Consider the following 114,910-nt stretch of genomic DNA (forward strand, 5'->3'; position numbering starts at 1 on the left):
TGGGACCGCAGGTTCTGACCGCAGACAGCGATCTTCAACCAGGCGGGCCCGCGCGGGGTGCGGGCGTGCCACAGCGGTCCGTGGGCGAGCCGCGGACCGCTGTGGTGTGGCGTGAGGTCAGTCGCGCTCGGCGAGCGTGATCTCGACGCCGCCGACCAGGTCGGCGCAGACGTTGTAGATGAACGCGCCCAGGGTCATCAGCGCGGTGAAGAGCACCACGTTGATCGCGCCCAGGATGGCCGACGTCCCGATCACCGCGCTGGCGCTGATGCGGAAGTCGCCCGCACTGCCGTTCGAGGCGAACAGGTCGGCCAGGGTCGTGTTCAGCGAGTTGAACACGCCCATCGCGTCCAGCGCCAGGTACAGCACCGAGGTGGCGACCACGATGACGACCAGGAGCACGAAGGACACGGCGAACGAGAACTTCATGACCGACCACGGGTCGATGCGCTTGATGCTCAGCCGGGCCCGGCGCGGGCCGCGCGAGGCGGCCGAGCCGGCACTGGTCCGAGCGGCACGCACGGCCTCGGTGACCCGTACCGCGCCGGCACTGGCGCTGTTGACCACCGAGCGCAGCGTCGAGGAGCCGGCCGCGGCCCGACCGGTGGCCGTCGCCGGCCGGTCGGAGGTCGCGATGGCGCCCGTGGGCTCCGAATCCGGGACGGGCATGCCCGCCGGCCGGGTGAAGGTGCCGGTGGTGGTCGTGGCGGCAGCAGCGGTGCTGCCGGCCGGCTCGTCACCCCCGGTCGCGGACCGGGCCGGGGTCGGCTCGGACTGATCAGCGGGGACTGTCGCGCGGCCTACGGCCGCCCGGCCGGTCGACGAGGCGGCGTCGCCGCCGTCCTTCTCGACCGGACTCGCCGGAGCCCCCGCGGTCTCCGACATCGCCTGTGTCTCCGTCATGCACTAGTCCTGTTCGTCCGGCTCATCGGCATTGCGGGCAATGGCGACGAGGGTTACGCCTTCTGGGAGGTCCATCAGCTTGACACCCATTGTGTTCCGATCGCGCGTCCGCCGCACGGGCTTCACCGGAGTTCGGATAACTCCGCCGTTACTCGTGATAGCGAAGAGCTCGTCTTCCGGGCTGATAACGACCGCACCCACCAGTCCGCCACGGCGTTCGGTGATCTTTGCGGTCAGTACGCCCTTTCCGCCCCGGCCCTGCACCGGGTACTCGTCGATCGGGGTGCGCTTGGCGTAGCCGCCGTTGGTCGCCACGAGGACATCCATACCGTCGCGGACCACCTCCATGGCCAGCAGCTCGTCGCCGTCGCCGAAGCGCATGCCGATGACACCCGACGTGGCGCGGCCCATGGGGCGCAGTGCCTCGTCGGTGGCGTTGAAGCGGATGGCCTGCGCCTGCTTGCTCACCAGCAGCAGGTCGTCCTCCGCGGCGATCAGGGCCGCGCCGACGAGCTCGTCGTCGTCGCGCAGGTTGATCGCGATGATGCCGCCGCTGCGGTTGGAGTCGAACTCCGCCAGCGCGGTCTTCTTCACGAGACCGTTCTTCGTGGCCAGCACCAGGTACGGCGCGACCTCGTAGTTCTGGATCTCGATGACCTGGGCGATCTGCTCGTCGGGCTGGAAGGCGAGCAGGTTGGCCACGTGCTGGCCCTTCGCGATGCGCGAGGCCTCGGGGAACTCGTACGCCTTGGCGCGGTAGACCCGGCCCTTGTTCGTGAAGAACAGGATCCAGTCGTGCGTGGAGCAGACGAAGAAGTGGCTGACGATGTCGTCCTGGCGCAGCGTGGCGCCGGAGACGCCCTTGCCGCCCCGCTTCTGTGAGCGGTACAGGTCAACCTTTGTCCGTTTGGCGTACCCGGTTCGGGTGATGGTCACGACGACGTCCTCGCGCGCGATGAGGTCCTCCATGGAGACCTCGCCGTCGAACGGGATGATCTTCGTGCGCCGGTCGTCGCCCCACTTGGCCACGATCTCGCCGAGCTCGTCGGAGATGATCTTCCGCTGCCGCTCGGGCTTGGCCAGGATGTCCTTGAGGTCGGCGATCTCGATCTCGATCCGGGCCAGCTCGTCGATGATCTTCTGACGCTCCAGCGCGGCCAGCCGGCGCAGCTGCATGTCGAGGATCGCGGTCGCCTGGATCTCGTCGACGTCGAGCAGCGCCATGAGGCCGGTCTTCGACTCCTCCGCGCTCGGCGAGCGGCGGATGAGGGCGATGACCTCGTCCAGCATGTCCAGCGCCTTGACCAGACCGCGCAGGATGTGGGCGCGCTCCTCGGCCTTGCGCAGGCGGAAGGCCGTCCGTCGCTGGATGACCTCCATCTGGTGGCTGACGTAGTACATCAGGAACTGGGCGAGGTTCAGCGTGCGCGGCACGCCGTCGACCAGCGCCAGCATGTTCGCGCCGAACGTCTCCTGCAGCTGGGTGTGCTTGTAGAGGTTGTTCAGCACCACCTTGGCCACGGCGTCGCGCTTGAGCACGAGCACCAGGCGCATGCCGGTCCGGCCGGACGACTCGTCGCGGATGTCCGCGATGCCGCCCAGCTTGCCCTCCTTGACCAGCTCGGCGACGCGCTCGGCGAGGTTGTCCGGGTTGACCTGGTACGGCAGCTCGGTGACGACGAGGCAGGCGCGGCCCTTCTTGTCCTCCTCGACCTCGACCACGGCCCGCATGCGGATCGAGCCGCGACCGGTGCGGTACGCCTCCTCGATCGTGCTGGTGCCGACGATCAGACCGCGGGTCGGGAAGTCCGGGCCCTTCACGATGCCGATGGCGGCCTCGAGCACCTCGGCCTCGGTGGCCTCCGGGTTCGCCAGGCACCACTGGACGGCCTGGCCGATCTCGCGCAGGTTGTGCGGCGGGATCTTGGTGGCCATACCGACGGCGATGCCCTCGGAGCCGTTGACGAGCAGGTTCGGGAACCGGGCCGGCAGGATCGTCGGCTCCTGGTTACGCCCGTCGTAGTTCGGGATGAAGTCGACGGTGTCCTCGTCGATGTCGCGCAGCAGCTCCATCGCGAGCGGGAACAGCCGGCACTCGGTGTACCGCATGGCGGCGGCGGGGTCGTTGCCCGGCGAGCCGAAGTTGCCGTTGCCGTCGATCAGCGGGTAGCGCAGCGACCACGGCTGCGCCATGCGGACCAGCGAGTCATAGATCGCGGTGTCGCCGTGCGGGTGGTAGTTACCCATCACCTCGCCGACGACGCGGGCGCACTTGAAGTAGCCGCGGTCGGGGCGGAAGCCGCCGTCGTACATCGCGTAGAGGATCTTGCGGTGCACCGGCTTGAGGCCGTCGCGCACGTCCGGCAGCGCCCGGCCGACGATGACGCTCATCGCGTAGTCGAGGTACGACCGCTGCATCTCCACCTCGAGCCCGACGGGCTCGATGCGGCCGTGCACGCCGACCTCTTCCGGCCGAGGGTCAGGAGTCTCGCTCACTGTCTAAAACTCTTTTCCTGCGTATGAAGCTGAGGAAGCTGTGGATAACGCTGTGGATCAGGGCCCGACCTGTGGATAAACAGTGTGTCTATCCACAGGTCGGCAGGTTCCTGGCCTTAGATGCCCAAACTCGGACATCCGTCCTGGCTCAGATGTCCAGACTGTGCCTTTCTTCCTCGACTAAATGTCGAGGAAGCGGACATCCTTCGCATTGCGCTGGATGAACGAGCGGCGTGCCTCAACGTCCTCGCCCATCAGCACGCTGAAGAGTTCGTCTGCGGTTGCCGCGTCGTCCAAGGTCACCTGACGCAGTGTCCGGGTACCCGGGTTCATCGTGGTCTCCCACAGCTCCGGGTAGTTCATCTCGCCCAGACCCTTGAACCGCTGGATGTCGTCCGGCTTGGCGTTCGGCTTGGTCTCCTGGCGCAGCCGGATCAGGCCGTCCCGCTCGCGGTCGGAGTACGCGTACTGTGCGTCGTCGCCCTTCTTGTTCCACTTGATCTTGAACAGCGGCGGCGACGCGAGGTACACGTGCCCCAGCTCGACCAGCGGGCGCATGAAGCGGAACAGCAGCGTCAGCAGCAGCGTCTGGATGTGCTGGCCGTCGACGTCCGCGTCGGCCATCAGCACGATCTTGTGGTACCGCAGCTTCTCGATGTCGAACTCGTCGTGGATGCCGGTGCCCAGGGCGGTGATCAGCGCCTGGACCTCGTTGTTGCGCAGCACCTTGTCGATGCGCGCCTTCTCCACGTTCAGGATCTTGCCGCGGATCGGCAGGATGGCCTGCACCCGCGGGTCACGGCCCTGCTTGGCCGAGCCGCCGGCCGAGTCGCCCTCGACGATGAACAGCTCGCACATCTTCGGGTCGGTGGACTGGCAGTCGGCCAGCTTGCCCGGCATCGAGCCGGACTCCAGCAGCGACTTGCGCCGGGCCAGCTTGCGCGCCTGCGCGGCGGCGATGCGGGCACGGGCGGCCTGCGAGGCCTTGGTGATGATGGTCTTGGCCTCTGCCGGGTTGCGCTCCAGCCAGTCGGCCAGCCACTCGTTGCAGACCTTCTGCACGAAGCTCTTGACCTCGGTGTTGCCCAGCTTGGTCTTGGTCTGGCCCTCGAACTGCGGGTTGGCCAGCTTCACCGAGATGATCGCGGCGAGACCCTCGCGGATGTCCTCGCCGGAGAGCTTCTCGTCGCTCTTGAGGATCTTCTTGTCCGCGCCGTACTTGTTGACGATGGTCGTCAGCGCCGCGCGGAAGCCCTCCTCGTGCGTGCCGCCCTCGTGCGTGTTGATCGTGTTCGCAAAGGTGTAGACCGACTCGCCGTACGACTCGTTCCACTGCATCGCGATCTCAAGGGCCATGCCCTCGCCGTCGGCGCCGAACTCCACCACCGACTTGTGGATCGGGCTCTTGGTGTTGTTCAGGTGCCGCACGAAGTCGGCGATGCCGCCCTTGTAGCAGAAGGTGACCTCGCGGATCTCGGCCTCTTCGCCGTCGGTGGCCAGCGCGCGCTCATCGCGCAGCGCGATGGTCAGACCCCGGTTCAGGAACGCCATCTCCTGCACGCGGCGGTAGATGGTCTCGAAGTTGAACTCGACCGTCTCGAAGATGTCCGGGTCCGGGTAGAACGTGACGCTGGTGCCGGTGCGGTTGGTCGCCTCACCCTTCTCCAGCGGCTCGGGCTTGGAGTTGTTGTAGCGCTGCCGCCACACGAAGCCGTCCTTGTGGATCTCCAGGTCGATGCGCGTGGACAGCGCGTTCACCACGGAGATGCCGACGCCGTGCAGACCACCCGAGACGGCGTACGCCTGCCCGTCGAACTTGCCGCCCGCGTGCAGCACGGTCAGCACGACCTCGACGGTCGGGCGCTTCTCCACCGGGTGCATGTCGACCGGGATGCCACGGCCGTTGTCGACGACGCGCACCCCGCCGTCCTTGGTGAGCGTGATGGAGATCGTGTCGCAGAAGCCGGCGAGCGCCTCGTCGACGGCGTTGTCGACCACCTCCCACACGAGGTGGTGCAGGCCCCGCTCACCGGTGGAGCCGATGTACATGCCGGGGCGCTTGCGTACCGCCTCCAGGCCTTCCAGGACCGTGATCGATGACGCGTTGTAGGCCTTGTCGTTCTGCTTCGGCGTTGCCACTCTCAATCCCTCCTCCGCCGCTCGGGGCGACGGGGACGACAACCAGTCCTGTCCCACCGCGTCCGCATACCCAGGCACCGGGGACAGGCTTCGCCAGGCAGGCATACGCGGGACGGGGGGTGACACACGGCGCAACACAGGGCGGACCTGCGGCGTGCGGGACAACCCACCGGTGTCGCGTACACGGTCCACCCAGTGTTCTGCTCTCGGTCTCGATCCTACTGTGTCGCGCTGACATCTGCCGCACGCGGCACCCACAGAACGTCGTTTCGAGGCCCTCACAGCCCCGTAGCCGCCCGAAAGCCTCCGGTCGCAACTCCCCCCACGGACGCGATGCTCCCGAGGGCCGCTGGCGAGCGGGCCCAGAAGCACCGGTTCAGAGGGTCGCGCAATGTCCTCCGTATGCCGTAAGTTGCGCACGGCCTGGAACTCAAGCGCTCGAGAGGCTGACATGGGTCTGGACAACGTCGCGGTGCAGTGGCCGGCCACGGGCCGCTTCTACGACCCGGTGGCGCCCGCGGAATTCGTCGACTTCGCCGAGTTGGCCGAACAGCCGAGCACCGCCGCGCCGACCGCCGCGCTCGCGGGTCACATCGCCCGCACCGGCACGGTCCGCGCCACGGCGTACACCGAGGTCGTCGATCTGCTGCTCGGACTCAAGGGTGTGCTCTACGCCACCGAGGCCGCCGAGGAGGACGAGGACCCGGTCATCGACCCCGACGGCTGCGCCTGGATCGCGGGTGGCCTGGAGAAGTTCGTCGCGGGCCACGCACCGCACGGCGACACCGTCACGTTCGACAGCGTCGCGGCGGTGCTTCGTGCCGCACTGACCGATTCCCGACTCCCCGAGCAGCAGCTGCGCTGGCTGGAAACGCGCCTCGACGCGCTGCGCGAGGAGACCGACGGCGACCCCCAGTGGAGCTTCCCGCTGTCGGAGTTCGGGGTGCTGGCCCAGTTCTACCGCCGCTGCGCCGACCGCGGCTTCGCCGTCTACGCCGAATCCTGACCGTCCGGGCGGGCCTCGTCCCGCCCTGCGGGGTCGAGGTCCGTTTGCCCCGCCCCGCCCTCCGTGGGACCAGGTGCCGGGAGCGCCGAACGGCGGCGCAGCACCCACCAGAGCGCGAGCGCGGCGAGCAGCACCACGGCGCCGCCGCCGAGCAGTGCGGCGACCGGCACGTCGCCCTCCAACTCGACCTCGGGAGCCGCGCCGAGCAGTTGATTGCCGGAGCACAGGCTGGTCTGACCCTCGCGGCTGTACACCAGGTAGCGGTTGCCCTCGACGAAGTCGAAACCGCAGCTCGGCCCTTCGATCGCGGTCTTCACCTCGACGTGGCCCTGCGCGTCGCCTTTACGCACCTGCTCGACGGTGAGCCGGGCGGTCATCAGGTCGCCGGACGACATGCTGAACGCGGGCCGGTCGACGTCGACGACCACCCCGACGAACACCAGGTCGGCCCAGGCCGTGTTCTCCACCGGATCGGGTTCGGCGCAGCTGCACGCGCACGCCGCCCCTGCCGGCCCGACCACCAGCACCGAGGTCAGCACCAGCAGCGCCGCAAGATGTCCCCACAGTCTCCGCATGGCCCTCAGATGCCCCACCCGTCACCGAGGTTCCAAAGATCCATCCCTCCGGCACCACCGAGTCGGCCGGCTCATGATCGCCGTCTGTGGTCAGGATGTGCGGTCCGACCGCACATCCTGACCCGAACCAGCGATCATCGCTCGCCGCGCCCACCGTATGGCGATGTGAAGGTGCCCTTCCTTCGGGCCGGGTCAGCCGTAGGTGTCGCCGGGGCCGGTGCCGCGGACGCGTTTGCGGCCGTGGGACCAGGAGGGGGCGGCGGGGCCGTGGATGTGGAGTTTGGTGACGACGTTGTTGCCCACGGTGCCCGCGATGCGGGTGAGGATGGTGCGGGCGAGCAGGCGGAGCTGGGTCGCCCAGGCGGTGGACTCTGCTTCGACGGTCAGCTCGCCGTTCTCCAGCTTCACGGGGCGGCTGTGGGTGGCGATGTCGGGGCCGACGCACTTCTCCCACTCGCCGAACACGGTCGCCTCGGCCGTCGGGCGCTGCCAGCCGCGCGCCTTCATCAGCCGAGACAGCACGTCACCGAGCTTCGCCGGGTCGCGCGGGTCGGGCCCGGGGCCGGAGTAGCCGCGCGGCCGGTAGCGGGCGGGACTCTCGCCCTTGGCCCGCGCCTCGGCTGCGGCCTGGTGGCGCGCCGCGCGCTTCTTGAGCGCCGCGTCGAGCGCGGCCCGTGCCAGCTCCGGACCGTTCTGCTCTGCGGGGGGTACGGCGTCAGCCACGGCTCACCTCCCCGGGAGTCACGAAGTATCGGGCGCCGCGCAGCGCGGCGGGCACGTCGGCCTCGACCGCGCACGTGATGATCACCTGCGCGGCGTCGCCGATGAGCTGGGCCAGCCGCTCACGGCGTCCGGTGTCCAGCTCGGCGAAGACGTCGTCGAGGATGAGCACGGGTTCGATGCCGTCCGCGCGCAGCAGGCTGTAGCCGGCCAACCGCAGCGCGAGGGCGTACGACCACGATTCGCCGTGGCTGGCGTAGCCCTTGACGGGCAGGTCGCCGAGGCGGAGCACCAGATCGTCGCGGTGCGGCCCGGCCAGCGTGGTGCCCCGGGCGATCTCGTCGGCGCGCACCTCGGCCAGCGCGGCCAGCATCGCCTCGGACGTCGGCTCGGGCACCGAGGCGCGGTACTCCGCGACCGCCTTGCCGACCCCGGCACTGACCTGCTGGTAGGCGTCCTCCAGGTACGGCGCGAGCTGCTCGACCAGGCCGAGGCGGGCCCGCAGCAGCTGCGCCCCGTGCTCGGCGAGGTGGGTGTCCCACACCTCGAGGGTGCTCAGGTCGCCGCCGCGGGCTCCGCCGACCTTGCGGCTCAGGTACGCGGTGCGCAGCAGGGCGTTGCGCTGTTTCAACACCCGGTCGTAGTCGGCCCGCACCCCGGCGAACCGGGGCTGCCGGGCGGTGAGCAGGTCGTCGAGGTAACGCCGCCGCTGGTCGGGCTCACCGCGCACCAGGGCCAGGTCTTCCGGTGCGAACAGCACCAGCCGCAGCGCGCCGAGGATGTCGCGGGGCCGCTTGGCCGGAGACCGGCCGAGCCGGGCGCGGTTGGCCTTGCCCGGCACGATCTCCAGCTCGACCAGCAGCTCGCGGCGCTCGTGCACGATCGCGCAGCGGATCACGCCGCTGCTCGCGCCCACCCGCACCAGCGGGGCGTCGGTGGAGACCCGGTGACTGGCCAGCGTGGCGAGGTAGCCGAGCGCCTCGACCAGGTTGGTCTTGCCCACCCCGTTCGGGCCGATCAGCACGTTCGGCCCCGGCTCGAGGTCGACGCCCACCCGTGGGTACGAGCGGACGTCGACGAGTTCGAGCCTTCTGACGTACAACTCAGCCGGCCTGCTGCACGGCGTGGCCACCGAACTGGTTGCGCAGCGCCGCGATCGCCTTCATCGCCGGGGAGTCGTCCTGGCGGGACTCGAAGCGGGCGAACAGCGACGCGGAGATGACGTGCATGGGCACGGCGAGGCGGATGGCCTCCTCGACGGTCCAGCGGCCCTCGCCGGTGTCGTCGGCGTAGCCCTTCAGCTTCTCCAGGTGCTCGTCGTCGGTGAGCGCGAGATCCATCAGGTCGAGCAGCCAGGAGCGGATGACGGTGCCCTCGCGCCACGACCGGAACACGCCCGGCACGTTGGTGACCAGCTCGGAGGCCTCCAGCAGCTCGAAGCCCTCGGCGTAGGCGTGCATCAGGCCGTACTCGATGCCGTTGTGCACCATCTTGGCGTAGTGGCCGGCGCCGACCGGGCCCGCGTGCACGAAACCGAACTCACCCGCCGGCTTCAGCGCCTCGAAGACCGGCATCATCCGGGCGACGTTCTCGTCGGATCCGCCGACCATCAGGCCGTAGCCGTTTTCCTTGCCCCAGACGCCGCCGGACACGCCGACGTCCATGTAGCCGATGCCCCGCGTGCTCAGCCGCCCGGCCCGCGGGCCGTCCGAGGAGAAGCGCGAGTTCCCGCCGTCGATGATCAGGTCGCCGGGGCTGAGCAGCGGAGCCAGCTCGTCGATGGTGGCCTCGGTGACGCCCGCGGGCACCATCACCCAGACCGCGCGCGGCGCCGCCAGCTTGGCGACGAGGTCGGCCAGGTTCTCGGCGTCGGACAGGGCCGGGTTGCGGTCATATCCGACGACCTCGTGACCCGCCTCGCGCAGGCGGTCACGCATGTTGCCGCCCATCTTGCCGAGTCCGACCAGACCGAGCTGCATGTCTTCCCCCTTGGTGCGTTGGAGCCTGGCCGCTGTGTCAGCGGCCCACCCTGATCGGCATGATCAGGTAGCGGAACCCGGGGATCACCGCACCGTCGGCGTCGGCGGGGGTGATCACCGCGGGCTTGAACGGGTCGTTGAACGAGAACACCGCGGTCGGCGCGCCGAGCGCGCCCAGGCCCTCGATGAGGTACTGCGGGTTGAACGCGATCGTCATCGACTCGCCGGTGAAGGTCGCGTCCATCGCCTCGCTCGCCCGCGCCTCCTCGGTGCCGCCGGCCTCGACCACGAGACCATCCTCGCTGAAGCTCAGGCGCACCGGCGTGGCTTTCTCGGCCACCAGCGAGACGCGCTTCACGACCTCGACCAGCGCCGACACGGTCACCCGGGCCTCGGAGGCGTAGCTGGGCGCAAACAGCGAACGCACCGGCGGGTACGACTGGCCATCGAGCAGGCGGCTGGTGGTCCGGCGCGAGCCGCCGACCTTCGAACCGCCCAGGAAACCGATCATGCCCTCGCCCTTGCCGCCGTCGGCGAGCGCGATGGTGACGTCGCCGCCGGTCGGGCCGAGCGTCTTGGCGGTGTCGGCCAGGGTGCGCGCCGGGACGAGCGCGTTGACGCTGATCTCCGGGTCGTCCGGCGTCCAGGAGATCTCCCGGATGGCGAGCCGGTAGCGGTCGGTGGCGAGCAGCGCCAGGGTGTCCCCGGACAGCTCCAGCCGCACGCCGGTCATCATCGGCAGCGTCTCGTCGCGCCCGGCCGCGATGGCGACCTGGGACACGGCCGAGGCGAACACGGCGGCGTCGACGCGGCCGGCGCTGGCGGGCAGCTCCGGCAGGGTCGGGTAGTCCTCGACCGGCATCGTCGGCAGGGTGAACCGGGCACTGCCGCACACCAGCTCCAGGTGCGCACCGACGGCGGCGATCTCCACCGGCTTGGCCGGCAGCGCCTTGGTGATCTCGGCGAGCAGCCGGCCGGAGACCAGGGTCGCGCCGTCCGCGTCGGCCTGCACCTCCACGTCCACCTGGTTGGAGACCTCGTAGTCGAAGCCGGAGACGTGCAGGCGGCCGTCGGCGACCCGCAGCATCACACCCGCGAGGACCGGCACCGAGGGCCGGCTCGGAAGGCTCTTGGCGGTCCAGGCCACGGCGTCGGCAAGCGCGTCACGCTCTACCCGAAACTTCATCTCAGCCCTCCTGTGGTCACGTCGATGCTGCCAAGCTGACCACTGAAACCTTAGGACCCCCGGGCGATCTCCCCTCGGCGACCCCTGTGGATCGGCGGCGGCCGGGCATCCACAACTTCCCGAACCCCGATGATTTCTTGATTTCTCTCTTAGAGATAACTCCCGTCTTCATCATCGGTGCTGTGGAAACTGTGGATTAACGCCGTAATCCCTGGTCAGCACGCATGCGGGGGTGTGGAGGAGCGGTGGATGGCCGGTGGATAACCGGCCCGGTTCTCCACAGCCGGGGCTTCGTCCACCGGTTGTCCACGGGCGTCCACAGGTTATCCACCGGCAATCCCCAGAGGTTCTCCCCAAACTGTGGACACCGGGCATCCACGCCCTCCACAGCGATATCCACCGATCATGGCTCGCTGTCCACGGATCAAGGGCTCCGTCCACACGGGTGTCCACACCCTTTCCACAGCAAGATTTTTGGCGGATTCTTCGTCCACATCCGTCCACAGCGGATCCACAGGCAATCCACCGGGTTATCCACGGACTTATCCACGAACGCTGTGGACAACGGGCAACCCTTCGCCGTCGCGGGCGACTTGTAGGGGGCGTACCCGGCTCCGAACACCCTCTACCCCCAAGGCGGATCCCGATGAGTGCATCGCACGCCGACGAGTTCGAGGCGTACGTGCGGGCGCGGACGCCGGCCCTGCTGCGGGCCGCGTACCTGCTGACCGGTGACCAGCATCTGGCGGAGGATCTCGTCAACGACGCGCTGAGCCGTACGCACCAGGTCTGGCACCGGGTCTGGGACGGCAGCCCCGAGGCGTACACCCGGAAGATCATGTACCACCTGCAGATCTCGTGGTGGCGTCGCCGCAGGCGCGCCCCGGAGCGGCTGACCGACCTTCTTCCCGAACCCGGGGTCCACTCCTCCTCCCACGTCGCCGTCGACGAGCAGGCCCGAGCGGTCACCCGGCTCGCGCTGCAGGAGGCGCTCGGTCGACTCGGCGTCCGCCAGCGTGCGGTCCTGGTGCTGCGCTACTTCGAGGACCGGACCGAGGCTGAGGTGGCCGACCTGCTCGGCATCACGGTCGGCACGGTCAAGTCGCAGTCCGCCAAGGCGCTGGCGAGACTCCGCACCGTCGCGCCGCATCTGCTCGACCTCCCCACCAGCGACAGGAAGCTGCGATGAGCGACCTCTTCCGCGCCCAGCTCGCCGAGCTCGCGGCGCAGGCGACTCCGGTCGACCTCTATCCCCGGGTGCTGGCCACCTCGCGCCGACGGGCGCGGCGCAGGGTGGTCGCGTCGGTCGCCACGGTCCTGGCGCTGGCGGGTGGGCTGTTGGCCACAGTGGTGGTCGTGGGCAGGTCCGCCGCGCCGCCGGTGACCACGCCGTCCACCTCACCCGGCCCGGTGACCGCTCGGCCGGCGACCCCGGCCCCGACGGTGACGTCGCCGGGGTCGGGCCTCGCCGCGCCGGATGTGCGCAACGCGTCGTTCGAGGTGCCGGCGGTGGCGCTGTGCCCGGCGGGCCGCCGGACCTTCGTCGACGGCAGGGAACGGGAGGGCCCGTACAACTTTCTGACCGTGGCCGAGCTGTCCCCGCCCGCCCGCGCCGATCTCGACCGGGTGCCCGGAGACGAGCTGCTGGTGCTCGTCAGCTGCCGGATCGAAGGGATCTTCACCCGTAAGCAGGTGCTGGCGCTGACCGTCGCCGACGGCTCGCTCCGCCCGCTCGGGCTCGTGCTCGACGCGAAGGCCTTCGACTTCTTCCCGTGGGTCGACCCGGGACAGGTGTCGGTGCGCGCAGACGTGGTCGTCGTGCGCATCGAGGGGTACGGCAACGACGACGGCGCGGAGCGCATCACCCCGCAGGAGCGGGGGTACGCGTACCGCGACGGCGCCTTCGTCCAGGTGAGCGGTCCGACGGCACGGCCGTCGCCGCTGCCGCGTTAGATCTGCTTGATGCGGTTGGTGAGTTCGGCGATCTGGTTGTAGAGGGATCGCCGCTCCGCCATCTGCTGCCGGATCTTGCGGTCGGCGTGCATGACCGTGGTGTGGTCACGTCCCCCGAACGCCTGTCCGATCCGGGGCAGGGACAGATCGGTCAGCTCACGGCACAGGTACATGGCCACCTGGCGCGCGTTGACCAGCACCCGCGAGCGCGAGTGGCCGCGCAGGTCCTCCAGGCTGACGCCGAAGTACTCCGAGGTCGACAGCATGATCTGGTCGGCGGTGATCTCGGGGGCGGCGTCGTCGGGGATGAAGTCGCGCAGCACCTCCTCCGCGATCGACAGCTTGACCTGCTCGCGGCTCAGGTTCGCGTACGCGGTGACCCGGATCAGCGCGCCCTCGAGCTCGCGGATCGAGTTCGACACCCGCGACGCGATGAACTCCAACACGTCGGCGGGCGCGTGCAGGCGCTCCTGGGCCGCCTTCTTCTGCAGGATCGCGATGCGGGTCTCCAGGTCCGGCGGCTGGATGTCGGCCAGCAGGCCCCACTCGAACCGGGTGCGCAGGCGGTCCTCCAGCGTCGACAGCGCCTTGGGCGAGCGGTCGGAGGTGATGACGATCTGCTTGTTGGCGTTGTGCAGCGTGTTGAAGGTGTGGAAGAACTCCTCCTGGGTCCGGTCGCGCTTCTCCAGGAACTGGATGTCGTCGATCAGGAGGATGTCCACGTCGCGGTAGCGGCGCTGGAACGCGCTGGCCTTGTCGTCGCGGATCGAGTTGATGAAGTCGTTGGTGAACTCCTCGGTCGACACGTACCGGACGCTGCGGGCGTGGCCGAGCTCCTGGGCGTAGTGGCCGATCGCGTGGAGCAGGTGGGTCTTGCCCAGCCCGGAGCCGCCGTAGATGAACAGCGGGTTGTACGCCTTCGCCGGGGACTCGGCGACCGCCACCGACGCGGCGTGCGCGAAGCGGTTGGAGGAGCCGATGACGAACGTCTCGAAGCGGTACTTCGGGTTCAGCTTGTTGCCGCCGGCGTCGCCCGCGGCCGAGCCGGGGGTGGCGCCGGGACGGCGCTCGCGCTCCTCGCGTACCGCCGCGAGGGGGTGCGGCACGGCGCGGCTGTCCACCGGGCCGGTGCCCCGGCCGGGGCCGGAGTCGGACGGGCCGTCGCGGTCGGGCGTGCGCAGCACGGCGGCGCGTACCGGGGCGACCTCGGGGTGCCGCGGGACCGGGACGGCGAACAGCGCGTCCTCGCCGTCGGCGGCCGGCGCCACGATGGAGTGCTCGGGGGGCGGCGGGCTGTAGACGGGTGCGGTGTACGCCACTGGGGCGTACTCGGCGGGTGGGGGCGGCGGCGGGGGCGCGGGCCGGGCCGCGGACTCGTCCGGGGGGCGCACCTTGACCGCGACCTGCACCGGTCGGCCCATGATCCGCGACAGTGTGTCGGTGATGGCGGTGCGCAGCTTCGTCTCGATGATGTCGCGGATGAACGCGTCCGGCACGCTCAGCAGCACGAGGTCGTCGACCACCGCGAGGGCCTGGGTGAGTCGGAGATAAGCGCGGTGCTGCGCCGAGACGATCTCGTCAGCGAGCTCGTCGGTGGCAGCCAGCCACACGGCATTGAGGTCGCTCACCTGTCAGCCTCGTTCATGCGCTCGACCCTTCGATTCCGTGTAGCGGGGCTCGGTCTCGCACCGGGCTGCCCGTCAGCTCCCGCCCGACGGCTCCGATCAATGACGGTGTCATCACGGACCGTGGTTTTCCCCCGGGTTATCCCCCGAATCAACGAGGTTCTCCACAAGTTATCCACAGGCTGTGTGTCGATCGGCATCCGGGGTCCGGCTGGTATGGGTCGCCCTATCCGGCGCACGAGCGCCTGCAACACGGCCCACCGTGCCGAACGAGCCACCTTATTGCCCGGTTTTGCGGTAACTGCCACAATTAACGGCCAGCCCTGTCAGCCAGGCACTCCGGCACGCTAACAGGGTTATCCACAGGCGTCCACCCGTTGTCCACAGCTTCACTCTCGGTGAGTGTTGATAACGACACTGTGGGTTGCGGTGAGGGCGACGCTGTTGACACGGTGAGTGAGCTGCGAAGAGTTCTTGGCGGACATCGACGGCACGTGTACCCTGGAGCGGTTGCTCCATCACCCTCTGCTAGGGTGTCGGTTGCGGCGTCCGCCCTGACTCAGACAAGATCGAGATTCTTCGTCCCGATCCTGCCGTCAACCGGGCGGTGCATCCGCGAAAAGCTAGAACTTCCCCGCTTGACGGCGGGGCGATCCCCAGGAGACCTGACGTGAGCAAGCGCACGTACCAGCCGAACAACCGTCGGCGCGCGAAGACCCACGGCTTCCGGCTGCGTATGCGCACCCGCGCCGGGCGCGCGGTGCTGTCGTCGCGCCGGGGCAAGGGCCGCGCCCGCCTGGCGGTCTGAGACCCCGGACGGGCCTGGCGATGCTGCAGGCTGCGCACAGGTTGAGGCGAAGCGCTGACTTCGCCGCCGCCGTGCGGGCAGGCCGCCGAGCCGGTCGTGGCGCCGTGGTGGTGCACCTGACGGTGCCCGCAGCGGCCATCGAGCATGAAACGGCGTGGCAGGGAGTCGATCCCGGCCACGCCGTTGCCGTGTCCGGGCAGGTCTCACAGGCGGGGTTCGTGGTCTCCAAGGCGGTGGGGAACGCGGTGACCCGCAACACGGTGAAGCGCCGGCTGCGCCATCTGGCGGCAGACCGGCTGGACCGGCTGCCCGCCGGGACCACCGTGGTGGTGCGCGCGCTGCCGCAGGCGGCGTCCGCCTCGTACGAACAACTGGGCCGGGACCTCGACGCCGCGCTCGCCGCGGCGCTCAAGCGCGACCCCGGCCAGGCATCGCGCCGCAGGTCGACCGGGGGTAAGACATGACGCAGCCGTCGCGACCCACGACACTCGCCGGGCGCGTGCTGGCCCTACCCATCATCGCGTACCGTCGTTGGGTGAGTCCGGGCCTGCCAGCCCGTTGCCGGTTCTACCCGTCCTGCAGCGCCTACGCGTTGGAGGCCATCGCGCAGCACGGCGCGCTGCGGGGGTTCTGGCTGACGGTCAAGCGGCTCGGTCGCTGCCATCCCTTTCACCCGGGCGGATATGACCCAGTGCCACCCAACACCCGCCGCAGTACTGATGTGACTGGAGCAACACCCTCATGATGGACTGGATCTACACGATCGTCTCGAAGGTCCTGCTGCTATGGCACAGCCTCTTCGACAAACTCTGGGGCGACGGCACCTGGCTCGCCACCAACTGGGACTGGGTCCTGGCGATCGTGTTCCTGGTGCTCACGGTGCGCGTGTTGCTGTTCCCGCTGTTCATCAAGCAGATCCGGTCGCAGCGGGCCATGCAGACCCTCCAGCCGCAGCTGAAGGCACTGCAGGAGAAGCACAAGGGTGACAAGGAGACGCTCCAGCGCGAGATGATGGAGCTCTACCGGCGGGAGAAGGCCAACCCGCTGATGGGCTGCCTTCCGCTGCTGATCCAGATGCCGATCTTCTTCGGCGTCTTCCACGTGATCAAGCGCCTCGGCACGGGCACCGTCGACGAGACCCTCTACGGCTGGACCGCCGCGCAGTTCCAGAGCGGCATGGCCGCAGACCTGTTCGGCGTGTCCATCGGCGCGACCTTCACCCAGGGCGGCGCGGCCGCCGTGCTCTGCGGCATCCTCGGCGTGGTCATGATCATCACGACCTACATGACCAGCCGCCAGATGATCCTGAAGACCGGCTGGTCCGAGGACCCCACCCAGAAGATGATGCAGAAGCTGATGCTGTACGGCATCCCGGCGACGCTGATCATCTCCGCGGTGGCCTTCCCGCTCGGTCTGATCATCTACTGGACCACGACGAACCTCTTCACGCTCGGCCAGCAGATGTGGGTGCTGAAGAAGTACCCGCCGCCGAAGATGGCCGGTGCCAAGGCGGAGCCGAAGGTCATCGACCCGGAGGTCGCCAAGGCGCTCGCGCCGAAGGTCGGCGCCAAGCCGACCAACACCAAGCGCAAGACGGTGAAGAAGAACGTCGGCTGACCTCAGCCATGATCGCCCTGCGATCGCGGCCTTGCTCTAAGCCGTCCTCCGCCTCGCCGCGGAGGACGCCGGGGGTCGCAGGCGCGGGCGGCGGGCCGGCTGACTGCCACCCCCACAGACCTGCTCGTGATCCCCGCGTCGTGAGGCGCGGGGCCGATCACGGGGTTTTGATCGGACCGAACACCCGGAGAAGAACGTGACCGACCAGACTGAGCTGGACGACGTGGCAGTCGAAGACCTCGCCGAGACCGAGGCGGCAAAGGGCACGGCGGAGGCCGAAGAGACCGAGGAGGGCGCCGACGAGGCCGCCGCTCCCAAGCGCAAGGCCGCCAGCGACGCCGACCTGTTCCGGCAGAGCGAGATCGCGGCGGACTACATCGAGGGCCTGCTGGACATCCTGGACGCCGACGGCGACATCGACGAGCTGGTCTCCGGCGGCCGCCCGGTGGTCGAGGTGGTCGGCAGCCGCCTGCAGTCCCTCGTCGGCCCGCGCGGCGCGACGCTGGAGGCCCTGCAAGAGCTGACCCGACTGGCGATCTTCAAGCAGACCGGCGAGCCGAGCCGCCTGCTGCTGGACGTCGGCGGCTACCGCGACCAGCGCCGCAAGGAGCTGGGCGCGCTGGCCAAGAACGCGGTGGAGAAGGTCAAGCAGCACGGCGAGGCCGTCAAGCTGGAGCCGATGTCCGCCTTCGAGCGCAAGTGCGTGCACGACGTGGTCAACGCCGCGGCGGGGGTGCAGAGCGAGTCCGAGGGCGTCGAGCCCAACCGCCGGATCGTGGTACGTCCGGCGTGAGTTCCGACGACAAGACGGAGCCGGTCATCCCCGACGGGGTGACCGGCTCCGTGCTCTCCCCCGACCTTCGCCCGGCGGCCGAGACGCTGTTCGGCGACCGCCTCGACGTCGCGGCGCGCTACGTCGACCTGCTGGCTACCGACGGGGTGGTGCGCGGTCTGATCGGCCCGCGCGAGGCTCCCCGGCTGTGGGGGCGGCACCTGCTGAACTGCGCCGCCGTGGCCGAGCTGATTTCCCCGTCCGCCACGGTCGTCGACGTGGGCTCCGGAGCGGGTCTGCCCGGTATCGTGCTCGCAGTGGCTAGACCGGATATTTCGGTCATTCTGGTTGAACCACTGGCACGTCGGACCTCCTTCCTGGAGGAGGCGGTGGCGGCTCTCGGCCTGACCGGTCAGGTCACCGTGGTACGCGGCCGCGCGGAGGAGCAGATCGGCCGGCTCAGCGCGGACGTCGTCACCGCTCGCGCGGTGGCGCCGCTGGACCGGTTGGCGGGCTGGTGCCTGCCACTGGCCTCGCTGGGAGGCCGCCTGCTGGCACTCAAGGGGGTGTCGGCCGCCGAGGAGATCGTGGAGCACGGCGACGCCGTCGCCCGCCTCGGCGGTGGCCCGGCCGTGATCCACCAGTGCGGCGTCGGCCTGATCGACCCGCCCACCACCGTGGTGGAGATCGTTCGGGAGCGCGAGGTCGTGCCGAAGACTGCCAAGCCGACCCGGCAGGCAGGGCGCGGAGGACGCCGGCGCTGAGCGATGCGCCCTCCGCTGACGGAAGGGCGCACGACGATGGGTGTCCTGCGAACCGACGGAGCCGGCACGTCCGCTTCGGCCGACCTGCCGCGCCCGCATACCTATGCCGGCGCCTTTCCGGGTGCGGGGGCGGCCATCCGGTCGCCCCTGTCCGGCGCCGTGCTGGCGACCGGTGCGCCACCGGCTCGGCGGGTGATGCGCACGGCCCCCGTCGCGCCCGTGGCCGGCGGCTGGCCGGGCACCTCCCTGGCGCAGCGGCGACTCGGATGTCGCATGTCACTGGTGCCGGGATTCTTGGTGTATGTCCAGCCAGAAGGCGGTCACACGCGTGCCCAACCGGAGGACGGTGGTAGCTTCCGTCGCCCGTCCGCCGTAGGCTGGCCGCGCGTCGATAATGTGGACCCGACTGTCGCGGGTGCGGTCTTTGCACCGCCGGCAGAGACGCCAGCGCGCGCCGGACCGGCCGGCGCAGCCATCCGATCCGATGCGGGCAGGGATGACACGGTGCAGGAATACGGCATGAGCCTCCCCCAGGGCTCTTACGGCGTTGTTTCACGTGAAACATCAACCCCGGCGCAGCGAGGCGCCGCCAACCAGGGCTCCGGTATGAGGCCAACCGTTGCGAACACGTACTCGTCGAGCGCGGCAGGGTCATATCCGGCACCCGGTGGTCCGGCGAGTCCTGACGCGACCGGTTTCCGCGCGACGGCCTCGGTGCCGCCGCCGGGGAGCAGTGTGCCGCCCGCGGAGTTCTCCTCGGCTCCGCACGGTGCCACCGGCTACGTGCCGGTGTCGGCTCCCCCGGCGAACCGGCCGCCGTCGCCCCGCCCTCAACCCAGTTCTACGCATGTCGCGGGTGAGGATCAGAGTGCGACCGCGTACGGTGCTTCTGACGCGAACACGACAGCGTCCGGTAGTTCGGAGGACCCACCGTTGGCCATGGAAGCGATGCGCGCCGTACAGATCCTTAACCCGAGCGGCGAGGTGACCATGCCTCGCCCGACCCGGCAGCGCGTCATGTGCGTCGCCAACCAGAAGGGCGGCGTGGGCAAGACCACCACGACCGTGAACCTTGCGGTGGCCTTGGCCCTGCACGGCAACCGGGTCCTGGTGGTCGACCTCGACCCGCAGGGCAACGCCTCGACCGGACTCAACGTGCCGCACCACGCGGGCGTGCCGGACGTCTACGACTGTCTGATCGACCAGGTGCCGATGGAAGAGGTGGCGCAGGCGGTCGAGGGCATCCCGAACCTCTACTGCGTGCCGGCCACCATCGACCTCGCCGGTGCCGAGATCGAGCTCGTCTCCGTGGTCGCCCGCGAGTCGCGGCTCGGCCGCGCGATCCAGGGCTTCCCGATGGAGTTCGACTACGTCTTCATCGACTGCCCGCCGTCGCTGGGCCTGCTGACGGTCAACGCGCTGTGCGCCGCGCAGGAGGTGCTGATCCCGATCCAGTGCGAGTACTACGCGCTGGAGGGCCTCAACCAGCTGCTGAACAACATCAACCTGGTGAAGGCCCACCTCAACCCGAACCTGGACGTGTCCACCATCCTGCTGACCATGTACGACCGCCGCACCCGCCTCGCGGACGCGGTCGAGCAGGATGTGCGCAACCACTTCGGCGAGAAGGTGCTGACCTCGGTCATCCCCCGCAACGTGCGGGTATCCGAGGCACCGAGCTACGGGCAGTCGGTCATGACTTATGATCCCGGTTCGCGTGGAGCCACCAGCTACTTCGAGGCCGCGCAGGAGATCGCCGAGCGCGGCGCGAAGATCGGAGTTGCGGCATGAGCACGCGGAACAGCACCACTGCGGAAGGCGAGGCAGCGGCATGACCCCGCCCCCCGTACGTAAGGGAGGCCTCGGTCGCGGTCTCGGTGCGCTGATCCCCTCGGCCCCGGTGGCGGCGGAGGCTCCCGTCGCGCCCCCGGTGCCGGCGCAGGCCGCCCCGGTCGAGGCTGTACCGGCCGCTGTGCCGGTCTCCGCTCCCCCGGCCGTCACGGTCGCCGTGGAGGCTCCGCAGGCTGTGGAGATGCCGCCCCCGGCGCAGGTGATGGACCTGGCACCCGTGCCCGGCGCGCGGTTCGCGGAGATCCCGGTCGGCTCGATCGTGCCCAACGCGAAGCAGCCCCGGCAGATCTTCGACGACGAGATGCTCGACGAGCTGAAGATCTCCATTCAGGAGGTCGGCTTCCTGCAGCCGATCGTCGTTCGCGAACTCGGCCAGGACAAGTACGAACTCGTCATGGGCGAGCGGCGCTGGCGTGCCGCACAGGCCGTCGGCAAGGAGATGATCCCGGCGATCGTGCGGGACACCCGCGACGACGCCATGCTGCGCGACGCCCTGCTGGAGAACATCCACCGGGCGCAGTTGAACCCGCTGGAAGAGGCGGCGGCGTACCAGCAGCTGCTGGAGGAGTTCGGCGCCACGCACGACGAGCTGGCCAAGAAGATCGGGCGCAGCCGGCCGCAGATCTCCAACACCATCCGCCTGCTGAACCTGCCCCCGCAGGTGCAGAAGCGGGTGGCCGCCGGAGTGCTGTCCGCGGGCCACGCACGTGCGCTGCTCAGCCTCGACCAGGCCGACGCCCAGGACAAGCTTGCGACGCGTATCGTCGCCGAAGGGCTGTCGGTGCGGGCCACCGAGGAACTGGTGACCCTGGCCAATGCGGAGAGCGACGCCAAGCAGCCAGCCGCCAAGCGGCGCGCCAAGCCGCACGCCCCCGCCCTGGTCGACCTGGCGGACCGGCTGTCGGACCGGTTCGACACCAAGGTGAAGGTGGACATCGGTCGGAGCAAGGGCAAGATCACGATAGAGTTCGCGACGGTCGACGACCTGGAGCGGATCGTCGGGATCATCGGCGTGGAGAACCAGGAATAGACTAGGTTGACGAAGCGGGCCGCCCGACGGGCGGCCCGCTTTCTTTCGCCCTGCCACAGGTTGAAGCGCCGGCTGAGGCTGACCAGGAAGTATCTCGGCTCGACCCGGTGAGGGCCTGGCGCGATTCCTAACCGCCTTCACCCGCCTCCTGCTTCGGACACGGCCCTTCCCTGGCTTTCCGCTCGTGGCGCGCCGGCTGTACCGGCTCCTCGCGCCGTCTGCTCCCGCATCTGGCGCGTCCAGGGTGGCTGGATTTCGTCACCGGGCCTGGTCACGTCCATGCGCAGGGTCTCCTACCGTTGTCAGCCGGTCGAATCTGGGGTGGCTTGGACCCAGCTGGGCGCCGAGCCGCGTTGCCAGGCAGGGTTCAGCCGGGCGGGTCCAGTCATGAGGCCGACCCGGGACTGCATTCGGGCCTGAGCCCCTGTGCGGGTCCAAGGTCACACAGTTCCCAGCGGGGAGCCGGATTCCCGGCGATGCGGTACTGGACAGCGCGACGGCGTGATCGGTGGAGGCACCCATGCCGCGCTCGAACATCTGACCGGGCACCTCAAACGCGGTGGCTCCGCGTCGAACCCAAGGCGGGCCGAGCGGTCAACCCGGCTGGTATGGCCAGGTGCAGCTGTCAGGATCGGTTGGCGTCTGAAGGGAGACGCAGCGGGGTAACTCCATGCTGGCTGAATCCCTCCTCGCGGCAAGCCAACCGACCCGCCTCTGCGGTCGGCACGTGGGGACGAGATCCGCCTTGTCCATAACCGCGTCCTCCATCCGGGTCTGGCCGTTGGGATACGGTGCACCTCGTCCGGGGCAATGGCCGACAGCCGAGGAGAGTCGCGTCGGTTGCGCCTTCGCTGCTGGAGGGATGCCCCGCGAGGTGGGACTGAGCCAAGGCCCGAGTGTGTGGGTTCGTCAGGCGGGAGGCCCTTCCCTGGTTTGCCGAAGCGGACTTGCGAACTCTGCCAGCCGGGCTGGCGGCTGGCAGATGACGACCGGTGCGGCCGGACCGGACCCGATGGCACCTCTGGGTTGACGGTGCGCCGGACTGGTTCCCGACAGAGCTCGCGGACTACGCCTGTTGGACCGCGGTCAGCCGGGCCGGCCGTTCGGGCCTGCAGCGCGATCCTGGGCTCGGGATGGGCCTGCCGGGACTGGTCCTCGGGCCTGTTAATCGGGCCTCTGGATGAGGCTGATGGCGGGGCCGACGGAGAGCCTGGCGGAACCCGATCGACGGCGTTGACGGGATCGGGGCTGTGGGCCGCTGTGCTGCATGGGTCGAGGGACCGACTGGTGGATCACGTCTGCGGTTCGGGTGTGCGACCGTTCGCGGGGCCTGCGAACCGGTCGCACACCGGATCGGTCATCGTCCCATCTGGGGCCAGGGCTCACCGATGGTTACTGCGCGGCGCAGGGTCTGGCGATTCAGTCTCATACGCCAGGGTCTGCTCGGTGCTGTGTCAGGCGGGCGTGCAAGTCGGGGGCTCTGTACCCGAAGGCCGGAGCGTCTGGGGGCCGCTGGACCGGGTGTGGGGCTGAGAACTGAGTGAGTGCGTTTCCTGGCATAGCCGGTGGCGGGAACCGGTCAGTGCGGAACGGGTGGCTTCGGCTCTGGGAGGTTCGGGGTGGTGGCGTTGCGCACGGCAGGCCGGTGTGATGGCACGCGCGGACCGACATCCGGCTCACCGAACCGGCAATCGGCGGCGACCTGATCCGCCGACTCTGCCAGGCGGCATCACGTGGGATGTCATGCTTGCCCCCCGTCTCATGGCTTCGCCTAGAGCAATAGTTGCGGCCGGTGCGTGGCCTAGGCGCGTACCGGTGCCGAGGCCGTGATGTTTCACGTGAAACCAAGAGATCCTCTGTCGCGCAGCGGACGTGGTGTTCGGCTTCACCTCACGTACACCCGGCCGGGCGCGCGGTTGCACCGGCACTCCCCTGCTCGCGCTGCGGCCATCCTGTTGCGTCCGTCCGGCACCGCGTTCGGGGCGGTGGGCAACAGAGTCTTCACCGGTGGTGGAAACGGAGCCCGCGGCCGGGCCGGCACCACCCACCTTGTCGTCAGCCGGCAAGAGCGAGGCGCATCATCGGGACACACCAAGGCTGCCGCAGGTGCGCTCTCCGCAGCTGCAGCGCAGGCTGTCCAGGACAGCGACGACAGCGTTGCCGACTTGACGCGGCCTCGTGCCAGGTCCGGGGCAGGTGGTGAGTCGTGATGTGTGAACCCGTTCTGTGGGGCTTGGTAGGTGCGTGACGGGCAGTCCTGACGAAGCTACGCGTCGGAAGGCCCATGTTGTGGCCGTCGGTCTCGGCGATGCCTGCGATGCGGTTCGTGCCTCGGGCAGCGGCGGTAGCGCCCACAACCGGCATCGGTTCCAGTGGGCGGCCATAAGATGCCGCCCTTCCTTCCTGAACCTGCCCGCGTTGCCCCAGCCGCCATCCGACGGCGGCGCGCCGACCTCCTCGACGCATCCTTGAAAAGTTGTCGGCTGTCGGACCTGTCTCATCAGCCGGCCGACCGCCCGTGCGATGGATCGAGGCCGGCTGGCAGAGCGCCGTTACGTCGGGCTGTCTGTTCCACGTGTCCCTCATACTTCGAAGAGACCTCGGCGAGGCATGTGGTGGTCGAGCGCCTGGCGCAGCTCGGTGATGGTCAGCGAAGTTCGATGCCGGCGGGAGGTCTGCACCGCCGGCACTAGTTCCAGGTGCAGGGGGCGGTGGCCCGGTCCCGGCGCTTCCGGAGGTTGTACTGGTCCTACCCAGCGCTCTGCCGGTCACGCCTTCGGTGCGACACCCTGACCGCCTTCGGGAGCACCCTGCAAACGCACGCACCACCCCTACCGCCCCCAGACCGACAGCAAGGTCGAACGCTTCAACCGCAGCACGCTCGACGACTGGCCCTACGCGCGGCACTACCGCCCAGAGACTGCACGCGGTCAAACATTCGGATGCTGGCTGCACTCCTACAACCACCACCGCGGACACACCGCGCTAGCCGGCCTGCCACCCGCCAGCCGCGTACCCAATTTCAGGGGACAGAACCTCTAGCCGAGGCCCGGTTGTTCTCCGTCTCGGAAGAACGCGGATCGGACGCACCGGCGATCTTCTTGTTTCACGTGAAACCTTGCGATCGCCGCTCAGCACGCGCTGCTGTGGTCGAAGGCATGTCAGCCTGGTACTGAGGCTCCGATCGTGAGGAACGATTCGAGAGGTCCCGCCTTTAGCGTCCGTGCTGGAGCCGCCTGTCGGGAGGGAGACCGGCAATGCACGAGCCGACGGCACCCGGTGCCTCCACGGCTACGTGTCTCGGAGTACCCAGGCTCTCGTCGTACAGCGGTGCATGAGGATCCGCTCGGGTGTTGGGGACGCATGCGCTGGGGCAGTCTTGCCTTGAGCTAGACCCGGCGTTCGTGCCAACTCGCAGTGCCGGTTGGCGTTGCCATTGAGATGCCGGCTGCCACCGCTCCGCTTCCGGCCCGGCGGCCGGCTGAGATGTCACCGGCGCTGGTGGTGCCATGGAGCGGTGGCGAAGGGTGGGTTGCTGTCCAAAGCCAGCCCGCCATGACAGTGGCGGCGGACCTCCCCGCTTGCCGAGGGATCGCGGTCGGCGCGGGCAGGGCTGAGGGAACACGAGATGCTGGAGAGCCAGCGCGTGCCACTGGACGGGCAGTGGCCGAGCGCGTGTGCACCTTGCGGCTGACCGAGGAGTAAACCGTGCCACCCCGTGGGGAAGCAACGGTTGGAAGCCGCCGACGATCGGAAGGTCGGATCGGCCGTAGGAAGTCTGATGCAGCATTCCGTGTGATGGGCGGAGATGCGGTCGCCTAGCCGCGTGCGCGACCGGGCACGGCGGCGGCCAACGGCCTTCACCAACTGGTGGTCCGCACTGACTGGACGGGCTCTGCGGCGCAACCTGCGCCGGTCGCTCGGCGACTTGTGCCCCACCCACCGTCGGGAGTTGCGCTACTCCCCGGGGAGTACGGGCGGCATCGGCTGCCGTGCGGACCTGTGCCGGGAGGCAGTCGATGGCATGGTCATTCACTGTCGGTCGGCTGACGGGTGAGCCTGTCGTAGTGAGATTTGATGCGACGTTCGTCAACGCGGGTGGGGTTGGCGCGCTGAAGCTCCTGCCGATGGCTCTCCCAGTACAGTCGCCGACGATCAGCGGTTGCTTCGACATCAGGGCGCCTCTCAGTCAGGTGCAGTGGACCCTCCCGCAGTTGTAGGCCCGCGTCGCTCCCCTGCCGGCACGGCATCGGCGGTCGGCACCCCGATGCTGCGCGTGGCCGAATGCTGCGCCGCCTAGACCGAAGGGCCTTGCGTAAACGGTCCTGAGACACCTCGCCTGTCGAGCGGTGCACCATCTGGAGGGAGCCCTACTTCGGTCTGCGCACGCCCGATCCAGCCGCGAAGTCCGTCTATCGACCTGCAGGTGGAATCGACATGCTCGGAAAGGCGAGCCGCCGCCGCAGACCGCGTCACAGTCCAGGTGCAGGTTCCCGCAGCGGGACGAGCTGAAACCAAGAGGTACGCCAGCCCGGTTCTTCGCCGTGGGCGGGACTCTTGGCGGCGTCGTGGAGGAAGGTGGCCGTACACTCCCCCGGCTGTGTGTATCCGTGCGATGGGCCTGCGCGTGGAACGCATCCTGAGTGAGTCGGACCGTCGCGTCTGGCATGTGCACGGGATCGCTCTGTGGTCCTGGCGGCTGCCACGCGATGGGTATCCGCGCCATCCGGTGAGTGTTGGCCGGACCTGGTTCTGAGTGGTCGGTACGCGATGGCGTGGACGGGCGCACTGTTTCACGTGAAACACGATGATCGCGTTCACGGCCTCGGCTGGATTTCTGCGGAGATTCGCTCCAGGCTTACCGGTGACGCCGGGCCAACCCGACTCAGTACCGGCAGGCAGCCGGCTCATCGAACCTAGGTTTGCGACGTGCTCTCAGAGGATGGCTGCCTTGGAGGCACATACCGGTTGCGGTCGGGGCTCCAACGCGGAGGGCTGAGGCACATCGCCTCCCGCTTGTTGTGTGCGGTTCTGTGTAGGGCTCGGTACGACAACTGGTGCCGTGTTGGGATAAGTCCACGCGGCACCTGGATGGCGGCTGTTCGGACGTGGGTTGGGTACGCGGACGGTGTCGGCGTGCGCTTGTACCTCTGCCGGCCGTTCGTTGTCATGATTTGAACCGTGCGTCGCACGTTCGCATGGGTGGTTCTGTCTCCGCTTCCAGTTCCGCGACCCGGTCCGCGCCGACACGGCAGGTGCCGACTCACACCGAATCGTCGCTTGGCTGGAGTACGGCGATGTTCGGCATCCAGTGCGGGCAGGGCTGGCTCGCCACAATGTGGCGCACACAGTTGAGGAAGGTGACAAGGGGAAGAAGTATTCGACGAAGCGTTGCGTGTCCACCGCAGGCTGAGCCGCCGGCACGCCGCCCTTGTGTCCGTTGGGCCTGAGGGTCGGCGAGTACGCCTGCGGTCCCTCGGACTTCCAGACGCCCGGCATTGCTTCGAGGCTTCGCCGGCGTCCGCGCGCGGCGAGTTGGCTTAGCTGGCTGATGGCGGCCGGCAGTCAACAACCGCGGCCTGGCAGCCCCCGATTCGGGCGGGAGCGGGTGCGCCTTGTCAACTCGGCAAGGTCGCCGATTCGCTCAACGAGAGGGCGTTCTTCACGCGGGCACAGTGCTTGGTTGGCGCGTAGCCTTCCAGGACTCCGGTGGCGAACGTGGGTTACGGCAGGGCGTTCGCGGTGGTCCGGGCGCACGGCCGCGTTGCCAGACAGGCCAAAGACATCGCCTGTTGATGCACCCGTCGTGAACCGGAGTCGCTGGTTCGGCGGACGGATCCAACAACGTTCGACACTCCAGCCAGCGCACGTTGGACTCGGCGTTCTCAACGCTCTCGTGCATCAGCGGCACAGCAGTCTCGGAGGGCAGGCCTCAGAGGTCTCAGCGGTTACGAGTTGAGACGGCGTCCCCGACTTCCCCTGAGACCTGACACTCTGAGGGTTCAGGTAGACCTTGCGTTCCGGTGGCTCCGTGCGTCTTCTGAGACAGTGAGACCACCGCCGCTCAGCGGACCGATGGATGAGGTCTCACGCCTATCTCCGTCGCGTGGATTCGGACGTTCTTATGGTCGTGGCGGGCCCGGCACCCGTTGCCGAGCTCGGCAGTCTTGACGATCCGGGTTCATTGGTGAACGCGGTGGGCTCAGCCGCAGTGGTGGCCGACGGACCTGTGTGGCCAAGACTGAGCAACCGGGGAAACGAATGCCGGCCGTCTGACGGATGGGTTTTGACCGTGGTGAGGGGGCCGGGTGACGGTGCCGTCGGTGAACCTGCCCAGCGTCTCCGCCGCGGTGGCCGTGGCGCCGCAACCTGTCCACCGGTCCCACCGACCGCGCGGATTCTCCGAGGTCGTTTACGCGTTCACCTCGGCGGCCCAGGGCGGGAGCTAAGCTGGGCCCGGCTCTTGTCGCTGGATCCGGCTGCGGTTCACCTCGGCCGTGAGGCCGCCTGATCCCGGTGCACCGCCCAGAGCCTCGGCGGTTCCGGCCGACCGCGCTGGGTTCGGCCCCGTGTCGGTCCTCGGGACTACCGAGGCGTGGGACAAGAATCCATGGGTGCGGAGTGACGCGTTGTTCAGTCCAGCATGAGGTGCAGAGATGAAGGAACGATCCGGCGGGTTTCCTGCACGCGGTTTCACGTGAAACCACGCTGACGGCAACGGCCGGAAGGATCGCCGCTCGGTGGCGGTAGGGGTCATCGTTGGCCGGCCACAGTGCGGCATTCGGCGACAGGCTGTGGCGGACACGCCTGCGATGGGTGCGATGGTGGTCCGGGGTAGCCATGACTCAGCCACTCCGTCCCGCTGATGCCAGAGGTGATGGAGACCGGCACAGGGTCCCTTGCCGAACCCGCCTGGCGAAGCGCACATCCGGAGCGGGTTGGCGGACCGCCGATGTCAGATCAACTGGTGAGTGCCGAGCACGAGTATGCCGCGATAGCGGCCGATGACGCGGTCAGCCTGCGCGGGGTCTTCATCAGTGCTGGAACTCGATCGCTGCTGCACTGCGCGTTCGAGCCGAGATCAGTTGACAGGTGGTCGTTCACCGAGCCGAGCTGAAGTCATGCACTGCACAAACCGGCAGTGCCTTCACTCCGGCTCGGCAGGCTTTGTCGCGTCACCGCGGCACCGAGCCCCGGCGGCAGGTCCGGCACCCGATCGCGAGTCACACTCCCCCACGGACTCGCGGTGGCGTGGAGGCGACCGCCTGTTGGCCGCTGCCCCAGCACTGGCCGCACACAGACCCTGGGAAGACATGGCGTCATGAAAGCGGGCGGGTTCTCGGTGGAAGTGCCCGCGCCCGGGAATCCGAGTCACTGAGCCCCGCCTAGCCGACGCGGACAGAGCACCTCTGGCAGAGTCATGCCAAGCGACTGAGGCGTCGACCCGTGCCGAGCATCAAAGACCTGTGCTGGCGTCGCCGGGCCGGCCAACGGCTCCGCCGATCCCCCAGACTCCGCTGGGGATCCCGGCACACAGGGTCGGCATTGACGGCGACGGGGCGTCCGGTCGTGGCTCGGTGCTGCCGGACTTCGTCGGGGGCACGACGGCCTGACTCAGACAGTCTGAGTTTGGCCACCGAGCTGGGCCGAGCGAGCCCAGGCCCCACGTGGTCGACAGCGGGCAGAGCCCTCGCCACATCTCGCCCTACGGATCAGCCCCAGGGATCCGAAGCTGTGCCCGATCCGTGCTGGGATGCAGAGGCACTGATGCCGACCACCCGCAACCCGCTGGAGAGTTCGAGCCGCCGTACGCCGGGCCCAGCGACTGATGCCCAGGACGACCTTTCTGAACCTTGAGCACCCGGGATGACTGGTTCGGCACCCCTTCCGGGCGCCTGCCGTTCGGTCTGCCATCGCAGCTCCATCCGGCGGCGCTGGAACACCCAGGGGTCCGCACACACGTCATCGGAGTTATCCACAACCCGCATGCCCAAGGTCAACGATCTCCACCGCCCCGCCGAAGTGCGAGGAAGGTCACGTATCCGCTGTCCACAGCCCCGGACTGTCCTCTTTCCACAGCCGGAGGCCGGTTATCCACAGGCCATGTTTCACGTGAAACCACTGCGGCGGACGGGCCGAATCCTCGTTCTGCCAACGGGATCAGCACGTAAACAGACATGCCGTCGCTCTGTGCACTCATGGCGTAACCGAGGTCACGATGCCACATTCCACAGGGCGGCCCCGACCTATCCACAAAGTTATCCACAGGCACCCTGTGGGCTGTGGTTTCACGTGAAACCGGCGCTCGGGAATCCACAGCCGGGGGGAGACAGGACCGCCTGGCTGGGCTAGATTCTGCAGGTGGCCGATACCCCCATGCCCCTTCCCGGCTTCACTGCGTGGCCCTCGTTTCCGTTCGAGGGCGACTTCAAGATCAAGCATCTTGACCCGCCGGTAGAGACCGAGCCGTCCCGCAAGGGTGAGGACTCGGCTGACTGCACGGCGTGCACCGCACCCGACGACGCGTACATCTGGGTGAACGAGCGCTGGCGCGTACGCACCATGGACCGGCCCACGGGCCTGCCGATGGTGCTGATGCTGGAGCCTCGGTCCCACCTCGATCTGGGCGACCTGCCGAACCTGCTCGCCGCCGAACTCGGTGTCATGACGGTGCGGCTTGAGCGGGCCATCCGTTCACTGGACAAGGTGGCCCGGGTCCACGTCTACCGGTGGGGTGACGGGGCCGCGCACCTCCACGTGTGGTTCATGGCCCGCCCGGTCGGGCAGTTGCAACTGCGCGGCACGTTCCTGCCGCTGTGGGATGACATCCTGCCGCCGATCCCCGAGGACCAGTGGCGGGAGAGTCTGGCCCACGTCGCGGCGTGGCTGGCGGAGTTCGGCGGCACGCCGCTGGCGCAGCCGCCACGCATCGACTGGCAGGCGCCGGCGAAGCTGACCGACTCCTGACGGGCCCGCGTGAGGCAGCCCGCTGGCACGGGTTCCGCGGTTCCGTGCCGATGGACATGGCGCGTCCCGGCCCGTGGCACGAGTGGTGGTCGCACGGACCCGAGCCAGTGATGCCCAGCCGGGCGGCGAGCGGCAGGCGCCGCAAGCCGACGACATAACGCGAAGCGCCCAGGTTCCCGCAGAACCTGGGCGCTTCGCTGTTCAGCCGTGCCGGTCAGCCGGCGGGGCGGGCGGCGGCCTGCATGACCAGGCGGGCGATCACCTCTCCGAGGTCGAGTCCGCCGGCCTGCACCGCCATCGGCAGCAGGGAGGTCTCGGTCATGCCCGGTGAGACGTTGACCTCCAGGACGGTGCACTCCCCCGACGGAGCCACGATCAGGTCGACCCGGGACATGTCACGCAGGCCCAGGGCCTGGTGTGCGGCCAGCGCCGTCTTGACCACCTGCGCGCTCGTGTCCGCCGACAGCCGGGCCGGCGCATGCCAGGTGGTGAGGCCGGCCGTGTATCGGGCCGCGTAGTCGTACACGCCGTTGCTGGGCACGATCTCGACGGGCGGCAGCGCGAACGGCCCCTCGCCGAGGTCGAGGATGGAGACCGCCACGTCCACGCCCTCGACATAACGCTCCACGAGGGCGGTCTGGTCATACGCGAAGCACCCGACCATCGCGGCCGGCAGCGCGGAGGCGTCCCGGACCACCGCGGCGCCCAGCCCGGAGCCGCCCTGGGCGGGTTTGACCATCAGGGGCAGGCCGAGACGGTCCACGATGCGCTCCAGCACGGCGACGGCGCCGAGTTCGGAGAAGCGGTCGTGCGGCAGCGCGACCCATTCCGGGGTGGGGATGCCGTACTCGACGAGGACCGCCTTCGCGGAGGGCTTGTCCCAGGCGAGCCGGGCCGAGCGGGCGTCGGGGCCGACGTAGGGCACGCCGCACAGGTCGAGCACGCCGCGCAGTGAGCCGTCCTCGCCGGTGGAGCCGTGCAGGGCGATGAACACGGCGTCCGGCGGATCGGACCTCAGCGCGGGCAGCAGGGCCACGTCGGCGTCGAGCATGTCCGCCTCGACGCCGACGGCGCGCAGGGCGTCCAGCACCCGGCGGCCCGATCGCAGCGAGACGTCACGCTCGTAGGAAAGGCCGCCCGCCAGCACCAGGCAGCGGAGATCGGCTTGGACGGCAGGTGAAGCGGACGGTGCGGTCACCCTCGAATCATGCCAAGTCGGGACCGGGCGCATGCGCGCCGGGCCGCGGCAGCTCGGTCACCGCGTCCAGCACCCCGGTGTCGCCGAACACGGCCCGCGTGGCCAGCTCCTGCTCGACCACTCCGGCGAGGCGGCGCACACCCTCCCGGATGCGCTCCGGCGGCGGGAACGAGAAGTTCAGCCGCAGGTGCTGCTGCCCGGTGCCGTCGGCGTAGAAGCCGGTGCCGGGCACGTACGCGACGCGCGCGGCGATGGCACGGGGCACCATGGCCTTGGAGTTGAGGCCGGCGGGCAGGGTCGCCCAGACGAACAGGCCGCCTGCCGGGTGGGTCCACGTGGTGCCCTCGGGCATCAGGTCGGACAGCGCGGTCAGCAGCGCGTCGCGGCGCTCGGCGTAGATCTGCTGGTACGTCTTGAGCTGCTGGCGCCACGGCATGGTGGACAGGTACGTGCTCACCACGGACTGGGCGAAGTTGCTCGGGCACAGGATGTTCGCCTCGGTGGCGATCACCAGCTTGTCGCGTACCGCGTGGGGGGCGAGGATCCAGCCCACCCGCAGGCCCGGCGCGAAGGTCTTGGAGAAGGTGCTCAGGTAGAAGACCCCGTCGCGGCGGCGAGCGCGCAGCGGCCGCGGCGCCTCGCCCTCGAAGCCTAGGCGGCCGTACGGGTCGTCCTCGATGACCAGCAGCCCGGCCCGCTCGCAGATGTCGAGCACCTGCTCGCGGCGCTCCTCGGAGAGGGTGACGCCGGCGGGGTTCTGGTAGGTCGGGATCGTGTAGAGGAACTTGACGCGGCGGCCGAGCCGGCGCTGCTCCTCGATCGCGATCTCCAGCGCGGCCGGGATGAGGCCGTCGTGGTCCATCGGCACGTGCACGACCTGGGCCTGCGCCGCCTGGAAGACGCCGAGCGCGCCGACGTAGGTGGGGCCTTCGGCGAGCACGACGTCACCGGGGTCGAGGAACAGCCGGGCGATCAGGTCGAGTGCCTGCTGGCCGCCGATGGTGACGACGACGTCGTCGGGCGACGCGCCGACCGAGGCGTCGATGCCGACGTCGGCCATCAGGGCGCAGATCTGCTCACGCAGCTCAGGCATGCCCTGGCCGAGGCCGTACTGCAGCGCGCTGGCACCCTGCTTGGCGACGAGTTCGCCGATGACCTCGCCGACCGCGTCGAGCGGCAGCGCGGAGATGTAGGGCATACCCCCGGCGAGTGACACCACCTCGGGGCGGTTTGCCACGGCGAAGAGAGCTCGAATCTCCGAGGCGGTCATCCCGATGATGCGCTGCGCGTACCGATCGGTGTAGTCGTCGAGCGTCGTGCCCGTCTCCGCCACGGTCCCTCCCCGGCTGGACAAACAGTTGGTCATCGAATCGTACGCTGGGTCATGTGGGTCTTGAACCGACATTCGGTCGAATCCATCCAACGGGATAGGGTGCAGGAAGGCCGTAATCGGGCGTAAAGTCAATGGGTTGGCTCGGTGGCGGGCCAATTTTCGGCGCACGCGGCTCTGCCGCGGTAAGAGCACGGAGCTGCTCATGTCACGCAGAGTGGTGAATCTGACGCTGGACACCCTGGAGGACCTGCCCAAGGGATGTCGCAACTGCGTGTTCTGGGAGCTTGATCCGGTTTCCGGTGAGCGGGCCTGTGCCAACGGCGACCCGGGCCTGGAGAAGGAGGCCTGGGTCTCGCAGACCCTGCTGGAGTGGGGCTCCTGCGGCAAGATCGCTTACGTCGACGGCATGCCCGCCGCGTTCGTGCTCTACGCGCCCCCGATGTACGTTCCCCGCGGCAACGCCTTCCCCACCTCTCCGGTCTCCCCCGATGCCGTGCAGCTGATGACGGCGCATGTGGTGGCCGCGTTCGCGGGCGGCGGGCTGGGCCGGGTGCTGATCCAGTCGGTGGCCCGCGACCTCACCAAGCGCGGCATCCGCGCCATCGAGGCGTTCGGCGACGCCAAGTTCGGCGAGCACTCCGACGACGAGGACACGCGGCAGTTCAGTTGCCTCGCCCCGGCCGACTTCTTCCTCGCCGTGGGCTTCAAGACGGTGCGCCCACACCCGCGCTTCCCCCGGTTGCGCATGGAGCTGCGGACCGCGCTGTCGTGGAAGTCCGACGTGGAGTACGCGCTGGAGAAGCTGCTGGGCTCGATGAGCCCGGAACTGCTGCGGCCAGGAGTGCGGCCGGCGGTGCGCAGCACCACCAACTGAGCGGCACCACGGACCGGCGCGTCAGCGCAGGCCGGGCTCCGGCAGCCGCGGGCGGACCGCAAGTTCCGCGCGGTCCGCGGCGGCCCGGCCGGAGGCCCAGCCCGCGGCGTTGACCACTCGTGCGGTCCGGCTGACCCGGTGCGGGAACAGCTCTTCGAACGCTGTGTCCACGGCCTCGTTCCGGGCGGCGAGCACGGGCACCAGGTCGGTGCCGCCGGACAGTTCGGCGTCGACCTCCGCGCGGACCTCGGTGAGCCGCTCGCCGATGCGGGCGGCGTACGCGCTGAGGAACGCCTGCCGGAACGAGCGCACGTCGTTGCGGCCGTACCGGTCGGCCCTGGGGTTCGCCGCGGTCATCGCGTGCACGGCCTGCACCAGGAGCGAGGTGTAGAGCAGTTCCACGGCGTCGAGGTCGGGTTCGAAGCCGACGATGGTGCTCAGACCGAGATCCTTGAAGTTCAGCGCGCGGCAGCGGTTGGCGTCGGCGACGACCTGCAGCAACATCGCCTTCGGTCCCTCGTAGGGGTTGGCGATGACGATGCGCCGGTTGGCCGGGCCGTCGCTCGCGCCCGCCGCCGCGTCGACGAGCGCGTGGTCGATGCTGTGCCGGGCCATCAGCTGCTGCGCCTTGGCGGTGAACGCCTCGGCCTCCTCGGGAAAACCGGTCGATTCCGCTTTAGCCAGCAATGCCCGGATTCGATCGAGCATGCGCTGGTCGGCGCTGTTTGTCGACCCGGATGCGTTCCGACGAGGTGGGATGGGCGAACCGGGCGCGTGCCCGGCCGGCTCCAGCGGCGGCAGTTCCTGGTAGAGCCAGCGCATCAGCTCGAAGGCGCCACCGAGCACCTTCAGCCGGTCGAGGCCGTGCCGCTCGCCGAACCGGGCGAGGTGTTCCGTGTCGGCGGTCCACCACACGGTCGCGTCCAGTGCCGCCAGTTCGGCCGCCCAGCGCTCGTCGACCGTGGCCGGGTCGTGGGCCTGCGTCCGGGCGGCGAGCACGTCGGCGAGCAGCCGCGCCATCCAGACCGCAGCGGCCTTTGGGGCTTTGACGCGGGCGGCGAAGCGGCCCAGGGTGTGGTCCAGCTCGATGGGCCGCCAGTTGCGGTCCCAGGCGTGCTGCACCGCTTGTTCGAGTGCGCGGGAAACGGCCGCGTCGACGGCCTGGGAATCGAGGGTGCTGCCGTACACCTGCTCGCAGCCCGCGCGGTAGCGCAGCTGGTCGCGGTACAGCAGAGCGGCGGTGACCTCGGACAGCATCCGGTCGGCGTACCGGAGAGCCTCGGCGGCGGTGGGGGTGGTCGGCATGCTCAGGTGCTCGGCAGGGCCAGGCGCAGCGCGCTCACGTCGATGGTGCCGGTCTTCACGTCGATCTCGACCGGGTAGTACATGCGCTGCACGGCGGCGACGATCGCCTCCACCACGCGCTCGCGGAACATCGGGTCGATCAGTTGCGCGCGGTCCTTCGGGGAGGTCAGGTAACCGACGTCTACGCGTACCGCGGGCATGCGGGTGTAGCGCAGCAGCTCCCAGGTCTTGGCGTGGGTGTGGCAGTTGCGCAGCCCGGTGCGCGCCACGATCTCCCGCTGGACCAGCCCGGCCAGCCGCTCCCCCATGGTCGAGGTGACGCCGTTCGAGGTGCCGTAGTGGTAGGTGGCGACTCCGTCGGCCTGCGGGTTGTGGTGGCCGTCGATGTGCAGCGAGATCAGCAGGTCCGCGGCCAGGTCGTTGGCCAGTTGCGCGCGGTCCAGGTCGCTGGGCGCCTCGATCGGCAGCGGGCCGCGGGTCAGGTGCACCCGCATGCCGGCCGCGGCGAGCCGGCCCTCCAGCCGGGTGGCGAGGTCGTACGCCAGGTCGGACTCGGTCCAGCGCAGGGGGCCGTCCGGCACGACCACGCCCGAGTCGGAGCCGCCGTGCCCCGGGTCGACGATGATCTGCCGCCCGACCAGGCTGGGCCCGGTCTGCCGGAAGGTCACCTCTTCGCGCAGTTTCAGCGGGGAGCCGCCGACCACCTTGCGCCCGAGCCGCCGCAGCATGTGCAGGGTCTGCGGGCCGCAGGTGCCGTCGGGAGCGAGGCCCATCTCGCGCTGGAAGGCCGACAGGCCCCGCGCGGTACGCGGCCCGTAGACGCCGTCGGTGCGCCCGACGTCGTAACCCATCTCCAACAGCCGCTCCTGCAGCTGGCGTACGTCGTCGCCACGCAGGGGGTCGGAGACGCTGAAGTAGAGCGTGCGGGCGCCCAGGGTCCACCGGGCGGCGTCCAGCGCGCGCCACGTCTCCGCGCCCACCTCACCGTCCACCGACAGCCCACGGTCCTGCTGGAACGCGCGGACGGCCCGTTCGGTGGCCGGGTTGAAGTGGTCCGCCTCGGCCAGGTCGGCCGGGGCCTCCAGCAGCCCCAGCGCGACCAGGATCGACCGGATCTCGGTGACGGCCGGGCCGCGCTCACCGCGCTTGATGGCTCGCACAGCGGACCTCCTGGTAAACCTCACAAATGCCACCGGAGCCTATCGCGCCGCGCGGGCCGGTAGGGATCTCGAACCTGTAGTCGTTCCGACGCGCCGTCCGTAGGCGGCCCCGCCGGACCATGACCATGTTCCACGGCCGGCGGCCGGACAAACCCGTGGGGCCCCGAGCCGCAGCTCGAAGCCCCACGGGGTGGCGCGGAGTCAGAGTGCCGTCTGGATGAGCCGGAGGATGTCGCCCTTGGGCTTGGCGCCCGCGACCGACTGCACCGGCCGCCCGCCCTTGAACACGGTCAGCGTCGGCACCGACATGACGCGGTAGGCCCGCGCGGTCTCCGGGTTGGCGTCGATGTCCAGCTTGACGATGGTGACCTGGTCACCCATCTCGCCGGCGATCTCTTCCAGCACGGGTGCCACCTTGCGGCACGGCTGGCACCACTCGGCCCAGAAGTCCACCAGTACCGGCTTGTCGGACTGCAGTACGTCACTGACGAACGTCGCGTCGGTGACCGCCTTCGCGGATCCCATTCGGGTCTCTCCTATCTCAGATCTTTCCGTCTGCTGTCTGGCGGGCCGGCGTGGCGAGATCGTGCGTTCGCTCACCGATGGGCCAAACTGTGCTGCTGTTCTTGGCTCACTAGTGAGCCAAGAAGCGCTCCGCGTCCAGCGCCGCCGTACAGCCGGTGCCGGCCGCGGTGATGGCCTGGCGGTAGGTGTGGTCGACCAGGTCGCCTGCGGCGAAGACACCCGGGAGGTCGGTACGCGTGCTCGGCGCGTCGACCTTCACGTAACCCTCGTCGTCCAGCTCGACCTGGCCGCGGAACAGGTCGCTGCGCGGGTCGTGGCCGATGGCGACGAAGACGCCGGTCGCCGGGATCTCCCGGGACTCCCCGGTGATCACGTTGTGCACGCGGATGCCGGAGACCTTGCCGTCGGTGCCGAGGACCTCGTCGATCACGGTGTTCCACTCGACGGAGATCTTCTCGTTGGCCAGCGCGCGCTCCGCCATGATCTTGCTGGCGCGGAACTCGTCGCGGCGGTGGATGATCGTGACGTGCTCGGCGAAGCGGGTGAGGAAGGTCGCCTCCTCCATCGCCGAGTCGCCGCCGCCGACGACCACGATGCGCTGGCCCTTGAAGAAGAAGCCGTCACAGGTGGCGCAGGAGGACACGCCGTGGCCGAGCAGCTCCTGCTCGCCCGGCACGCCCAGCGGCCGCCAGGCCGAACCGGTGGTGAGGATGACGGCGCGGGCCCGGTACTCCTGGTCGCCGACCCATACGCTCTTGACGTCGCCGGCCAGCTCGACGCGGGTGGCGTTGTCGGTGATGAACTCGGTGCCGAAGCGCTCGGCCTGCTTGCGCATCTGGTCCATCAGCTCCGGACCCATGACCCCGTCCGGGAAGCCGGGGAAGTTCTCCACCTCGGTGGTGGTCATCAGCGCTCCGCCGGACTCGACGCCCTCGATGAGCAGGGGCTTCAAGTTGGCCCGAGCAGCGTAGACGGCGGCGGTGTACCCGGCCGGACCCGAGCCGACAATGATCAGGTTTCGGACGTTCTCCACGAGACGCGCTCCCTTGGGTCGACACGAACTGTTCGCGCCGTACTTGTCGCTGGCTGAAACGCCATCGTACGGAGCGGATGTTCCATTACGGCCCCAGCGGTGGGTCAGCTCACTGTGTCTAGTTGCGGGGCGCGCGGAACAGCTCGTCGGGACCCGTCTGGCCGCACTGCGGACCGGCCACGAACCACCAGTTGCCGGTGGCCGTGTCCACCTTCACGATCAGCGCGGGACGGCCCTCGAAGCGGGCGAAGTCGGCGCCGGTGACCGTGCCGGGCAGCACCGTGCTGATGGCCGCGAAGCAGGTCGCCAGCGCCTCGCCGGAGCCGGCCAGCCGGTCGAGGGCGGTCGCCGCGGCCATCTCGCTGCCGTCGTACGTGCGGGCGGCCTCGGAGCTGGGTGTGGTCTTCTGCGACATCGTCCCGCCGGCCAGCATCTCGCGGCGGTAGTCCGTGCCGCTGGCGGTGGTCGGCACGCCGCCGTCAGGGGCCACGGCGATCGCGGGAGCGTTCTCCGCGGTGAGGCTGCCGGCCGCGTCCTGCTGTGACGTGGCGAGGGGGCCGAGCGGCAGCACGATGCCCGCCAGCGCGAGCACGCTCGCGGCAACCACGACCGGGGTGGCCCAGCGTCGCCGGCCGCGGCGGGCGGCCCGGGAGGCGGGGGCGTCCCGGTTCAGCGCGCGCTCCCCCACCGCGGGGCGCGGCGGGACGAGCCGGGGTGCGGTGAACTCGGGAGACGCCAGCAGGGCGTCGAAACGTGCGGCGATGTCGTCGGGCATCGGCTCCGGGGCCGCCCCGAGGGTCGTCAGGTCCGCGTCGACGAGGGCCAGGGCGGTCGTCAGGTCGGCGGCGGCGGAGCGCCAGTCGGGATCGTCGGCGACGAGCCGTGCGACCCGCTGATGTTCCGGGGTGCCGTCCAGCGCACCGCCGACGTAGTCGGCCAGCAAGTCGAGATCAACTGCGCTCATCAGAGCCCCCCTCCCGGTGTGACGTCCTGTGCTCGTGTCCCTCCGACGTCAGGGGAGTCGCCGAGGTTGCGCAGGTGCCCCAACATCACAGCGAGCCGGGCCCGGCCCCGTGAACAGCGACTTTTGATGGTGCCCTCGGCCACTCCCATCATCTGTGCGACCTCGGCCACCGAGTAGCCCTGCAGGTCCACCAGCACCAGGGCGGCGCGCTGGTCGTACGGCAGCTCGGCCAGCGCGGACCGGACCACCATCGCTGTGTCGTGGTCGGTGCTGGGCGCGGCCGGCTCGTTGCGGGCCGGGGCGTGCCGGTCGTCGTCGTCCGCGCCGGCCTGGCCGGGCAGCGGCACGGTCAGGTGCGCCTGGCGGCGGCGCAGCCGGTCGACGCACGCGTTCACGACGATGCGGTGCAGCCAGGTGGTGACCGCCGCCTCGCCGCGGAAGCGGGCCGCGGCGCGGTGCGCCGACAGCATCGCCTCCTGCAGCGCGTCGGCGGCGTCCTCACGGTCGTTGGTGGTGCGCAGCGCGACCGCCCAGAGCCGGTCGCGGTGACGGCGGAACAGCACCCCGAAGGCGTCGGGCTCGCCGGTGGCATGGGCCGCCAGCAGCTCCTCGTCCGTACGGGGGTCCTGCCCGGTCACTGCACCTCTACCGCTATCTCCTGCACGCCGACACGGTAGGGGTAGTCCGACTCGCCGGGGTCACGCGGCAGATCGGTGATCCAGACCAGCAGGTACTGGTACTGCGTGGAGGCGTCGGTGGAGAACACGATGGTGGTGCCCGAGTCCTTGCCGAAGGCCTGCGAGCCGGCGACCTGCTGGTAGGTGTCGACGATGGTCTTGTCGCCCGCTCTGGAGTCCGGCGCGGCGGCGGAGCCGCCCAGCAGGGTGGCGGATGTGCCGGGGGCGGAGAGCTGGAGCGTGACGCTGGACACCAACTCGGGCTTGTCCAGCATGATCAGGATGCCGATGCCCTTTTTGGTGGTGTTGCCGAAGTTCGACCACTTGTATCCGGTCGTCTGCCACAGCGTCTTCGGGTTGCCGTCGACCATGTTCGGCGCTTGCTTCTCGTTGTCGCGGTCCTTGACCGGGGCGACGATGCGCACCTGGTCGGCGCGCAGCTTGATCGCCTGCGGCTGGGGCGCGGGGGTGGCGCTGGCCTCCGCGGTGACGTTGGGCGTCGGCCGGAGCGTGGACGGCTCGGTCGCGTCGGCGTTGAGCGCCCGCACGGCGAACACCAGGCCGGAGACGACCAGCGCCAGGGCGACGCCGCCGGCGACCATCAGGCGCGGCGTGGCAGCGCGGGGGGCCGGCTCGGGCGCGGCGCTCTCGTCGGCGAACCGCAGGGTGCCGTTGCCGCCGAAGAGCAGCCGCTCGCCGGTGTCCAGGCGGGCCAGCTCGCCGGTGAGCACCTGCGCGGTGGGCAGGGCCAGCTTCGGGTCGAGCAGGTCCATGACGAGGTCGTCGAGGTAGGTCGGGACGCCGGCGCGCACGTTGCGGGGCGCGACCAGGCTGCCGGTGCTGTCGCGGCGGGCGTCGGGCAGCGCGGTCGCGCGGCCCGCCTCGGCGCGCGGCCAGTGGCCGGTGAGCATGAAGTAGGCCAGCGCCCCGAGGCTGCGAACGTCGGCCTCGTTGCTGGTGGTCGAGTCGACCCGGGCGTCGGCCAGCACGACCCGCCCGTCGGCGGCGACCAGGACCGTGCCGGGGTGCACGTTGCCGTGCGCCATTCCGCTGGCGTGCAGAGCGGACACCGCGTCGGCGACCGCGTGCAGCACGGAGGTGGTGCGCTCGGCGTCGAACGGGCCCTCCTCGGCGACCAGGTCGCGCAGCGCGGTGCCGTCGATCCACTCGCGGATGACGTAGGCCCGCTCGCCCTCGTCGATCGCGTCGTAGACGCCGATCAGGTTGCCGTGCACGACCCGGCTGGCGGTGACCGCCGCGGAGAGCATCTCCTCGGCGGCGGCTCCGCCGGGCGTCCGCAGCACCAGTGCGACCGGACGGCGCAGCACGATGTCGACCCCGCGCCAGACCTGGCGGCCCGCGCTGTCGTCGTTGACGTGCTCCTCGAGGCGGTAGCGCTCGGCCAGCACATCGCCGATCGCAAGCCCGCCCAGAGCTCCGGCAGCGGACCCGGCCGCGCGTGCACCCTCGCCGACCTGGGTCACCCCGTCCTCCCTCATCAAGCAGTCGCTCTCTATCAGCCCGGCGTGGCGTCGATCAGCCATTCGGCGCGTGTCGAAGCCGTCGCATTGTTGTCCGCTATCTAGAGAGCCTAGGCGCTCCGCTCGGTTGCCGAGTGCGACCTTACAGCTATCCGACGAATCGGCGCATCGGCAAGGGGCCGGTTCCGGGACTCGAACGTATATCAGTCGGCGGTTCGGATACTCCGTGCGTGGGACCCAAAATAGCTACGCTTCCTCCATATCAGGCAAATTATGGCAAGGGGACGCATCTCATGGTGGACGCGGCGGCGACAAAGGCGGGTTACACCTTCGACGGACCGGCGCTCGACCTGGGCGTGCTCGTCGGCGACGACGGCAAGGCCGACCCGGACTGCCCGATCCGGGTCCCGCTGGCCATGCTCAACCGGCACGGCTTGGTGGCGGGCGCCACCGGCACCGGCAAGACCAAGACCCTCCAGGTGATGGCCGAGCAGCTGTCCGCGGCCGGGGTGCCGGTCTTCCTGGCCGACATCAAGGGCGACGTCAGCGGCATGGCCGCCCCGGCAGCGCCGTCCGAGCGGATCACCGAGCGCATGGCCGAACTCGGCCGGCCCTGGACCCCGACGTCCTACCCCTGCGAGTTCCTCACCCTCGGCGGCAAGGGCGTCGGCGTACCGGTGCGCGCCAGCATCACCGACTTCGGGCCCCTGCTGCTGGCCAAGGTCATGGACCTGACCGAGGTGCAGACATCCTCGCTCAACCTGGTCTTCCACTTCGCCGATGCGAAGGGACTGCCGCTCGTCGACGTGAAGGACCTGCGCGCGGTGATCCAGTACCTGGTCTCCGACGAGGGCGCGGCCGAACTGAAGAGCCTCGGCGGGCTGTCCAAGCAGACCGCCGGGGTGCTGCTGCGGGAGCTGATCGCGTTCACCGACGCCGGGGCCGACGCGTTCTTCGGCGAACCCGAGTTCGCCACCACGGACCTGCTGCGCAACGCCCCCGACGGGCGGGGCATGGTCACCATCCTGGAGCTGCCCGGCGTGGTCGCCCAGCCCGCCCTGTTCTCCTCGTTCCTGATGTGGCTGCTCGCCGACCTCTACCAGGAGCTGCCCGAGGTCGGCGATCCGGACAAACCCAAGCTCGTGTTCTTCTTCGACGAGGCGCACCTGCTGTTCAAGGACGCGTCCAAGGCCTTCCTGGAGTCGATCACCCAGACGGTGCGGCTGATCCGGTCCAAGGGCGTCGGGGTCTTCTTCGTCACCCAGACCCCCAAGGACGTGCACGCCGACGTGCTCGCTCAACTCGGCAGCCGGGTCCAGCACGCGCTGCGGGCGTACACCCCCGACGACGCCAAGGCGCTGAAGGCGACGGTGTCCACCTTCCCGAAGTCGGGTTACGACCTGGAGGAGGTGCTCACCCAGCTCGGCACGGGCGAGGCGATCGTGACCGTGCTGAACGAGAAGGGCTCCCCGACCCCGGTCGCGTGGACCCGGCTGCGGGCGCCCCAGTCGCTGATGGCGGCTGTCGAGCCCGCGGTGATGGCGGCACTGGTCGCCGGGTCGGCGCTGGGTGCGAAGTACAACCAGGCGGTGGACCGCGAGTCGGCGTACGAGATGCTGGCTGCCCGGCTCGCACCGCCGCCTGCCCCGGCCGCGCCCGTGCCGTCGCAGCAGGCGCCCGCTCCCCCGCCCCCGGCGAAGGCGGAGCCGAACCTCGCCGAGCAGATCCTCGGCTCCAAGACCACCAAGCGCCTGCTCACCACGGCCGCCGCGGCGGCCGGCACCGCCATCATCCGCTCCATCTTCGGCACCCGCCGTCGCTGAGGCCGCCCTTCCGCGGACCCGCGGGGCGGGGGTTTCGCTGTTGGGCGGGCCTGTCCATGATCGTTCGAGTTGCCCGGCACCTGTGCGTATCTTGGACGAGCTTTCGCACAGTTGCCCGGCAAGTCGAACGATCATGGTGTGGCACGCGGCCCGCACCACCCGGATCCCGCAGCGCGCGGTGACCCGGCGACGTCGGGTGTACGGGGTCAGCGGCCGATCTTGCGGCGTACCATGCCGACGACGTCCTGGACCTCGCCGACCTTGAGGGCGAGGGCACACGCGCCGTAGACGCCGCAGATCACGATGCCGCCCGCGATCAGCGTCACCCAGCTGGTGAAGGGGCTGACCGTGGACTGGGTGGCGCCCATGAAGAGCAGCTTGACCGTGCCGTAGCCGGCTGCGGCGGCGACCAGCGCGGCCACCACGACCTTGCCGAGCGTCACCATGATCCGGCGCAGGCCGATGAGGCCGATCCGGCGCTTGAGCAGGGTCGCCGAGAGGATCGCCGCGAAGGCGTACGAGGCGGCGTTGCCGATCATCATGCCGACCGCGGCGGTCGACGCGGCGAACAGCGCCCACCAGCCCAGCTGGATGGACAGCCGCATGGTGATCACCGGCAGGTTGAGCAGCGCCGGGGTCTTCGTGTCCTGCAGCGAGTAGTAGCTGAAGTTGAACAGCTGGCTGATCGCGAACGGCAGCAGCGCGAGGCCGGCCATGGCCAGCACCGGGGCGGTCTCGATCGAGTCGGCGCGGTGGAACGCGCCGCGCTCGAACAGCGCGATCGAGATCGGCAGGGCCAGCACCAGGTAGGTGACCGCGATCGGGGCCAGCATCACCACGACCGTGCGGATGCCCCGGCTGAGATCGGCGGCCACGTCGCCGGCCCGGCCCTCGGCCGCAGCCGCGCTCATCCGGGGCAGCAGCGCCGTGATGATCGAGACCGCGACGATGCCGTGCGCCATCATCATCAGCAGGAAGACGTTGTTGTAGATCATCGGACCGGCCGCGTCCTGCTCGCCCGCCTGGTTGAGCAGGTTGGTGAGCACCAGCAGCGCGAGCTGGTTGACGATCACGTAGCAGAACATCCAGCCGCCGACCCGGGCCAGCCGGCGCAGGCCCAGCTCGCGGAAGTCGAAGCGCCAGCGCCAGCGGAAGCCCACCCGGCGCAGCGCGGGCAGCAGGCCGCAGGCCTGGACCACGATGCCGAGCAGCACGCCGCCGCCCAGGACCAGGATGCGGCCCGGGGTCATGTCCTCGGGGTCGATCTGCTTGGCCCCGAACGTCACCAGGTAGAAACCGCCGGTGGCGATGACGATGACGTTGTTGAGGATCGGGGTCCACATGGGGGCGGCGAACTGCCCCCGGGTGTTGAGCACCGCGCTGCACAGGCCGGTCAGGCCGTAGAAGAAGATCGTCGGCAGCATCAGGTACGACAGCGTGGTGATCAGGTGCCGGGTCGCCTCGGAGGAGTCCCGGCTGGCGTACGCGATGGTCAGCAGCGGCGCGCAGATCACCGCCAGCACCGTGGTGATGCCGAGCACGATCACGGTGAGGGTGAGCAGCCGCTGGGTGAAGGCCTGGCCGCGGTCCGCGTCGCCCTTGCGGGCCCGGACCAGCATCGGCACCAGCACGCTGGACAGGATGCCGCCGAGCAGCAGCTCGTAGATCATCCCCGGGAAGATCTGCGCGGTGGTGTACGCGTTGCCGACCATGCCGCCGCCGAGCGCGGCCGCCATCGTCGCGGTACGCAGGAAGCCGGTCCCTCGGCTCACCAGCGACCCGACCGCCATCATGGCCGAGTTGCCAGCCGCCCCCTTGTGCTCGTCCTCGAAGCTGGGCTCGGCCGCGGCCTCGATCTCCTCCGCGGGCAGCGCCGTTCCCACCACGTGCGGGATCACAGTGGTCTGGTCCGCGTCGACCGGGGGGAGACGATCGGGGGCTGTCATGGGATGCACCATACCTGCGAACGGCCATGACCAGCCTCCCCAGTACGCTGGATGATCGATGTCGCCCTCACCTGAACTCACCGCCGTCCAGCGCAACGCCGTCACCGAGCTGTTGCGCGTCTCACCCGTCGCCGACGAACTGGGCCGCCGGTTCGCCAAGGCCGGGTTCGAGCTGCACCTCGTCGGCGGATCCGTCCGCGACGCGCTGCTCGGCCGCCTCGGTGACGACCTCGATTTCTGCACCGACGCCCGCCCCGAGGACACCCTCAAGATCGTCAAGGGCTGGGCCGAGGCGATCTGGGAGACCGGACGCGAGTTCGGCACCATCGGGCTGCAGCGCGGCGGGCTCCGGCTGGAGATCACCACGTACCGGGCCGAGTCCTACGACGGGGTGAGCCGCAACCCGCAGGTGCAGTACGGCGACAACCTGCACGACGACCTGGTCCGCCGCGACTTCACAGTCAACGCGATGGCGGTCAGCCTGCCCGGCCACGAGTTCGCCGACCCGTTCGGCGGCCTGGCCGACCTGGCCGCGCGGGTGATCCGTACCCCCGGCACCCCGGCCCAGTCGTTCGGCGACGACCCGCTGCGCATGCTGCGCGCGGCCCGGTTCGCCGCCCAGCTGCGTTTCACCGTCGACCCGGCCGTGGTCACCGCGATGGAGCACATGGCCACCGACCTGGACCGGATCACCGCCGAGCGCATCCGGGACGAGTTCTCCAAGCTGCTGTGCGGCGCCGATCCGGTGACCGGGCTGCGGCTGCTGGTCGACACCGGCCTGGCCGACCGTTTCCTGCCCGAGTTGGCCGGCCTCAAGCTGGAGATCGACGAGCACGCCCAGCACAAGGACGTGTACGAGCACACCCTCAAGGTGGTCAGCAACGCCGTCGGCTTCGACACCGCCGACGGCGGCCCCGACCTGGTGCTGCGCCTGGCCGCGCTGCTGCACGACATCGGCAAGCCGGCCACCAAGGCGGTCGGCGGCGACGGCGGCGTCAGCTTCCACCACCACGAGATGGTCGGCGCGCGCATGGCCAAGTCGCGGCTGAAGCTGCTCAAGTACCCCAAGGACGTGATCTCGCCGGTGGTCGCGCTGGTCGGGCTGCACCTGCGCTTCTACGGGTACGGCCGCGGCGAGTGGACCGATTCGGCGGTGCGCCGCTACGTCACCGACGCCGGGGACCAGCTCGCCCGCCTGCACAAGCTCACCCGCTCCGACTGCACCACCCGCAACAAGCGCAAGGCCGCCCTGCTCGCCGCGGACTACGACGCGCTGGAAGTGCGCATCGCCCGCATCCAGGAGGAGGAGGACCTGGCCCGGGTCCGCCCGGACCTCGACGGCAACGCGATCATGGAGCTGCTCGGCATCCCGGCCGGACCGATCGTCGGCCGCGCCTGGAAGCACCTCAAGGAACTGCGCCTGGAGCGCGGCCCGCTCGACCGCGACGAGGCCGAAGCCGAACTCCAGCGCTGGGCCCGCACCGAGGGCCTCATCCCCTGACCGGGCGGCCGCCCGCACGCAGTTTCCGGGAAACTGCGGCAAACCCGCTGATGTCAGGCGCGGCTAGGCCTTGTGGACGGCGTCAGGGGCGGTCGGCCGGGCGGTGGCGAACCAGTACCAGGCCGCGAGGAGCACGAACGCGGTCGCGGTGATGATCAGGCCGGGGGTGGACTTGCCGTTCGGGGGCAGGGTCAGCGCGGCGGTGAACAGACCCGTGACGAAGCACAGGTTGAACGCGGTGTCGTTGACGCTGAAGATCCGGCCGCGGTACTCGTCCAGGCACTCGCGCTGGATGGTCGCGTCCACGATGATCTTCATGCTCTGCGAGGCGACGTTCACCAGGAACACCGCGACGAGCAGCAGCGGCGCGACGAAGGGCAGCCCGAAGACCAGCACCACCACGCCGACCGCGGCGACCACCCCGCTGAGCCAGCGCCGGGCGTCCCACCACCGGACCGCCAGTGGCGTGATCACGGCGGCGAGTGCCGCACCGGCCGCGCCGGACAGCACCACCAGCCCCAGCTGCCCCATCGAGGTCGCCGCGCCGGACACCTGCGCGGCCCGGCTGCCGTTCTGCCCGAAGTAGCGGCTGTAGAGGAGCAGCACCGCGAGCGTGAGCACGCCGTACAGGAAACGGTAGGACGACTGCAGGATCATGATGCGCAGTGCCTTGCGCCGCTCCGCCAGATGCCGGGCTCCGTTGATCATGCCGCGGAACACCTGGACCACAGCCTCGCCGATCCGCGTGGTGGCGCGCTCGTGTGCCAGCGGGCCCAGCTCGTCACGGCGGAAGAAGCGCCGGGCGAGCAGGCCGGAGACCAGGTAACCGAGGGCCGCCGTGGCCGCGATGGCGCCGTACCCGTGCCGGTCGGTGCCGACCACCTGCAGCGCGACCACAGACGCCGCAGTGAACAGGCCGATCGAGTAGCAGATCGTGCCGAGCGTGGAAGCCAGGGCGTTCGCCGGGACGAGCTTGCGCTCCTCCACCACGTGCGGCAGCGAGGCCGACAGGCCGGCCAGGAAGAACCGGTTGATCGCGATGACGATGAGCGCGCAGACCGCGAACGCCAGCCCCTGCGCCCCGGACCACAGCAGCGCCGCCGCGGGCAGCACCATCGCGGCGCGGGCCAGGTTGGCGTTCGACAGTGACACCCGGCGGTCCCAGCGGTCCAGCAGCACGCCGACGTACGGGCCGAGCAGTGAGTACGGCAGCAGCAGGATGGCGAAACCGGCCGCGATGGCGACCGGGCTGGACTGCCGGTCGGGGTTGAACAGCAGCGACCCGGCCAGCCCGGCCTGGAACCAGCCGTCGGCGATCTGGCTGGTGAGCCTGACCCCGAGCAGCCGCCGGAACGGGGCCCCGGCCAGGATCGCGCGCGAGGTCGCGGCGACCTTCGGCGTCGGCACGGTGTTCGGCATCACGGGGTGCGGCACGTCACCACCCTACGTGGCGCGGGAGGTCCGTACATGAACGCTGCGGGCGTTCCGGTCATCCACGACCGGAACGCCCGCAGCGGTGTGCGTATCGCGAGCGCGGCGGGCGTCCCGATCACCGGAACGCCCGCCGCGGATGGATCACTCCTTGGTGTTCGCCGCGCCGGTCACCCGGGCCAGCAGCGCCGGCAGGTCGATGCCGGTCAGGTCGTTGCCGAGCTGCAGGCCCTGGGCCACGTTCGTGGCCACGGACTTGGTCAGCGAGCTGGCGCCGTCGGTGGAGATGACGGTCATCTTGTCGATCGCGCCCATCGGCGCGGACGCCGCGGCGACGACCTGCGGCAGCACCTTGACCAGCAGGTCGAGCACGGCGGCCTCGCCGTACTGGGCGAAGGCCTCGGCCTTGAGGCGCATCGCCTCGGCCTCGGACTGGCCCTTGGCCAGGATGGCGGCCGCCTCGGCGGTGCCTTCGCGCTCGACCGCGTCCGCGATGGCGGTACGCCGCCGCTGCTCGGCCTCACCCTCCTTGGCGCCTTCGATCGCGTTCGCCTCGGCCAGCGCGGCGCGGCGGGCGCGCTCGCCCTCACCGGTCAGGCGGGACTGCTCGGCGTTGGCCTGCGCGGCGGCGATGGTCGCCTGGCGGGCCGCGTCGGCGGCGAGCACCCGGGCGTTGCGGTCGGCCTCGGCCTCCTGCTCGACCTTGTATCGGGCCGCGTCGGCGGGCTTGCGCACCTCGGTGTCGAGCTGACGCTGCTTGAGCTCGGCGTTCTGCTCCGCGACCTTGCGCTGCTCGGCGATGATCACCTGCTGGCGCTCGGCCTCGGCCAGCGGGCCGGCCGCGGCGGAGACGGCCTTGGCGGCGTCGATCTCGGCCTGGATGCCGGCCTGCTTGAGGGCCAGGTTGCGCTGTGCCTCGGCGATGGACTCCTCGGACTTGAGCCGGGCCTGCTCGGCCTCCTGGCGGGCGTTGGCCTCGGCGATGGCCGCGTCCTTGAGCACCCGGGCGGCCTCGGGGCGGCCCAGGTCCTGCAGGTAGGAACCCTCGGCGAGGATGTCCTGCAGCTGGAACGTGTCGAGCACCAGACCCTGGTTCGTCATCGAGTGCTCCGCCTCCTCCGCGACGGCGGAGGCGAAGGCGGCCCGGTCCCGGATGATCTCCTCGATCGTCAGCCGGCCCACGATGGAGCGCAGCGCACCGGCCAGCACTTCGCGGGTGAACTCCTCGATCTCGGACTGCTGGTGCAGGAAGCGCTGCGCGGCCGCGCGGATGGCGTCCTCGGTGCCGCCGACCTTCACGATCGCGACGCCCTGCAGGTTGGCGCGGATGCCCTGCTTGCTGACCGCGCCGGTGATCTCGACGTGGATACGGCGGCTCGACAGGTCGAGGACCTGCAGCTTCTGCACGACCGGCAGCACGAACACCGACGCGCCCATGACGACCTTCTGGCCCGACAGGTCGGTGGAGCGTGCGCCGTCGGCGGTCTCGGTGACCCGGCCCTTGCGGCCGGTCACGATGAAGGCCTCGTTCGGGCCGGCCACCTTGATCCGGGACAGCACGAAGAGGATGAGCAGGAGCACGAGCAGCACGCCGCCCGCGATCGCAATGGTGAGGGCTGTCATTGCCTTCCTTCTCTCAAGGAGCTAGTGCTCCGGGACTTCTTGCACGATCACGCTGGTGTCGCTGACGGCGGATGTCACCACGACCTTGGTGCCCAGTGGCACGGGGCGCTCGGCGCGGGCGGACAGCTTGACCGGCTGCCCGCCGATGCGCACGCGGACCTCGCCGAAGCCGCCGGCAGGGATGGGGGTGACCACCACACCCCGGGTGCCGACCAGGTCGGCGCGGGTCGGGGTGGCGTCGGTCCGCATGTTCGACATGCGTTTTACCAGGTAGCTGGCCAGTATGGCCAGGGGTATGGCGGCGACTATCGCGATGAACACCACTGCGGCGATGCCCAGGGCGTCGCCGGTCAGCTCGTTCACGACGGCGGCGCTGAAGCCGAAACCGCCGATCAATGACGCGACGAGTTCCGTGGAGACGAAACCGTCGCCGAGGTCGAGAAGGTCACCACCGAGGACGGCCACCGCCGCGATGACGATGCCGAGTGCCCCGATGATCAAAAAGACCAGTGTCGCCGTACCCACGCCGGGAACCGTAGCGACCTCGGGCAACAACGGGATCGGTCAGTCGGCTACCCAGCTCAGGACTTTGATCGCGCCGATGCCTGCCAGCACCATGGCGACGCCGATCACCAGGAAGGTGAACAGGCACGGCACCACGACGCCGCGCTTCTTGGTGGGGGCTCGGTAGGACCCGGCCCATTGCGTCGGCTTGCCCGACCGTTCCGCCTCGTCGGCCAGCTGCACCAGGCGCTCGGTGGCGGTGGCGGACAGGTGCACGGTGTCACCCGGGAAATGCAGCAGCCGTAGCCGCTGCCACGGATCGGGGTTGGCCTTGGCGAACGCCGTCAGCTCGGCCTCGCGCACCTCATCGGTGAGAAAGCCCCACCGGCCGGCCTCCACCGGATTACCGGTCTGCCGGTAGATGGAGGACAGCAGTGCGCGGATCTCGACGTCGTCGGGAAGGACGGCCAGCAGGGTCCGTAGACGCTGCACAGCCAGATGGGTATGCCCGGCCGCGAGATCGGCGCGCACCCGGGCGAGTACGTCCGCCTTTGCCACGCCCTGATCCTTATGGACCGGTGGCATGTCACGCCAGGGGCAATTATAACGGCCGGGTCACAGATCAATACCGACGCTCGGCGCTAGAAGATCCAGTCCAGCGCGGTCCGGGCACCGATGACCACCAATGTGGACAGTGCCACCAGGGCCGCGACGGCCGCGGCCGTCTGCAGGCGGGAGCCTCGGCGGGGGTTCGGCTTCGGCGCCTGTGCCGAAGCGGCGGCCAGCAGCGGTGCCAGCCTCACGCGGGAGATGTCGGTCGGCGCGGGTGCGCCGGTCGGCCAGCGGAGCGCGTCGAGGCGACGGTGTGCCGGGTAGCGGGCCTCGAAGGCTTCGAGTTCCTCGGGTTCGGCGATGTCGTCCAGGTAGGACCAGCGGCCGGCCTCGACGGCGTTGCCGGTGGCCCGGTAGATCGCGGCGAGCCTGCGCCGCAGATCAAGGTCGGTGGGATGCGCGGCGACCAGGCTGTGCATGCGCTGGATCGCCGGGTAGGTATGGCCACGTGACAGGTCCGTGGTCACCCGATCCATCAGATCTGACTTACCCATGTCCCCACTATGCATATCAGCGGGCCGAGGGTCCATACACCGAGCGTGCCGTAAAGCTGCGCGTCAGGGGCCTATTAGTACAGACGATGGCCTATCTACCGCGTGACGTACGTCAATTTCCGCAGTAGACAGGCCATCGTCAGGTGAATGAGTGTGCCCGCTCACACTTTTCAAGAACGGGCCCGAAATCAACGATTAACAGAGCCCTTGATGAAGTTCTCGACCGACTCGTGGGCGTCGTGGTCGTTGTACTGCACCGGCGGCGACTTCATGAAGTAGCTCGAAGCGGACAGCACCGGGCCACCGATCTTGCGGTCCAGCGCGATCTTCGCGGCCCGCACCGCGTCGATGATGACGCCGGCCGAGTTCGGCGAGTCCCACACCTCGAGCTTGAGCTCGGCGTTGAGCGGGGTGTCACCGAACGAGCGGCCCTCCAGGCGGATGTAGGCCCACTTGCGGTCGTCGAGCCACGGCACGTGGTCCGACGGGCCGATGTGCACATCGCTCTTGGACATCTCGTGCGGGATCTGGGACGTCACCGACTGCGTCTTCGAGATCTTCTTGGAGATCAGGCGGTTGCGCTCCAGCATGTTCATGAAGTCCATGTTGCCGCCGAAGTTGAGCTGGTACGTGCGCAGCAGCTCCACGCCGCGGTCCTCGAACAGCTTCGCCAGGGCGCGGTGCACGATGGTGGCGCCGACCTGGCTCTTGATGTCGTCGCCGACGATCGGCAGGCCCGCGTCCTCGAACTTCTTGGCCCACGCCGGGTCGGAGGCGATGAAGACCGGCAGCGCGTTCACGAAGGCGCAGCCCGCGTCGATCGCCGCCTGGGCGTAGAACTTGGCCGCCTGCTCCGAGCCGACCGGCAGGTAGCAGACCACCACGTCGACCTTGGCGTCCTTGAGGACCTTCACCACGTCGGCCGGGGCGTCGTCGGACTCCTCGACCATCTCGCGGTAGTACACGCCCAGGCCGTCCATGGTCGGGCCGCGGTGCACGGTGATGCCGGTGGGCGCCACGTCGCACAGCTTGATGGTGTTGTTCTCGCTGGCCACGATGGCCTCGGCGAGGTCGCGGCCGACCTTCTTGGCGTCGACGTCGAACGCGGCGACGAACTCGACGTCGCGGACGTGGTAGCCGCCGAAGTCGACGTGCATCAGGCCGGGAACACGTTCGGACGGGTCGGCGTCCCGGTAGTACTCCACGCCCTGGACCAGGGACGAGGCGCAGTTACCGACACCGACGATGGCAACGCGGACGGAGCCCATAGCTCCTGCCTCCTTCTTCTCTTCAGGCGGGCAGCCGGTCGGCCGCGCCGCCCAACTCACTCGGCGGAGTCGTCAGGGCCCGGTCGGGCCGTGAGCGGTCTTGCGGAATCTGTGGTGCGCGGGCTCGGTCGGAGCTCGCCCTCGGCCCCGCGCGGCGGCGGGGTGCGGCCGGAGCGCTCGTTCGCGATGAGCTCCTCCAGCCAGCGGACCTCGCGGTCCGCGGCATCCAGGCCGTGTCGCTGCAGCTCCAGGGTGTACGCGTCGAGCCGTTCCGCGGCTCGGGCGAGCACCTCCCGGAAGCCCTCCCGGCGTTCCTCCACCTTGCGGCGGCGGCCCTCCAGGATGCGCAGGCGGATGTCGACGTCGGTGCGGGAGAAGAAGGCGAAGTGCACGCCGAACGCGGCGTCCTCGTATGCCTCCGGCCCCACCTGCGCCAGCAGGTCCTGGAACCGCTCCTTGCCCTCGGCCGTGATCTTGTAGACCACCCTGCCCCGGCGACTGGTCAGCGGCGGTACGTCGGCGTCGCCGGCGGGGGTCTCCCCGGCCTCGGTGATCCAGCCGGCGGTTTGCAGCCGTCGCAGTGTGGGGTAGAGAGAGCCGTAGCTGATCGCCGCGCGGATCGCGCCCAGCTTGGTGCTGAGTTGCTTGCGCAGCTCATACCCATGCATCGGGGACTCATGCAGCAGGCCGAGGATGGCCAGGTCGAGCATGTCGGCCACCCCCTCTGATCGGTCTCGCGGTCTGGGTCTTGATGCGCGATGTATCGCGCCGATACATCGTTACGTTAGAACGGGGTGACGGGTCGAGGCAATACAACGGTGCTGATGATCACCGGAGCCGATGATCATTGAGCGCTCGGCTTGGTGCTGGTCACGCTGTGTAACGGCGGTCGCGGCAGGCCGGACGAGGGGTTACCCTCCTTTTCATGCGCGCGCAGCAACGGGTCTCTGCGTCGCCTCGTGCCGCCCAGCGGCGAGGCGACGGATTCGTTGACTATTCCCTCCAGCGGCGAGCTCTGCTGCGTGAGGTGTACGCGGGAAGGGTGGGCACGTCAGAGGTGTGCGATGCCTCGCCCTACCTGAAGAGCGCGGCTCGATTCCATGGCGAGGCCACCGAGAACCGGTGCCCCATCTGCCGGCGCGAGTTCGTGATCAACGTGCACTACATCTACGGCGATCAGCTCAAGAACTCCGCGGGTCAGGCGCGCTCACGCGCCGAGCTCGCGGTGCTGGCCGACACGCTGGGTGAGTTTCAGGTCTACGTGGTCGAGGTGTGCCGCGGCTGTGACTGGAACCACCTGGTGGAGCAGTACCTCTTGGGACGCGCACACAGGACAGCCCCCCAGCTGTCAGCGGCTGCCGCCACCGCCCCATCCCCGACCGGAACGGTGTGACAGATGACTTCGTACGGCGACCCTCACGCCGGCAACGGGTATGACGACGAGCAGTATCGTCAGTCATACCCGGCCCCCGTGCAGAATTCGGGCCGCGCCTCGGTGCCATCCGACGACTACGGCTACGACTACTCGTCGAGCGACCAGGCGGACTACGGGCAGTACTCCGCCGGCAGCGGCGGATACGCCCAGGGCGGCGGCTACGGCGGCGCGGACCAGAACGGCTATGGAGACCAGGGCTACGGCCAGGCTCCCGTGAACCCCCCGATCAGCCCGGCGGCCGGACGTGCCAGCGTCGGCGCCTCCGCCGGACGGGCGACCGTCGGCGGCAGCGCCGGTCGGGCCAGCGTCGGCGCTCCCGCGGGCCGCGCCAGCGTGCCCGGTGTCGCGGGACGGGCCAGTGTGCGCCCCGCGGGCCTCGACATGGAGGACGACGCGCAGCCGGCCGGCAAGGGCAAGAACGCCAAAGCCGGTAAAAACGGCAAGTCCGGTAAGAAGAAACGCAACAAGCTCACCATCGCGCTCGCCTCGGTGGCGGTGCTGATCATGCTCGCCGGCGGCGGGATGATCGCCTTCACCTCGTTCCTGAGCGGCGTGCCCGAGCCGGGCGAGTTCAAGACGCAGGAGAACACGCTGATCTTCGCCTCCGACGGCAAGACCCAGGTCGCGCAGCTCGGCACGGAGAACCGCCGCATCGTCGACATGAAGGTGCTCGACAAGAAGGTCAAGGACACCCTGATCGCGGGCGAGGACCAGGAGTTCTACAACCACGACGGCATCGACCTGTGGGGTATCGCGCGTGCCGCGTGGAACAACCTCACCGGCGGAGCGACCCAGGGCGCCTCGACGATCACCCAGCAGTACGCACGTGCCGCAGCGCAGGACCTCGAGGTCAGCTACGCCCGTAAGCTGCGCGAGGCGGTCTGGGCGCGTGAGCTTGAGCAGGAGTACTCGAAGGACGACATCCTCGGCTTCTACGTCAACACCGCCTACTTCGGTCGCGGTGCGACCGGCGTGGGCGCGGCGGCCAAGGCGTACTTCGGTCCTGGCGTCGATGCGGAGAAGTTGACCGTTTCCCAGGCGGCGCTGCTCGGCGCTGTGCTCAAGCAGCCCGAACCGCAGTGCGGTGACGTGGAGCTCAAGGACTGCCAGTACAAGGGCTACGACCCGCAGAACGACGAGGCCGCCGCCAAGGACCGCTGGAACTACGTGCTCAACAGCGTGGTGAAGATGGGCACGCTGACTCAGGCCGAGGTGGACCAGGTCAAGGCCGAGGGCTTCCCGAAGACGGTCGCGTTCACCCCCGGCGGCAAGAACAACGCCACCTGGGGCATCAAGGACTCCAGCACCGGTCCGGTGATCAACTACATCAAGAAGGAGATGGAGACTCCGGAGGTCAAGAAGGCGCTGGAGGCCATCGGCGTCACGGACTGGAAGAACGGTGGTCTCAAGATCACCCTGACCATCGACGCCAAGGCGCAGGCGGATCTCGAGACCCGGCTCCGCCGGGAGTACGTCGTCGTCGAGGTCTGCAAGGACAAGAAGAACAAGGTCGTTCCCTTCACCATCGCCGAAGACGGCAAGACGAGGCTGGGCAAGGACGGCAAGCCGCTGGCGGTGGACCTGAAGACGTCCGACCCGAAGAAGATCACCTGCGGTCCGGTGGTATCCAAGGAGACCACTCCGAAGACCTCGATGCTGTACAAGTACCCCAAGAACGTCACGGCGGCGGCTGTCGCGATCAACCCGCAGACCGGTGCGGTGCTCGCCTACTACGGCGGCATGGACGGCACCACGTACGACAAGGCCGGCAAGAACGGCGAGGGCGGCCCGTTCGTCGGCGGCGGGCACTCCCCCGCATCGTCCTTCAAGATCTACACGCTGGCCGCAGCGGTCCAGGCGGGTATTTCGGTGGAATCGCACTGGGACCCGACCCCGTTCAAGCCGAAGGGCGCGAAGACCGAGATCCGCAACGCGGGCCGGGACGGCGCTGACGCGGGTTGCCACACGAACTGCACCCTCAAGCTGATGGCGCAGAAGTCCTACAACGTGCCGTTCTACAAGGTCACCGAGAAGATCGGCCCGGCCGCGGTGCTGGACATGGCGGCCAAGGCCGGCGTCAGCATGATCTGGGACGACGGCAACAAGGCGTACGACCTCACCAAGAAGAAGGGCAGCGAGATCCCGCTCGGCCCGCACGTCGGCTTCGGCCAGTACCCGATCACCGTGCTGGACCACGCCTCGGGCATCGCGACCTTCGCGGCGAACGGCATCTACAACAAGCCGCACTTCGTTGCCAAGGTCGAGCGCAAGGTGACCGAGGGCGGCAAGAGCGTGTGGAAGCCGGTTCCCGGCACCGGTCCGAAGATCAAGGGTAAGCAGACCATCGACCCGAAGGTCGTCGGCGAGGTCAACGCGGTGCTGGAGAACTACAGCGGCACGAAGCTGAGCAACCGTGACTCGGTCTCCAAGTCGGGCACCTGGCAGGCCGGCAACCAGTGGGCCGGGCAGAACTCCAGCGCCTGGTACGTGGGCTACACACCGCAGATCGCGACCGCGGTCTGGGTCGGCAACTACGTGAACGAGTCCGAGCCGATCAAGGACCCGGGCGGAAACAAGATCGGCAGTGGCGACCTGCCGAAGGACATCTGGAAATCGTTCATGAACAAGGCCAACGAGGTGCTCAAGTTCGGCCCCAAGCCGATCGAACGCGGCTGCGGCGGCTGCATCGGTGACCCGGACGCCGGCGACGGCAAGGAGACCACGCCGACCCCGGACCCGGGTGCCTGCTTCCTCAACCCGAACCAGCCGGGCTGCGAGAACCAGCCGGGCGGCCCGGGCGGCCCGGGTGGTCCGGGCAACAACCCGAACCCCTCGCCGACGCCGTCGGGCACCGGGGGTGGCGGGATCTGCATTCCGAAACCAGGCAAACCCTGTCCGTGACAGATGCGTGAACGAAGAGGGGCCCCCGCGGGGGTCCCTCTTCGTTTCCAGGGGGTACGCGGGGCTTGCTGCACTTCCCAGAATTCTGAGGCAGGATGTCGGGCTATGAGTGATGTTCGTGAGCACGTGGTGTCCCCCGCCAGGGAGGACGGCTTCGTCCGGGGCCTGGCCGAGGCGATCGGCGGACCGCGTGGTGAGCATGCCGTGCCCGAGACGCCGCAGCGCGGCGGGCGGTTCTGGACGGCCGCGCGGATCGTGCTCGCGCTCACCTGCCTGACCCTGGCACTGCACTGGGTCCAGAAATCGCCCTGCCGGGACGGCGCCTGGGCGGACTACAAGCAGTACACCCACTTCTGCTACACCGACGTGCTCGCGCTGTACTACGCCGAGCACCTCAACGAGGGCGCGGTGCCCTACGTCGACTACCCGGTCGAATACCCGGTGCTGACCGGCGCGTTCATGGGCGCGCTGGGCCTGCCGATCCACGCGCTCGGCGAGAAGAACAGCGCGATCCCGCAGGCGACGCTGTTCTACGACACCAACGCGTTCGTGCTCAGCCTGTTCGCCATCGCCACGGTCGCCATGATCCTTTCGCTGCGAAGGCGCAGACCCTGGGACGCGGCACTGTTCGCGCTGTCACCCGTGCTGTTGGTGACCGCGACGGTCAACTGGGACCTGCTGGCCATCGTGCTGGCGGTGGCCGGGATATGGCTGTGGGCGAAGAAGTATCCGGTCGCGGCGGGAGTGATGCTCGGACTGGGCATGGCGGCGAAACTCTGGCCGGCCTTCCTGTTCCTGCCCATCCTGATCGTCGCCGTGCGCTCCCGGCAGTACGCGGCACTGGTCAACTCGATCGCCGCGGGGGTGATCGCCTGGCTGGCGGTGAACGTGCCGGTCATGCTGATCAACTTTGAGAACTGGCGGCGCTTCCTCGACCTCAACTCCGAACGCATCATCGACTGGGGCACCTCCTGGTACGTCGGCCGCCACTTCGACCCGTTCGGGCTGGAGCTGTGGAACAACGTCCCGCTGGTGACGAACCTGTCGCTCGCGCTGTTCGCACTGTGCTGCGTGGGCCTGCTCGTGTTCGGCCTGCGGGTGAAGACGCCGCCGCGGCTGGCGCAACTGGCGTTCGTGGTCGTCGCGGTCTTCCTGATCACGAACAAGGTGTGGTCGCAGCAGTTCACGCTGTGGCTGCTGCCCCTGCTGGTGCTGGCCCGCCCGAAGTGGCCGGCGTTCCTGGCCTGGCAGCTCGCCGAGGTCTGCTACTTCGTCGCCTTCTACGGCGAGCTGATGGGCGCCTCGGGCAAGCAGGTCTTCCCCGAGTGGGTGTTCGTCTTCGCCTCGATGATGCGGCTGTCCACCGTGATCCTGCTGGTGGTGCTCGTGATCCGGGACATGGTCCGCCCGGAGCTCGACGTCGTCCGGCAGGCGTACGCCGACAGCGACACCCCCGACCCGGACGGCGGCCCGGCCAACGAGCCGCTGGAACCCGAACCGGCGACCGGCCGTCCGGTCGCCGCGATCGCCTGACGGCTCGACGAACTTAAGCGAGAGCCCCCGCCACCCGGGATCGTCTCCGGGGTGACGGGGGCTCCGTCGTGTCCGCCGCCTACGACAGCGTGAAGACCACCGCGTCCGGGGCGTCGGTGCGCTGCACGCCGAGCCCGTCGGCGGGCGCGGTCAGGGCCGGCTCGTACGGCGTGCCCTTGGCCTCCTCGCGAAGCACCAGCACGGTCTTCACCCCGAGCTCGCGCAGCCGGTTTACGCTCGCCTGGTCGGGGAACGTCTTGGTCAGCTCCCGGATCTCGTTGAGCGTGGTGGGGGTGAAGCCGCTGTTGCCGTTCACGATCGGATCCAGCCGGTCCGTCGACCAGACCATCACCTTCATGTCCATCAGCGGGTCGCTGGGCAGCACCAGCATCGGGGCCTGCGCGGTCGCCATGGACGGCGGCTGCAGCGGCACCACCGGGTGCTCGGTCACGTTCAGGCCCTCGGCGATCACCAGGAGCAGCGGCAGGAACGTGGCCAGCCGCAGCAGCGGGTGCGGCCGGGCCGGCACCCGGTCCTCCGACACCGTCTTGGCCTGCTCGACGAACGCGGTCACCGCTCCGGCGGCCAGGATCGCCAGCAGCAGCGTCGTCCAGATGACCAGCCGGCCGGGGGTGCGGATGCCGCTCCAGCCCGGGAGGATGTCGTACAGGGTCATGTAGCCGGGACGGCCGCCGAAGAACTTCGTGCCCATCGCCAGGATCACCGACAGCACCACGCCGCTGAACAGCAGCATCCGCTTGCGCAGCGTCCAGGCCGACATGACCAGGCCGGCGAAGGCGAGGCCGTACAGCACGAACCCGGGCAGCAGGCTGGTCTCCCCCGCCGCGCCGCCCAGCACCTCCCGCGCTCCGGAGTGCGCCTCACCCCACGGCATGGACTGGGCGGGGCTGGTGAAGAAGCCCAGGATCGGCGGGGAGTAGAAGTCGACCTCCCAGTCCGAGCGCTCGGCGTACGGGTGCAGCTCCAGGACCTTGAAGTAGGCCAGCGCCATGAGGCCGCCGACCGCGGCGAAGACCAGGCCGCCGACCACATCGGCCGAGAACAGCTTCCAGCCGAACGGCTTCGGCTCGCTCCAGACCCACTTGCTGCGCACGAAGTACGTGATCGCGCTGACCAGCACGATCCCCGCCAGCACGTACGCGAACGGCAGGCCGATGCCGAAGCCGAGGCTGATCTGCCACGCGGCGACCAGCCAGCCCGCCAGTGCCCAGCCGGGCTTGCGCAGCTCCGGCCGGTAGCCGTGGCGCAGCGAGAAGCCGTGGCCACGGGCCAGCATGGCCAGCGCGAGGGCGATGCCGCCGACCGACATCACGTGCATGTGCCCGGCCTGGGCCAGCCGCCACGGCGCGTACGCGAACGCCGCGCCCGCCACGGCGGCCCCGGTCTTGCCCGAGCCGAGCTGCCGGAGCAGCACGTATGCCCCGAAGAAGGCGAGCGCGTGCAGCAGCACGTACATGATGTTGTAGCGGACGAGCGCGGCTTCCAGCCCGGTGCCGAACAGGCCGGCCGGGGCGTAGCCGAGCAGGGTGTCGGAGAAGGCGAAGCTGTACTTCTCCGGGTAGAAGCTGTTCGAGTGCCACAGCTGGGACCAGTCGGTCTTGAGCACGTGCCCGGACCACGCCATCTGCCACGCCTGCAGGGTGGGGTCACCCGTGTCCTGCGGGATCGTGTACGCCGCGTAACGCAGCGTGGGCCACGTCATCGCGACGGCGAGCGCCAGCGACGCGTACGCGGCCAGCGCCCACTCGTGCAGCAGCACGAAGCGGGTGCCCCGCAGCACGCGGCGCAGCCGGGTCGGCGTCTCCTCCGCCGTGTCCGGGCCGAATCGGGCGAAGGCGTCCTCCTCGACCGGCTGCGGATCCGGTGCGGCGTGGCGAGGGGCAACCGGTTCCTTGACGGCGGTCGGCTCCTTGGCGGGCGCGGCGTCGGTCCCGTTCACAGGTTCCCCTCTACTGGTGTGCGCGCAGGTACGCGATGTCGGCGGACTGACCCTCCACCCCACCTGGCGTCTCCACCACGGCAGGCGCACCGGCGGCGCGCACCACGGCGGCCACCAGCTCGGGGTCGATCATCCCGGGTTCGTCGTTCATGACTGTCAGATTGTCGTGCCGATCGCGGCCGGAGTCGAATCCATCTCGCGATCCGTTCGCGTGCACGAGATCGATGCGCCCCGTGATGGCCTTCACCCGGTCCACGATGTCGAGCAGCTTCTCGCCGCCCGCGTGGGCGTGGCAGGTGTCCAGGCAGAAGCCCACGCCGAACTCGCCGACCGCGTCCCACAGCCGGGCCAGCTCGTCGAAGCGCCGCGCGCAGGCGTTGTCGCCGCCGGCGGTGTTCTCGATCAGGACCCGGGTCGGCAGGCCGCCCTTGTCCTGCGCCTGCTGCAGGGCCTTGCGCCAGTTGTCGATGCCGACCGCGACGTCCTCGCCCTTGTTGACGTGGCCGCCGTGCACGATGAGGCCCCTGGCGCCCACCGTGGCCGCCGCGGCGGCGTGCTGGGCGAGCAGTTTGCGGCTGGGGATGCGGATCCGGTTGTTCGTCGATGCGAGATTGAGCACATAAGGGGCGTGCACGAAGATCTCCATCGCACTGGCCCGCAGCGCCTCGGCGTCCGGCCGGGTCTCCGGGGCTTTCCAGCCCTGTGGATCGGCGAGGAAGAACTGCACGACATCGGCGTTGCGCGCGGTCGCCTCGGCTAGTGGATCTTCATAATCGACGTGAGCCCCGATAAGCATTCGACCAGTATTACCGCTCCGCGCGGCGGGCGCTGCGGTCGCATGCGCAACCGGAGCCGGTTTGTTGCGTTGATTTCAATGCCGCACCGTGCTCCCCCAGCCGGGGAACAGCGAGGCGTGCCTCCTCGCCCCCCGCGAGGCGACCGGAATCCGGGGCGCACGCCCCAGGGGGAGATGCGTCATGTCGTACGCCATCCGTCGGCGAGCCGCGGCCTTCGCGGCGGCCGGCCTTCTCGCGGGCCTGCCGCTGCTCGGCGCCAGCCCGGCCGGTGCCGCCGAGCCCGAGGCGGCGCCCGGCGTCAGCTTCAGCGGCGGTGGGCTGGGCCTGCTGCTGTGCGGCTCCAAGCCGGCCACCACGAAGATCACCGTCGCCGCGGAGTCGAAGGTGCGCCTCACCAACGGCCTGGGCCAGGGGGCGACCCTGCAGATCGACGGCAAGGACAGCGCGGACGTCGCCGACGGCGAGACGGTCGAGGTGCAGTTCCACCGCGGCCCGGTCAAGGTCGCCATGGTGCCCGAGTGCCTGCTGAACCTGAACCCGACCTTCGAGCCGCTGACGGTCGAGGTCACCAGCCGCTCTACGTCGACCCCGTCCAGCTCCGGCTCGACCAGCGGGCAGGGCAGCAGCAGCAACAGCGGGTCGACCCCGACCCGCAAGCCGTCCGCGAAGCCCAGCCCGACGAAGGCGGCGAGCCAGCCGAGTTCCAGCCGCTCGACCAGCCGCAACGACACGCCGCCGACCTCGAGTGACGAAGGTCCCGAGGTGGCCGACCCCACGGCGACGCTGTTCCCCATGCCCGGCGACGGCGATGACGACGGCGACGGCGTGGAGCAGTCCCCGGCGACGGTGTCGGTGGTCGGCGGCGACGGGAAGACGCTCGACTCGACGCGGGTGTCCTCCACCTCCCCCGACAAGGGTCCAATCGGACTTCTTGCAATTATCGCGACAGTGTGTGTCGTTGGTGTGTCAGCTGGAGCAATCCGCGCTATTATCGCTCAGCGAGCAACTCGGGCAGAGTTCGCGTAGTATTACAGATACTCCGCGGGGTGTTCTCTCCAACATCGTCGGTGTGGTCGTTCCTCCCCAGGTCCCACCCAGCAGTTCGGAAAGAGCGCCCCGCGGTCCTCCTCACGAGACGCGGTCACCTGGATCAGGTGGCCGCGTCTCGCCGTCTGTCGACATCCCGACGCCGGCCGCGCGCGGGTGGGGCGGCGACCGCGGGCGCAGGCGGGCGACCAGGTAACATGGTCGGGTTCCGTGTGCCGCGGGCAGATCCCGCGGCATTCGCATGGAACGACGCAGACCTCCTGCTACGGACAGTCCGTAGCCGAAGAGGCCGGTCAACGGCCTCGCCAAGCCCATAGGAGGTGAGTACGTCTTGCGTCACTACGAAGTAATGGTGATCCTCGACCCCAGTCTCGAGGAGCGCACTGTTGCCCCGTCCCTGGACACGTACCTCAACGTGATCCGGACCTCGGGTGGTTCGGTCGAGAAGCTCGACGTGTGGGGCCGTCGCCGGCTCTCCTTCGAGATCAACAAGAAGGCCGAGGGCATCTACGCCGTCATCGACCTGCAGGCCACGCCTGCGGCCGTTGCCGAGCTGGACCGCCAGCTGCGACTCAACGAGTCCGTGCTGCGCACCAAGGTCATCCGTCCGGAAGTTCGCTGACCTTCCCGACACCCGCGACGCCCGGACCACTTCACGTGTGCTGTCGCATCCCTGTGGGAACCTTTGCGGCAGAACAAATGTGAACCGAGGAGAAGGTCATGGCTGGAGAAACCACCATCACGGTCATCGGCAATCTTGTCGACGACCCTGAGCTGCGCTTCACCCCGTCGGGTGCGGCTGTGGCGAAGTTCCGTCTCGCTTCGACCCCCCGCACGCTGGACCGCGCGTCCGGCGAGTGGAAGGACGGCGAGCCGCTCTTCCTGTCGTGCAACATGTGGCGGCAGATGGCGGAGAACGTAGCCGAGTCGCTGCAGAAGGGCTCCCGCGTCATCGTCTCCGGACGGCTGCGCCAGCGGTCGTACGAGACGAAGGAAGGCGAGAAGCGCACGGTCTACGAGCTGGAAGTCGACGAGATCGGCCCGTCGCTGCGGTACGCCACGGCGAAGGTGCAGAAGATGTCGCGTTCCGGCGGCGGAGGCGGTGGGGGCTACGGCTCCGGCTCCGGCGGCGGCGGCAACAGCTCCGGCGGCGGAGGCTTCTCCGACGACCCGTGGGCGACGGCTGCTCCCGCAGGCGGTTCGGGTGGCAATTTCGACGACGAGCCACCGTTCTGACAGGTGACCGTGCACGGTCCCCGGTCAGTGGAAACAGACTGAGGTAGAGATCATGGCGAAGGCTGCGGCCCTGCGCAAACCGAAGAAGAAGGTGAACCCGCTCGACAAGGAGGGGATCACCTACATCGACTACAAGGACACCGCGCTGCTGCGCAAGTTCATCTCCGACCGCGGCAAGATCCGCGCTCGGCGGGTGACCGGCGTGACCACGCAGCAGCAGCGGCAGATCGCTCGTGCGGTCAAGAACGCCCGTGAGATGGCGCTCCTGCCGTACACCACCACCGGTCGCTGAGAGGAGGGCACCTGATGAAGATCATTCTGACGCACGAGGTGTCCGGTCTCGGCACTCCCGGCGACATCGTTGAGGTCAAGGACGGCTTCGGCCGCAACTACCTGCTCCCCCAGGGTTTCGCGATCCTGTGGACCAAGGGCGCCGAGAAGCAGGTCGAGTCGATCAAGCGGGCCCGCGGGGCTCGTGAGGTTCGCGACCTGGGCCACGCCAACGAGATCAAGTCGCAGCTCGAGGGCCTGAAGGTCACCCTGTCGGCGCGTGCCGGCCAGGGCGGTCGCCTGTTCGGCTCCGTGACCGCGACCGAGGTCGCCGAGGCGGTCAAGACCGCCGGCGGTCCGGTGCTGGACAAGCGCAAGATCGAGCTGCCGTCGGCGATCAAGTCGACCGGTGGCTACACGGTGCAGATCAAGCTGCACCCGGATGTGACCGCCAAGTTCAACCTGAACGTGGTCGCCGCCAAGTAAGACCCCGCAACAAACAGCAGGCCCCCGGACCACGGTCCGGGGGCCTGCTGCGTCCCACCCCACCGGGCCAGCCCGAACCGGGCCGCAACTCTTAAAGAGTTGCGGCCACGAGCCGGGCTGGAGACCGCGACTCTTTAAGAGTTGCGGCGGGGGTGGGTCAGGACAGGCGCTGGGCGGTGTGGATGAGGTCGACGAGGTCGTCGACCGGGCGCTCGTCGAGGCGGCCGGCGGCTTCGTCGGCGATCTTCGCGAGGTCGCCCAGGTTCACGGCGCGGGCACCGTCACCGCCGCGCAGTGCCACAGCGAAGAACGCGGCCGCGTAGCAGACCTTCAGCCGGGAGTCGGCCGAGGCGAACTCCCCGGACAGGTCGCCGGCCGCGATCGACTCATACGTCTCGGAGGGCTGCTTCGTGCTCGGGTCCAGCCATCGCACGCGCACCTCCGCGATCCGGCCCGTCGCGCCCGGCTTGAGCCGCACCAGGTACAGGGCGGTCACCGAGTGGCCAGGGCCGACCTCGCCGCCGTCGACCCGGTCGTTGCGGAAGTCTTCGTCGGCGACCTGCCGGTTCTCGTACCCGACCAGCTCGTACGACGCGACGGTCGCGGCGTCGAACTGGACCTGCGCCTTCGCGTCCAGGGCGCGCAGCGCCAGCGTCGCGGGCAGCCGCCGCACGAAGACGTCCCGGGCCTGGCGGCGCTCGGAGACGTACACCACGAACCCGTCGCCACGGTCGGCCAGCCGCTCCATCAGCTCGTCGCCGTAGTCGCTGCCGACACCGACGCCGAGCAGCGCGATCTGCTTGTCGGCCTCCTCGCGGACCTGGCGCAGCAGCCGGTCCGCGTCGGTGGTGCCGGTGTTGGCCAGACCGTCCGACAGCAGGATGACCCGGTTGCTGGAGCCCGCACGGAAGCCGTCCCGCGCGGTCTCATACCCGGTGACCAGGCCGTCGCCGAGGTTGGTGCTGCCGCCTGCCCGCAGCGAGTCGATGGCGTCGTGCAGCCGCTGCTTCTCGGCGACCCGGGTCATCTCGCGGACCACCTTGGCGCGGTCGTTGAAGGTCACGATCGCCACCGCGTCGCTGGGCCGCAGCTGGTCGACGAGCGTGTGCAGAGCGTCCTGCACCAGGTCGAGACGGTCGGGGTCGGCCATGGAGCCCGACACGTCGATGACGAACGTGAGCGCGGCGTCCTTGCGCTGCTCGCTGTCCTCACCGCGGGTCTGCAGGCCGATGCGCAGCAGCCGGGTGTCACCGGTGGTCTCGTGCGAGGCGGGCAGCCGGGTGCCGTCCACGTGCACGGCGAAGCCGTCGCCCTTCGGCTGCGGGTAGTGCTGGTCGAAGGAGTTCACGAACTCCTCGGGCCGCACGGTGTCCGGGTCGGGCCGCCGGCCGTCGCGCAGGCGGCCGGCGGCGTAGCCGTACGAGGCGGTGTCCACGTCGAGCGCGAAGGTGGACAGGTCGTCGCGCGACGGGCGCTGCGGTCCGGTCTCGTTCTGCGCGCCGTCGCCCCGGCTGGGTGGATGTGGGGAGCTGTTCGGCGCATCGCTACCGCAGCCGGCCAAGGCGAGCAGGGCGCAGACGACTACGGCGGAGCTTCTCAGTCTCATCGGGACCTCCCGTGAAGCCGGTCCGGGCCGGGTGATTCCGGCCGGGTCGGATACCGGACTTCATGGGAAGCGCAGTGATGATCATTTACCGCTTCCGTGGCATACCTGAGATGAAAGCGGAACCGGTCGTGACCAAACCGTGCGCTCGCCGTGATCTGGCGAGAATGCCTCAGATGATGCTGAGCAGGACGGTCGTCGCGCCGCCCGCCACCACGGCGGAGCAGAAGCCGATCGTGGCCGGACGCCAGCTGTCGCTGGCCCAGCGCAGCACCGCCGCCATGGCGAGCGCGCCGAGCAGCGCCAGGCCCCAGCGCGGGGACCCGGCGATGAGGTCGCCGAGCGCGGCCGACCGCTCCGACTCGCAACCGCCGAGCCCGGCGGCCACGCAGGCGGGGTCGGACCGGCCGGAGAGCAGCAGCGCGCGCACGATCAGCACCACCAGCGGCACGGCGTAGAAGCCGGCGGCCCACAGCAGGGCGGTCCAGTAGTCGCGTTCGGTGCGGGACGGCTCGTCGTAGCCGGTGCCGTAGCCCGGACGCGTCTCCGGCGTGTGGACGTTGGCGAGGTTGTCCGGCCAGCGGTCGTCGTAGCCGTCGTAGTTCTCGCCGGTGACGTACGTGTGGAAGCCGGCGTCGGCGGGCTGGCCGTAATCCGCGGCCTGGCCGTAGTCGTCGGCGGTGCCGTACCGGTCGACGGCGTTGCGCTGCCGGGGGATGGTGGGGTCCGACGGCCCCGGCCAGCCGCCCGCCCGCACGTTGGGCGCGGCAGGCGGCTGCGCTCCCCAGCCGTCGTTCTGTGACGACCAATCCGGATATCCCACGGTCGGAGCCTGGCGGAGACCGATATCTCAGGCAATCCCCCGAACCGGCGAGAATAGGCAACTGGCGATCTTATGACCCGCGCCACGCCAGATAAAAAATCTTGAAAAGAATCTTGTTTGCACAGCCTGTGTGAATCGAAATAGCAGGTCAGCGCGTTATCCACAGCCTGTGGGGGAAAGTTGTCCACAGGCTGTGCACAGGGTCCCCCACAGGCTGGGGCGGGTTGTCCACAGGTTGCCCCCAGTCTTGTCCCCGTGGGTGTTTGTGCGGGGTGATTCACGCGCCTAGGGTCAATCGAATCGGGTTGTGAGGGGAGGCGCCGTGACATCGGTCGGGGACGGCGTACGCGGGCAGTTCACCGCGGTCCAGGCAGCCCCGGCGGCCGAACAGGTGCCCTTCGAGAAGACCCCTCCGCAGGACGTCGCCGCGGAGCAGTGCGTGCTCGGCGGCATGATGCTGTCCAAGGACGCCATCGCCGACGTGGTCGAGATCCTGCGGGCGAACGACTTCTACCGCCCCGCCCACTCCACCATCTTCGACGCCGTGCTCGGCCTCTACGGCCGCGGTGAGCCCGCCGACGCGATCACCGTCGCGGCGGTGCTGGAGAGCGCTGGCGACCTGGCCCGCATCGGCGGCGCGCCGTATTTGCACACGCTCATCTCGACGGTGCCCACCGCCGCCAACGCGTCCTACTACGCCCGCATCGTCAGCGAGCGCGCGGTGCTGCGCCGGCTGGTCGAGGCCGGCACGAAGATCGTGCAACTGGGCTACGGCTCCGCGGCCGGCTCCGGCCGTGACGTCGACGACGTCGTGGACCTCGCCCAGCAGGCGATCTACGACGTGACCGAGCGCCGGGTCAGCGAGGACTTCGCGATCCTGGCCGACATGATCCAGCCGACGCTGGACGAGATCGAGGCGGTGGGCGCGGCCGACGGCAGCATGCGCGGCGTGCCGACCGGCTTCAGCGACCTGGACCGGCTGCTGAGCGGCCTCCAGCCCGGCCAGCTCATCATCGTTGCCGGGCGGCCCGGTCTGGGCAAGTCAACTGCGTCAATGGATTTTGCCCGTCACGCTGCGGTTCGTGCCGACATGGCCAGTGCCATCTTCTCGCTGGAAATGTCGAAGACCGAGATCGTGATGCGTCTGCTGTCGGCGGAGGCGCGGGTGCCGCTGCACGTGCTGCGCTCCGGGCAGCTGTCCGACGACGACTGGACCAAGCTCGCCCGCTGCATGGGCGAGATCTCCGAGGCGCCGATCTTCGTCGACGACACGCCCAACATGAACCTCATGGAGATCCGGGCCAAGGCGCGCCGCCTCAAGCAGCGGCACAACCTGAAGCTGATCGTCGTCGACTACCTCCAGCTGATGAGCTCGCCGAAGAAGACCGAGAGCCGCCAGCAGGAGGTCTCCGAGCTGTCGCGTGGCCTGAAGCTGCTGGCCAAGGAGGTCGAGTGCCCGGTGATCGCGGTAAGCCAGCTGAACCGTGGCCCCGAGCAGCGCACCGACAAGCGGCCGCAGCTGTCCGACCTGCGTGAGTCCGGCTCCATCGAGCAGGACGCCGACGTCGTGATCCTGTTGCACCGCGACGACTACTACGACAAGGAGTCGCCGCGCGCGGGCGAGGCCGACTTCATCGTGGCCAAGCACCGTAACGGCCCCACCGACACCATCACCGTCGCCGCGCAGCTGCACTTCTCGCGCTTCGTGGACATGGCGATCTGACCGCAGGCCAGGCGGCATGCGCAGGCAGTGGGACGTGCTCGCGGTCATCTCCGCGGGTGGTGTGCTCGGCGCGCTGGCCCGCTACGCGGTGAGCCAGGTCCTGCCGCCCTCCCCCACCGGGTTCCCGTGGGGGATCTTCGGAGTCAACGTCACCGGCTGCCTGCTCATCGGGGTGCTCATGGCACTGGTCACGGACGTCTGGCCGGGGCGCCGGCTGTTGCGACCGTTCCTCGGCACCGGCGTGCTGGGCGGGTACACCACCTTTTCCACCTATACCGTCGACATCGTGCGGTTGGCGGACGCCGGAGCGGTCGCGGTCGCGGCGGTGTATCTGGTGAGCACGCTGCTGGTCGCGTTGCCGGCGGTGTACGGCGGGATGGTGGTGACCCGATGGCTGGTACGACGGTGAACGGTCTGCGCCTGACGATCCTGGTCGGCGAGGGCGACCGGTGGCGGCACCGCCCGATGTACACCGAGATCGTGCACCGAGCGCACGCGGCCGGGCTGGCGGGCGCGTCGGTGCTGCGGGGTGTCGAGGGCTTCGGCACGCACTCGCGTATCCACACCGACCGGTTGCTGTCGCTGGCCGAGGAACTGCCCATGATGGTCGTCATCGTCGACGCGGAGGAGCGCATCCGCGGCTTCCTGCCGCAGCTGGCCGAACTGAGCCTCGAAGGTCTGGTCATGCTGGACCCGGTCGAGGTGGTGCGGTGAACGAGTCTTGCGAGTGAACCAGGTGGGGTCTGCTGCGCCGGGACGACGAGCGGAGCGAGGAGAAACGGTGAGCGAGTCTCGCGAGCGAACCGGGTGGGTTCTGGTGCGCCGGGACGAGAAGCGGAGCGAGGGTAGACGGTGACCGTGCTGCTGGTGGCGCTCGGGGCGGCCGTGGGGGCGCCGTTGCGCTACCTGGTGGACCGGGCGGTGCAGGCGCGCCACGACGCGGTCTTTCCGTGGGGCACGCTGACCGTGAACGTGGTGGGTTCGCTGATTCTCGGCCTGCTGACCGGTGCGGCGCTGGCCGGGGCCGTGCCGGGCAGCGTGACGGCGCTGCTGGGCACGGGGCTGTGCGGCGCGCTGACGACCTATTCCACGTTCGGGTACGAGACGGTCAAGCTCGTCGAGACGGGCAGCTTCGGCCAGGCCTTCGCCAACGTCGCCGTCAGCGTGGCGGCCGGTCTCGCCGCCGCCACCGCCGGCTATGCCCTGACCGCCTGACGCCGCCCGGCGGGGTCAACCCGCATCTGGGTGATCATGAGGTTGTGCCCGTGACGCGCCGGCGAACCGTGCCATAAGTTCATGATCAACAGGGCGGAGGGGGAGGGACCAGAGGGCGAGGGCGGCGGGGTAGAGGAGGTAGCCGAAGCGGGTGGCGGGCATCAGGACGATGGCCGCGAGCAGGCCGGTGGCGGTGATGAGGGCCGCCGCGCCGGCGTCGCGGGGCGGGCGGCGCAGCAGCCACACGCCGGCGGCCAGGCCGGCGAGCGCGAGCAGGGCCAGCGCGACGAGCCGTCCACCGGGGACGTGCTGGGCGATCAGGTAGCCGAGCAGCGGTGATGCGGCAGGGCTGGTGACCAGGCCGTGGCCGGTCGGGAAGCGGATCACGTTCTCCACGAAGGCGGCCGGATCCACCAGCAGCGCCGGGGCCAGCGTGAGCAGGGGCAGGCCGGCCGCGCCCAGGGCGTAGCGGCCGCCCGATCCGCGGACGAGGGCGTACGCGCCGAGCACCAGCGCGACGGGCCAGGCGAGCAGTTTCATGGCCGCCGCCGCGCCGATCGCGACGCCCGCCCAGCCGAACCGGTCCCGGGCGGCGAGCGCGAACGCCAGCAGGCACAGCGCGAGCACCGGCAGGTCGTCGCCGCCGGTGGCCAGGGTCAGCGCGCACAGCGGCAGCACGGTCGCGGCCTGTACGGCGCGCACGAGCAGCGCGTCGCGGGTGGTGCTGCCGTCGCGCAGCAGCCGTGCCGCCAGTGCCACGACGAGCGCGGTGACCAGCGCGAACCAGATCCGCGCGTCGGTCCACCAGCTGTCGCCGAAGACCGCGCGGGGCAACCCGAACACAGCCATGCCCGGCTGGTAGGGCGTGTATCCGAGCAGCGGTTCGGGCAGCACGGCGATGCCGTCGCGGCCGAGGTAGGGCGTACCGGTGTCGAGCAGGCGCCGCGCCGACTCCTCGACGACAAGCACCTCCTCCTGCGCCCGCCCGCTCATCCCGCCCGCCCGCGCCACGGCCTGCGCGACGAGCGGCACCAGCGTCACCGCCACCCACGCCCCGACCGTCACCCAAGCCCGCGCGACCTCCCCGCTCCCCCACGCGGTCCCACCCCGGCCCGCGCCGGTCAAGATCGCCGGAGTTGCCTGGCACTCGTGCGTATCTTGGGCGCGCTTTGCCCCACCTGCCTGGCGAGTCGAGTGAACACGAGCGCGGCGGCGCAGGAGGAGCTGGACTAGGACGGCGAGGGTCGCGGCGGCGTAGCCCCAGCCGGCGACCGCGCCCCAGGCGCGGTGCGAGGTGAGCGTGGACCCGGCCGCGGTGGACCAGGCGAACAGTGCGGACAGGGCATACAGGCCCAGGTCGGCGGCGAGCCCACCAGCGGCGAGGTCGACCGATCGCCAGATCCGGCCCGGCGCGCTGCGGACACCGCGGTCCCCGGCCTCGCTGCTCACGCCGGGATCCCGGGATACGCGGCTCGGACAGGGGGCACCGGGCCGGTCATCCGCTCGTTCATGCGGAGGAGTCTGACACCTGTCAGCCGCCGTTGCTGCCGGTGGTGCCCGAAGCGCGGGGGGCGCGGCCTGGGCTGCGCTTGGCGGGCATGCGCACCACGGCGGCCGGGTCGTGCAGCGGCGGGGCCAGCCGGACGGGGCCGTCGTCCGCGGTGATCAGCGCGAGGACCTCTTCGATCGGCATCGGCTTGGCGAACAGGTGACCCTGGCCGGCGGTGCAGCCCAGGTCCCAGAGCATGTGCCGCTGGCTGTCGCGCTCCACGCCCTCGGCGACCACCAGCAGGTCGAGGTGGCGGCCCAGTTCCAGGTGGGAGCGGACCACGGCCGCGGCGCTGGGGGTGTTCTCCATCTGCGTCACGAACGAGCGGTCGATCTTCAGTTCCTTCGCGGGCACCCGGGACAGCACCGACAGCGAGGAGTATCCGGTGCCGAAGTCGTCCAGCGCGATCATGCAACCCAGCTCGGCCAGCTCGGCGAGCACCTTGTCCACGATGTCCAGCTGGCTGACGGTGTGCGACTCGGTCAGCTCCAGCACCAGCGCGTCGCCGGGCAGGCCGTGGTCGTCCAGCCGGCGGGTCACCAGCGCGGGCAGCCGGCGGTCGAGCAGGCTGCGCGGGGAGATGTTCACCGCGACCGGCCACCGGCAGCCCAGCTCGCGCCAGCGTGCCGCCCCGGCCAGCGCCTGGTCGAGCACGGCGTCGGTGAACGCGGTGAGCAGGCCGGACCGCTCGATGGAGCCGAGGAAGCTGCGCGGGTCGACCATGCCCTTGTCCGGGTGCTGCCAGCGGGCCAGCGCCTCGGCGCTGATCGGCTCGCCGCTGGCCAGGTCGACGATGGGCTGGAACTGGAGGATGAACTCCTTCTCGGCCACCGCCCGCGGCAGCATGCCGCCGACGACGAGCCGGGCCCGGTCGGCGGTGTCGTTGTCGGGGGCGTACGCGGCCACCGAGCGTCCGGTGCGCTTGGCCTGGTACATCGCGATGTCGGCCCGGCGCAGCAGCTCCACGAAGCCGCCCTCGCACGGCCCGGTGGCCACCCCGGCGCTGGCCGACACGACCAGCGGCATGCCGTCGACGTCGACCGGCTCATGCAGCGTGGAGAGCAGATGCTCGGCCTGGTAGAGGGCGAGTGCGGGGGCGGGCAGGTTGCGCAGCAGCACCGCGAACTCGTCCCCGCCGAGCCGGGTCACCAGCGCCTCGTCGCCCGCGGCCGCCGACAGCCGCTGCGCGACCGCGATCAGCACCTGGTCGCCCGCGCCGTGGCCGAGGGCGTCGTTGACGTCCTTGAAGTGGTTGAGGTCGAGCACCAGCAGCGCGGTGACACCGCGCCCGCCGCGCTTGCGGTCGAGGGCGTCCTCGGTGTCCAGCTGCAGCCGCCGCCGGTTGGCCAGGCCGGTGAGCAGGTCGTGGGTGGCCTCGTGCTGGTGCCGTCCGGCCAGGTCCTCCAGCTGGGCGTACGAGGTGGCGTTGCGGATCGCGGTGCACAGCGCGCCCGCGAACGCCCGCAACGTGAACTGCTCGCGTTCGGACAGCGCGACCGGCGACCGGAAGCAGAGCCGCAGTTCGCCGACCCGCTCGCCGTCGTTGTCCCCGACCAGCGGAACGATCGCGGTGGTCTGCGGATTCACGGCGGCCTGGTCAGGCGCGTCGTGGAACGTTATCTGGCTGTGCGTGCCCCGGACCAGCTGCTGCGCGCCTTCGAGGGACACCTCGACCTCGACCCGGTCGGCGGAGAACAGCCGGGCCCCGTTGTGGACCGCGGTGTGCAGCACGGTCTCCATCTGCACCACGTTCATGGCGTCGGTGGCCTCGGCGAGCTGCTGCCAGGCCAGGCGCTCGGCGCGGGCACGCAACTTGCCGCGGTAGGTCAGGTGCAGGCTCAGCACGATCGCCGGGATGGCGATCAGCAACTCCGCCTCCTCGGCCAGCACCGCCAAGGCCAGGACGGCGACCGCGAAACGCACGACCGCGGCGACGACTCGCAGGTCGAAGTGGGCGAGGAACCGGTCCCGGGCGCTGGTCTGGGTGGCCAGCGCGATCACGGGGGTGACCAGGAGCTCGTCAGCGAGGAAGGCCGTGCCGAAGGCGACGGCCAGCAGGCCGAGATCGGCCAGCGGATCGGTGCCGGACCCGTCGCCGAGTCCGAGGATCAGCACGGCGAGACCGCAGGTGATGGTCTGCTTGGCCACGGCGAACACGAACTTCATCGGTGCCATGCGGTTGACGGCCTTGGCGGCGACGGTGCCGGCCGCGGCGCACAGCACGGCCCAGGGTGCGGGCAACAGCACCGCCGCCACCAGCACGGCGGCGTCGGCCCAGTGCACGGCCTGATGGGTGGACCGGATGCGGATGAACACCTGGGTCAGCGAGGCGATGGCGACCAGGACCGTCAGCGCGAGAGTCCGCAGGATCAGATCGACGGTGACGGGGGCGAGGGCTGCGGCGACGACGGTGGACGCGAGCACGAGCCCGGCGGTAGACGCAACTAGACCGACGAGCAGTCGAAGCTGCCGGTCGGTCTGCTGCGGGGTCGTGCTCTGGTCGGTCACATCGGACCTCTTCCGTCTGGAGACAGATGGTCGTGAGTGCCGACAGCCTAAGCGATTTTCAGGACCAGTCGGTCGTGCGCATGTGTGCCTCCTTCAGAAACTGCCCCGCGCTTGCCAAGTTCTGATGCAGAGCGTAGTTTCTGCACGGCCTATTTCTGGCAGTGCATTCACATTTCAAATATCTATGGCGATTTATCACGATTTGTGGTGAGTCGCCTACGCATGGTGTTCGCTTCCAGTGTTCGCTCAGGAAGCAACTAGGCTCATGTCGTGACAGAAGGAACAGCTCCCTCCTCACCTCAGCTGACTCATGTGGACTCCCGCGGGGAGGCCCGGATGGTCGACGTCGCGGGCAAAGAGATCACGCTGCGTGTCGCCGTCGCGGCGGGTCGCGTCGTCACCACGCGTGACGTGCTCGATCTGCTGCGCGGGCGGGGCGTGCCGAAGGGCGACGCGCTCGGCGTGGCCCGGCTCGCCGGCATCATGGCCGCCAAGCGCACCCCTGATCTCATTCCGCTGTGCCATCCCATTGCCATCCACGGCGTCACCGTGGACCTCACCGTCACTGACGACGGTGTGGACATCCAGGCGACCGTCCGCACCGCTGACCGTACCGGTGTCGAGATGGAGGCTCTGACCAGCGTCGCGGCGGCCGGTCTCGCGCTCATCGACATGATCAAGGCGGTCGATCCCGCGGCGGCGATCGACGGCGTGCGGGTGCTGCGCAAGGAGGGCGGCAAGACCGGCCTCTGGGAGCGCGGAGCCATGCCGGCGGTTTCCCGGCCGGACCCCGGGCCAAACCTCGGTGCGCCGAAGGTACGGGTCATCGTCGCCTCGACCAGGGCGGCGACCGGGGTGTACGAGGACCGGGGCGGCCCGCTGCTCGCGGACGGCCTGCGCGCGTTCGGCTGCGAGGTGGCCGACGTGGTGGTCGTGCCCGACGGCGAGCCGGTGCGCCAGGCGCTGCGGGCGGCCCTGGCGCAGCGCCCCGACGCGATCGTGACCACGGGCGGCACCGGCATCAGCCCGACGGACCGCACCCCCGACATCACCCGTGAACTCGTCGACTACGAGGTCCCCGGCATCGCCGACGCGGTACGTGGCGGCGGAGCGACCCCGCTCGCGGCGCTCTCCCGCGGCGTCGCCGGGGTGTCCGGCCGGACCCTGGTGGTCAACCTGCCCGGCTCCACCGGCGGGGTCCGCGACGGGCTCGCCGTGCTGGCGCAGGTGCTCCCGCACGCTGTGGAACAGCTCCGCGGCGCGGACCATCCGGCCTCAACCGGCACCGGTACCCAGGTCTAGGGTCGAACCATGAGCGAGCGCGGTGGAGCGAATCGTGTGCTTCCGGTCGTGCTGACGACGCGCGGAGCGAGGAGGAAGCATGACCGCGCCTGAGGACTGGGTCTCGGCCCGCCGCGGTGTGCACGCCGCAGGCTGGCGGGCGCAGCTCGCCCCGGTCACCGTGCCCCTGGCCGAGGCCGACGGGCTGACCCTGGCCACCGCCCTGGCGCCACGCAGCGACCTGCCGGCGTTCCCCACGTCGAGCGTCGACGGCTGGGCGCTGCGCGGGCGGGGCCCGTGGCGGGTCACCGGCCGGGTGCTGGCGGGCAACGTGCCGGCGCCGCTGTCCGGTGACGGGGTCGCGGTCGAGATCGCCACCGGGGCCATGGTGCCGGAGGGGACCGAGGCCATCCTGCGGGTCGAGCACTCGACGCGCAGCGGCGACCTGGTCGACGGCACCCCGAAGGCCGAGCGGGAATGGCGGATGCCGGGCGAGGAGGCCCGCGCCGGCGAGCCGCTGCTGCCTGCGGGCACGCCGGTCACCCCGGCGGTGATCGGTCTGGCCGCCTCCTGCGGGCACGACACGCTGCCGGTGCGTCCCGCCCCGCGGGCCGCCATGCTGGTCTTCGGCGACGAGCTGCTCACCTCGGGACCGCCGGCCGACGGGCGCATCCGCGACGCGCTGGGCCCGGCCGTGCCGGCCTATCTGCGCCGGCTGGGCGTGGCCTGCGAGCCGCCGCCCGCACCGATCAAGGACACCCTCGACGCGCACGTCAACGCGCTGCGGGCGGCCCTGGAGAGCGGCGTCGACCTGGTCTGCACCACCGGCGGCACCATGCACGGCCCAGTCGACCACCTGCATCCGGCGCTGGCCGAGCTGGGCGCGTCGTACGTGGTGAACACGGTGGCGGTGCGCCCCGGCTTCCCGATGCTGATCGCCGCGGTGCCGCACGGCGGGCGCACCCGTTTCGTCGCCGGGCTGCCCGGCAACCCGCAGTCGGCCGTGGTGGCGCTGGTGTCCCTGGTGGTCCCGCTGCTGGCCGGGCTGGCCGGTCGGCCCGAGCCGGCGTTGCCGCAGGTCACCCTCGGCGAGCCGGTGCCGGGCCGCGGTGACTACACCCATCTGGCGCTGGTACGGATCGACCCGGTCGACGGCCTCGCCCGGCCGGTGTCCCACGTGGGCTCGGCGATGCTGCGGGGCCTGGCCGGCGCGCAGGGGTTCGCCGTGATCCCGCCCGGCGCCACCGGCCGCGCCGGCGACACCGTCGAACTGGTGGAGGTCCCGTGAACCGGGTCGTGCTGGCCGAGCTGACCACCGAGCCGCTGGACGTGGCGGCGCACGAGGCGGCCGTGGCCGACCCCCGGGCGGGGGCGGTGGTCAGCTTCGCGGGTGTGGTCCGCGACCACGACCACGGCCGGTCCGTGGCGACGCTGACCTACGAGTCGCACCCGAGCGCCGCCGACGTGCTCCGCGAGGTGGCCCAGGAGCTCGCCGACGACCCCGACGTCTACGCCGTGGCGGTGTCCCACCGGTACGGCCCGCTGAAGATCGGTGACGTCGCCCTCGCCTGCGCGGTCTCCACGGCGCACCGCGCGGCGGCCTTCACCGCCTGCGCCCGCCTGGTGGACCTGGTCAAGCAACGCCTGCCCATCTGGAAGCACCAGACCTTCACCGACGGCACCGACGAGTGGGTCAACTGCCCCTGACGCCGGGGTCTGCAAAAACAGGGAAACTGCTGCTTCCGTGAAGCTGGAAGCAGCAGTTTCCCTGAAACTGCGTCAGCGCTCGGCCGGCGCGCCCGCGGTGGCGGGCTCCTTGCGGGTCGGGACGACGGTGGCGGGGCGGGTGGCGGGCAGGCGCGGGCCGGTGGTGCCGCCGAACGCCGGTTCGGCGCCGGGGCGGGACGGCAGTGCCGCGACCAGTGCGATCAGCGCGATGGCGAGCGAGTTCTCGGCGAGCATGCCGAACAGGCCGTCGGCGTAGTGCGACACCGCTGGGAGCTGGTGCTCGTACGGCCAGATCGGCGAGATCAGGAACAGCAGGTAGAGCGCGATCGCCGCGCCCGCGTGCCGTGCGCCGACCAGCGCCGGGAACCAGATCGGCTCGCGCAGCCCCGGCGTGGACCGTCCCCGGGCCGCCAGCCCGCGGCTGGCCGCTCGGCGGCGCAGCGCCTGGTCGGCGAGTGCGACGACGGCCGGCACGACCCAGACCAGGTGGTGCGTCCAGGAGATCGGGCTGACCACGTTCGCGGTCAGGCCGACCAGGGTGAACGCGATCAGCTCGTCGCCCTCGGCGTGCGCCGCGGCGGCGCGGGTCAGCCCCACGGCGAGCAGCACCAGCGCGAACGCGATCCAGAGCACGCTGGGCGCGGTCGCGGTGTCGTACAGCCGCGACAGCAGGCCGGCCAGCGACTGGTTGGGGGTCATGTCGGCGACGCCGACCCGCTCCGTCTGGAAGATCACGTGTCCCCAGTACAGGGCGGACTCGTGCGGGACGATCACCCATGCGGCGGCGGTGGCGGCCAGGCCCGACAGCGTCGCCGTCAGCGCGGCCCGCCACTGCTTGCTGACGAGGAAGTACACGATGAACAGCGCGGGCGTCAGCTTGATCGCCATGGCGATGCCGATGCCGACGCCGGCCCAGCGCCAGCCCTTGCGCAGCGCCACCAGGTCCGCCATGATCACCGCGAACAGCAGCAGGTTCACCTGGCCGAAGCCGAGCGTCTCCCGCACCGGCTCGATCGCGGCGAACAGCGGCAGCGCGACGGCGACGGTCAGCCAGCGCGGCCAGCCGCACCGGTCGGCGACGGGGACCAGGAGCGCGGCGAGCACGACACCCAGCGCGACCAGGCCGAAGAACAGGTTGAACAGTCCCGCGGCGGCAGGTGTCAGCGCCGCCATGGGCAGCATCAGCAGTGCCGCGAACGGCGGGTAGGTGAACCCGAGCGTCGTGTCAGGTGCGATGAACTCGTACAGCTCTCCGCCGCCGCTCCACCACACCACCGCGCCGTGATAGATCTTCATGTCGAAGAAGTCGTACCACCGTCCGAAGTTCTGCTCCGTCACCCAGGCGGCGTAGCAGATGGCGGCGACGATGCCGACCCGGACGAGCGTGCGACGATCCCACTGGGGGGATCTCCAGTCACGGATGATTCGGGGGGTCCTGGTGAGGCGGGGCAGACTGCGCACGCCGCGTGCCGGCATGGCGTCGCCACCTCCTTTTAGGGGTCGGGTCTCGGTAGCCCGTTCGTGTCTGCTGAGCAGCCTAGAACGGCGCACCACTCCAGTACCTCCCGTGTTACCCGACCGTGTCCGATCCCACACGACTTTGCGACATTTCTAGCTGGTTAACGCAGCCTGCGAAGTTAAGGTGATTGGCGTCACACTGGTACCTCTGGCTGCGAAAACGCACGCTCTGTATGTCGCAACGGCACGGACCGGGGCGAAGAAACGCCGATGTCTGGCGGGCTCACCCTGCCCCTACCCGGGATCAGCCGAGATGTAACTGTGTCGACGCCTTCTCCTGTGCCTTGCGCAGCGACTTCTTCGCCGACTTCTGGGCGTCGTGCACGGCTTTCCGGCCTCGCCAGCCCAGGCTGGGCGAGCCGGCGGTGTCCACGGCGGCCAGTAGCAGCCCCGCCAGCAGTCCGAGATTCTTGGCGAAATGCACCATCTCGTTGTTGCGCTGCTCAGGGTTCTCGATGCGCCAGAACGGATGGCCGACCACCGTGGCGGGGATGAGGGTGCCCGCGAGCAGGGCCGCGGCGGGCCGGGGCGCGGTGCCGGTGGCCAGCATCGCACCGGCGACCACCTGGACGCCGGCGTTCATCCGGACCAGCGTCTTGGTCTCCGTGGGCAGCCGCGGGTCGACGGCTTCCAGCAGCGGCACGACCTGCTCCGCGAGGGGTTCCGCCTTGACGGCGTACCGGCCGGGTTTCAGCAGCGCCTGCGCGCCGGCCGCGATGAACAGCCCGCCGAGCAGGGCCCGAGCGACCCCTCGTACTGGTCTCATACCGCCATTATCAAGGACGTTCGCCCATGCACAGGACGAAATCCAAACCCTCCAGTTCGCTGTCGAAAAAGTAGTGGTAGCGGTAGTCCTTCACGCCGGCGCACTCGCCGGTGTCGCTGGTCGCGTCGAATCGCGCCAGCACCTCCAGCGCGCCCGGCGCGCATTCGGTCAGCACGAGTTCAGGTTCCTTCTCGGTGCCCTGGTTGGCCACGCAGTCACCCGGCTGGGCGAACCGCGCGGTGCGCGGTGGGCCGGAGGGGGTCGGGGTGGCGACGGGGATCGGCGGGGCGTCGGAGCCGAACGGGTTCGGCACGATTTTGAGGGCGACGAGCACGCCTACGAAGATCACCAGGGACGCTGCCAGCAGCGCGATGCCGATGACGGCGGGGCCCCGGCCGCCCATGCGTGGCCGGGGTGGGGCCTGCACGATCGGCAGCAGCTCGGTCGGCTGCGCCAAAGGCTCGGGCGGGAATCGGTCAGGGGTGTGCAAAGCATGGCTCCGCTGGGACGAGATCGGGGTCGTGCCAAGGTACCGTGCGCGACATGCCCCTCGATTCCTCCGTCACGATGTTGTCATTGGCCGCGGGTGCATTCTTCGGCGCGGTGACGCCACGGGTGGCCTACCGGTTGTCGGTGTCCTGGGGCGAACCCGCGCTGCCCGGCTGCGCGGGATGCGGGCAGGCGTTCGCCACCGGGCCGGCCGGGTGGTGGCGGTTCGCGGCGCGCTGCGCCTCCTGCGGGGTACGGCAGGGGCCGAGTCCCTGGTGGACCGTGCCGGTGGGGGCGCTGGCCGCCGGGGCGACCGGGGCGAGCCTCGCGGGCCACGGCTGGGCGCTGGCCGCCGGGCTGCTGCTGAGCGTCGCGGGGGTGCTGCTGGCGGCGATCGACCTGGCGGTGCAGCGGCTGCCCGATCCCATCGTGTGGCGGCTGGCGGTGGCCGTCGCGGTGCTGCTGGCGTTGGCGGCCGCGACCGGCGGCGGCTGGTCGGCGTACGGCCGTGCGCTGGCCGGTGGTGCGGCGCTGCTGGGCGCGTTCGGACTGCTGGCGCTGCTCACCGGCGGCCAGATCGGACTCGGCGACGCGAAGGTCGCGGGGGTGTCGGGACTGCTGCTCGGCTGGCTCGGCTGGGGCGCGGTGCTGTTCGGCGGCCTGCTGGCTCTGCTGCTGAACGGGGCCGTCGCCGTCGTGCTGCTGGCTCTGCGGCGGGTGACCTGGCGCGGTTCGCTGCCCATGGGCCCCGCGCTGCTGGGTGGCGTCCTGCTGGCCCTGGTCGCGGCCGGCGAACTGGCACAGGTGTCCTGAGCAGGACGAAGTCTCACCCGAACGGGCGATCCGGCCGACGATTGTCGGCAAGCCGACTGTGCCCGCCGGGCACGGGCGCATGCGGCCGGCGTCCCGGCCCGACGGTGCTGCAGCCCGTCCGTTTAGCGACTTTTAGAAGACCTATGACATAGGCCGATCATGCGACGTCTGTCGTGCGGGGGTTGTCGCTGTCCGGCGGATGCCGATTTCACGATCACGTTGGGTGTTCGACTGATCGCCATCGGGGGGCACCTCGATCGCGACGTGACGCTGACATGACATAGGAGTGACGGGCTGTAGCTCACTGGGCAGGCTCCCAGGAGTCGGCCGCTCGGTCGGCAGTTGTCGTGGACCGGCCGCCTGGCGCGGATCGGCCGTTGCTGGGGGTGCACTCGCACATGCTCAAGCTCATCACCAAGACCCAGGCCGCCTGGGCGAACCGTGACCGTGGCGCCACCGCCGTCGAGTACGGACTGATCGTGGCCCTGATCGCGGCCATCATCGTCGGCATCGTCACGACTCTCGGCACCGACATCCGGGCCGCCTTCACGACCGTCGTCAACGCCATCTAGGTCCGCGCAGTGGCAGGGCCGGCGCGACGCGGGCCCTGCCCCCACGTTCCGTGAAGAGGTGCGAGGCAGCCATGACAAGGCGCGACCGGGGCGCGGCGGCGGTGGAGATGGCTCTCATGCTGCCCCTCCTGCTGCTGCTCGTGTTCGGCATCATCGACTTCGGGCGGATGCTGAACACCCAGATCAGGGTGACCGAGGCGGCCAGGGAAGGCGCACGGGCGGTCACCATCACGAACGCCAACTCCGCCGCGGCCCCCCGGGTCAGCGCGGTGCTCGGGTCCACCCCGGTCGCGGTGACCGTCACGAACCCGTGCGGCAGCGCCGGCTCCACCGCCGACGCCCGCGTCCGGGTGGAGCACACGTTCACCTTCGTCACCCCGATCTCGGGCCTGGCCGCGCTCTTCGGCGGTTCCGGCTACGGAACGGTGCGGCTGGACGCGACGGGAGTCATGCCATGTCGCTCCTGAGCCGGCGCGACCGGGGCGCGGCCACCACCATCGTCACCATCCTGCTGGCCGGCGGCGTGCTGCTCGGCATGACCGCGCTGGTCGTGGACGTCGGACGCCTCTATGTCGAGCGCGAGGACCTGCAGTCCGGCGCGGACGCCGGGGCCATGGCGGTCGCCCTCGACTGCGCCCGCCGCAACGACCCGGCCCGTGACGCCGAATGCCGGGCCGCGGCCGGCACCACGTCGACGTACACGAACAGCAACGCCGCCGACGGGGTGAGCGGCTACCGCTATGTCTGCGGCTCGGACCCCCGCCTGCCCACCTGCACCGGCGCCGGGCAGGGCAACCTCACCGACTGCCTCGGCCAGCGCCCGACGGACGTCTCCTGGGTGGAGGTGCGCACCCGCACCGAGGTGCCGGGCGGCAGCCTCATCCTGCCGCCGGTGTTCGCCCAGTCGCTGGCCGGCGGATACAACGGCACCACCGTCGAGGCGTGCGCCCGGGTGGGCTGGGGCCCGCCCGCGGGCGGTTTCGCGCTGACCTTCTCGCTGTGCGAGTACCAGGACGCGGTCGGCGCGGGCGACTTCGTCACCGGGGTGCCCACGGCCGGCGACGAGCGGGTGCTGCACGTGCACGGACATCCGGACGCCAACCCGTGCAACTCAGGCCCGTCCGGATCCAACCTGCCCGGCGGGTTCGGCTGGACGGACCACAACTCGTCCTGCCTGACCACGATCACCGGCGGCACGTACGGGTCGGACCCGGGCAACGGCACGCCCAACGACTGCAAGGACGACCTCACCGCGCTGATCGACGAGCGCCGCCCGGTCGGCATCCCGATCTTCGAGTACGTCACGAACAACGGCAACAACGGCGTCTACACCCTTCGCGGGTTCGCCGCCTTCGTGGTCACCGGCTACCGGCTGTCCGGCATGAGCCCACGCGACCGCGAGTCCTGGCTCAGCGGCGGCAGCCCGTGCCGCGGCAACGACGACTGCGTCTACGGCTACTTCACGAACGCGGTCGTCGAGTGGACCGGCTCGTTCGGCACCTCCTCCAGTCTCGGCGCGACGGTCGTCAAGACCATCGGCTGACCCCGTACCCCTAAGGAAGTTTCATGACCCGGCGCATTCTCGGCGTGGTGCTCGCGATCGTCCTGGCGGTGCTCGGCACCGCGGCGGTGCTCCTCTACGTCAGCAAGGCCCGCGACTCGGTGGCCGCGGGGCAGAAGGCGGTGACCGTCGTCGTGGCGGCGCAGCGCATCCCGGCCGGCACCAGCGGCGCCTCGGTGAAGGCGCGCGGGCTGACCGAGGAGGTCGTGATGCCCGCCGGCGCGCTGCCGCCGGACGCGCTCACCGCGCTGCCCGGCGAGCTGGACGAGCTGGTGCTGACGCATGACGTGCAGCCGCGCCAGTTGCTGCTCAGGGGCATGTTCGGGGCTGCGACGAAGCTGTCGGGCGGCGTCGCGGTGCCCGAGAAGATGATGGCGGTCAGCCTCAAGATGGCGGTCGAGGAGGAGGTCGGCGGGTTCGTCCGGCCGGGCTCGCAGATCGCGGTGTTCGCCACGTACACGCTGGTCGACGAGGCGTACAAGAAGATCACCGGGGAGAACAACAAGGGCACCAAGCTGCTGCTGCCCCGGGTCGAGGTGCTGGCCGTCGGCGCGTACGGCGAGGACGGGGTGACCTCTGCCCAGCGTGAAGAGGTCGCGGTGACCGAGGACGGCAAGGTGACCCTGCTGGTCACGGTCGCGGTCACCCAGGAGCAGGCGGAGCAGCTGGTGCACTCGGTGCGTATCGCCCAGATCTACCTCGCGCTGCTGACCGACACCTCGGAGACCCGCGTCAAGCCCGGCGTCGCGGTCGACAACCGCACCGTGGGCCGCTGAGGACGATCCGATGACGATCATCTACGAGTTCGATGCGCGCTTCGCCCATCACCTGGCCACGCTGCTGGGCGACGCCGTGGTGGTGGATTCGGCGCCGGCGCTGGTGGAGCAGGTGAACACCGACCGGGACGAGCACCTGGTGCTGTTCGGGCCGAGCGTGCCGCTGGCCGACGCGGTGGCGTTCGCCGGGCAGTGCCGGCTGCGCCGCCCGGAACTCGGGGTGGTTCTGCTCCGCCCGGAACTCGGGGTCGACGTGCTGGCCGACGCTCTGAAAGCGGGGATTCGCGAAGTGGTAGATCCGGCGAATCACGCGGCCGTGCTGGCCGCGAGCGCCCGCTCCCGCGACCTGTCGCGGCAGCTCGCCGGGGCCGGCCGGGCCAGCGGGCGGGCCGCGGTGCCCGGTCCGCCCGCCCGGCCGCAGCCGGGTGTCCCGGACGAGCCGGCCGACGGCCAGGTGATCACGGTGTTCGCGGCCAAGGGCGGGTGCGGCAAGAGCACGATCGCCACCAACCTGGCCGTCACGCTGGCCCAGGGCACGAAGGCGACGGGCCATCGCCGGGTCTGCCTGCTCGACCTTGACCTGGCCTTCGGCGACGTGGCCATCATGATGCAGCTGTCGCCGCAGCGGACCATCGCCGACGCCATCCCGGTCGCGGACCGGATCGACGAGACGGGGCTGCGCACGATGCTGACCCGGTACGAGTCCGGCGGCGCGGCGGTGGACGTGCTGCTGGCCCCGGTCCAGCCGGCCATCGCCGAGGAGATCACCCGCGACCTCGTCACCGAAGTGGTGCACCTGGCCCGGTCCATGTACGACTTCGTGGTCATCGACACCGCGAGCGCCTTCACCGAGCAGATGCTGGCGGCGCTGGACGCCACCCACCACTACGTGCTGGTCGGCACGCCGGAGCTGCCGTCGCTGAAGAACCTGCGGGTCACCCTCGACATGTTCGACCTGCTCGACTACCGGCGCGAGGCCCGGATCGTGGTGCTGAACCGGGCCGACTCCAAGGTCGGCATCACGATGACCGAGGTCGAGAAGGTGATCCGGGTGCCCATCAGCGGGTTCATCCCGAGCAGCCGGGACGTGCCGGTGTCGGCCAACCGCGGCGTGCCCCTGGCCGCCGGCCAGCCGCAGCACCCGGTCAGCAGCGCCATCCGGGAATTGGCGGTCAAACGGTTCCTCGGCGCGCCCGCACCCGCCAAGCGCGGCATGTTCACCCGGAAGAAGGGCTGATCCCGATGTCCCTGCAGGACCGACTCGGCGTGCGCAGCGCCCCCGCCCCTGCCGCACCCGGCGTGCTCAGCGAACGCATCAGCAGCGTCAACGAGGCCTCCGGCGCGGTCGGCGGCCACGCCGTGCCCGTGTCGTCGGTGCCGGTCAGCGCGGTGCAGTTCGGCCGGCGCAACACCAGGCGGGCGTACGACCCGCTGGCGGCCGTGCGCAAGCGCGCCCACCAGGCACTGCTGGACCTGCTCGGGCCCCAGCTCTACGACACCGTCGCCGACGACGCCGAGCTGGAGCGCCGGGTGCGCGACGCGCTGCCCGAGGTGCTGGCCCGCGAGGAGGCCAACCTCACCGCGGGCGACCGCGCCACGGCGTACCGGCAGATCCTCGACGAGATCCTGGGCCACGGCCCGATCGAGCCGCTGCTGCGCGACCCGGAGATCACCGAGATCATGGTGAACGCCTGGGACCGCATCTTCGTCGAGCGCTTCGGGCACATCCACGCGGTCGACGCCGCGTTCATGGACGAGACCCACCTGCGCCGGGTGATCGACAAGATCGTGTCGCGGATCGGCCGCCGCGTCGACGAGTCCTCGCCGATGGTCGACGCCCGGCTGCCCGACGGCAGCCGGGTCAACGCGGTCGTGCCGCCGATCGCGCTGGACGGGGCCGCGCTCACGGTGCGCAAGTTCGCCGCGGACCCGTTCACCGTCGAGGACCTGGTCCGCTTCGGCACCATGCCGGAGCGGGTCGCCGAGCTGCTGCGCGCCTGCGTGCAGGGCCGGCTCGACATCCTGATCTCGGGCGGCACCGGCACCGGCAAGACGACGCTGCTCAACGTGGTGTCGTCGTTCCTGCCGCCCGACGAGCGCATCATCACCATCGAGGACTCCGCCGAGCTGCGCTTGCTCCAGGACCACGTGCTGCGGTTGGAGTACCGCCCGCCGAACGTCGAGGGCCGCGGCGAGGTGACCATCCGCGACCTCGTCCGCAACGCGCTGCGTATGCGCCCGGACCGCATCGTCGTCGGTGAGGTCCGCGACGGCGCGGCGCTGGACATGCTCCAGGCGATGAACACCGGCCACGACGGTTCGCTGACCACGGTGCACGCCAACACCCCGCGCGACTCGCTGGCCCGCCTGGAGACGATGGTGCTGATGGCGGGCATGGACCTGCCGGTGCGCGCGATCCGGGAGCAGGTCGCCAGCGCCGTGGACGTGGTGGTGCAGCTCGCCCGCCTTCGGGACGGCACCCGCCGGATCACCCACATCACCGAGGTCACCGGCATGGAGGGCGACGTCATCACGCTGCAGGATCTGTTCGTCTTCGACCACCGCGCCGGGCAGGACCAGTACGGCCGCCACCAGGGCGCGCTGGTCAGCACCGGGCTGCGGCCGCGCTTCGTCGACCACCTTGCCGACCACGGGATCATCGTCGGGCCCGAGCTGTTCGGCAGGGGCCAGTGAAGCGCCCGGCGGGAGCCGCCGCGCGCCTCGGCGCGATTCTGCTCGTGGCCGCCGCGGCACCGATCGTCGCCGCCGCTCCGGCTCACGCTGCCGCGCCGGCCTTCGCGGGGGTGCCGACCCGCACCGCCGGCGTGCCGCGGGCAGTTGTGGCCGAGCCGGGGATCAGCGTCTCCGGCCTGCGGCAGGAGGCCGGGCTGGTCGAGTTCTACCTCTCCGCGACCGACCTGCCCGCAGGCGCGGCGCTGGACCAGGTGGCCGTCGCCGTCGGCGATCGGGCGCTGCCGGTGAGCAGTGCGCAGATCAGCGCCGCGCAGGGCGAGACGACCGCGCCGCGCCGAGCGGTCGTGCTGGTGCTCGACACCTCCGGGTCGATGGTCGGCGCGCCGATCGACGCCGCCCGGGAAGCGGCTCGCGGCTACGTGCGGGCGCTGCCCTCGGACGTCGAGATAGGCCTGGTCACCGCCGGTGCGCCGGCGGCTGTGGTGCTCGCCCCCACCCGAGACCGCGCCGTTGCCGAGAAGGCCGTCGACAAGCTCGCCGCCAAGGGCGAGACAGCGCTGTACGACGGGGTGCGCGCCGCCGCGGGACTGGTCGGCAAGGGTGTGTGGGGCCAGCGCCGGATCATCGCGCTGTCCGACGGTGCGGACACGGCGTCGACGGCCACGCTGGCCGTGGCCCGGAAGGCGACCGCCGCGATCCCGGTCGACACGATCGCCTTCAAGACGCCCGCCGCCACGGCGGGCATCCTGGCCGGCCTGTCCAGGGACACCGGTGGCGTCGCCTTCACGGTGGCCGACCCGGCGGCGCTGGGCGACGCGTTCGCCGAAGCGTCCGGCTCCTTCGCCGTGCAGCTGCTGGTTCGGGTCACCGTGCCGGCGGACCTGGCCGGGCAGGAAGTCCGGCTCGTGGTGAGCGCGGCCGGGGCGCGCACGGAGGTGCCGGTCTCGCTGGCCGTGGACACCGGGGCGACGGTCCCGCTGGTCGGCGTGGAGTCGCCCGGCCCGGGGCCGACCTGGCTGCTCGTGCTCGGCGGGCTGGTCTTCGCCGCGTTGCTCGGCGCGTTCCTGCTGGTGGTCTCCCCGATGCTGGCCGCGGCCGAGCGGCGCCGCCGCCTCACCCAGGTGGACCAGTTCGTCGCCGCGCCCCGCAGGGTCGTCGCGCAGGGTGAGTCCGGCCAGGTCGCCGCAGCTGCGCTCGCGCTGTCGGAGCAGGTGGTGAAGTCTGCCAACGCCGAGGGCCGCCTGGCGACGCAGCTCGACCGGGCCGGCATGCGGTTGCGCCCGCACGAGTGGCTGCTGCTGCGGGCCCTGGTGTGCCTGATCACCGGCCTGCTGCTGGCCATGTCGGTCGGCCTGGGCGCCGGGGTGGTGCTCGGTCCGCCGGTGGGCTGGGTGCTCACCTCGCTCTACCACCGCAACCGCGCGGCCAAGCGGGTCACCGCCTTCCGTGAGCTGCTGCCGGACGCGCTCCAGCTGATCGTCGGCTCGCTGCGCTCCGGGTTCTCGCTCGCGCAGGCCGTGGACGCGATGGCTCGGGAGCTGCCCGATCCGATCGCGGCCGAGTTCGGCCGCGCGCTGGGCGAGACCCGGCTGGGCGTCGACATCGAGGACGCGCTGGACCGGGTCGCCACCCGGATGCGCAGCAAGGACCTGGCCTGGGCGGTCGTCGCGATCCGGGTGCAGCGCGACGTCGGCGGCAACCTGGCCGAGGTGCTGACCACCACGATCGAGACCATGCGCGAGCGCGAGACGCTGCACCGCGAGGTCAGCTCGCTGTCGGCGGAGGGCCGGATCAGCGCCTGGATCCTGCTGGCGCTGCCGATCTGCATCGGCGGCTTCATGTTCCTCACCCGCGCCGAGTACATCCGCCCGCTCTACACCCACCCGGTGGGCATCGTGATGAGCGTGCTCGGTGTGCTGCTGGTGATCGGCGGCGCGGCCTGGCTGTTCAAGATGATCAAGATCGAGGTGTGACCGTGTCCGGACAGCTCATCCTCATCATCGGGGCGGGCGCGGTCTTCGCCGCGATCGCGCTCGCCGTGCTCACCGTGGCGTCGGCCAGCGTCAGCCGGTCCGGGGTGGCCAGGGCGCTGGAGACGATCGACACCGTGTACGCCCCCGGCAGCGCGTCGGCCGCCGAGGAGCGACTCGGCGACCGGCTGCGCCCGGCGGTGGCCCAGGTCTCCGCGCTCGGCCGGCTGCTCACTCCCAAGGGAGCCGCGGCACGCCTGCAGCGCCGGCTCGACCACGCGGGCAACCCGGTGGCCTGGCCACCGGAGCGGGTCGTCGAGATGCAGGGCCTCGGCCTGGTGGTCGTCGCCTTCCTCGGCGGCGTGTTCGGGTTCGCGTTCGGCTTCGGACCCGGCGGACTGATCCTGTCGGTGCTCGCCGGTGGCGCGCTGGGTTTCTGGGCACCGTTCCTGGTGGTCTACGACCTGGGCGTACGCCGCCAGCAGCAGATCCGCCGCCAGCTGCCCGACGCGCTGGACCTGCTGACCCTCTCGGTGGAGGCGGGGCTCGGCTTCGACGCGGCCCTCGCGCAGGTCGCGGCGGCGATGCCCGGTGCGCTGGCCCGGGAGTTCGCCCGCATGCTGCACGAGATGCAGATGGGCCAGCGGCGGGTGGAGGCCCTGCGCGCGCTGGCCGCTCGCACCACGGTGCCCGAGCTGAAGACCATCACCATGGCCCTGGTGCAGGCCGGTGAGCTGGGCATCCCGATCGCCGGAGTGCTGCGCGAGCAGGCCCGGCAGATGCGGGTCAAGCGCCGCCAGCGCGCCGAGGAGGCAGCCCGCAAGCTGCCCGTGAAGGTGATCTTCCCGCTGGTGCTGTGCCTGTTCCCAGCGCTGTTCATCGTCGTCATCGGCCCCGGCATCATCAACGTCATGGAAGCCTTCGGCGGCCGCTGACGCGCCGGCCGCGTAAGCCGCCGCGGCGCGCGGCGCACCCCATGATCGTCGGACTTGCCGGGCACCTGTGCGTATCTTGAACCCGCATATGCCCACCTGCCTGGCAAGTCTGACGATCTTGACTACGCGGCGGGCGGGCGCACTTGAACCCGCTTACGCCCACCTGCCTGGCAAGTCTGACGATCTCGACTACGCGGCGGGCGGGCGAATTCGTCAGATGAGGTACAGGCGGGCCGCGGCTTGGAGGGCCTGGGTGCGGTTGTGCACGCCCAGCTTGTCGTAGAGGCGGGCCACGTAGGTGCGCACCGTCGACTCGGTCAGCCGCATGCGCACCGCGATCGCGGCCAGGCTGCCGCCCGTGTTCAGTTGCTGCAGGATCTGCTCCTCGCGCGGGCTCAACGCGGTGGACCGGGTCCGGCGGCGGGCCATCGCCTCGGCGAGGTTCGGCGCGGTGAACGAGGCCGGGGCCACCGCCGCATGCCGCACCGCCGACATCAGCAGCTCCACCGGCGCGGAGCGCGGCAGGTACGCCGACAGCCCGGCCTGCAGCGCCTGCAGCAGCAGCCCGTCCTCGGCCGGGCCGGTGAGCACCAGCCCGAGCGTCGGCCGTGCGGCGCGCAGCTCGGCGGCCAGCTGCAGCCCGCCCTGGCCGGGGATGGCCGCGTCGATGGTGACGACGTGCGGGTCGAGGTCGCCGATCAGCTCGCGGGTCTCCTCGCCCGTGGCGGCCTGGCCGACCAGGTCGATGTCGGGATGGGTCGAACAGGCGAAGCTGTACCCCAGCCGCACGAGCGTGACGGGGTCAACCGTGATCAGCTTCACTGACAAGGGGGGCTCCTCGTGACGCTGCGGACACTTCCGTCCTACTGAGCGCCGTCGGGCCCGCCGGTGTCACTGTCACGTCACCGGAGTCATTCGTTCGGGTGTCACGGTTCGTCAGATAAGGCGAAGCTGCTGGTCACGAGGCCGCCGCGGAGTGAGGTCGCCGAGCTGCTCCAGCAGGCCCGCGTCGACCGCCTGCAGGAACGGCGTCGGCCGGCAGTCCCGCTCGCTGCCGTAGCGGACCCGCCGCGCGGCGTGGCTCAGGTAGAGCCGCCGCTGCGCGCGGGTCAGCCCCACGAAGAACAGGCGGCGCTCCTCGGCGACCTCCGCCTCGGTCGGCGCGGAGCCGGGGAAGCGCAGCGGCAGCAGCCCGTCCTCGCAGCCGGCCAGGAACACGACCGGGAACTCCAGGCCCTTGGCCGCGTGCAGGGTGAGCAGGGTGACCGCCTCGGCGCGCGGGTCCAGGGCGTCGACCTCGGCGCCGGTGGCCACCTCGCCCAGGAAACGCTGCAGATCCTGACCGCAGCGCAGGGCCAGCGGGGTGAGCAGGTCCACGGCCGCCCACACCTCGTCCGGCTCGGGCGAGCCGCCGCCCAGCGCGGGCCGCTCGATGAGCACCTTCGCGGTCAGCTTCAGGCGCGCGGCGACCGAGCCGGTCAGGCCGGTGGCCAGGCGCAGCTCGGCCAGCAGGGTGGTCACCCCGGCCCGGCTGCGCAGCCGGTCGTGCGAGCGCTTCTGCACCGGCACGCCCGCCCGGGACAGCGCGTCCACGATCACGGCGGCCTGCGCGTCGGTGCGGTACAGCACCGCGATGTCGTTGAACGACACCGTCGTGCCGGTCACCCCGCGTACGTCGGCCTTCGTCCGGTGGGACACGCCACCGACCAGCTCGTCGACCTTGCGGGCGATGAAGGCGGCCTCGTCGGCGGGGCTGCTCGCGGCGTACTGCCCGATCAGGGCCGCCTCCGGGTCGACCTTCGCCGGGTCCAGGCGGCGGCCCGGCACCAGCGAGCTCGGCGCGATCGCCTGCACCGCGGCGGCGAGGATCGGCGCCGACGAACGGTAGTTGCGGGTCAGCCGCACCACCCGGGCGTCCACGAAGTCGCGCGAGAACTGCAGGAAGAACGATACGTCCGCCCCGCGGAACGAGTAGATCGCCTGGTCGGGGTCGCCGATCGCGCACAGGTTGCCGTCGCTGGGCACCAGCAGGCGCAGCAGCGCGTACTGATCCGGGTCGACGTCCTGGTACTCGTCGACGAACACCCACGGCCAGCGCGAACGCAGCTTGTCCTGCACCGACGGCTGCGCCTTGAGCAGCGTCACCAGGCGCGGGATCAGCTCGTCGAGGGTGACGCCCTCACCGTCCGGCTCGTCCACGACGACCAGGTCGGGCTCGTGCTCGCGCAGCACCGACAGGGCCAGCGAGTGGAACGTCGACACGGTCACGTCCTCGGCGACCGGGCCGAGCAGCCCGCCCAGCCGGTGCCGCAGCTCCTCGGCGGCCCGCCGGGTGAACGTGATGGCCAGGCAGTCCTCGGGGTAGACGTTCATCTCCGCGCACAGGTACGCCAGCCGGTGGGTCAGCGTGCGGGTCTTGCCCGTGCCCGGACCGGCGACGATCAGCAGCGGCCCGCCCGGGGCGGACGCGGCGACGCGCTGCATCGCGTCGAGGCGGTCCAGCAGCCCGGTGCCGACCTCCTCCATCCCGGCCAGCATCGGCTCGAACGGCTCGTGCGGCGACGGCTCCGGCGGCAGCGGCGGCGCGGAGACGGGCTTGCTGCGGCGTACCGCCGGCTTGCTCGCGGCCTGCTTCGGCGCACGGGCCTTGCGCGGCGCGGGCGCGATCGGGGCGACCGGCAGGTCGAACAGGGTGTCGGCGGTGTCCTGCGGGCGCAGCTCACCGGGCTCGAAGAGCCGGATCACGCCGTACTCCCCGTCGTAGCCGGGCACCCGGTGCACCTGACCGGCGCGCAGCCGCCGCAGCGCCTCGCCGAGCAGCTCGCCACCGGCCGCGGTGACCTCGTCCAGCGGGGCCTCCATCAGGATGGACAGCTCCGAGCCCAGCGCCGCGACCAGCGCGTTGACCCGGCCCTCGACGGTGCGGGTCTTCGGGCCGACGCCCTCCAGCTCGCCGACGATCTCCGGGAGCTGCACCAGGTGGGTGACCGGGCGCGCGTTCGGCGCGGGCGTGCCCTCCGGCCGGTCGGCCAGCGCCTCGACCCGGGCCAGCACACCGATGGTCAGCGGCCGCTCGCACACCGGGCAGATGCCGTTCGTCGCCCGGGACTCTGCCGGCGTCCAGTTGATGCCGCAGTCGCGGTGCCCGTCCCCGTGATACTTGCCCTCCTCCGGGAAGAACTCGATCGTCCCGGCCATACCGGGCGCACCGGCCAGCGCGGCCTTCAGCGCGTAGTAGTCCAGCGCGCAGGCGAACCGGGTCGCCTCCCGGGCCAGCGCCTGCGGCGAGTGGGCGTCGGAGTTCGAGACCAGGGTGTACCGGTCCAGGCTGGACACCCGGTGGTTCATCGCCGGGTCACTGGACAGGCCGGTCTCCACCGCGGTGATGTGCTCGGCGAGGTCGGCGTAGCAGTCGGCGATCGCGTCGAAGCCCGACTTGCTGCCCAGCGCGGAGAACCACGGCGTCCAGATGTGCGCGGGCACCAGGTAGGCGTCCGGGCTCGCCTCCAGGGTGATCTCCAGCAGGTCGCGGGAGTCCAGGCCCAGGATCGGGCGGCCGTCGCTGGCCAGGTTGCCGACCCGGCCGAGCCGGTCGCGGAAGCGCTGCGCGGATTCGAGGTCGGGCAGGTAGATGAGGTGGTGCACCTTGCGGGTGCGGTCGCCCCGCTTGTAGATCGTGGAGATCTCGGAGCTGAGCATGAACCGGGCGGGCTCTCCCGCGGCCAGCCGGGCGGGCAGCCGCTGCGACACGTCGCGCTCGGCCTCGGGCGAGAGCCGGAACAGGCCGGGCTCCGCCTCGCGCAGCGAGTCGCGCAGGTGCTCGTACCAGGCGGGGTGGGTGACGTCGCCGGTGCCCAGCAGGGCCACGCCCTTGCGCCGTGCCCACCAGGCCAGCGTGGGCAGGTCGAGGTCCTTGCTGCACGCACGCGAGTACCGCGAGTGGATATGCAGATCAGCAGTCCAGACGGGGGGCACGCAGCATCCTGACATGCCCGGCCCGTCCGGTGGCACCCGCCACGCGCGTCAGTGAGAGTTGTTACCTACATCGCGCGCAGTTCTACCAATGTGATATCCGGGGGTGCGCCGACCCGCACCGGCGGGCCCCAGAACCCGGCGCCGTTGGTCACGTACACCTGGGTGCCGTCGACCTCGCCAAGTCCGGAGATGACCGGCTGCTGCAGGGCCGCGATCAGGTTGAACGGCACCATCTGGCCGCCGTGGGTGTGCCCGGACAGTTGCAGGTCCACGCCGTGCTTCGCGGCCTCGAAGGCCTGGATCGGCTGGTGGGCGAGCAGCACCACGGGCTTGCTCGGGTCCCGGTCGCCCAGCGCCTTGCCGAAGTCCGGCCCGCCCTCGCCGAGGTCGCCGCCGCTGACGTCGTTCACGCCGGCCAGGGTCAGCCCGCGGATCTCCAGACGTTCGTTCTGCAGCGGCCGTATGCCCAGGCGCTCGACCTCGACCAGCCACTCCTCGGCGCCGGAGAAGTACTCGTGGTTGCCGGTGACGAAGTAGGCCCCGTCCCGGGAGCGCAGCTCGGCCAGCGGCGCGGCCTCCTCGCCCAGCTCGGCGACGGTGCCGTCGACCATGTCACCGGCGACGGCGATCAGGTCGGCGTTCATGCCGTTGATCGAGCGCACGATGCGCCGGCTGTGCTCGACGCCGGTCAGCGGGCCGAGATGGATGTCACTGACCAGGGCGATCTTGTAACCGTCCATGCTGCGGGGGAGCTTCGCCAGGGGGATCTGCACCCGCTTGAGCACGGGGTCGCCGAGCGCGGTCTTCACGCCGTACGCGGTGATGCCGGTGGCGGTCAGCCCCGCGAAGATCGCGGCACTCCGTGCGATCAGCAGCCGCCGACTCGGATCGGCCGGCCCGTCTGGTGCGGGCGCGGACGGCAGGCCGGGCTCGGCGGGCGCGGTCTCCGCCGGCATGGGCTCCGCACCCGCGGTCACGCCGACGGCAACGGGTGCGGTGGCCGGGTCGGCGACCGGCGCGGTGGCGCGGCGGGCCCAGGTGCGGTTGGCGATCACGCGGGGGATCTCCAGCACCAGCAGCGTGACCAGCAGGTAGAACAGGACGGCGAGCCACATGTAGCCGACCATGGGGATGACCCAGGACGCCTTCGCGCCGATCACCCGCGGCACGATGAACGCCGCGAGCAGCGCCACCGCCAACGCGATGATCGCGACAGCGCCGATCCGGCGGCCGCGCCTGGTCGTGGTGGTGTCCTTGACCAGGCGCTTGTACAGGTACCAGTGGATCGGGCCGACCACGACCAGCACCATGCTGAAGAACATCAGCGCTTGCAGCACCACGGGGGTTTTCCTCTCACCCGCCGGCGAAGGGCGGGAGCACGTCCACGGTCGCGCCGGACGGCAGGGGCGCGCGGCGGTCGTGCCACGCTAGCCCGTCAACCAGAAAGCTGGCTGAAAGCAGCACCCGGCTCAGGGCGTCCCCGTGGGCCGCGCCCAGCTCCTTGATCAGCTGGGTCAGGTCCTGCCCGGCGGGTAGTTGCTCCTCGGTGACCCCGGCGGCGGCGCGGGCTCCGGCGAAGTAGCGGATCGTCAGCACTCGTCATCCTCCGATGGCGGACATGGGGCGCACGGGCTGGAGGAACGACGGGTCGTCGATGCCGTGGCCGGGCAGTTTGCCCCACATGGCCGTACGCCAGCGCGCAGCGATCTCCTCATCATCCGCCCCGCCGCGCAGCAGCCCGCGCAGATCGGTCTCCCCGGTCGCGAACAGGCAGTTGCGCACCTGGCCGTCGGCGGTGAGGCGGGTCCGGTCGCAGTCGCCGCAGAAGGGCCGGGTCACCGAGCCGATCACGCCGACCTTCGCCGGGCCGCCGTCGACCAGCCAGGTTTCGGCCGGGGCCCCGGCCCGCTCGGCCGGGTCGGGGCTGAGCTCGAACTCGGCCTCCAGCGCCGCCAGGATCTCCGCCGCGGTGATCATCTGTTCGCGGCTCCAGCCGTGCTGGGCGTCGAGCGGCATCTGCTCGATGAAACGCAGCTCGTACCCGTGCGCGAGGGCGAAGCGCAGCAGCGCCGGGGCCTCGTCGTCGTTGATGCCGCGCAGCAGCACCGCGTTGAGTTTGACCGGGGTCAGCCCGGCGGCGGCGGCGGCCGACAGCCCGTCGATCACGTCGTCGAAGCGGCGGCGCAGCGCGATCGCGGCGAAGCGCTCGGGGTCGATGGTGTCCAGGGAGACGTTGACCCGGTCCAGCCCGGCGTCACGCAGCGGCACGGCCAGCCGGGCCAGCCCGATGCCGTTCGTGGTGACCGACAGCTTCGGGCGCGGGGTGAGCGCGGCGCTGCCCGCCACGATGCCGACGATGCCGGGCCGCAGCAGCGGCTCGCCGCCGGTGAAGCGCACCTCCTCGACGCCGAGCCGGGTCACCGCGACGGTGATCAGCCGCAGCACCTCGTCATCGGTGAGGATCTCCTGCTTGGGCAGCCAGGGCAGCCCTTCCGGGGGCATACAGTACGAACAGCGCAGATTGCAGCGATCCGTCAGTGAGACCCGCAGATCCACGGCACGTCGTCCGTACCGGTCGATCAAGCCTGTGCTGGCAGAGGTCACCTGACGAACCTATCGCGTCACAATCGGAATGCGCGTCCCCCTGGTCACCTGGCAGGATCGCCGCCGTGTTGCTGACCCTCTCGACGACCCACACACCCGCCACCGACCTCGGCTTCCTCCTCGTCAAGCACCCCGACCGCGTGCACAGCTTCGAGCTGAGCCACGGCACGGCCACCGTGCTCTACCCGGAGGCGAGCGAGCAGCGGTGCACCGCCGCGCTGCTGCTGGAGATCGACCCGCAGCGGCTCGCCGACACCCGCGCCGACGGGCAGCAACTCAACCAGTACGTCAACGACCGCCCGTACGCCGCATCGAGCCTGCTGGCCGCCGCGCTGAACCGGGTCTTCCGGACCGCCGCGCGCGGCATGTCCAAGGACCGGCCCGAGCTCGCCGCGACCGCGATCCCGCTGTCGATCCGGGTGCCGTCGCTGCGCGCCAAGGGCGGCCTGAAGCTGGCCGAGCGCCTGTTCGCCCCGCTGGGCTGGACCGTGTGCGGCGAGGTGCTGCCACTGGACCCGGCGTTCCCCGAATGGGGCGACAGCCGGTACGTCGACCTGACCCTCGACGGCGAGCTGCGCCTGGCCGACGCGCTCAACCACCTCTACGTGCTGCTGCCCGTGCTCGACGACGCCAAGCACTACTGGGTCGCGCCCGACGAGATCGAGAAGCTGCTGCGGGCCGGGGAGGGCTGGCTCGCCGGGCACCCTGAGCGCGCGCTGATCATCCGGCGCTACCTGGCGCACAGCCGGGCGCTGGCGGCCAAGGCCGACGCGGCGCTCGCGCCGCTGGAGGAAGCCCCCGCCGACGACTCCGTCGCCGAAGGACCGGTGGTCGAGAAGACCAAGCCCTTGAACGTACGGCGGCGCGCCGCGGTGCTCGCCGCGCTGGCCGAGACCGGGGCGACCCGAGTGCTCGACCTGGGCTGCGGCGGTGGCGCCCTGCTGGGCGACCTGATCCGGGAGAAGCGCTACACCGAGATCGTCGGCGCGGACGTGTCGCCGAAGGTGCTGGAGATCGCCGAGCGGCGGCTGCGCCTCAAGCGGCTGCCCGACCGGCAGCGCGCCCGGATCAAGCTGGTCCAGTCCGCGCTGACCTACGTCGACGAACGGCTGCGCGGGTACGACGCCGCCGTGCTGATGGAGGTCATCGAGCACCTCGACCTGCCCCGGCTGCCCGCGCTGTGTGCCGCCGTGTTCGGCGACGCCAAGCCCGGCGCGGTCGTGGTGACCACGCCGAACGTCGAGTACAACGTGCGCTACGAGACCCTGCCCTCCGGCGGCCACCGGCACGACGACCACCGCTTCGAGTGGACCCGGGCCGAGTTCGCGGCCTGGTGCGACCAGGTCGCCGCCGACTACGGCTACACGTACACGCTCCGGCCCGTCGGCGACGAGGACCCGGAGGTCGGCGCCCCGACCCAGCTCGCCCTGTTCACCAAGACGACCGCCGCCACCGAGGAGGTGCCCGCATGAGTGAGCGAAGCGAGCGAATCATGGGATTTGGTCCTGCGGGTGACGAGCGAAGCGAGGAGACGGCATGACCGCGCACGACGAGAGCACCACGCCGGAACGCCGCGGCACCGTGGTCGCGCTGCCCGAGCTGTCCCTGGTCGTGCTCGTCGGGATCTCCGGTTCCGGCAAGTCGACCTTCGCCCGGGAGCACTTCCTGCCGACCCAGGTGCTGTCCAGCGACGCGTTCCGGGGCCTGCTGGCCGACGACGAGAACGACCAGGCCGCCACGAAGGACGCCTTCGAGGTGCTGCACCTGGTCGCGGGCAAGCGCCTGCGGGCGGGCCGGCTCACCGTCGTCGACGCGACCAACGTGCAGTCGCATGCCCGCGCTGCCCTGGTCGAGGTGGCCAAGGCGCACGACGTGCTGCCCGTCGCCGTGGTCATCGACACTCCCGAGGCGGTCTGCTGGGAGCGCACGCAGGCCCGGCCGGACCGCACGTTCGGGCGGGAGGTGCTGCGCCGCCAGCACCGCGACCTGCGGCACTCGCTGAACAAGCTGGCCCGCGAGGGCTTCCGCAAGGTGTACGTCGTCAGCGACCCGGCCGCCGTCGAGCTGCGCTACGAGAAGCTGTTCAACGACCGCACCGAGCTGACCGGGCCCTTCGACCTGGTCGGCGACGTGCACGGCTGCCGGGCCGAGCTGGAGCAGTTGCTCACGGCGCTCGGCTGGGAGCTGACCCGCGACGATTCCGGCCGGGCCGTGGACGCGAGCCACCCTGCGGGGCGAACCGCGGTGTTCGTCGGCGACCTGGTGGACCGCGGCCCGGACTCCCCCGGCGTGCTGCGCCTGGTCATGAACATGATCGCTGGCGGCCGGGCGCTGTGCGTGTCCGGCAACCACGAGAACAAGCTGCTGCGCCACCTGCGCGGGCGCAAGGTGCAGCTCACCCACGGCCTCGCCGAGACCGTCGCGCAGCTGGAGACCGACCCGGTCGACGGACTGCCCGGTTTCCTGGACGGCCTGATCAGCCACTACGTGCTCGACGGCGGGCGGCTCGTGGTCGCGCACGCGGGCCTCAAGGAGGCCTACCACGGTCGCGCCTCCGGCCGGGTGCGCTCCTTCGCCATGTACGGCGACACCACCGGTGAGACCGACGAGTTCGGCCTGCCCGTGCGATACCCGTGGGCGCAGGAGTACCGCGGCCGCGCCATGGTCGTCTACGGGCACACGCCCACCGTCGTGCCCGAGTGGGTCAACAACACCATCTGCCTGGACACCGGCTGCGTGTTCGGCGGCAAGCTCACCGCGCTGCGCTACCCCGAGCGGGAGCTGGTCGAGGTCGACGCGGCACAGGAGTACTACGCGCCCGCCCGGCCGCTGCACCCCGCCGCGCCGCCCGACCGGGCCGCGGGCGCGCTGCGGCTGTCCGAGGTCACCGGCCGCCGCCACGTGCAGACCCTGCACGGCACCGTCACCGTGCCCGCCGAGCACAGCGCGGCGGCGCTCGAGGTGATGAGCCGGTTCGCGGTCGACCCGCGCTGGCTGCTGTGGCTGCCGCCGACCATGGCCCCGTCGTCGACGTCGGCCGTGGACGGTTATCTGGAGCACCCCGCCGAGGCGCTGGCCGACCTGCGGAACGCGGGCGTGCACCGGGTGATCTGCGAGGAGAAGCACATGGGCTCCCGCGCGGTCGTGCTCGTCTGCAAGGACGCGTCGGTCGCGGCCAAGCGTTTCGTCGACGACGGCAGCACCGGCGTGATCTACACGCGTACCGGGCGGCCGTTCTTCGACCCGGAGCGCACTGAGCAGCTGCTCGCCAAGGTGCGCGACGCGGCGACCACGGCGGGGCTGTGGGCCGAGCTGGACACCGACTGGCTGCTGCTCGACTGCGAGCTGCTGCCCTGGTCCGCCAAGGCGCAGACCCTGATTCACCAGTACGCCGCCGTCGGCGCCGCCGGTCGCGCGGCGTTGCCCGCGGCGCTGGACGTGCTGTCCGCCGCCGCGGCCCGTGGCCTCGACACGGGCGCGCAGCGGGAGCGGCTCGCCGGATCGCTGCGCGACGTGAACGCCTTCACCGACGCCTACCGCCGGTACGTCGCGCCGACGGACGGGATCACCGGCATCACGCTGGCCCCGTTTGCGATGCTGGCGGCCGAGGGCAAGGCATACCTCGACGCCGACCACGGCTGGCACCTGTCCGTCGCGGACCGGCTGGTCGAAGCCGACCCGGCGACGTTCACCCCGACCCGCCGCCTGGTCCTCGACCTGCCGGCCCGGCCGGCGCGGACCGACCGGGCAGCCGCCGCCGACTCGACGGAGGCCACCGACCCGACCGGCGCGTCGGCCGACGCTGAGGCGGCCTTCGCGGACGCCGTGGCACGGGCAACCGACTGGTGGCTGGAGCTGACCGGCTCCGGCGGCGAGGGCATGGTGGTCAAGCCGTACGCGGGCCTGTCCGTGCGCGGAGCCAAGGGCCTCGTCCAGCCCGGCGTGAAGTGCCGGGGCCGGGAGTACCTGCGCATCATCTACGGACCGTCGTACACCGAGCCCGCGCAGCTGGCCAGGCTCCGCGAGCGCAAGCTCGGCCGCAAGCGCGCGCTCGCCCTGCGTGAGCACGGCCTCGGCCTGGCCGCCCTGGACACGGTCGGCCGCGACGGCCCGCTCTGGCGCGTCCACGAACTCGTCTTCGCCATCCTCGCCAGCGAATCCGAACCCACCGACCCCCGCCTGTAACCCCCCCGTCAGCCCGAAGGAAGGGCACCTTCCCATCGCCATACGTAGAGGAAGGTGCCCTTCTTAACGCCCTTGGCCGGCTGGCCAGGGCGGGGCGGGGGTGCGGGTGAGGCGGAGGGGGAGGGAACGGCGGCTGAGGCGCAGTTTCGGGGAAAGCGCGCTTTCGGGCTTCGAGATAAGCGCAGTTTCCTGGAAAGTGCGGCCGGACTGGTGCGCGCCGTCTGCCGCCCGCTGGTGGCGGTGGCGCGTGGTCAGGCGGTCAGGGGGAGGCAGGCTGCTGTGGTTTCCCGGACGCCGGGGGCGAAGGCCGCGCCGAACAGGGCGGTGTGCAGCAGGTACATCGAGAGCTGGTGCAGCGGGACGCGCTCGGTCCAGCCGTCGGCGGGCGGCCACGCTTCGGTGTATGCGGCGAGGATCCGGTCCAGGAACGATGCGCCGCCCCACAGCCGCAGGTAGGCCAGATCGGTCTCGCGGTGGCCGCCGTGCGCCGCCGGGTCGACCACTCGGCATCGGCCGTCAGCGGCCCAGAGCAGGTTGCCGGTCCACAGGTCGCCGTGGATCCGGGCCGGCGGTTCGTCACCGCCGACCCGGTCCAGACCGGCCAGCACCCGTTCGACCCGGGCCGTGTCGGCGGGCTCCAGCGCCCCCCGGTCCACCGACAACCGCAGGTACGCGCCCAGCCGGCGCTCGCCGTACCACTCGTGCCACGGGCCGGGATGCGCCGTGTTGTCCATCGGCGCGGAGCCGTGGAACCCCGGCCATGGCGCGCCGAACGCGGCCGCCCCGGACCGGTGCAGCCCGGCCAGCGCCCGGCCGAACTCCTCGGCGGCCGCGGCAGACGGCTGCCCGTGCTCGATCCACGCCATGCCGAGCAGGTCGGGGGTGTCGACCAGCACCTCGGGCACCGCGACCGTGCCGGTCTCGGCCAGCCAGCGCAGGCCGTTCGCCTCGGCGGCGAAGAAGCCCTCCGGCGCCCGTCCGGCCGCCTCGGGCCACGACTTGGTGAAGATGGACTCGCCGTCGTCGAAGGTCAGCCTGCTGGTGTGGCAGATCGAGCCGCCGTCGACGGGCGTCTCCCGGATCCGCTGGTGGTGCAGGAACGTCGGCAGCAGGTGCGGATGCGCGCGCAGGTAGGCCAGGTCCACGGTCCCATTCTGAGCCGTCGCCCGGCCGGGGCCTCCCGGGCGTGCCCAGGCGTGTCCCGATCGCCGGAACAAGCGCGATTTCCCGGATTCCGCGCCTACGCGGGGTCGGCGCTACAGCTCTGGCGTCCGGACAAGGGTCTACGGCACGGGCCAGGGGCCGATGCTGCCGGGTGGCACCGCCTGGTCGAGCGCCTCGCTGAGCAGGTGCGCCAGGGTGTACGCCGGGTCGGCCAGCAGAGCCCGCCGCACCGCGGCACCGGCCAGCACGCCGTTGCCGGACCGCCAGGCGCACCAGGCGAGCAGGCTGGCGACCGGGGCCAGCAGCTCGGGCTCGCCGCGCCGGGTCAGGTCCAGCCACAGGTCCAGCTGCCAGGGCTCGGCGTCGGTCCGCTGCCAGGCGTGGTCGCGGCAGCGCAGGTCCAGCAGGAGCACCGTGAGCCAGGCGGCCTCGTCGTCGTCGAGCCTGCCTCCGGCCTCGGCGGTGCGCAGGGCCTCGTCGACCGCGAACACCCCGGCCCGCACCAGCCGTCCATCGGCTTCGCCCTCGCCCGCTCCGCCGCTCCCGGATTCGCTGTCGCTCGCGCTCGGCCGCCGAGCTGCTGATCGAGCATCGTCGCCGCCGTGGCCGCCACTCCCGGGACCGGTTCCGGCCTCGTCGTCGCCGAGCAGGGCGGCGAGTCGCTGCTCGGCGCGGTCGACGGCCTGCGCCATGGCGATCGCGGCCAGTCCACCGATGGGCCGGACCAGCCGTTCCACCGCGGCCCGGTCGGGCTGGGCGACCAGACCCTCGTACGTCGCGATCGCCGCGGCGGCGGTCGTGCTCGGGTCGAACGGCGCGCCCCCGGGCGGGGTGCACTCGTCGCACTGCAGGCAGTGGTAGCGCTCGCCGGCGTGTAACAGCACCTCGCGCACGTGGTAGCCCCGGGCGTCGAGGGCGTTCGCGACGCTGCGGGTCACGTCCGCGGCCGTCGGATCGGGGCCGTAGCCGACGAGCACCACCGACGTGATCGCCGCGCTCCCCCGGCCCGCGGCGGTCAGCAGCCGGCTGAGCCGCCGCACCGTCTCCGGGCGGGGCCGCCCGAGGTCGGCGCGAGCGGCGACGCCGATGCGCCGGTCCGCCAGTCCCAGCACGACGACACTGTCGGCCGGATGGAAGCCGAGCAGGTAGGGCACGTACCCGAGCAGGTCCGCACGCTCGGTGAAGGTGTACGTCGGGGTGTCGGTCGTCATGTGCGGGAGCCTTCCCGCGGCGGCGCGACGGAGACAGCGATGATCGCTAGCCTGTGGATGACACGCCGGTTCGTCCACAGGGCGGGGGAGAGCGCGGATGATCTCGTACGCGGCGCTGGTGCTGGCCGGGGGTGCTGCCCGGCGGATGGGCGGTGTCGCGAAACCGCTGCTGCCCGTCGGCGGGGTGCCCATGCTGCGACGGGTCCTCGGGGCGCTGGCCGGGGCGCGGGCGCTGGTCGTCGTCGGGCCACCCGAACTGGCCGCCGAGCTGCCCTCCGGAGCCGTGCTGACCCGCGAGGACCCGCCCGGCGGCGGCCCGGTCGCGGCCATCGCGGCCGGTGCCGCGGTGCTGCCCGCGGACGTCGACCGGGTGCTCGTAGCCGCCGCCGACCTGCCCTTCCTGACCCGGGACGCGGTGTCGGCGCTGCTCGCCGTGGACGCCGATGTGGTGATGTTCACCGACGAGGACGGCCGACGGCAGCACCTGTGTGCCGCGTGGCGGCTCGGCGCGCTGCGCGCCGAACTGCCCGCGAACCCGCACGGAGCTCCGATGCGCGCCCTGCTCGCCGACGTTGACGTGGTCGAGCTGCCGTGGACGGGGGAAGGGCTTCCGCCGTGGTATGACTGCGACACCCCCGACGAACTGCGGGCCGCGAACGACAGGCGGACGCCCCGCCACGTGCATACCGAGGAGGCGCTGTGAGCGAGCGGCCGAAGGGCGTCGACCTGCATGACTTCACCGAGGCGGCCTGTGCCGAGCTGGGCCTGCCCCGTGCGGACGTGGACGTGACGATGGTGCTGGACCTGGCCCGGGAGGTGGCGCACCACGCGGTGCGGCCGGGCGCGCCGGTCAGCGCGTACCTGCTGGGGCTGGCGGTCGGTCGCGGCGGCGACCCGCGGGAGCTGGCAGCCCGCCTGACCGGCCTGGCCCACCGCCTCGGCGCACCCGACCAGGACTGAGCGGCCTGCCGCAGCAGGGCGCGGTGCGTCGCAAGGCCGACTACGCGAATCTCCCTCCGGTCGGTAGTGTCTCGGTGACAGAGAACCCAGGTTTGTCCGCCGGCGTGCCGGGACAATCCAGGTTCGACGAGGAGGCGCACCGATGTCGGAACTGTCGATCACCGGCCTGGCGGAGGCCGGGCTGCTCGACGAACCCACCACCGCGGACTTGCATGCGAAGGTCGCCGAGGCGTGGCGGGAGTTCGCCCGCGCCCTGGCCGGAGCACTGCCGACGCTGCCGGTCGGCAGCGAGCTGGAGCTCGCACTGGACCCGACCGCGTCCGGCACCGGTTCCGCCGTGTACGGCGTGAACGTGGCCTGCCTGGAGGGCGGCTCCCTGCAGGCGCGTGCGGTCAGCAACGCGAACCTGCCCGAGGGCTTCCGGCTGGAGCGGCCCGCGATCGCGGCGATGGTCGCGCTGGGCTGGTCGCCGCCCGGGGTGCTGGCCGGTTCGGGGGACAACTTCGGGATGGCCGGCGCGGCCGATGGGCTGGCCAACGTCATCACCCGCACGCTGCGCGACGTGTACGGCGCACCGCACCCCGCGTTCCTGGTGTACGAGGCGCACGACGGCGAGGAGGAGCCGGTCTCCATCGAGCCGCTGGGCACCGCGCGGCACGAGTCGACGGTGGACGCCTTCCTGCCCTCGATCGACTCGCTCGACGCCAGCGGGCTGGACCTGGCCGACCGGGTGCGCATCGTGGTCTCCGCGATGCTCAAGTCCGACCCGGACGAGCTGCAGGTGGACGGCGACGGTGACATCGGCATCCGGGCCGGTTCGGCCATGGTGTTCGTGCGCGTCCGGGAGAACCCGCCGCTGATCGACGTGTTCTCGCCGGTGCTGACCGACATCGAGCCGAGCGAGAAGCTGTTCGTGAAGCTGTCCGACCTGACCAACCGCATGCCGATCGGCCGCCTCTACTGCACCGCCGGCACGGTCTGGGCCTCGATCCCGGTGTTCGGCCGCGACTTCCAGGCCAGCCATCTGGCCCTGGCGATCCAGGTGATGACCGGGCTCGCCGACGAGCTGGACGACCGCCTGCACGGCGAGTTCGGCGGCAAGCGCTTCTTCGGCGAGGGCGACAAGCCCGCGGGCAACGTGCCCGAGGCCCGCATCGGCCAGTACCTCTGACGGACCCGCACCTCTGACGGACCTGGCGGTCCGACGCGAACCCCGCTCGCACCGGACCGCCAGGAGTATCCGGGGCCCAGGTCAGAGGCCGATCCGGCTGAGCTGAGGGCCACCGGTCAGTGAGGTCGCGACGGCCACGGTGTCGGTGACCGTCCACAGCGTGTCGCCGACGACCAGGCTGCGCCGCGGGTAGCCGCCCGGGTTCACCTCGCCGATCTTCTGCAGCGCGCCCGCGTCGACCCGGAACAGCAGTGCCCCGGCCTGCTGCCCCCGGTCGTACGCGGTGTACGGGATCACCAGCAGGCCGGTCGCCGGCCAGTACAGGAACGCGTGCGGGTCGTGCTCGGCCTCGCTCCAGCCGCTCGGGATCTTCTCCTGGTCGAGCCGCTTCGGATCGGTGCCGCCGACGTCGAACAGCGACACCTGAAGCCCGCTCACCCGGCCCTGGTCGGAGGCGTCCTGACCCACGCCGACCAGCCGCCCGTCCGCGACCGGGTGCAGATAGCTGCTGTACCCGGGGATCTTCAGCTCGCCGGTGAGCACCGGCCGGGCGGGGTCGCGCAGGTCGATGGCGTAGAGCGGGTCGGTCTGCCGGAAGGTGACCACGTAAGCGGTCGGGCCGAGGAAGCGCACCGCGTAGATCCGCTCCCCCTTGCCCAGCCCGCCCAGCTTGCCGAGCGACCGCAGCTGCCCGCCGTCGCGGCGCAGCGTGTACACCGTGGACTCGCTGCGCTGCTCGCGGTTCCACGGCTGGCCGGTGGTGGTGGCCACCCGCAGCACGCCGTCGTGCTCGCTGAGTGAGTACTGGTTGAGCAGCCAGCCGGGCACGCTGCCGGAGGCGGCGAAGGACGGGCGCGGCCCCGAGACGTCGAACAGGTACAGCTCCGTACGGTTCTTCGCCTTCTCGCCCCGCCATCCGTCGTCGTGGGCGAGGTACAGGTGGGGGCCGGTGCCGTACACCGTGCGGGCGTCGGCGAGCACCGCGGCCGGCAGGCCGTCGCCCAGCGTGGCCCGGTTCAGGTCGAAGCTGAGCACCGTCACCAGCGAGGTCCCGCTGAACTCGGCGGGTGTGCTGACCTGGCCGCAGTCGATCCGCCCGCCGGCGCCGTCGGCGGTGTACGCGGGCAGCCACCGGTCCAGCGGCGCGGCGTCGATGACCTTCCGGTTCGCGGCGATGCGGTCCGCGTCGGTGCCCTTCTCCAGCCAGGTGAAGTCGATCATCGGGGAGGAGGTGACCACGACACGGGCGGTGCCGTCGGCCAGCCGGGCGTCGGTCAGCTCGGCGCCGATCTCGTACTGGCCGGTCACCCGGGGTTCGCCGGACAGGTCGACCAGCCGGAGCCGGGTCGAGGACGGTCCGCCGTACCCGCGCAGGTTGCTGTCGGCGATGCCGCCGAACATGGTCATCCCGTACTGGCCGGTGAGCACCAGCGCCCGGTCGCCCTGCAGGAAGAGCTGGTGCATGCCGCTGCCGAGGTGCAGTGATCCGGCCGGCCGCCGGGTCGCCGCGTCGATGACCCGCAGGGTCTCGCCTAGCACGGTGACGATGCGCCGCCCGTCGGTCTTGACGATGTCCGGCTCGTCGACGCCCGCCTCGTGGGTGTTGGTGCCGGAGTAGGACTTGGCCGTGTCGGCCGCGCCCCCGGTCGCCCGCGCGCCCTCGGCCGCCGAGGCGAGCGGCACTCCTCCCCACCGGCTGCCGGGCAGGCCCCAGGGCGTCACGGCGCGTTTGGCCGCTTCGCGCACCGACGTCAGCAGCGCTTCGCAGGAGTCGTACGACACCAGGCGGAACTCCGGCGCCGGCCCCGGCGCGGGCGGCGGGTCCGCGGTCACGCCACCGCCCGCCGTGCACCCGGCCAGGGACAACGCGGTGAGCAGGCAGAGCACGCTTCGTCTCATGCCCGTCTTCGACGCGCGGACGGCGCTCCCGGCTCCCTCCGGCGTCGAAGCCGTCGTCAGTCGACCAGGCGGGACAGCACGATCATGCTCCGGGTGCTGGTGATGAAGGGCTCCGCGCGCAGCCGCTCCAGCGCCTGCTCCAGGTGGGCGATGTCGGCCGCGCGCAGGTGCACCAGCGCGTCGGCCTCACCGGAGACGGTGTACGCCCCGACCACCTCGGGGTGGCGGCGGGTGGCCTGCGTGATCTGCGCGGGCGTGGTGCGCCCGGTGCAGAACAGTTCGACGAAGGCCTCCGTGCCGCCACCCACCGCCGCGGGATCCACCACGGCGGTGAAACCCTTGATCACCCCACCGGAGCGCAGCCGGTCCACCCGTCGCTTGACGGCCGGCGCTGACAGCGACACCACCATGCCGATCTCGGCGTACGTGGTGCGCGCGTCGCTCAGGAGCGCGGCGATGATTCGCTGGTCAACGTTGTCCAACTGCACTACCCGAGGGTAGCGAGGTCGCTGATCAGCACGTTCGACAGGATGGGGCCGTCCTTCTCGACCTTGCGCAGGTACCACTTCTGCTGCGGCGAACGCTGCTGGTTGAACTGCCAGTTGCCGCGCGGGCTGATCACCTGGCCGACGTTCGACAGCAGCGTGTTGACCTTCTGCGCGCTGGGCGTGGCGTCACCGCCCAGCGTCAGCGCCTGGTCGAGCACCGCGGCGGCGTCGTACGCGGCGACCGCGAACGCCGTTGGGGAGCGCTGGAACTTGGACTGGAACAACGACGAGAACGTGTGGTTGGCCAGGTTGTTGAGGTCGGCCGAGTAGTGCATCGCGGTGAACAGCCCGCGCGCGCCGTCACCGAGGTCGTCGAGCGCGCTGCCCTCGGCGACCGCGCCCGGGGCGTAGATCTCGACGTCGCGGCCCGGCTTGAGCCCCGCGTCCGACAGCGCCGCCATGAACTTGACGATGTGCGCGCTCGGCAGATTGCAGAAGATCGCCCGCGGGCTCTTGGTGGCGATCTGGCCGGCGTACGACGCGTACTCCGCGGTGGTCGGCTTGATGCCGGACTTCACGACGATGGGTTCCTGCGCACCGCCGCCGTAGACGCCGGTGAAGCCGAGCATCAGCTCGGTGCCCGCCGTGCCGGGGGTGGTGATGAGGCTGACCTTGCCGCTGCCGTTGCCGTAACGCCGGCGCAGGTAGTGCGCGATGGCGAGGGCCGGCTCGTCGGACAGGAACGAGGTGCGCCAGATGTACGGCGCGCTGGGCATCTCGGCCGGGGAGGCGTGCGCGGCCAGCAGCGGCACCTTCGCCTCCTCGACCCGGTCGCGCACGAACGGCAGCAGATCGGGGTTGGCCACGCCGACGACGGCCAGCACCTGGGCCTTGTAGAGGTTCTCCAGAGCGGCGGCGCCGGACTTGGTGGTCTCGCCCTCGTCCTCCACCTCGATGCGCACCGGGCGGCCGCCGAGCTTGCCGTCGTGCAGGTCGACGTAGAGCTTGAAGCCCAGTTCGAGGTCGGCGCCGACCTCTTTGTTCGCTCCGGTGGCGGGGACGAGCAGACCGATGCTGACACCGCTGCGCTCGCTGGGCGTGCCGGCGGTCGAGCAGCCCGCGAGGCCGCCGGTCATGCCCGCAACGCCGACGCCGGTCAGCAGTCCGAGCAGCCTGCGACGGTCAAGGCCGTCCAATGTGTCCTCCAGAGTGACTTCGGCCGGACGCGCGTACCGAAGGGCACGGCCGTGGGGGTGTCGCCAAACCTGTGGGCGCGCGGTCTTATGACCCACTGTGGCGTTCTACCGTGTCCTGGCATTCCCGTCAATGATCAACATCGGCCTGCGTCTCGGGATCTAGGATGGGTGGGTTCGACGCTGAGGAGGTCGTGGTGAGCCAGCAGCATCCCGAAGAGAAGAGTGTCGTTGTCGTCGGTCCGGACGGCCGGCCCATCGGCACGGTCGAGGTCAACCCTGACGGCGCCACCGGGCGGGAGGAGGACCCGAGCCACCTCATCGAGCAACCGGCCAAGGTCATGCGCATCGGCAGCATGATCAAACAGCTGCTGGAGGAGGTGCGGGCGGCGCCCCTCGACGAGGCCGGCCGCCAGCGCCTGGTGGAGATCCACCGCCGCTCGATAGTCGAGCTGGAAGACGGGCTCTCCCCCGAGCTGCGCGACGAGCTGGAGCGGATCTCCGTCGACTTCACCGAGGGCGCCACCCCGTCGGAGTCCGAGCTGCGCATCGCTCAGGCGCAGCTGGTCGGCTGGCTGGAGGGCCTGTTCCACGGCATCCAGGCGGCGCTGGTCGCCCAGCAGATGGCCGCCCGCATGCAGCTGGAGCAGATGCGCAACGTGCCCGCCCTGCCCCCCGGCACCCACATCGAACCCGGCAAGTCCACCTCACCTGGCCAGTACCTCTGACCGCACCGCCCTCCCCGCCCTCCCCCGCCCCACCCGTGCCGCAACTCTTGAAGACTTGCGCCGTCGAGGACGTGCGATAGGCGCGACTCTTTAAGAGTTGCGCCGGGGGTGGGGCGGGGGTGGGTCAGGGTTCGCGTTTGAGGAGTTCGTCGAGGTAGACGGCTACGCCGTCGCGGTCGTTGGAGAGGGTGACCTCGTCGGCCAGGGCGAGGATCTCGGGGTGCGCGTTGGCCACGGCCACCCGGTGCCCGGCCCACTCGAACATCGGGATGTCGTTGGGCATGTCCCCGAAGACCAGCACGTCGGCCGGGTCGATGCCCAGCTCCGCGGCGACCACCGCCAGCCCGGTCGCCTTGTCGACGCCGGGCGGGGTGACCTCCACCCAGCCCAGCCCGGAGTGCGTGAACGCGGCCACCTCGGGCGCGACCAGCCCTCGTGCCGTACGCAGCAGCGTGTCGGAGTCCGTGTCGTCGGTCTTCACGAACGCCTTGATCACGTCGTAGCAGAGCGATTCCTCGCGCGGCCGGAACTTCAGGTCATCCGGATACGGCCAGTCGTCGACGTCGTCGCCCCACAGCGGGGCCCGCTGCGAGTCCAGGACCTCGACCAGCAGCTTCACCCGTCCGAGGCGGTTCTCCAGGGCCTCGACCAGGCCGGCCACGACCGGGCCGGGCAGCCGCGCGTCGCGCAGCACCCGCGGCGCGGACGGGTCGCGCAGATCCAGCACCCGCCCGCCGCCGCCCAGCACCAGCAGGTCGGCGTGCGGCAGGTCGATCCGGCTCAGCTCCTCCAGCCGGGGGCCGCGGCCGGTGGCGCCCACGATGGGCACCCCGGCCGCGCGCACCCGGTCGAAGACCGCGTGGGTGAAGCCGCTGACGGTCTCGTCCGACCGGACGACGGTGCCGTCCAGGTCGGTGGCGACGAGCTTGGGCAGCCCGCGCGGACGCAGCTCGTAGCTGCGCAGCTCGGACCGGCCGACCGCGTCACGTTCCGGCACCTCGACGTGCCCCGTCCCCCCGTGGTCGGGCACGCCGCTCAGGACCCTGCCTTGGCGGGCTCCAGCACGTCACGGCCGCCCACGAACGGCTGCAGCGCCTTGGGCACCCGCACCGAGCCGTCCGGCTGCTGGTGCTGCTCCAGGAGCGCCACGAGCATGCGCGTGGTGGCCAGGGTGCCGTTGAGCGTCGCCGCGGTCTGGGTCTTGCCGTCGGCGTCGCGGAAACGGGTGTTGAGCCGCCGGGCCTGGAACGTGGTGCAGTTCGAGGTCGAGGTGACCTCCATGTACCGGTTCTGGGTGGGCAGCCACGCCTCGCAGTCGAACTTGCGCGCCGCCGACGAGCCGAGGTCGCCCGCGGCCACGTCGATCACCCGGTAGGCCAGCTCCAGCTTGCCGAGCATCTCCTCCTCCCACGCCAGCAGGCGCAGGTGCTCCTCGGCCGCGTCGGCCGGGTCGCAGTACGAGAACATCTCGACCTTGTCGAACTGGTGCACCCGGATGATGCCGCGGGTGTCCTTGCCGTACGAGCCGGCCTCCCGGCGGAAGCAGCTCGACCAGCCGGCGTAGCGCAGCGGCCCGTCGCCCAGGCTCAGGATCTCGTCCTTGTGGTACGCCGCCAGCGGCACCTCGCTCGTGCCGACCAGGTAAAGGTCGTCGGCGGGCAGGTGGTAGACCTCTGCGGCGTGCGAGCCGAGGAAGCCGGTGCCCTCCATCGACTCCGGCTTGACCAGCACCGGCGGGATCATCGGGGTGAACCCGGCCTCCACCGACTGCCACAGGCCCATCTGCAGCAGCCCGAGCTGCAGCAGCGCGCCCACGCCGGTCATGTAGTAGAAGCGGGCGCCCGACACCTTCGCACCACGCTCGGTGTCGATCGCGCCGAGCAGCTCACCGATGGCGAGGTGGTCGCGCGGGTTGTCGAACACCGGACGCTCGCCGACCTGGCGCAGCACGACGTAGTCGTCCTCGCCGCCGCCGGGCGCGCCGTCCTGCACCACGTTCGCGATCGCGAACTGGGCGGCCCGCAGCGCCTGCTCGGCCTCGTTGACTGCGGCCTCGGCCGCCTTCACCTCGGCGGCGAGGTCCTTGGTCCGGGCCAGCAGCGCGGTCTTCTCGTCGCCGGTCGCCTTCGGCATCAGCTTGCCGAGCTGCTTCTGCTCACCGCGCAGCGCCTCGAAGGACGCCACCGCGGACCGCCGCGACTCGTCGGCGCGCAGCAGGTCGTCGACGGCGTCGACGGAGTCGCCGCGCAGGCGCTGGCTGGCTCGTACGGCTTCGGGGTCCTCGCGGAGCAGACGCAGATCAATCACGTCGAAAAGCGTACCGGCAGCCGCGCGGAGCTTCGCGTCAGTATTGCCGTATGAACGGCGCGGCGGTGGTGACCGTCAAATCGATGTCGCCCGACTCGTAGTCGTCGGCCTCGTCGCCGTCGTCGGCGGCCGCGTGCCGGCCGCGGAACGGCTCGGGCTCGCGCCGGTGCGCCGACAGCATGGCCAGCCCCAGCAGGGCCACCGCCGCGAGCGCCGCCCACATGCCGCGGCCGGGGCTGGAACTGAAGCGGGACAGCAGTTCGGTGTTCATGAACCCGCCGAACACGCGGGGCAGCTCGCTGGTCGTGCTGAGCACGCTCGCCGCTGCCGCCAGCACCACGATCAGTGCCGCCGAGGTGCCGAGCGCGGCCAGTCGCGCCGTCGCGCGCGCCGCGACCGGCCCGAACAGCGCCACCGCGGTCGCCGCCGCCAGCAGCATCAGCCCGGACAGGTACGGCGTGCCGCCGGTCGTCGACCAGACCGAGCTGGTCACCTGCGGGATGCTGGCGAAGTACTCGTCGCCGGAGCGGGTGGTGTCGATGATCTGCCACTCCGCGATCAGCGACGCGATCGCCGCGGCGCCGCCCAGCACGACGAGCCCCGTCGTCGGCCGGGAGTCCGTCGTGATCGCACGCCAGCCGGGGTGGCGGCGCTCCGGGGCGGCCGACTCCGGGCCGAACTCCACCACATCGAGGTCTTCGGACATGGGCGCATCATCCCATGCACGGCTGAAAAAACAGGCCCCTCCACAGGGGAGGGGCCTGCCGTCACCGGACCTGCGCCGGGGTCACTGACCGAGCAGTCCGCCCAGCAGTCCGCCCTGCTGCTGCTGGCCGCCGCCGCTGCCACCGGCGATGCCCGCCGGGGGCTCCTCGGACGGCTGCACCACGACGAAGCCCTGGCCCTGGAAGCTCATGGTGAAGGCCTCACCGGTGCTGCGGCCCAGCAGCGTGCCGATGCCCAGCTGCTCGGCGCGGTGGTAGCCGGTCTGCAGGTTGGCCGACCAGCAGATCGCCGCCTGGGGGTCGGCGTAGGTGGGCGCGTCCACGGTCAGCACGACCGGGGTGCCCTTGGTGGTGATCGCGATCCGGCCCTGGCCCGTGAACACGCAGTTGAACAGGCCTGCCGCGGAGAACATGCCCATGCCCTGGACCATCTTGATGTCGTAGTTCAGCGTCGACTCGAAGGCCAGCACGTTGGTGCCGTTGACGCTGAGGGCGTCACCGGGACCGAGGTCGATCAGGTGCACGTCGGCGGCCCGGTCGGCCAGGAACACGTCACCGCGGCCGGTCAGCTTCATCAGCGGCACGCCCTCACCGGTGATCTTGCTCTTGAGCCACTTGGCCGCGCCACCGGAGCCGAGCGCCTGGAACTGCACCTGGCCCTGGTAGGCAACCATCGCGCCGGTGCGCGCCATGACCTCGCCGTTGAGCTCGATCTTCAGCATCTTCGAGTTCTGCAGCGTCAGACCGGGAGTCGTGGACTCCTTCTCCAGGTTCTCGGCAGCGAAGAGTGCGCTCTGCATGTCGTCATCCTCCATACAAACGGGGGCGGAGAAACGCACCGAGCGTAGTTGACCTGCACAAGTATGAAAGTCGTGTTGGTGACTCAGTGGCGAAGGTCAGGGTGAAGATCGGGGAAACCCGCGGGGGTTTCTCAACCCCAGCCCAGTTCGTGCAGGCGGTCGTCGTCGATGCCGAAGTGGTGGGCGATCTCGTGCACCACGGTGACCGCGACCTCCTCGACGACGTCGTCGTCGGTGTCGCAGATGCGCAGGATCGGGTGCCGGTAGATGGTGATCCGGTCGGGCAGCACCCCGGCGTAGTCCCAGCCGCGGGCGGTGAGCGCGTGGCCCTCGTACAGGCCGAGCAACTCCGGCCCGCCCGGCGGCGATTCGTCCTCCACCAGGATGACGACGTTGCGCATCAGGTTGAGCAGCTCCTGCGGGACCTCGTCGAGGGCGTCGGCGACCAGCTCCTCGAAGCGTTCCCGGCTCATCTCGACAGGCATGGCTCAGGCCAGCTCGCCCCGGCGCAGCCGGCCCAGCCAGGCGGCGGCGTCGGTGTAGTCCGGGTCGGACAGGCCCGGCGGCGGCGGCACCGGCCGCTCCGGCGCCGCGCCGGGCAGGCCCGCCCGGGGGTACGAGCCGAGGAAACGCACCCCGGCGCAGATGCGGCGCAGTCCCTGCAGCGCCTCGCCCACCCGCGCCTCGGCCACATGGCCGGTGCAGTCGAGGAAGAAGACGTACCGGCCGAGGCGCTCGCCGGTGGGGCGGGACTCGATCCGGGTCAGGTTCACGCCGCGTACGGCCAGCTCGGTCAGCACGGCGAGCAGTGCTCCGACCCGGTCGTGGGAGATCCAGACGGCCAGGGAGGTGAGGTCGTTGCCGGTCGGCTCCGGCGGCGTGCCGGGCCGCGACAGCAGGACGAACCGGGTCGCGGCGTCCGGGTGATCGGCGATCTTGTCAGCGAGCTGGTGCAGGCCGAAGCGCTGGATGGCGATCGGGGCGCAGATCGCGGCGTCGAAGTCGCCCGCGGCGACCCCGGCCGCGGCGGCCCCGTTGGACAGCACGTCGATCACGGTCGCGTCCGGCGCGTACGCCCGCAGCCAGCCGCGGCACTGCGTGGACGCCTGCGGGTGCGCCGCGATCGACCGCACTGCGTCCAGCGTGGTGCCGGAGCGGACGGCCAGCACGAACTGCACCGGGATGACCACCTCACGGGTGATCACCAGCGGGTCGCCGTCGACCAGCTCGTCCAGGGTCACGCCGACGGCGCCGCCGATGGAGTTCTCCCACGGGACCAGCGCCGCGTCGGCGTCGCCGGCCCGCACGGCCTCCAGCGCCTCGGGCACGCTCCGGGCGGGCGTCCGGATGCCTCTGCCGGCAGCCGGAATGGTGAGCAGCGCCTGCTCGGTGAAGGTGCTCTCCGGACCGAGATAGACGAAACGAGTCGGCGGCACTCCAGGCATGAGATCAGCTTACTTTCAGCGGTCAGGGCTTTTCAGCAGCCGGCGGTGATGCGGATGCCGGGTGGGGCGAAGTTGCGCACCTCGACGGTGCAGATGTCGGTGCCCGCGGTGACCAGGTCGAGCGAGGTGGGCGCGCCCTTCGTGACGACCTGCAGGGGTTCGCGGCCGGCCACGGTGAGCACGGTGTACTGCCAGGTTCCGGCGCAGACCGGGGGCCTGGTCACGGTGACCGTGCCCGAGCCGGGCAGGATCGACGACTTGCGGCGCACCGCGGCGATGATCTGGTCGCCGCTGGGCCGGCCCTGGCAGTCGGTGACGGTCAGCTCGGGGAAGGGGCCGGGGCTGCTGGGCGGGGCCGACGGCGGCAGGCTGAAGCTGGGCGGCAGCGTCACCGCACTGGGTGACACGGACGGCTGCGGCACGGTGCCGCCGGGCTTGGGCTGCAGTTCGGGCGGAACTCCGCAACCGCTGAGCAGAGCCGCGCCGACCAGGCACGCGGTGGCGAGCGGGAGGGCCGGGTTGGACGGACGGGTTGGACGCAGGGGCATGGGCAACGAGATTAGCGCGTGGTCGCCCTACCCGCGGTCATACCGCCGCGAAGAAGCTGAGTGAGCCGACGACCTGCCCGCTCTGCCACAGCGGGGTCGCGACGGCGTCGAGGGTGCGGCTGGGCGTGTCCTGGGGTCCGCGCACTCGCAGCAGTCCGCGTGCGGGTCGTTTGGAGGTGAGCGCGAGCAGTGGGGGGATCTGCTCGCGCTCTGCTTCACCCAGCTCGTTGCCGGCGGCGGTGAAGTCGATCAGGCACAGCACCTCGCGCACGTCCCGCCCGGCCAGCTCGGTGTGGTGCTCCACGGAGAGCAGCCGGACCCAGGACGAGGAGGCGGCGACGATCACGCCCGCGGCGTCGATGACCAAACACGACTCCTCGGCCGAGGAAACCGGGACCGACCAGCTGTGCAGCGGGTCGACGGCGATCGGCTCCAACGGGGAGAGGGAGAGCTCGATGTGGGTCATCGCTGCTCACGTTACCCGCGTGCAGTGCCCTTGTCACCGGGGGTCGCGCCTTCCGGATGCCACGTGTAACCGCTGCCCGCGGCGTATGGCTGGTTGACCCAGATCGCGGGGTTGCGGGCCACCTGGGACAGCTTCTCGGCCGTGGTTCCGGTGATCCGCCGACCGGTGGAGTCGAGCACCTTGTCGAGCTCCCGGTACGACGTGACGATGCATTCCTTGGGCAGGCCGTTGACGCTGATCGGCCCGCTGCCGACGAACGCGAGCACGGCGAACACCTTGATGTCCTGCCCGATCGCCGCGGAGATGGCCTTGGCGGCGCGCTTGGCGTCGCGCCGGGCCTGCGAGATGTACGGCGGCCGGCGTCCGCTGATCTGCACCACGTCGCCGGCGATGAGCACCCGGCTGCGGCCGTGCTGCGCGATCGAGACGCTGAAGATGCCACCCGGGCCGATGGCGAGGAAGCCGGCGTTGGAGGGCTGCTGCGGTTTGGCCGTGCCGGCCTGCGCGGCCTGGCTGGTCAGCAATGCGTGCGGCCACTCGATGACGTGCCAGTCGCGACCGAGGCGGTGCACCGCGCGATCCTCGGCGGCCGACATGCGCCGGACTGCTCGGTCGGCACGGCGGCGACGGGCCCAGTCCATCGGGGAACCGGGGGGCGGGGCGGTGTCTGGTCCTGACGGCACCGGCAGGCTGGGGGAGCGTCCGAAGG

The 114,910-nt window shown here is 70.7% G+C and carries 99 protein-coding genes and 1 pseudogene (1 of these 100 cut by a window edge); 46 read left to right on the plus strand and 54 right to left on the minus strand.

Annotated elements, in window-relative coordinates; all coding sequences use genetic code 11:
• Window positions 1-117 precede the first annotated feature (117 nt).
• The 3 genes from ACFQO7_RS19620 to gyrB all read right to left on the minus strand — a co-directional run bounded on the left by ACFQO7_RS19620 (window position 118) and on the right by gyrB (window position 5,643).
• Window positions 118-903, minus strand: coding sequence for a DUF3566 domain-containing protein (locus ACFQO7_RS19620; RefSeq protein ID WP_376807702.1), 786 nt, complete (start codon window positions 901-903; stop codon window positions 118-120).
• A 3-nt stretch (window positions 904-906) separates the two neighbouring features.
• Window positions 907-3,399, minus strand: a complete 2,493-nt coding sequence (gyrA, locus tag ACFQO7_RS19625) for a DNA gyrase subunit A (RefSeq protein ID WP_360523466.1) — start codon at window positions 3,397-3,399, stop codon at window positions 907-909.
• Window positions 3,400-3,579: 180 nt separating this feature from the next.
• On the minus strand, window positions 3,580-5,643 hold the full coding sequence (gene gyrB / locus ACFQO7_RS19630) for a DNA topoisomerase (ATP-hydrolyzing) subunit B (protein ID WP_376807703.1): 2,064 nt from the start codon (window positions 5,641-5,643) through the stop codon (window positions 3,580-3,582).
• A gap of 346 nt (window positions 5,644-5,989) precedes the next feature.
• On the opposite strand from gyrB, the gene ACFQO7_RS19635 reads away from it, so the two are divergent.
• A complete protein-coding gene (locus ACFQO7_RS19635) occupies window positions 5,990-6,544 on the plus strand; it encodes a hypothetical protein (protein ID WP_203695040.1) in 555 nt (184 codons plus the stop codon).
• On the opposite strand, the gene ACFQO7_RS19640 is transcribed toward ACFQO7_RS19635, so the two are convergent.
• The 5 genes from ACFQO7_RS19640 to dnaN all read right to left on the minus strand — a co-directional run bounded on the left by ACFQO7_RS19640 (window position 6,529) and on the right by dnaN (window position 11,004).
• Complete coding sequence (locus tag ACFQO7_RS19640; protein ID WP_376807704.1) at window positions 6,529-7,119, minus strand: hypothetical protein; 591 nt, start codon at window positions 7,117-7,119, stop codon at window positions 6,529-6,531. The two genes, ACFQO7_RS19635 and ACFQO7_RS19640, sit on opposite strands and share 16 nt — an antisense overlap.
• A gap of 192 nt (window positions 7,120-7,311) precedes the next feature.
• Window positions 7,312-7,842: a DciA family protein gene (locus ACFQO7_RS19645; protein ID WP_360523456.1), complete on the minus strand. Its 531-nt coding sequence runs from the start codon at window positions 7,840-7,842 to the stop codon at window positions 7,312-7,314.
• Entirely contained in the window at window positions 7,835-8,941 is a 1,107-nt protein-coding gene (gene recF / locus ACFQO7_RS19650) for a DNA replication/repair protein RecF (protein WP_376807705.1), read from the minus strand. The genes ACFQO7_RS19645 and recF overlap by 8 nt, the downstream gene beginning before the upstream one ends.
• A gap of 1 nt (window position 8,942) precedes the next feature.
• On the minus strand, window positions 8,943-9,818 hold the full coding sequence (gene gnd / locus ACFQO7_RS19655) for a phosphogluconate dehydrogenase (NAD(+)-dependent, decarboxylating) (RefSeq protein ID WP_376807706.1): 876 nt from the start codon (window positions 9,816-9,818) through the stop codon (window positions 8,943-8,945).
• Between the two features lie 37 nt (window positions 9,819-9,855).
• Window positions 9,856-11,004 (minus strand): DNA polymerase III subunit beta, encoded by a 1,149-nt coding sequence (dnaN, locus tag ACFQO7_RS19660; RefSeq protein WP_360523448.1) that lies wholly within the window; start codon window positions 11,002-11,004, stop codon window positions 9,856-9,858.
• A gap of 646 nt (window positions 11,005-11,650) precedes the next feature.
• On the opposite strand from dnaN, the gene ACFQO7_RS19665 reads away from it, so the two are divergent.
• Window positions 11,651-12,193, plus strand: a complete 543-nt coding sequence (locus ACFQO7_RS19665; protein WP_360523445.1) for a SigE family RNA polymerase sigma factor — start codon at window positions 11,651-11,653, stop codon at window positions 12,191-12,193.
• Window positions 12,190-12,957 carry a hypothetical protein gene (locus ACFQO7_RS19670; RefSeq protein ID WP_376807707.1) on the plus strand — a complete coding sequence of 256 codons (768 nt, stop codon included), beginning with the start codon at window positions 12,190-12,192 and terminating at the stop codon, window positions 12,955-12,957. The genes ACFQO7_RS19665 and ACFQO7_RS19670 overlap by 4 nt, the downstream gene beginning before the upstream one ends.
• On the opposite strand, the gene dnaA is transcribed toward ACFQO7_RS19670, so the two are convergent.
• Complete coding sequence (gene dnaA, locus ACFQO7_RS19675) at window positions 12,954-14,585, minus strand: chromosomal replication initiator protein DnaA (protein ID WP_376807708.1); 1,632 nt, start codon at window positions 14,583-14,585, stop codon at window positions 12,954-12,956. The two genes, ACFQO7_RS19670 and dnaA, sit on opposite strands and share 4 nt — an antisense overlap.
• Window positions 14,586-15,252: 667 nt before the next feature.
• On the opposite strand from dnaA, the gene rpmH reads away from it, so the two are divergent.
• From rpmH to ACFQO7_RS19725, 10 genes and pseudogenes are all read left to right on the plus strand, one after another.
• Window positions 15,253-15,390 carry a 50S ribosomal protein L34 gene (gene rpmH, locus ACFQO7_RS19680; protein ID WP_120317612.1) on the plus strand — a complete coding sequence of 46 codons (138 nt, stop codon included), beginning with the start codon at window positions 15,253-15,255 and terminating at the stop codon, window positions 15,388-15,390.
• Window positions 15,391-15,410: 20 nt separating this feature from the next.
• Complete coding sequence (rnpA, locus tag ACFQO7_RS19685; RefSeq protein WP_376807709.1) at window positions 15,411-15,854, plus strand: ribonuclease P protein component; 444 nt, start codon at window positions 15,411-15,413, stop codon at window positions 15,852-15,854.
• Window positions 15,851-16,135, plus strand: a complete 285-nt coding sequence (yidD, locus tag ACFQO7_RS19690) for a membrane protein insertion efficiency factor YidD (protein WP_376807710.1) — start codon at window positions 15,851-15,853, stop codon at window positions 16,133-16,135. The genes rnpA and yidD overlap by 4 nt, the downstream gene beginning before the upstream one ends.
• The gene (yidC, locus tag ACFQO7_RS19695) at window positions 16,132-17,007 is read left to right on the plus strand and encodes a membrane protein insertase YidC (protein WP_360523433.1); all 876 of its coding nucleotides are present in this window, start codon (window positions 16,132-16,134) and stop codon (window positions 17,005-17,007) included. Before yidD ends, yidC begins: the two co-directional genes overlap by 4 nt.
• Window positions 17,008-17,221: 214 nt before the next feature.
• Window positions 17,222-17,800: a Jag family protein gene (locus tag ACFQO7_RS19700; RefSeq protein WP_376807788.1), complete on the plus strand. Its 579-nt coding sequence runs from the start codon at window positions 17,222-17,224 to the stop codon at window positions 17,798-17,800.
• A gap of 26 nt (window positions 17,801-17,826) precedes the next feature.
• Window positions 17,827-18,543 (plus strand): 16S rRNA (guanine(527)-N(7))-methyltransferase RsmG, encoded by a 717-nt coding sequence (gene rsmG / locus ACFQO7_RS19705; protein ID WP_376807789.1) that lies wholly within the window; start codon window positions 17,827-17,829, stop codon window positions 18,541-18,543.
• 714 nt (window positions 18,544-19,257) lie between these two features.
• The gene (locus ACFQO7_RS19710) at window positions 19,258-20,334 is read left to right on the plus strand and encodes a ParA family protein (protein WP_417281905.1); all 1,077 of its coding nucleotides are present in this window, start codon (window positions 19,258-19,260) and stop codon (window positions 20,332-20,334) included.
• Between the two features lie 40 nt (window positions 20,335-20,374).
• On the plus strand, window positions 20,375-21,424 hold the full coding sequence (locus tag ACFQO7_RS19715; protein ID WP_376807711.1) for a ParB/RepB/Spo0J family partition protein: 1,050 nt from the start codon (window positions 20,375-20,377) through the stop codon (window positions 21,422-21,424).
• 2,817 nt (window positions 21,425-24,241) lie between these two features.
• A pseudogene (locus tag ACFQO7_RS19720) lies at window positions 24,242-24,466 on the plus strand (integrase core domain-containing protein); the annotation flags it as partial.
• A gap of 5,319 nt (window positions 24,467-29,785) precedes the next feature.
• Window positions 29,786-30,391: a hypothetical protein gene (locus tag ACFQO7_RS19725; protein WP_417281904.1), complete on the plus strand. Its 606-nt coding sequence runs from the start codon at window positions 29,786-29,788 to the stop codon at window positions 30,389-30,391.
• 214 nt (window positions 30,392-30,605) lie between these two features.
• On the opposite strand, the gene ACFQO7_RS19730 is transcribed toward ACFQO7_RS19725, so the two are convergent.
• Complete coding sequence (locus ACFQO7_RS19730; protein ID WP_376807712.1) at window positions 30,606-31,589, minus strand: D-alanine--D-alanine ligase family protein; 984 nt, start codon at window positions 31,587-31,589, stop codon at window positions 30,606-30,608.
• A gap of 7 nt (window positions 31,590-31,596) precedes the next feature.
• The gene (locus tag ACFQO7_RS19735) at window positions 31,597-32,859 is read right to left on the minus strand and encodes an aminotransferase-like domain-containing protein (protein WP_376807790.1); all 1,263 of its coding nucleotides are present in this window, start codon (window positions 32,857-32,859) and stop codon (window positions 31,597-31,599) included.
• Between the two features lie 265 nt (window positions 32,860-33,124).
• On the opposite strand from ACFQO7_RS19735, the gene ACFQO7_RS19740 reads away from it, so the two are divergent.
• Window positions 33,125-33,796: a GNAT family N-acetyltransferase gene (locus ACFQO7_RS19740; RefSeq protein ID WP_360523417.1), complete on the plus strand. Its 672-nt coding sequence runs from the start codon at window positions 33,125-33,127 to the stop codon at window positions 33,794-33,796.
• A 21-nt stretch (window positions 33,797-33,817) separates the two neighbouring features.
• On the opposite strand, the gene ACFQO7_RS19745 is transcribed toward ACFQO7_RS19740, so the two are convergent.
• The 7 genes from ACFQO7_RS19745 to ACFQO7_RS19775 form a co-directional block, all read right to left on the minus strand.
• Window positions 33,818-35,101, minus strand: a complete 1,284-nt coding sequence (locus ACFQO7_RS19745) for a DUF2786 domain-containing protein (protein ID WP_376807713.1) — start codon at window positions 35,099-35,101, stop codon at window positions 33,818-33,820.
• 2 nt (window positions 35,102-35,103) lie between these two features.
• The gene (locus tag ACFQO7_RS19750) at window positions 35,104-36,261 is read right to left on the minus strand and encodes an N-acetylmuramoyl-L-alanine amidase (protein ID WP_376807714.1); all 1,158 of its coding nucleotides are present in this window, start codon (window positions 36,259-36,261) and stop codon (window positions 35,104-35,106) included.
• Window positions 36,262-36,462: 201 nt separating this feature from the next.
• A complete protein-coding gene (gene trxA / locus ACFQO7_RS19755) occupies window positions 36,463-36,786 on the minus strand; it encodes a thioredoxin (RefSeq protein ID WP_376807715.1) in 324 nt (107 codons plus the stop codon).
• A 109-nt stretch (window positions 36,787-36,895) separates the two neighbouring features.
• Complete coding sequence (gene trxB, locus ACFQO7_RS19760; protein WP_376807716.1) at window positions 36,896-37,819, minus strand: thioredoxin-disulfide reductase; 924 nt, start codon at window positions 37,817-37,819, stop codon at window positions 36,896-36,898.
• A 118-nt stretch (window positions 37,820-37,937) separates the two neighbouring features.
• The gene (locus tag ACFQO7_RS19765; RefSeq protein ID WP_376807717.1) at window positions 37,938-38,783 is read right to left on the minus strand and encodes a hypothetical protein; all 846 of its coding nucleotides are present in this window, start codon (window positions 38,781-38,783) and stop codon (window positions 37,938-37,940) included.
• On the minus strand, window positions 38,783-39,421 hold the full coding sequence (sigM, locus tag ACFQO7_RS19770) for an RNA polymerase sigma factor SigM (protein ID WP_376807718.1): 639 nt from the start codon (window positions 39,419-39,421) through the stop codon (window positions 38,783-38,785). Before sigM ends, ACFQO7_RS19765 begins: the two co-directional genes overlap by 1 nt.
• Window positions 39,418-41,004 (minus strand): protein kinase family protein, encoded by a 1,587-nt coding sequence (locus ACFQO7_RS19775; RefSeq protein ID WP_376807719.1) that lies wholly within the window; start codon window positions 41,002-41,004, stop codon window positions 39,418-39,420. Before ACFQO7_RS19775 ends, sigM begins: the two co-directional genes overlap by 4 nt.
• 230 nt (window positions 41,005-41,234) lie before the next feature.
• On the opposite strand from ACFQO7_RS19775, the gene ACFQO7_RS19780 reads away from it, so the two are divergent.
• Window positions 41,235-42,764 carry a helicase HerA-like domain-containing protein gene (locus ACFQO7_RS19780; protein WP_376807720.1) on the plus strand — a complete coding sequence of 510 codons (1,530 nt, stop codon included), beginning with the start codon at window positions 41,235-41,237 and terminating at the stop codon, window positions 42,762-42,764.
• A gap of 206 nt (window positions 42,765-42,970) precedes the next feature.
• Here the strand turns inward: ACFQO7_RS19780 and murJ are convergent, their stop codons facing one another.
• Window positions 42,971-44,710 carry a murein biosynthesis integral membrane protein MurJ gene (gene murJ / locus ACFQO7_RS19785; protein WP_376807721.1) on the minus strand — a complete coding sequence of 580 codons (1,740 nt, stop codon included), beginning with the start codon at window positions 44,708-44,710 and terminating at the stop codon, window positions 42,971-42,973.
• A 58-nt stretch (window positions 44,711-44,768) separates the two neighbouring features.
• On the opposite strand from murJ, the gene ACFQO7_RS19790 reads away from it, so the two are divergent.
• Window positions 44,769-46,211, plus strand: coding sequence for a CCA tRNA nucleotidyltransferase (locus ACFQO7_RS19790; RefSeq protein ID WP_376807722.1), 1,443 nt, complete (start codon window positions 44,769-44,771; stop codon window positions 46,209-46,211).
• Between the two features lie 63 nt (window positions 46,212-46,274).
• Here the strand turns inward: ACFQO7_RS19790 and ACFQO7_RS19795 are convergent, their stop codons facing one another.
• The 7 genes from ACFQO7_RS19795 to ACFQO7_RS19825 all read right to left on the minus strand — a co-directional run bounded on the left by ACFQO7_RS19795 (window position 46,275) and on the right by ACFQO7_RS19825 (window position 52,853).
• The gene (locus tag ACFQO7_RS19795) at window positions 46,275-47,645 is read right to left on the minus strand and encodes an MFS transporter (RefSeq protein ID WP_376807723.1); all 1,371 of its coding nucleotides are present in this window, start codon (window positions 47,643-47,645) and stop codon (window positions 46,275-46,277) included.
• Window positions 47,646-47,786: 141 nt separating this feature from the next.
• Window positions 47,787-49,265 carry a flotillin family protein gene (locus ACFQO7_RS19800; protein WP_360523382.1) on the minus strand — a complete coding sequence of 493 codons (1,479 nt, stop codon included), beginning with the start codon at window positions 49,263-49,265 and terminating at the stop codon, window positions 47,787-47,789.
• Window positions 49,266-49,286: 21 nt separating this feature from the next.
• Entirely contained in the window at window positions 49,287-49,790 is a 504-nt protein-coding gene (locus ACFQO7_RS19805; protein ID WP_376807724.1) for an NfeD family protein, read from the minus strand.
• Window positions 49,791-49,829: 39 nt separating this feature from the next.
• On the minus strand, window positions 49,830-50,327 hold the full coding sequence (locus ACFQO7_RS19810; RefSeq protein WP_376807725.1) for a DUF6584 family protein: 498 nt from the start codon (window positions 50,325-50,327) through the stop codon (window positions 49,830-49,832).
• Window positions 50,328-50,410: 83 nt separating this feature from the next.
• The gene (locus tag ACFQO7_RS19815) at window positions 50,411-50,875 is read right to left on the minus strand and encodes a DUF6584 family protein (protein WP_376807726.1); all 465 of its coding nucleotides are present in this window, start codon (window positions 50,873-50,875) and stop codon (window positions 50,411-50,413) included.
• Between the two features lie 188 nt (window positions 50,876-51,063).
• Window positions 51,064-52,143 (minus strand): inositol-3-phosphate synthase, encoded by a 1,080-nt coding sequence (locus ACFQO7_RS19820; protein WP_360523370.1) that lies wholly within the window; start codon window positions 52,141-52,143, stop codon window positions 51,064-51,066.
• A gap of 56 nt (window positions 52,144-52,199) precedes the next feature.
• Entirely contained in the window at window positions 52,200-52,853 is a 654-nt protein-coding gene (locus tag ACFQO7_RS19825; protein WP_308440459.1) for a PadR family transcriptional regulator, read from the minus strand.
• Window positions 52,854-53,068: 215 nt separating this feature from the next.
• Here ACFQO7_RS19825 and ACFQO7_RS19830 point away from each other — a divergent pair, with 215 nt between their 5' ends.
• The 3 genes from ACFQO7_RS19830 to ACFQO7_RS19840 all read left to right on the plus strand — a co-directional run bounded on the left by ACFQO7_RS19830 (window position 53,069) and on the right by ACFQO7_RS19840 (window position 58,012).
• On the plus strand, window positions 53,069-53,536 hold the full coding sequence (locus ACFQO7_RS19830; protein ID WP_203695073.1) for a DUF5318 family protein: 468 nt from the start codon (window positions 53,069-53,071) through the stop codon (window positions 53,534-53,536).
• A 3-nt stretch (window positions 53,537-53,539) separates the two neighbouring features.
• Window positions 53,540-56,479 carry a transglycosylase domain-containing protein gene (locus tag ACFQO7_RS19835; protein ID WP_376807727.1) on the plus strand — a complete coding sequence of 980 codons (2,940 nt, stop codon included), beginning with the start codon at window positions 53,540-53,542 and terminating at the stop codon, window positions 56,477-56,479.
• A gap of 105 nt (window positions 56,480-56,584) precedes the next feature.
• On the plus strand, window positions 56,585-58,012 hold the full coding sequence (locus ACFQO7_RS19840; protein ID WP_376807728.1) for a glycosyltransferase family 87 protein: 1,428 nt from the start codon (window positions 56,585-56,587) through the stop codon (window positions 58,010-58,012).
• 79 nt (window positions 58,013-58,091) lie between these two features.
• On the opposite strand, the gene ACFQO7_RS19845 is transcribed toward ACFQO7_RS19840, so the two are convergent.
• Both ACFQO7_RS19845 and ACFQO7_RS19850 read right to left on the minus strand, forming a co-directional pair.
• On the minus strand, window positions 58,092-59,972 hold the full coding sequence (locus ACFQO7_RS19845) for a hypothetical protein (RefSeq protein WP_376807729.1): 1,881 nt from the start codon (window positions 59,970-59,972) through the stop codon (window positions 58,092-58,094).
• A 10-nt stretch (window positions 59,973-59,982) separates the two neighbouring features.
• Entirely contained in the window at window positions 59,983-60,768 is a 786-nt protein-coding gene (locus ACFQO7_RS19850; protein WP_376807730.1) for a deoxyribonuclease IV, read from the minus strand.
• 181 nt (window positions 60,769-60,949) lie between these two features.
• Here ACFQO7_RS19850 and ACFQO7_RS19855 point away from each other — a divergent pair, with 181 nt between their 5' ends.
• The 5 genes from ACFQO7_RS19855 (at window position 60,950) to rplI (ending at window position 63,808) form a co-directional block, all read left to right on the plus strand.
• The gene (locus ACFQO7_RS19855; protein WP_376807731.1) at window positions 60,950-61,795 is read left to right on the plus strand and encodes a hypothetical protein; all 846 of its coding nucleotides are present in this window, start codon (window positions 60,950-60,952) and stop codon (window positions 61,793-61,795) included.
• A 352-nt stretch (window positions 61,796-62,147) separates the two neighbouring features.
• Window positions 62,148-62,438: a 30S ribosomal protein S6 gene (rpsF, locus tag ACFQO7_RS19860; RefSeq protein WP_120317645.1), complete on the plus strand. Its 291-nt coding sequence runs from the start codon at window positions 62,148-62,150 to the stop codon at window positions 62,436-62,438.
• A 98-nt stretch (window positions 62,439-62,536) separates the two neighbouring features.
• Window positions 62,537-63,052: a single-stranded DNA-binding protein gene (locus tag ACFQO7_RS19865; RefSeq protein WP_376807732.1), complete on the plus strand. Its 516-nt coding sequence runs from the start codon at window positions 62,537-62,539 to the stop codon at window positions 63,050-63,052.
• A gap of 52 nt (window positions 63,053-63,104) precedes the next feature.
• Entirely contained in the window at window positions 63,105-63,344 is a 240-nt protein-coding gene (rpsR, locus tag ACFQO7_RS19870) for a 30S ribosomal protein S18 (protein ID WP_120317647.1), read from the plus strand.
• 14 nt (window positions 63,345-63,358) lie between these two features.
• A complete protein-coding gene (rplI, locus tag ACFQO7_RS19875; RefSeq protein ID WP_360523351.1) occupies window positions 63,359-63,808 on the plus strand; it encodes a 50S ribosomal protein L9 in 450 nt (149 codons plus the stop codon).
• 157 nt (window positions 63,809-63,965) lie between these two features.
• Here the strand turns inward: rplI and ACFQO7_RS19880 are convergent, their stop codons facing one another.
• Both ACFQO7_RS19880 and ACFQO7_RS19885 read right to left on the minus strand, forming a co-directional pair.
• Window positions 63,966-65,414 (minus strand): vWA domain-containing protein, encoded by a 1,449-nt coding sequence (locus tag ACFQO7_RS19880; RefSeq protein WP_376807733.1) that lies wholly within the window; start codon window positions 65,412-65,414, stop codon window positions 63,966-63,968.
• Between the two features lie 169 nt (window positions 65,415-65,583).
• Window positions 65,584-66,234, minus strand: a complete 651-nt coding sequence (locus ACFQO7_RS19885) for a hypothetical protein (protein WP_376807734.1) — start codon at window positions 66,232-66,234, stop codon at window positions 65,584-65,586.
• A 307-nt stretch (window positions 66,235-66,541) separates the two neighbouring features.
• Between ACFQO7_RS19885 and dnaB the strand changes: the two genes are divergently transcribed.
• The 4 genes from dnaB (at window position 66,542) to crcB (ACFQO7_RS19905) (ending at window position 69,172) form a co-directional block, all read left to right on the plus strand.
• Complete coding sequence (gene dnaB, locus ACFQO7_RS19890; RefSeq protein WP_425546925.1) at window positions 66,542-67,957, plus strand: replicative DNA helicase; 1,416 nt, start codon at window positions 66,542-66,544, stop codon at window positions 67,955-67,957.
• 16 nt (window positions 67,958-67,973) lie between these two features.
• Complete coding sequence (crcB, locus tag ACFQO7_RS19895) at window positions 67,974-68,366, plus strand: fluoride efflux transporter CrcB (RefSeq protein ID WP_376807735.1); 393 nt, start codon at window positions 67,974-67,976, stop codon at window positions 68,364-68,366.
• Window positions 68,348-68,671, plus strand: a complete 324-nt coding sequence (locus tag ACFQO7_RS19900; RefSeq protein WP_376807736.1) for a DUF190 domain-containing protein — start codon at window positions 68,348-68,350, stop codon at window positions 68,669-68,671. The genes crcB (ACFQO7_RS19895) and ACFQO7_RS19900 overlap by 19 nt, the downstream gene beginning before the upstream one ends.
• Before the next feature lie 138 nt (window positions 68,672-68,809).
• Window positions 68,810-69,172 carry a fluoride efflux transporter CrcB gene (gene crcB / locus ACFQO7_RS19905; protein ID WP_376807737.1) on the plus strand — a complete coding sequence of 121 codons (363 nt, stop codon included), beginning with the start codon at window positions 68,810-68,812 and terminating at the stop codon, window positions 69,170-69,172.
• A 15-nt stretch (window positions 69,173-69,187) separates the two neighbouring features.
• On the opposite strand, the gene ACFQO7_RS19910 is transcribed toward crcB (ACFQO7_RS19905), so the two are convergent.
• Window positions 69,188-70,621 (minus strand): glycosyltransferase 87 family protein, encoded by a 1,434-nt coding sequence (locus tag ACFQO7_RS19910; protein WP_376807738.1) that lies wholly within the window; start codon window positions 70,619-70,621, stop codon window positions 69,188-69,190.
• An 82-nt stretch (window positions 70,622-70,703) separates the two neighbouring features.
• Window positions 70,704-73,229, minus strand: a complete 2,526-nt coding sequence (locus ACFQO7_RS19915; protein ID WP_376807739.1) for a putative bifunctional diguanylate cyclase/phosphodiesterase — start codon at window positions 73,227-73,229, stop codon at window positions 70,704-70,706.
• 303 nt (window positions 73,230-73,532) lie between these two features.
• Between ACFQO7_RS19915 and moaCB the strand changes: the two genes are divergently transcribed.
• From moaCB to ACFQO7_RS19930, 3 genes are all read left to right on the plus strand, one after another.
• Entirely contained in the window at window positions 73,533-74,531 is a 999-nt protein-coding gene (gene moaCB, locus ACFQO7_RS19920) for a bifunctional molybdenum cofactor biosynthesis protein MoaC/MoaB (RefSeq protein ID WP_376807791.1), read from the plus strand.
• 79 nt (window positions 74,532-74,610) lie between these two features.
• Entirely contained in the window at window positions 74,611-75,798 is a 1,188-nt protein-coding gene (locus tag ACFQO7_RS19925) for a molybdopterin molybdotransferase MoeA (RefSeq protein WP_376807740.1), read from the plus strand.
• A complete protein-coding gene (locus tag ACFQO7_RS19930) occupies window positions 75,795-76,217 on the plus strand; it encodes a molybdenum cofactor biosynthesis protein MoaE (protein ID WP_376807741.1) in 423 nt (140 codons plus the stop codon). The genes ACFQO7_RS19925 and ACFQO7_RS19930 overlap by 4 nt, the downstream gene beginning before the upstream one ends.
• A gap of 72 nt (window positions 76,218-76,289) precedes the next feature.
• Here ACFQO7_RS19930 and ACFQO7_RS19935 read toward each other — a convergent pair whose 3' ends face one another.
• The 3 genes from ACFQO7_RS19935 to ACFQO7_RS19945 form a co-directional block, all read right to left on the minus strand.
• The gene (locus ACFQO7_RS19935; RefSeq protein WP_376807742.1) at window positions 76,290-77,714 is read right to left on the minus strand and encodes a glycosyltransferase 87 family protein; all 1,425 of its coding nucleotides are present in this window, start codon (window positions 77,712-77,714) and stop codon (window positions 76,290-76,292) included.
• 286 nt (window positions 77,715-78,000) lie between these two features.
• Entirely contained in the window at window positions 78,001-78,522 is a 522-nt protein-coding gene (locus tag ACFQO7_RS19940; protein WP_376807743.1) for a DoxX family membrane protein, read from the minus strand.
• Between the two features lie 10 nt (window positions 78,523-78,532).
• Window positions 78,533-79,012, minus strand: a complete 480-nt coding sequence (locus tag ACFQO7_RS19945; RefSeq protein WP_376807744.1) for an LppU/SCO3897 family protein — start codon at window positions 79,010-79,012, stop codon at window positions 78,533-78,535.
• Window positions 79,013-79,065: 53 nt separating this feature from the next.
• On the opposite strand from ACFQO7_RS19945, the gene ACFQO7_RS19950 reads away from it, so the two are divergent.
• The 9 genes from ACFQO7_RS19950 (at window position 79,066) to ACFQO7_RS19990 (ending at window position 88,332) form a co-directional block, all read left to right on the plus strand.
• Window positions 79,066-79,824: a prepilin peptidase gene (locus tag ACFQO7_RS19950; RefSeq protein WP_376807745.1), complete on the plus strand. Its 759-nt coding sequence runs from the start codon at window positions 79,066-79,068 to the stop codon at window positions 79,822-79,824.
• Window positions 79,825-80,222: 398 nt separating this feature from the next.
• Entirely contained in the window at window positions 80,223-80,396 is a 174-nt protein-coding gene (locus tag ACFQO7_RS19955; RefSeq protein ID WP_361049429.1) for a Flp family type IVb pilin, read from the plus strand.
• Between the two features lie 71 nt (window positions 80,397-80,467).
• Window positions 80,468-80,863, plus strand: a complete 396-nt coding sequence (locus ACFQO7_RS19960) for a TadE/TadG family type IV pilus assembly protein (protein ID WP_361049430.1) — start codon at window positions 80,468-80,470, stop codon at window positions 80,861-80,863.
• Window positions 80,851-81,939 carry a pilus assembly protein TadG-related protein gene (locus ACFQO7_RS19965; protein ID WP_376807746.1) on the plus strand — a complete coding sequence of 363 codons (1,089 nt, stop codon included), beginning with the start codon at window positions 80,851-80,853 and terminating at the stop codon, window positions 81,937-81,939. Before ACFQO7_RS19960 ends, ACFQO7_RS19965 begins: the two co-directional genes overlap by 13 nt.
• Before the next feature lie 23 nt (window positions 81,940-81,962).
• On the plus strand, window positions 81,963-82,733 hold the full coding sequence (cpaB, locus tag ACFQO7_RS19970) for a Flp pilus assembly protein CpaB (RefSeq protein ID WP_361049434.1): 771 nt from the start codon (window positions 81,963-81,965) through the stop codon (window positions 82,731-82,733).
• 10 nt (window positions 82,734-82,743) lie between these two features.
• A complete protein-coding gene (locus tag ACFQO7_RS19975; RefSeq protein ID WP_376807747.1) occupies window positions 82,744-83,970 on the plus strand; it encodes an AAA family ATPase in 1,227 nt (408 codons plus the stop codon).
• A gap of 5 nt (window positions 83,971-83,975) precedes the next feature.
• Window positions 83,976-85,427: a CpaF family protein gene (locus ACFQO7_RS19980; RefSeq protein ID WP_376807748.1), complete on the plus strand. Its 1,452-nt coding sequence runs from the start codon at window positions 83,976-83,978 to the stop codon at window positions 85,425-85,427.
• Window positions 85,424-87,400, plus strand: coding sequence for a type II secretion system F family protein (locus ACFQO7_RS19985; RefSeq protein WP_376807749.1), 1,977 nt, complete (start codon window positions 85,424-85,426; stop codon window positions 87,398-87,400). Before ACFQO7_RS19980 ends, ACFQO7_RS19985 begins: the two co-directional genes overlap by 4 nt.
• A gap of 2 nt (window positions 87,401-87,402) precedes the next feature.
• Window positions 87,403-88,332, plus strand: coding sequence for a type II secretion system F family protein (locus tag ACFQO7_RS19990; RefSeq protein ID WP_376807750.1), 930 nt, complete (start codon window positions 87,403-87,405; stop codon window positions 88,330-88,332).
• A 213-nt stretch (window positions 88,333-88,545) separates the two neighbouring features.
• Here ACFQO7_RS19990 and ACFQO7_RS19995 read toward each other — a convergent pair whose 3' ends face one another.
• The 5 genes from ACFQO7_RS19995 to moaA form a co-directional block, all read right to left on the minus strand.
• Window positions 88,546-89,154, minus strand: a complete 609-nt coding sequence (locus ACFQO7_RS19995) for a response regulator transcription factor (RefSeq protein ID WP_239168017.1) — start codon at window positions 89,152-89,154, stop codon at window positions 88,546-88,548.
• 114 nt (window positions 89,155-89,268) lie between these two features.
• On the minus strand, window positions 89,269-92,307 hold the full coding sequence (locus tag ACFQO7_RS20000) for a UvrD-helicase domain-containing protein (RefSeq protein ID WP_376807751.1): 3,039 nt from the start codon (window positions 92,305-92,307) through the stop codon (window positions 89,269-89,271).
• Window positions 92,308-92,372: 65 nt separating this feature from the next.
• Complete coding sequence (locus tag ACFQO7_RS20005; RefSeq protein ID WP_376807792.1) at window positions 92,373-93,629, minus strand: metallophosphoesterase; 1,257 nt, start codon at window positions 93,627-93,629, stop codon at window positions 92,373-92,375.
• Window positions 93,630-93,660: 31 nt separating this feature from the next.
• Window positions 93,661-93,903, minus strand: coding sequence for a MoaD/ThiS family protein (locus tag ACFQO7_RS20010; protein ID WP_376807752.1), 243 nt, complete (start codon window positions 93,901-93,903; stop codon window positions 93,661-93,663).
• A gap of 3 nt (window positions 93,904-93,906) precedes the next feature.
• A complete protein-coding gene (gene moaA, locus ACFQO7_RS20015) occupies window positions 93,907-94,911 on the minus strand; it encodes a GTP 3',8-cyclase MoaA (protein WP_376807753.1) in 1,005 nt (334 codons plus the stop codon).
• Window positions 94,912-94,976: 65 nt separating this feature from the next.
• Here moaA and ACFQO7_RS20020 point away from each other — a divergent pair, with 65 nt between their 5' ends.
• Window positions 94,977-96,383: a 3' terminal RNA ribose 2'-O-methyltransferase Hen1 gene (locus tag ACFQO7_RS20020; RefSeq protein ID WP_376807754.1), complete on the plus strand. Its 1,407-nt coding sequence runs from the start codon at window positions 94,977-94,979 to the stop codon at window positions 96,381-96,383.
• 64 nt (window positions 96,384-96,447) lie between these two features.
• Window positions 96,448-99,096: a polynucleotide kinase-phosphatase gene (locus ACFQO7_RS20025; RefSeq protein ID WP_376807755.1), complete on the plus strand. Its 2,649-nt coding sequence runs from the start codon at window positions 96,448-96,450 to the stop codon at window positions 99,094-99,096.
• Between the two features lie 251 nt (window positions 99,097-99,347).
• On the opposite strand, the gene ACFQO7_RS20030 is transcribed toward ACFQO7_RS20025, so the two are convergent.
• Window positions 99,348-100,241, minus strand: coding sequence for a fructosamine kinase family protein (locus tag ACFQO7_RS20030; RefSeq protein WP_376807756.1), 894 nt, complete (start codon window positions 100,239-100,241; stop codon window positions 99,348-99,350).
• Between the two features lie 138 nt (window positions 100,242-100,379).
• On the minus strand, window positions 100,380-101,471 hold the full coding sequence (locus tag ACFQO7_RS20035) for a DUF4192 domain-containing protein (protein WP_376807757.1): 1,092 nt from the start codon (window positions 101,469-101,471) through the stop codon (window positions 100,380-100,382).
• A gap of 97 nt (window positions 101,472-101,568) precedes the next feature.
• Between ACFQO7_RS20035 and mobA the strand changes: the two genes are divergently transcribed.
• The 3 genes from mobA to ACFQO7_RS20050 all read left to right on the plus strand — a co-directional run bounded on the left by mobA (window position 101,569) and on the right by ACFQO7_RS20050 (window position 103,602).
• Complete coding sequence (mobA, locus tag ACFQO7_RS20040; protein ID WP_376807758.1) at window positions 101,569-102,174, plus strand: molybdenum cofactor guanylyltransferase; 606 nt, start codon at window positions 101,569-101,571, stop codon at window positions 102,172-102,174.
• Entirely contained in the window at window positions 102,171-102,431 is a 261-nt protein-coding gene (locus ACFQO7_RS20045) for a DUF6457 domain-containing protein (protein ID WP_376807759.1), read from the plus strand. Before mobA ends, ACFQO7_RS20045 begins: the two co-directional genes overlap by 4 nt.
• A gap of 142 nt (window positions 102,432-102,573) precedes the next feature.
• A complete protein-coding gene (locus tag ACFQO7_RS20050) occupies window positions 102,574-103,602 on the plus strand; it encodes a T3SS (YopN, CesT) and YbjN peptide-binding chaperone 1 (protein ID WP_376807760.1) in 1,029 nt (342 codons plus the stop codon).
• A gap of 81 nt (window positions 103,603-103,683) precedes the next feature.
• Here ACFQO7_RS20050 and ACFQO7_RS20055 read toward each other — a convergent pair whose 3' ends face one another.
• Genes ACFQO7_RS20055 through ACFQO7_RS20065 form a run of 3 tightly spaced genes read right to left on the minus strand, consistent with a single transcriptional unit; the run spans window position 103,684 to window position 107,185 of the window.
• Window positions 103,684-105,501 carry a beta-propeller domain-containing protein gene (locus ACFQO7_RS20055; RefSeq protein WP_376807761.1) on the minus strand — a complete coding sequence of 606 codons (1,818 nt, stop codon included), beginning with the start codon at window positions 105,499-105,501 and terminating at the stop codon, window positions 103,684-103,686.
• 56 nt (window positions 105,502-105,557) lie between these two features.
• Complete coding sequence (locus ACFQO7_RS20060) at window positions 105,558-105,989, minus strand: Lrp/AsnC family transcriptional regulator (RefSeq protein ID WP_376807762.1); 432 nt, start codon at window positions 105,987-105,989, stop codon at window positions 105,558-105,560.
• Complete coding sequence (locus ACFQO7_RS20065; RefSeq protein WP_376807763.1) at window positions 105,989-107,185, minus strand: ABC transporter substrate-binding protein; 1,197 nt, start codon at window positions 107,183-107,185, stop codon at window positions 105,989-105,991. Before ACFQO7_RS20065 ends, ACFQO7_RS20060 begins: the two co-directional genes overlap by 1 nt.
• A gap of 164 nt (window positions 107,186-107,349) precedes the next feature.
• On the opposite strand from ACFQO7_RS20065, the gene ACFQO7_RS20070 reads away from it, so the two are divergent.
• On the plus strand, window positions 107,350-107,910 hold the full coding sequence (locus tag ACFQO7_RS20070) for a bacterial proteasome activator family protein (RefSeq protein ID WP_376807764.1): 561 nt from the start codon (window positions 107,350-107,352) through the stop codon (window positions 107,908-107,910).
• A gap of 124 nt (window positions 107,911-108,034) precedes the next feature.
• Here the strand turns inward: ACFQO7_RS20070 and ACFQO7_RS20075 are convergent, their stop codons facing one another.
• From ACFQO7_RS20075 to ACFQO7_RS20115, 9 genes are all read right to left on the minus strand, one after another.
• A complete protein-coding gene (locus ACFQO7_RS20075) occupies window positions 108,035-108,859 on the minus strand; it encodes an HAD family hydrolase (RefSeq protein WP_376807793.1) in 825 nt (274 codons plus the stop codon).
• Window positions 108,860-108,945: 86 nt separating this feature from the next.
• Entirely contained in the window at window positions 108,946-110,217 is a 1,272-nt protein-coding gene (serS, locus tag ACFQO7_RS20080; RefSeq protein WP_376807765.1) for a serine--tRNA ligase, read from the minus strand.
• A gap of 37 nt (window positions 110,218-110,254) precedes the next feature.
• Complete coding sequence (locus ACFQO7_RS20085; protein WP_376807766.1) at window positions 110,255-110,923, minus strand: hypothetical protein; 669 nt, start codon at window positions 110,921-110,923, stop codon at window positions 110,255-110,257.
• A gap of 81 nt (window positions 110,924-111,004) precedes the next feature.
• Window positions 111,005-111,742, minus strand: coding sequence for an AIM24 family protein (locus ACFQO7_RS20090; protein ID WP_360523268.1), 738 nt, complete (start codon window positions 111,740-111,742; stop codon window positions 111,005-111,007).
• Between the two features lie 131 nt (window positions 111,743-111,873).
• Complete coding sequence (locus ACFQO7_RS20095; protein ID WP_376807767.1) at window positions 111,874-112,227, minus strand: metallopeptidase family protein; 354 nt, start codon at window positions 112,225-112,227, stop codon at window positions 111,874-111,876.
• A gap of 3 nt (window positions 112,228-112,230) precedes the next feature.
• Window positions 112,231-113,187 carry a prephenate dehydratase gene (gene pheA / locus ACFQO7_RS20100; RefSeq protein WP_376807768.1) on the minus strand — a complete coding sequence of 319 codons (957 nt, stop codon included), beginning with the start codon at window positions 113,185-113,187 and terminating at the stop codon, window positions 112,231-112,233.
• A 32-nt stretch (window positions 113,188-113,219) separates the two neighbouring features.
• Entirely contained in the window at window positions 113,220-113,735 is a 516-nt protein-coding gene (locus ACFQO7_RS20105) for a hypothetical protein (protein ID WP_360523260.1), read from the minus strand.
• A 37-nt stretch (window positions 113,736-113,772) separates the two neighbouring features.
• On the minus strand, window positions 113,773-114,201 hold the full coding sequence (locus ACFQO7_RS20110) for a transcriptional regulator (RefSeq protein WP_376807769.1): 429 nt from the start codon (window positions 114,199-114,201) through the stop codon (window positions 113,773-113,775).
• Window positions 114,202-114,212: 11 nt separating this feature from the next.
• Window positions 114,213-114,910 carry the 3' portion of an NERD domain-containing protein gene (locus ACFQO7_RS20115; RefSeq protein WP_376807770.1) on the minus strand. 40 nt of this gene lie beyond the right edge of the window, so the window shows 698 of its 738 coding nt (coding positions 41-738); the start codon falls outside the window, past its right edge; the stop codon is at window positions 114,213-114,215.

The organism is Catellatospora aurea, assembly GCF_042663325.1.
GTDB classification, from domain to species: Bacteria; Actinomycetota; Actinomycetes; order Mycobacteriales; family Micromonosporaceae; genus Catellatospora; species Catellatospora aurea.

Excerpts from the sequence above, each read along its gene's own strand:
- crcB (WP_376807735.1), top strand. The coding sequence starts at position 67,974 with ATGCGCAGGCAGTGGGACGTGCTCGCGGTCATCTCCGCGGGTGGTGTG.
- gyrB (WP_376807703.1), bottom strand. The coding sequence starts at position 5,643 with ATGCCTGCCTGGCGAAGCCTGTCCCCGGTGCCTGGGTATGCGGACGCG.
- ACFQO7_RS19900 (WP_376807736.1), top strand. The coding sequence starts at position 68,348 with ATGGCTGGTACGACGGTGAACGGTCTGCGCCTGACGATCCTGGTCGGC.
- ACFQO7_RS20025 (WP_376807755.1), top strand. The coding sequence starts at position 96,448 with ATGACCGCGCACGACGAGAGCACCACGCCGGAACGCCGCGGCACCGTG.
- ACFQO7_RS19800 (WP_360523382.1), bottom strand. The coding sequence starts at position 49,265 with ATGACAGCCCTCACCATTGCGATCGCGGGCGGCGTGCTGCTCGTGCTC.
- rnpA (WP_376807709.1), top strand. The coding sequence starts at position 15,411 with ATGCTGCAGGCTGCGCACAGGTTGAGGCGAAGCGCTGACTTCGCCGCC.
- ACFQO7_RS19925 (WP_376807740.1), top strand. The coding sequence starts at position 74,611 with ATGACCGCGCCTGAGGACTGGGTCTCGGCCCGCCGCGGTGTGCACGCC.
- ACFQO7_RS19840 (WP_376807728.1), top strand. The coding sequence starts at position 56,585 with ATGAGTGATGTTCGTGAGCACGTGGTGTCCCCCGCCAGGGAGGACGGC.
- ACFQO7_RS19825 (WP_308440459.1), bottom strand. The coding sequence starts at position 52,853 with ATGCTCGACCTGGCCATCCTCGGCCTGCTGCATGAGTCCCCGATGCAT.
- ACFQO7_RS19955 (WP_361049429.1), top strand. The coding sequence starts at position 80,223 with ATGCTCAAGCTCATCACCAAGACCCAGGCCGCCTGGGCGAACCGTGAC.
- ACFQO7_RS19865 (WP_376807732.1), top strand. The coding sequence starts at position 62,537 with ATGGCTGGAGAAACCACCATCACGGTCATCGGCAATCTTGTCGACGAC.
- murJ (WP_376807721.1), bottom strand. The coding sequence starts at position 44,710 with ATGACAGCCCCCGATCGTCTCCCCCCGGTCGACGCGGACCAGACCACT.
- trxA (WP_376807715.1), bottom strand. The coding sequence starts at position 36,786 with ATGGGATCCGCGAAGGCGGTCACCGACGCGACGTTCGTCAGTGACGTA.
- ACFQO7_RS19850 (WP_376807730.1), bottom strand. The coding sequence starts at position 60,768 with ATGCTTATCGGGGCTCACGTCGATTATGAAGATCCACTAGCCGAGGCG.
- ACFQO7_RS19830 (WP_203695073.1), top strand. The coding sequence starts at position 53,069 with ATGCGCGCGCAGCAACGGGTCTCTGCGTCGCCTCGTGCCGCCCAGCGG.
- ACFQO7_RS19880 (WP_376807733.1), bottom strand. The coding sequence starts at position 65,414 with ATGAGACTGAGAAGCTCCGCCGTAGTCGTCTGCGCCCTGCTCGCCTTG.
- ACFQO7_RS19980 (WP_376807748.1), top strand. The coding sequence starts at position 83,976 with ATGTCCCTGCAGGACCGACTCGGCGTGCGCAGCGCCCCCGCCCCTGCC.
- ACFQO7_RS19620 (WP_376807702.1), bottom strand. The coding sequence starts at position 903 with ATGACGGAGACACAGGCGATGTCGGAGACCGCGGGGGCTCCGGCGAGT.
- ACFQO7_RS19670 (WP_376807707.1), top strand. The coding sequence starts at position 12,190 with ATGAGCGACCTCTTCCGCGCCCAGCTCGCCGAGCTCGCGGCGCAGGCG.
- ACFQO7_RS20005 (WP_376807792.1), bottom strand. The coding sequence starts at position 93,629 with ATGTTCTTCAGCATGGTGCTGGTCGTGGTCGGCCCGATCCACTGGTAC.
- ACFQO7_RS19940 (WP_376807743.1), bottom strand. The coding sequence starts at position 78,522 with ATGAGACCAGTACGAGGGGTCGCTCGGGCCCTGCTCGGCGGGCTGTTC.
- ACFQO7_RS20095 (WP_376807767.1), bottom strand. The coding sequence starts at position 112,227 with ATGCCTGTCGAGATGAGCCGGGAACGCTTCGAGGAGCTGGTCGCCGAC.
- ACFQO7_RS19715 (WP_376807711.1), top strand. The coding sequence starts at position 20,375 with ATGACCCCGCCCCCCGTACGTAAGGGAGGCCTCGGTCGCGGTCTCGGT.
- ACFQO7_RS19740 (WP_360523417.1), top strand. The coding sequence starts at position 33,125 with ATGTCACGCAGAGTGGTGAATCTGACGCTGGACACCCTGGAGGACCTG.
- mobA (WP_376807758.1), top strand. The coding sequence starts at position 101,569 with ATGATCTCGTACGCGGCGCTGGTGCTGGCCGGGGGTGCTGCCCGGCGG.
- ACFQO7_RS20090 (WP_360523268.1), bottom strand. The coding sequence starts at position 111,742 with ATGCAGAGCGCACTCTTCGCTGCCGAGAACCTGGAGAAGGAGTCCACG.
- ACFQO7_RS19835 (WP_376807727.1), top strand. The coding sequence starts at position 53,540 with ATGACTTCGTACGGCGACCCTCACGCCGGCAACGGGTATGACGACGAG.
- ACFQO7_RS20035 (WP_376807757.1), bottom strand. The coding sequence starts at position 101,471 with ATGACGACCGACACCCCGACGTACACCTTCACCGAGCGTGCGGACCTG.
- ACFQO7_RS19640 (WP_376807704.1), bottom strand. The coding sequence starts at position 7,119 with ATGCGGAGACTGTGGGGACATCTTGCGGCGCTGCTGGTGCTGACCTCG.
- ACFQO7_RS19820 (WP_360523370.1), bottom strand. The coding sequence starts at position 52,143 with ATGGGCTCCGTCCGCGTTGCCATCGTCGGTGTCGGTAACTGCGCCTCG.
- cpaB (WP_361049434.1), top strand. The coding sequence starts at position 81,963 with ATGACCCGGCGCATTCTCGGCGTGGTGCTCGCGATCGTCCTGGCGGTG.
- ACFQO7_RS19950 (WP_376807745.1), top strand. The coding sequence starts at position 79,066 with ATGCCCCTCGATTCCTCCGTCACGATGTTGTCATTGGCCGCGGGTGCA.
- ACFQO7_RS19775 (WP_376807719.1), bottom strand. The coding sequence starts at position 41,004 with ATGGCTGATCGACGCCACGCCGGGCTGATAGAGAGCGACTGCTTGATG.
- pheA (WP_376807768.1), bottom strand. The coding sequence starts at position 113,187 with ATGCCTGGAGTGCCGCCGACTCGTTTCGTCTATCTCGGTCCGGAGAGC.
- ACFQO7_RS20050 (WP_376807760.1), top strand. The coding sequence starts at position 102,574 with ATGTCGGAACTGTCGATCACCGGCCTGGCGGAGGCCGGGCTGCTCGAC.
- yidC (WP_360523433.1), top strand. The coding sequence starts at position 16,132 with ATGATGGACTGGATCTACACGATCGTCTCGAAGGTCCTGCTGCTATGG.
- ACFQO7_RS20070 (WP_376807764.1), top strand. The coding sequence starts at position 107,350 with ATGGGTGGGTTCGACGCTGAGGAGGTCGTGGTGAGCCAGCAGCATCCC.
- rplI (WP_360523351.1), top strand. The coding sequence starts at position 63,359 with ATGAAGATCATTCTGACGCACGAGGTGTCCGGTCTCGGCACTCCCGGC.
- ACFQO7_RS19635 (WP_203695040.1), top strand. The coding sequence starts at position 5,990 with ATGGGTCTGGACAACGTCGCGGTGCAGTGGCCGGCCACGGGCCGCTTC.
- dnaN (WP_360523448.1), bottom strand. The coding sequence starts at position 11,004 with ATGAAGTTTCGGGTAGAGCGTGACGCGCTTGCCGACGCCGTGGCCTGG.
- ACFQO7_RS19960 (WP_361049430.1), top strand. The coding sequence starts at position 80,468 with ATGACAAGGCGCGACCGGGGCGCGGCGGCGGTGGAGATGGCTCTCATG.
- ACFQO7_RS19735 (WP_376807790.1), bottom strand. The coding sequence starts at position 32,859 with ATGACCGCCTCGGAGATTCGAGCTCTCTTCGCCGTGGCAAACCGCCCC.
- ACFQO7_RS20105 (WP_360523260.1), bottom strand. The coding sequence starts at position 113,735 with ATGCCCCTGCGTCCAACCCGTCCGTCCAACCCGGCCCTCCCGCTCGCC.
- ACFQO7_RS19815 (WP_376807726.1), bottom strand. The coding sequence starts at position 50,875 with ATGGGTAAGTCAGATCTGATGGATCGGGTGACCACGGACCTGTCACGT.
- rpsR (WP_120317647.1), top strand. The coding sequence starts at position 63,105 with ATGGCGAAGGCTGCGGCCCTGCGCAAACCGAAGAAGAAGGTGAACCCG.
- yidD (WP_376807710.1), top strand. The coding sequence starts at position 15,851 with ATGACGCAGCCGTCGCGACCCACGACACTCGCCGGGCGCGTGCTGGCC.
- ACFQO7_RS19965 (WP_376807746.1), top strand. The coding sequence starts at position 80,851 with ATGTCGCTCCTGAGCCGGCGCGACCGGGGCGCGGCCACCACCATCGTC.
- ACFQO7_RS20085 (WP_376807766.1), bottom strand. The coding sequence starts at position 110,923 with ATGTCCGAAGACCTCGATGTGGTGGAGTTCGGCCCGGAGTCGGCCGCC.
- gnd (WP_376807706.1), bottom strand. The coding sequence starts at position 9,818 with ATGCAGCTCGGTCTGGTCGGACTCGGCAAGATGGGCGGCAACATGCGT.
- ACFQO7_RS19855 (WP_376807731.1), top strand. The coding sequence starts at position 60,950 with ATGTCGTACGCCATCCGTCGGCGAGCCGCGGCCTTCGCGGCGGCCGGC.
- ACFQO7_RS19745 (WP_376807713.1), bottom strand. The coding sequence starts at position 35,101 with ATGCCGACCACCCCCACCGCCGCCGAGGCTCTCCGGTACGCCGACCGG.
- ACFQO7_RS19780 (WP_376807720.1), top strand. The coding sequence starts at position 41,235 with ATGGTGGACGCGGCGGCGACAAAGGCGGGTTACACCTTCGACGGACCG.
- ACFQO7_RS20055 (WP_376807761.1), bottom strand. The coding sequence starts at position 105,501 with ATGAGACGAAGCGTGCTCTGCCTGCTCACCGCGTTGTCCCTGGCCGGG.
- ACFQO7_RS20110 (WP_376807769.1), bottom strand. The coding sequence starts at position 114,201 with ATGACCCACATCGAGCTCTCCCTCTCCCCGTTGGAGCCGATCGCCGTC.
- ACFQO7_RS19665 (WP_360523445.1), top strand. The coding sequence starts at position 11,651 with ATGAGTGCATCGCACGCCGACGAGTTCGAGGCGTACGTGCGGGCGCGG.
- ACFQO7_RS19975 (WP_376807747.1), top strand. The coding sequence starts at position 82,744 with ATGACGATCATCTACGAGTTCGATGCGCGCTTCGCCCATCACCTGGCC.
- ACFQO7_RS19935 (WP_376807742.1), bottom strand. The coding sequence starts at position 77,714 with ATGCCGGCACGCGGCGTGCGCAGTCTGCCCCGCCTCACCAGGACCCCC.
- ACFQO7_RS19765 (WP_376807717.1), bottom strand. The coding sequence starts at position 38,783 with ATGAGCGCAGTTGATCTCGACTTGCTGGCCGACTACGTCGGCGGTGCG.
- ACFQO7_RS19790 (WP_376807722.1), top strand. The coding sequence starts at position 44,769 with ATGTCGCCCTCACCTGAACTCACCGCCGTCCAGCGCAACGCCGTCACC.